This window comes from Pseudoduganella sp. jia 9 (assembly GCF_055502615.1).
Genome location: NZ_JBUPWE010000004.1, coordinates 1 through 115,343, shown reverse-complemented (window position 1 = coordinate 115,343; position 115,343 = coordinate 1). Strand labels below are relative to the sequence as shown.

Genomic DNA, 115,343 nt, shown 5'->3' with positions numbered 1-115,343 from the left:
CGAGCGCGGCCTGCTGGCGCTGGCGCGGCCCGGCAGCGCGCAGGACCGCAAGGTGGACATGCAATACCAGCTCGTCGTCGCCGGCCGCGTGATCCAGCGCACCGGCGGCGCGCCGGCACGGCCGTTCGTGGCCGGCTTCGACGACGACGATGGTTTTGCCGACGTCGACGTGGACAAGCGGCGCTGGCGCGTTTTCGTGGTGCGCGACAAGGAGCGCAATGTCGAGGTACAGGTCGGCCAGAAACATTCCAAGCGATTCGACATCCTGGAGGAACTGGCCGATCATCTGTGGTTGCCGGTGCTGGGCTTCCTGGCGCTGCTGGCGCTGGTGTGCTGGCTGCTCACGGGCCGCGTGCTGCAGCCGCTGCGCCGCACCGCCTCGGCCATCGCCGCCAAGACGCCGGACGACCTGGCGCAGGTGCCGCTCGCGGGCCAGCCCAGGGAACTGCTGCCGATCGTGCAGGCGCTGAACGGCGTGCTGGCGCGGCTGGACGCGGCGCTGCAGGCCGAGCGCCGCTTCACGGCGGATGCCGCGCACGAACTGCGCACGCCGCTGGCCGGCCTGCACATGCACGTGCAGCTGCTGCAGCGGCAGCATCCCGATCTCGCCGGCCCGTTCCGCAAGCTGCGCGACGATATCGGCCGCGTGACGGCGCTGGTCGACAGCCTGCTGGCGCTGGCCCGCATGGACCCGCTGTCGCGCGAGCAGCTCGATCGCGAAACGGTGGCACTGGCACCGCTGCTGGAGCGGGTGCGTGCCGCGCATGCGCAGGAGGCTGCGCAACGTGGCATCGCGCTTACCGTGCGCTGCGAACCGGATGCGGTGGACGCCAACCCGCACATGCTGGAAATCGCGCTGCGCAACCTGGTCGACAACGCGCTGCGCTACTGCCCGGACGGCAGCCGCATCGACATCGAAGCGTCGCGCATCGAAAGGCATGCGCGCCTCACGGTGCGCGACGACGGCCCGGGCGTCGACCCGGCCGCCATGGCACGCCTGACGGAGCGCTTCTTCCGCGTGCTGGGGCAGGGGCAGGGTGGCAGCGGGCTGGGGCTGTCGATCGTGCAGCGGATCGTCGAGCTGCATGGCGGCAAGCTGGCCTTCGGCCCCGGGCTCGATGGGCGCGGCTTGGGTGCGACAGTGGAACTGCCGGTTCCTTAAGATTCCATTCATGTCCGCTCGGTGTAATGCGTCCATGCCCGCCGCCCATTCGAGTCACCAGCGGCGGCTCACTCAACCAATCGGAGGACCGACCATGAAACGCTTCATCCAACTTTCCTGCATCACCGTCGTGCTGGCCGCGTCGGCCGTCGCCGTTGCCCAGACGGGCGGCTACAGCGGCCCGTCCGCCGCCGCGGCGCCGGCCACGGCCGCCAAGGCCGCTCCCGGCGGCTATACCGGCCCGTCGAGCGTGCCGCTGATGACGGCGAAGGACCTGCTGGCCAACGGCAAGGACGACCAGAAAGTGCGCCTGAAAGGCAAGCTGCTGAGCCACAAGGGGGACGAGGAATACGAGTTCGCCGACGCCAGCGGCAAGATTACCGTGGAAATCGACGACAAGCGCTTCCCGGCCGGCGTCAAGGTCGACCACACCACCGAGGTGGAACTGTACGGCGAATTCGACAAGGACATGATCGGCGAATCGAAGCTGGACGTGGACCAGATGAAGGTCGTCGGCAAGTAATCGGGCAAGGGCGCCAACCGGTGAGGCATGCTGGTGTCGGACACCGGCTCTTCGGACACCGGTTTTGACGCGGACCTGGCCGCCAGCCCCTTGCCCGGCGCCGGCAAGGGCGCCAACCGGTATCATCACCATGAAAGGCCGCACCCGCGCGGCCACGCTACCGGAGATTCACATGGTGATCGTCACCCACAACGGCAAATTCCACGCGGACGACGCGTGGGCCGCCGCCGTCCTGTTCGTCCTGTTCCCGGACGCTGAACTGGTTCGCACGCGCGACCCGGCCGTCATCGAGGCGGCCGATTTCGCAGTCGATGTCGGCGGCATCTGGAATCCGGCCGCCGGCCGTTTCGACCACCATCAGAAAGGCTTCGACGGCGCCCGGCAGACCGGAGTGCCGTACGCCAGCGCCGGCCTGGTGTGGCGCGAGTACGGTGCCCGCTGCGTGAGCGCGCTGGCGCTGGCGCATACCGGCCAGCAGCTTCCCAACGACACGGCACGCGAAATCGCCTATGCGATCGATGCCGACATCGTCCAATACCTCGACCTGTCCGACGTCGGCGCCGCGAAGAACGCGCCGGGCGGCTATGGCCTGTCGGCGGTGATCTCCGGCTTCAATCCCAACTGGCTCGACGAGCAAAGGCTGGGCTACGACGGCGCAGCGGATGTCTACCGGCTCGAGCAGTTCCGGCGTGCGATGGCCCTGCTGACCGACATCCTCGTCAACGCGATCAAGTACCGCGTCGGCGCCTTGCTGGCGGTGGAGCAGGTGCGCGATTCGGAAGTGCTGGAGGATGGCCGCCTGCTCTTCCTGCGCAATAGCGCGCTGCCGTGGACCCAGGTGGTGCGCAAGGAAATGCCGAAGGTGCTGTTCGTGCTCAGCCACAGCATTGCCGAGAACCGCTACATGCTGCACACGGTGCCCGTGAGCCCGGAGAGTTTCGCGGCGCGGGCCGACCTGCCGGCGCCATGGGCCGGCCTGCGCGATGCGGAACTGGCCGCCGTGACCGGCGTGCCGGACGCCGCGTTCTGCCATAACGGCCGCTTCATCGCCGCCGCTAAATCCTATGAAGGGGCGTACGCGATGGCCTTGCAGGCATTGCAGGCTGTCGCATGAAAGCGCTGGCGCCCGGCCCGGCGGCCGGCGTCGCCGCATGGATCGGGCATCTCCCCGCGTCACTTGTCTTATTGGAAATGCCGGCATAGACTGCGATACAGTTTGCCGCCGTTCAAATCCAGCCCCCTAGACCATGACTTCGCCCGTTCCCGTCCTGCCGGACCGGCAACCGCGCCTGGTGCTGTTCATCGGTTTTCCAGGCATGTGCATGCTCGACATCGCCGGCCCGCAAACCGTGTTCTGGTGCGCCTCGAAGATCATGGAGGAACGCGGCTTGCCGGGCTATGCGCGCCATACCGTCAGCCTCGGCGGCGGCCTGGTGCCGACCCTGGAGGGCGTGTGTTTCCAGACCGAAGCCCTGGCCGGGTTCCAGGATCGCGCGGTCGATACCATTGTCGTGCCGGGAGCGCCGGACATCGTCGACGCTGTCGCCCGCTCGGGCGCGCTGGTGGACTGGGTGCGCGTACGCGCGGCAGGCGCGCGGCGCACGGCGTCGGTGTGCACCGGGGCCTTCGTGCTGGCCGCGGCGGGCCTGCTGGAGGGCAAGCGCGCCGCCACGCACTGGCTGATGTGCGATGCGCTGCGCCAGGCCTATCCGGGGATCGACGTGGACCGCGAAGCGATCTTCGTGCAGCAGGGGGCCACCTGGACCTCGGGCGGCGTTACTGCCGGCATCGACCTGGCGCTGGCGCTGGTGGAGGAGGATTGCGGCCGCGACGTGGCGCTGGCGGTCGCGCGCGAACTGGTGGTATTCGTGAAACGGCCGAGCGGCCATCCGCAGCTCAGCTGGATGCTGCAGGCGCAGGCGAAGGATGCGCCGCTGTTCGACGACCTGCACATGTGGATACTGCAAAACCTGGCGGCGCCCGACCTGGGAGTGGAACGGCTGGCGGAGCGCATGCAGATGAGCCCCCGCAATTTCACCCGGGTCTACAAGGAAAAGACCGGCCTGACCCCGGCCAGGGCGGTGGAAAAATTCCGCCTCGAAGCGGCCCGGCGCCTGCTGGAGGATTCCGACCGCAACATCGACCAGATCGCGCTGCTGTGCGGCTTCGGCGACGAAGGCAGAATGCGCAAGAGCTTCCAGCGCCACCTGCAACTGTCGCCCTCCGAGTACCGCCAGCGGCTGGTGGCGCAAGGCATGGCGGCGCAGGCGGCCTGACCGGGCGGTTTTCCGGTGTTCTCCGCCGTTCTTCGCCGCCGTTCTTCGCCGCTGAGTCAGCGTGCCGCCTGGGCCCGCAGCCAGGTGTCCACCTTGATCGAACCGAGGCGCGGGTTGGCGCCGGGCACCAGCGTGTCGTCCTTCAGTTCCGCGCCGAAATAGAGCGCATGCACATCGGCCACCACCTTGCGCGGGTCGTTCTTGAATGCCAGGTAGTGCTGCACCAGGTCTGCAAGGCGCACCCGTTCCGGGCCGGCGATTTCCACCACGCCGTTTTGCGGCGCACCCAGCGTGTAGTCGGCCATGGCCAGCGCGACATCATCCGACGAGATGGCCTGCACATAGGCCGGCGACAGGCGGATGGTGTCGCCATCGGCGGCCGAAGCGGCGATCCCGCCCAGGAATTCAAAGAACTGCGTCGAGTGCACGATGGTGTACGGCAGGCCCGATTCGCGGATCAGCTTTTCCTGCGCGATCTTGCCGCGGAAGTAGCCGCTGCCGGCCAGCCGCTCGGTGCCCACCACCGACAGCGCCACGTGATGTTTGATGCCCGCGGCGGCGGCGGCGGCCAGCAGGTTGCGCCCGGAAGTGGTGAAGAATTCCATCACGGCGTCGTCCGCGAACGATGGCGAGTTGGCCACGTCCACCACGATGTCGGCGCCGGCCAGCGCGTCGGCCAGGCCTTCGCCGGTCAGCGTGTTCACGCCGGAATCGGGCGATGCGGCCACGGCCTCGTGGCCGCGCTCTTTCAGGATGGCGACCAGTTTGCTGCCGATCAGGCCGGTGCCGCCGATGACGATGATTTTCATGATGTGCTTTCAGTAGGTGATGAAGCCGCGCGCGGCGGGGATTGTGTTTGCCGAAGCCTTGCTACGGAATCGAGTCTAGGCGCGGGGAAGGCAGGGCGGTAGGCCCGTGGCGGGCGGCACCGTGGTGAGCCGGAAGCACCAATCGGCGCAGCCATGACGAGGCCGTTGGCAGCCCGGCTGCGCGTGCCGGCAACGGCCGGTCAGCGCACCAGGGCTACCACGCAGACAATGCCCTGGCGTGCCATCTTGGCGTAGGGGCACACGCGCTCGGTGCTGCGGATGAGGTCTTCCGCGATGGGGCGCGGCACGCCCGGCAGGTCGATGCGCACGTCCGCCGTCAGCGTGTACAAGCCGTCGACCGGGTCGCGGCCGAACGTCACGGAGACGTCGACCGTGGCGTTGGCGACCGCGATACCGGCCCTGGTGGCCAGCAGGTTGAGGGCGCCGTGGAAGCAGGCCGCGAAGCCGGCAGCGAACAGCTGCTCGGGATTGGTGCCGCCGCCGGGGCCGCCCAGGGCATCCGGCAGGCGCAGTGCGAGTTCCAGGTTGCCGTCGTCGGAGCGGGCGATGCCGGAAGCGCGGCCGTGGGCCGTCTCGCCGCCGCTGACCCGGACCGTGGTCGAGTACAGCGGCTGGAACTCGTCACCCACGTATTTGTCGAGCAGCGCAATCGATGGTGGTGCCAGCCGCTTCTTCAACTGTGCTCTCCCGCGTTGGTATGGCCCAGTGTAGGGCCGGGTGGCGGGGCCCGCCAGTGCCGCGTGGGGCAGCACCGTGTTGCCCGCCAGGCACCAATGCGCCGGCATGCACAGCTCAGGCAGCGCCGGCGGGGGAGGCGGTGAAACTGGTCAGGCAATGCAGGTCGAGCGCGCGGATGCGCGGCACCATGTAGTCGATAAAGACGCGGATGCGCGAAGGCAGGTGGTGGCGGCTCAGGTAGCAGATGAAGTGGCCGCGGTCGTCCGGCGCGTACTGCGGCAGGCAGGCCACCAGCCGGCCGGCGCGCAGGTGGTCGGACACCTGGTAGCCGGCCATCTGCGCCAGGCCTTCGCCGTCGAGCACCGCCTGCAGTACCAGGCCGGCATCGTTGAAGCTGTGCACGGCGTGCGGCAGCAGCTTGCGCGGCAGGCCATGTTCCTTGAATTCCCATTCGCCGGGCTGGCCGGACGGCAGGCGCAGGTTGACGCAGCGGTGCTCCTTCAGCTCGTCGATGGTGGCCGGCAGGCCACGGGCGCGCACGTAGTCGGGGGCGGCGCACACCAGCATCTGCATCGGGATCAGCTGCCGCGCCACGACCTGGCCGTCGTCCATGCGGCCGTTGCGGAACGAGACGTCGATCCGGTCGGCGATGAAGTCGACGGCGCCGTCTTCCAGTACCAGGTCCAGCAGGATATCGGGGTAGGCGGCATGAAAGCCGCGCAGCAGCGGTGCCACTACCTTGCGGCCGAAGTCGGCCGTTGCGTGCAGGCGCAGCCGGCCGCGCGGGATACCGCAGCGCAGTTCGCGCATGTCCTCGACCGACTGCACGATGCGCTCGACACCGGGCTTGCAGTTGGCATAGAACGCCTCGCCCTCGCTCGTCAGCGACGTGCTGCGCGTGGTGCGCAGGAACAGGCGCGTATCGAGCTGCGTTTCAAGCTTCTGCACGCTGCGGCTGACGGCCGACCGGCCGATGCCGAGCCGCTCGGCCGCCCTGGCGAAGCTGCCTTCATGGACCACGGCGATGAAGGCCAGCACGCCAGCATAGGTCGTGGCGAAACTGGATGCCAGCGCATCCACCGCCGGGGCAGCGCCCCTTTCTCCCGTACCGAAACCTTCGTTCTTCATGCCATCCTTTCCGTACCGGACCCGCCCGCGGGCCCGCAATGTCCTTTTCATCATAGTTGCGGCGAATGCATGCCGTAAATGACAAATACCGTGCGAATCGCGCCAGGGCAGGGTACCGCTACAGCACGATGTCGTTCCGCGCCGGGGGCAGGGGAGCGATGGCCGTTTCGCCGAGCAGCTCGCGCAGTTCGATCTCGATGCCGGCGCAGATCCGCGAGATCGGCACGTCGTTGGCGCCGCCTTCGAACGGGTTTTCGGTGCTTTCGCCAACCTGGTCGAGCGCCACGTACAGCCATGCCACCAGCATGCTGAACGGTATGGCCAGCCAGGCCATCGGGCCGGCGCCATCGTCCAGCCTGGCGAATTCCCTGACCACGCCGAACGGCAGCAGGAAGGCGAACGTCCATACCAGGATGGAATGGATGATCGCGTACTGGCGCGGATACGGAAAATTCTTGATGCGCTCCGCGCGCGCATGCTGATCGAGCAGATCCTTCAGCGTTTTCTGCATCTCCGCATGGTGCAGCACCGGGATTTGCTGGCTTGCATACAGCTCGCGTATCGCTTGGCTCTGCAGGGCCATCAGGTCGCGCGCGGGGCAGCCGCGCTGCACCAGTTCGGCCAGCGCCTGCGGCGGCAGGTATTCCCGCAGCGCGCTGTCGACTGGCGTGCGGTGTTCGGGCACCTCGTAGGCACGGCGCTGGTACTCGGCATTGTGGCGGCGCGCGGCCGACTCCCAGACGCGCGGGCCGCGCAGTTCGTAGCGCACCGCGGTCAGCCACGCAAGGTGGCGGTAGACCAGGTCCTTGCGTGCCTCTGCACTGTTGACGAAGTCGCGGCTGATCAATCCCCAGTAGCGGCTGACGGCCGTGATCGTGCCCCAGACCTGCTGTGCCTCGACGGTGCGCCCGTAGGTGTGGGCGTTCTTGAAGCCGACGATGAAGGAGGCCGCGGTTCCCAGCAGGGCCAGCACCGGCCACGGTATCGCCAGCCAGTGCCAGCCGGCCAGCTGGTACAGCGCCACCGGCACCACGGCGATGGCGGCCACGATGCACGCCTTGCGGCGGGTCCAGCGCACGAATTCCAGCACGCCGTAGGATTGTCCAATATGCATGGCCGGGCCTCCATGATAAAGAGTCACTGTGCCACGGTGCAGCCGTTGCGATTGGTGTTCCTGGGGCACCAGTGTGGCGCCCGGCGCGGGACTACTGCGGGTAGCGGCCGATCCCTACACTTCGGTCCTGCCGCCCGTTCGCGGCGCTCAATCGAGGACCCCATCATGCATACACTGAAGAAAATCGGCGCCGCCACCGGCATCCTGGCCGCCGCACTGCTGTCGCAACCGGCCGCCGCGGCCGCCCCCGATCCAGTCGTCACGGCATTGTTCACCCAGGCGCTGGCCGACTACCCCGGCAAGGAGGTGCTGATGATCACGGTCGACTATCCGCCCGGCGGCGCCGACCCGGTGCATCGCCACGATGCGCATGGCTTCATCTACGTGCTGGAAGGTTCCATCGTCATGGGTGTCAAGGGCGGCAAGGAGCATACGCTCAAGGCCGGGCAGACATTCTACGAAGGCCCGGCGGACCTGCACACGGTGGGCCGCAATGCCAGCAGGACGAAACCGGCCAGATTCCTGGTATTCCTGCTTAAGGACAGCAACAAGCCGCCCGTCATCCCGGTACATTGACTGGCGAATTTCAAAAGGCGCAGTGATGAAAATTGCAAAGCCGCCGGCAAGCAAAAGCCGTTAGCATGCCCTATCGCCGGAACCGGCAGGCAAGACAGGGTATCGAGGCCCGGAGCCTGGCGCCAGCCGGCCCGACGAACCGATGGAGACCTGGATCCGCGCGCGTGGACGGCCGCGGATCGGCAGCTGGCAACGCGGCTGGCAAGGACGTGGGTCAATTTTGCCGCCACGGGGCAGCCGGACGGGAAAGACCTGCCGTCATGGCCGGCGTTCGACGAAGGCAACGCATCCATCATGCGCATCGGCGGCAATGGCCCGGCGCAGGTATCGACGCAGTTATCGACGCAGTCGCCCGCGCAGTTGCCTGCGCAGTTGCCCGACTTTTCGTTGTTTACGCAGCGCCCCGAATGACCGGCAGCATGAAAGAGCGCGGGAACTTGCCGCGGGACAGCCTCTTTCTGATGTAAGTGTTCGCCGGCGCGGCGGCCGCGTGCTGCGCGACGGCGGCGTGGGACGTGGCCGCGTCGTCAGGCGCCGCCTGCCCCAGGCTGGCCAGTTCGGACAGCACGTCGCCCAGCGGCAGTGGCCGTGCAAACAGATAGCCCTGCATGTGCGGCGCGCCGTTGGCCGCGAGATACCGCGCCTGCTCCTGCGTTTCGACGCCTTCCGCCACCACGCGCAGCCGCAGGTGCGCGGCCATGGCCAGGATCGAGCGCACGATGGCGGCGCCGTCCGCATCGCCCGGCGTTTCGCGGATGAAGCTTTTGTCGATTTTCAGCTCGTACAGCGGCATGCGCTTCAGGTAGGCCAGGTTCGAGTAGCCGGTGCCGAAATCGTCGATCGAGAAGCGGATGCCCAGGTCGGCGAGTTCGCGCATGCGCGCGATCGTGCCGTCCTGGTCGCCGACAGCGATGCCTTCCGTGACTTCCAGGATCAGCTGATCGGGCGGCATGCCGTGTTCCGCGAGCAGGCGCTGCACCGACGCCACGAAGCCGGCCTGGCCGAACTGCGAGGGGCTGACGTTGACCGACAGGGGCATTGCATGACCCGCCGCGGCCAGTTCCCGCCATGCCAGGCAGGCCTGCAGCAAGGCCCAGTCGCCCAGCGGGACGATCAGGCCGGTGGATTCGGCCACGGGGATGAAGACATCCGGCGGTACCATGCGGCCGTCGGCACGGCGCCAGCGCATCAGCAGCTCGGCACCGGCCGGGCGCGCGTCCGCATCGAACTGCAATTGCAGGTGCATCGCCAGCTCGCCCCGTTTGAGTGCATTTGCCAGGTCGTTCTCGAGGGTCAGCCGCTCTTCCATCTCGGCGCGCATGGTCGACTCGAACAGGGCAACGCCGTTGCGCCCGTTGGCCTTGGCGCGGTACATCGCCGTGTCCGCTTCGCGCAGCAGGTCGTCGGCGCTCTGGTCGCGGCGCAGCATCAGCGCGATGCCGATGCTGGCCGAGGTGCTGTAGTGGTGGTTGTCGATGGCGATCTCCCGGGCCAGCGCTGCGCCGATCGCCTGCGCGCGCGCCGTGGCCGCGGTGGCCACGGCGGTTTCGTCGCCGGCGATGCCGGTCAGCAGCACCACGAACTCGTCGCCACCCAGGCGCGCGACCATGTCGTCGCCGCGCACCAGGCTGGAGATGACCTGCGCTACGTTCCTGAGCAGGGCATCACCGGTTGCATGGCCGCGCGCATCGTTCACATACTTGAAATGATCCAGGTCGATGAAGAGGAGGGCGCCACGGGCACTGCTTGCCTTCAGGAGCCGGGCGTCGAGCTGTTCCATGAGCCGGCGACGGTTCGGCAGTCCGGTCAGCACGTCGTAGTAAGCCAGCCGGTGGATCGCGGTGGCGGCTTTCTTGCGCTCGCCGATGTCGCGCCCGACGATCACCCAATGGGTATGCGCGCCGGACTCGTCGAGAAACGGCGAGATGTCCAGCTCGACCCATTGGGGCACCCCGGACTTCGCATAGATCTGCAGTTCGGCCGAGACTCCTTCGCCGCGCGCCATCGCATCGGCGATGCGCGCCGCCTCCACGGGATCGGTGTCCGGCCCGGTAAGCAGGGTCATGCTTTGGCCGAGCAGCTCTTCGCGCGCGTAGCCGGTGCCGCGGACAAACGCATCGTTGGCGAAGATGATCGGCTGCGGCTGGTCCACTCCCCTGGTGGCGCGGGCGATGATGACCCTGTCGTTGAGCTGGGCCACGGCGGCGGCGGTGAGCCGCAGTTCCGCGTTGACGGCTTGCAGCGCGTTCTTGCCTTCCTCGAGCGACCCGGCGAACTGGTGCAGGTCGGCCAGCGATTTCAGCAGCTTTTGCAGCAGCGTTCCGCACGATACCGTGATCATGGTCGCGATGAACAGGTAGTTCACGGCCGCCAGCAGCGGGGCCACCGCACCATCCTTCGGATATCCGGCCAGGTCGGGCCGTGCCAGGCCGGTAACGCCAAGCACCAGGATGACGAGGCCGCCGCCAGCGACCGCCGCCAGCGCCGGGCGCATCCCCAGAAGGACGACCGCAAACACCGGTGGCGCCATCAGGAAGATCTGGGCAATGTGTCCCACGTTCACCATCAGGCCGATCGAGGCGAAGAAAACGATCGCAATGAAATTCACCACCCGCGCGGTGTACGACAGGCGCTGCAGGCGCCAGAGCGCCGCCAGCCAGGCGATGGCCAGGAGATCGACGGAAATCACCGGCCACATGCCATTGCGCACGGCCATCGCGATCGAGGGCACGGCGGTGATGATTCCCAGCACGAGCACGATGGAGATCATGCGGCTGATGATCTGGCTGCGCCAGTGGGCGATATCGGTATGGGGAGTCACGGGAGCACCTTCGGGGAGCACAATGTACACTTGTATTAAATGCACTATGTTTTGCTGCAATGCAACATGATACCCGAAATTGGCATGGCTGTCATTCATTGATACATGTGGATGTCGCTTAGTGTTGCGCTGGCGCGGCGCTGGAGCGGTACTTGCGACGTCAGGAATCGTCCAAAAACCCGAAGCTGCCGGTTGCGAGGGCGACTGTCCTCCATGGGGATAGGTCACCCCTGAAAGCGCCCACCGCACCCGCCCCGTGACGATCCAGTGGCGGCTGGAAAATGCGCTGCCTGACTACATTCGTCCAGCGAAGCCGGCAACCCGGTCCTCATGGTCCGGCCGCGCCTTGCCGGGTTTCGCCAGCTCGGCCAGCACGTCGGCCAACGGCATCGGCCGCGCGAACAGGTAGCCCTGCATGAACGGCGCGCCGTTGGCGGCGAGAAACTGCGCCTGCTCCCGCGATTCGACACCCTCGGCCACCACGCGCAGGCGCAACTGCGCGGCCATGGCCAGGATCGAGCGCACGATGGCCGTGCCGTCCGCGTCGCCCGGCATCTCGTGGATGAAGCTCTTGTCGATCTTCAGCTCGTAGAGCGGCATGCGCTTCAGGTAGGCCAGGTTCGAGTAGCCGGTGCCGAAATCGTCGATCGAGAAGCGGATGCCCAGGTCGGCGAGTTCGCGCATGCGGGCGATCGTGCCGTCGCGGTCGCCGACGGCAATGCTCTCCGTCACTTCCAGGATCAACTGATCCGGTGGCGTGCCGGTTTCCGCGAGCACGCACCGTACCGATTCCACAAAGTTGGCCTGGCGAAATTGTGTGGGGCTGACATTGACGGACAGGGGCAGAGGGTGGCCCTGCGCCGCCAGTTGCCGCCACGCCAGGCAGGCCTGGCGCAGGGCCCAATCGCCGAGCGGGACGATCAGGCCGGTGGATTCGGCCACGGGGATGAAGATATCCGGGGGCACCATCCGGCCATCGGCCCGGCGCCAGCGCATCAGCAGTTCGGCCCCCGCCGGGCGGCCTTCCGCATTGAACTGCAGTTGCAGGTGCATCGCCAGCTCGTCCCGTTTCAACGCATTTGCCAGGTCGCCCTCGAGCGTCAGCCGCTGTTCCATCTCGGCGCGCATGGTCGACTCGAACAGGGCAACGCCGTTGCGGCCATTGGCCTTGGCGCGATACATCGCCGTATCCGCTTCGCGCAGCAGGTCGTCGGCGCTCTGGCCGGGGCGCAGCATCAGCGCGATGCCGATGCTGGCCGAGGTGCTGTAGTGATGGCTGTCGATGGCGATCTCGCGGGCCAGCGCCGTGCCGATCGCCTGTGCGCGGGCCATTGCCGCGGCCGCGATATCGGCTTCGTCGCCGGCGATACTGCTAAGCAGTACGACAAACTCGTCGCCACCCAGCCGCGCCACCATATCGTCGCCGCGCACCAGGCTGGAGATGACATGCGCTGCATTGCGCAACAGGTCGTCGCCGGTGGCATGGCCGCGTGCGTCGTTGACGTACTTGAAGTGGTCGAGGTCGATGAACAGCAGGGCACCGCGGGCGCTGTCCGCCTGCGCCAGCCGGGCGTTGAGCTGTTCCATCAGGCGCCGGCGGTTCGGCAAGCCGGTCAGCACATCGTAATAAGCCAGCTGGTGGATCGCGTTGGCCGCCTTCTTGCGCTCGCCGATGTCGCGTCCGACGATCACCCAATGCGTATGTGCGCCGGTCTCGTCCAGGAAGGGCGAGATGTCCAGCTCGACCCATTGGGGCGCGCCGGACTTGCCATGGATTTGCAGCTCGGTCGATATGCCTTCGCCGCGTACCATTTTGCCGGCGATGCGCGCCGCCTCGGCCGCATCGGTTTCCGGGCCGGAAAACATGGTCATGCTACGGCCGAGCACTTCCTCGCGTGTGTAGCCGGTGCCGCGCAAGAACGCATCGTTGGCGAAGATGATGGGCTGTGGCTGGCTGGGATCCGGGCTCGCGCGGGCGATGATGACCCTGTCGTTGAGCTGGGCCACTGCGGCGGCGGTGAGCCGCAATTCCGCGTTGGCCGCGTGCAGCGCATTCTTGCCCGCTTCGAGGGATGCCGCGAACTGGTGCAGGTCGGCCAGCGACTTCGTCAGCTTTTGCAGCAGCGTTCCGCAGCATACGGTGATCATGGTGCCAATGAACAGGAAGTTCAGCGTGGCCAGGATCGGGGCCACGGCACCGTCGGCGGGAAAACCGGCAAGGTCCGGCCGTGCCAGGCCGGTAAGGCCGAGTACCAGGATGACGAGGCCGCTGGCGGCCACCGCCACCAGCGCCGGTCGCATTCCCAGCAGCACGACGGCGAACACCGATGGCGACATGAGGAAAACCTGCGCAACGTATCCCACGTTCATCATCAGGCCGATCGAGGCGAAGAAAACGATCGCGATGAAGTTCACCACGCGTGTCCGGTAGGACAAGTTCGGCAGGCGCCAGAGTGCGGCCAGCCAGGCCAGCGCGAAGAGATCGACGGCGATCATCGCCCACATGCCGTTGCGCACCGCCAGGACAATGCTGGGCACGGCGGTGATGACGCCCAGCACGAGCACGATGGCGATCATGCGGGAGATGATCTGGCTGCGCCAGTGCGCGATATCGCTATCCGGCGTCACGGAGGGCCCAGGGTCCAAAGAAGCAATGATGTATTCATTGCGATGCGACTTTCTTTGATGAAGGATCCTGCCGGGCACGGGATGCGTCAGGCAGCACCAGTTGCAGCGGTTGTCGTAGCGTGCCAGCGACGCCGCGGCGGGCACCATGCCAGCATAGCCCCGATTTCAATGAAAGAGGCGAAACAGTGTTCGCAATAGTGCCAGCCCGCGGAAAATGCCGTCACATTTCACCGACAGGCATGGCGTTGTGACGGTGGCGAACCGGAGCGCGCATCGCGTACCGGGGGCGCGCAGCGCACCTCAGCGCTTGCCCCGTGCCTTCCCGTATGACCACTCGACCGGTTTGGCCAGGTATTGCGCCGGGAAATGGCCGACTTTTTCGATGGTAATCCAGTGAAAGCGGCCCATGTAGCTGAACGGCCTCGGGCGGCTTGCCATGCACAGGCGGACGCCGGCGGCGCTGGCGAACCGCGCAAACAAAAGAATCGCGCAAACAAAAACGCCAACCTGCAAGGGTTGGCGTTTCGTTTGTACTGCCGAATTCTTGGTGGCCCGGGGCGGAATCGAACCACCGACACAAGGATTTTCAATCCTCTGCTCTACCAACTGAGCTACCAGGCCAAGGCGCGCAATTATAGCAGCCCTGTTCCGGGTTTGCCTAGCCCCCTGTGCAGATGGCCCGGCGCACTGCCTGGCCGAACTGCTCGGCCATTGACCCGCGGCCGGGCGCGGGTGTACTTTGGACTTTTGGCCGGGAGTCGGGATGCCCCTCAATTATGCCCGCCGCCTGACGGGACGCCAGCGCGAAGCCGGCGGCAACCGGCAGCTCGGCATGGTGCTCGCCTTCGTGGCCGGCGCGGCCAATGCCGGCGGGTTCATCGCGGTTCACCAGTACACCTCGCACATGACCGGCATCGTGTCGGCCGTGGCGGACGATATCGCCGGCGGCGCCTATGGCCTGGCCGCCGCCGGCCTGGGGGCGCTGCTGGCCTTTGTCGGCGGCGCTGCCTGCTGCGCGCTGATCGTCAACTATGCGCGCCGGCGGGAGCTGCACAGCATCTATGCGCTGCCATTGCTGCTCGAAGCGGTGCTGCTGCTGGCGTTCGGCGTGCTGGGCACGTGGCTGGCATCGGTCGAGGTGCTGATCGTGCCGGCCACGATCGCGCTGCTGTGCTTCATGATGGGCTTGCAGAATGCCGTGATCACCAAGCTGTCGAACGCGGAGATCCGCACCACGCACATCACCGGCGTGATGACCGATATCGGTATCGAACTGGGCAAGGCCCTGTATCCGAACCGCGATCGCGCGGCGGCACCCGTGGTGGCGAACAGGACGCGCCTTCAGCTGCTCGCCATGCTGGCGCTGTGCTTCTTCGCTGGCGGCGTCGCCGGGGCGGTGGGCTTCACCCGGCTCGGCTACGCGGCCACGGTACCGCTGGCGATGATGCTTGTCGTGCTGGCGATCGTGCCCCTGGTGGACGACCTGCGCCAGCTGCGCGTGCAATAGATCGACGCCGCAGCCAACGTGCGTGAGTTATTCCTGGCGTGGCAACGCGTTCGTTGCCGGGCGCATGCGGCTCTTCGCGACCCGGCCGCCGGCATCGAACAGCACGAGGTACTCCGGTTTTCCCTCGGCGCGGCGGTCGTCCGCGCGTGGATACAGCCATGCTTCGCGGCCGTCGCGGAACGTCGCCACGGTACCGGGCCCCAGCAGCGTGCGCACCTGTTCGCGTGTGTGGCCCGGTTCCACGCCGGGGGCGGCGGGGGCGCCGGGCGGCGGCGGATCGTCCATGGTTTCAAACGACAGCAGCGTATCGTCCGGCCAGGCACGGTCCCAGATGGGGGCGTGGTAGCTGCGGTCGAGCAGCACCTGGCAGTCGCAGTACGGCAGGTCCGGCGCCTGCACGCGGCCGCCGGCGTACAGCAGGCGCAGCAATGCCGGCGTGGCGCGGCCGTTCGCATGCAGCGTCACCGCGAATACCGGGCGTTCGGCAAAGAACAGGTAACGCCCGTCGGCATCCTCGCAAACCTTGTCCGGATTCGCCAGCAGGTCGCCCAGCCACGCGAACAGGTGGGCATTGTTCGACACCAGTCCCGCCTCCATGCCGACCCGGCATTCCAGGCGCAGGTCGCCGAGGCGCCGCATGCCATCGGGCACGCCGGGGCTGCGTACCTCCGCGCGCCAGGTCATGCTGGCGGTGCGGCGGTTGGCCACCAGCGCCGCATCCTCGTGCCATGCGCGTTCGTCGCGTGCCAGCGTAAAGCCGTTATCGGCTCCCACCGGCACCGGGAGACTGACCGTGTCGCCCACCACTTTCATCTCGATGCCTTCCATCGGCGTGCCGGCCAGCCGGGGCAGCAGGCGAAAGCGCAGCGCGGCGCCCGGTGCCAGCACGGCTGCCTCGCGCGCGAAGCGGTCCATCCCACGGATCATGCGGCGGTACGATTTATCGACAGGATCGCGGGTGGCCGTGACGGCAACGCGGGGAACCGGCTGGTCCGTGGACGGCGCGGCGGCCGCGCCGCCGCTGCCCGCCAAGGCCAAGAATAGCAACCCGCAATGCAAATTGTTAATAAGTTGCAACATGGATGTTTCGCTGTCCTGAACAGCTCCGATGGTACGCGCCAGTGTCCCGTGCGCTCGCACGGTTGGCGTTACAATCGCCGGATAATAACGTCAGCGAAAGACACGATGAGCGAAAACGCAGCCAACAGTTCGTCGCCCGTGCCTGCGCCCGTGCCTTCGCCCACCAAGCCGGCCCTGCCGGATTTCCAGCAGCGCTACGAGCTGCTGGTGGCCAGCATCAGCGACTACGCGATCTACATGCTGGATTCGGAAGGTTATGTCAGCAGCTGGAACGCAGGCGCCGAGCGTTTCAAGGGCTACAAGGCGCACGAGATCATGGGGCAGCACTTCTCCCGCTTTTATACGGAAGAAGACCGGGCCGCCGCGCTGCCCGAACGGGCGCTGGGCGCGGCACGCAATGAAGGGCGCTTCGAAGGCGAGGGATGGCGCGTGCGCAACGACGGCACGCGCTTCTGGGCCAGCGTCGTCATCGACCCGATCCGCAATGCGCAAGGCATCCTGGTCGGGTTCGCGAAGATCACGCGCGACATCACCGACCGGCGCGCCGCCCAGGAAGCACTGCGGCAGAGCGAGCAGCATTTCCGCCTGCTGGTGCAGGGCGTGACCGACTACGCGATCTACATGCTGTCGCCGCAAGGCGAGATCACCAACTGGAACGTGGGCGCGCAGCGCATCAAGGGCTTTACCGAGGAAGAAGTGCTGGGCAGTCACTTCAGCCGCTTCTTCACCGACGAAGACCGCACCGCCGGCGTGCCGCAGCGCGCGCTGGAAACGGCGGCGCGCGAAGGCCGCTTCGAAAGCGAAGGCTGGCGCGTGCGCCGCGACGGTACCCGCTTCTTCGCCCACGCCGTGCTCGATGCCATCCACGACGAGCGGGGCACGCTGATCGGCTTCGCCAAGATCACGCGCGACGTGACCGAGCAGCGCGCCACGGCCGAGTCGCTCGAACAGACCCGCAATGCGCTGTTCCAGGCGCAGAAAATGGAAGCGATCGGCCAGCTCACCGGCGGCGTCGCGCACGACTTCAACAATCTGCTGGCCGTGCTGTCGTCCGGTGTCGACATCCTGCACGCGCAGAACCCCGGCACGACCACGCTGCGCGTGCTGGACAGCATGCGCCGCGCGATCGACCGCGGCGCGCTGCTGACGCAGCAATTGCTGTCGTTCGCGCGCCAGCAGCCCCTGTCCGCCGAGCTGCACCAGGCCAATGCGCTGATCGGCAGCTTCGAGCAGGTACTGCGCCGGGCCAGCGGCCCGCAGGTATCGTTCGTGTTCGACCTGGCGCCGCGGCTGGCCAGCATCGTCGTCGACGAAGCCCGCTTCGAGGCCACGCTGCTGAACCTCATCGTCAATGCGCGCGATGCCATGCCGGGCGGCGGCTCGCTGGCGCTGGAAACGCGCAACGTGCGGCTGGGCGAGCACGAGGTAGGCACGCTGCCGCCCGGCGACTACGTGCGCGTGACGGTGCGCGACAGCGGCACCGGCATGACGCCGGACGTGGTGAACCGCGCGTTCGAGCCCTTCTTCACGACCAAGCCGGTCGGCAAGGGCACCGGCCTGGGGCTGTCGCAGGTCTATGGTTTCATCACGCAATCGGGCGGCGACGTGCAGATTCGCACCGAGTTGGGCAAGGGCACGGCGATCAGCCTGTTCCTGCCGGCCCACGAGCATGTGAACGAAGCGGATGCCGGCGCACAGCCGCATGCCGAGCGCGTGCTGATCGTCGAGGACGACCAGCTGGTGATGGCTGTCGCCTGCGACCTGTTTGAAACGATGGGGTACCAGGTGCACAGCGCACCGGATGGCGTGGCCGCGCTGCGCCTGCTGGAGCAGCACGGCGTGGATGCGCGCTTCGACGTGCTGTTCACCGACCTGATGATGCCGAACGGGATGACGGGGCTGGAGCTGGCGCGCACGGTGCGCGAGCGCTGGCCGCGGATCAAGGTCATCATCGCATCGGGCTACCCGCAGCAGGCCTTGCAAGGCGAGCCGGCGGACCTGGGCGAATTCGATTTCGTCGGCAAGCCATACCGGCTGGCCGACCTGGCGCGGCACCTGCGCGCGCCGACCTGATCGAACCGGTAAGCCACATAAAAAAAGCGGCCCCGTGAAAGGGGCCGCGATGGTCTTGCGTGCGGTGCGTGCGATGCATGTGGTGCCAGCGGTGCGCGGCCGGCCGGCGCGCTGCCGGCCGGCCGCAACGATCAACTGCTGCCGTAGTGCGCCGCCTGTGCCGCGCCCACATGTGTATCGCCCTGGCGCCGTACTTCCTCCACCGCCTTCAGGTAGCGCTGCAAGGCGTCGTCAAGTGTGGGCATCAGCTTGCCACGTTCGCTGTCCAGCGCCGAGTAGCGCGGTTGCGGTGCCTGGCCTTCCAGCGCGGTCGCCGGCTGCGCATCGACCAGCGACTCGTCCAGCCCGGCCAGCGTGCAGACGCGGCGTGCCAGCTCGGCCCACGATACCGCGTCGCCATTCGACAGGTGCCAGATGCCGTGCTCGTTGTCGATCAGCAGGTCCAGGCAGGTCTGCACCAGGTCCGGCACATAGGTCGGCGACACCACCAGGTCGCTGGCAGCCGTGAAGGCGCGGCCTTCCTGCAAGGCCTGCAGCGCCAGCGTCACGAAGTTGTGGCGATCCCACGGGCCGAAGAAGGCGCTGGTGCGCACCATCAGCACGTTCTGATTCACCGCCAGCACGCGCCGCTCCGCCTCGGCCTTGCTCTGGCCATACACGTTCAGCGGTGCGACCGGGTCGCTTTCCACATAGGCGGTGCCTTTCGAGCCATCGAACACCAGGTCGCTGGAAAAGCTCAGCAGCCGGATCTCGTGGCGTGCGCAGGCATTGGCCAGCACCACCGGGCCATGCGCATTCTCGCGCAGGCAGCGGTCCGATTCCTGTTCGGCATCGTGAACCCGCACGTAGCCGCCGGCGTTGATGACCGCCCACGGCCGGTGCTTGCGGATCGCCGCTTCCACCGAAGCGGGATCGGCGATATCCATCTCCTGCCGCGTCAGTACCTTGAACGCCAGGTTGCGCTCCTCGCAGATGCGGGCGAACGCGCTGCCCAGCGTTCCCGTGGCGCCGCTGATCAGGATCGGCTGCACCGGTCGGTGGGCCAGGTTGCGTTCGGCGGGCAGTGCCGCGACGGTGGCGCTGGTGGCCACCGGCGGGCACAGGAAACGGCCCGGCCGGCGCCACCAGCCCAGCCCCTGCAGCACCGGCGACGACGGCGTGCGCCCGCTCGACAGTTCCCGCATCAGCCGGGCCAGCGCCGTCGGGCGCGGTTCGGGCGAGCGCAGGTCGTAGGCGCCGTTCTCGTAATAGCCGCGGCATTCGGTGACCAGGCAATTCCAGTCGTACGAACCGAGCAGCGACCACACAGTGACGGCGCGCATGTCCGCGCCCTTGCGGCGCACCTCGTGCGCGGCGTTCCACACTTCGTACAGCCAGCGCAGCTGGTCTTCGCGGTTGGCGTCGATATGCGCCTCCGTCACCGCCATTGGCAAGCCGTAGCGCTCCCACGTTTCTTCCAGCAGCGGCGCGATGCCCGGTGTCGGCGTGGCCAGCGCGCGGGCGGTTTCGATGTCGGCGAAACCGTGCGGGCCCACGTATTGGGCCGGGTAGCGATCGCCCCGATGATCGAGCCAGCGTTCGCTGGTGATGTAATAGTTCAGGCCCATCACGTCCGGCGGGCAGGGATTGTCGCGGAACCACAGAACGTCCTCGGCAGGTATGCCGCTCTTCAGGAAGTATTTCCACAGCGCGTGGTCTTCATCGACCGTGCCGCACAGCAGGTCCCAGGCGAGCCAGCGCCGTTCGTTATAGAAGTCGGCCCATTCGGCCATCTCGGGCGTGCTGTAGGTCTTGCCCAGGTCGTCCGTCTGCACCAGCTTGGCGTTCGGGTTGACTTCACGGATCGCCCGCATCGACAGCACCACGCCCTTGCACTGGTTGATCAGCGCCTGCAGGAACGTGAGATCGTCGCGGCCATGCGGATACCACACGCCATACAGGCCGGCAAAACGCGCGGTGGTGCAGGGTTCGTTGACGGGAGTGTAGTACTCGACCCAGGGGAAGCGGCGTGCCACGGCACCGGCGAATTCGGCCAGCTTGGGGCCGAACTCGGGATCGACGAGGCTGGTGTGGCGCGGGCCGCTGCCGTGGTGCACAAGGCCCACGATGGGGTTCACGCCCAGGTCGCGCAGCGCCGGCAGGCGCTCGTCGGCCCAGGTCCAGTCGGCCTGCTCGATTCCATCGGGAGCCGTGAGTTCCCACAGTACTGGATAACGGATGGCGGAAATGCCCAGTGCCGCGAAGCGGTCCAGGTCGCTGAGCCGCTGGCCGTGCCCGTTCTGGTCCATCTGGCTGAAATATTGATCGCGCACGCGGTTGACCGTTCCTTCCAGTCCGCCCCAAAGCTCGATCGCCCGGGTTTGGATTGCGTCATCTTTTTTCATATAGTCGGTGAGCTAGTCGAACGAGCGAAAAGTATGGCGAAAAAATCAAAAGACTGTCGCCGTATTGCCGGGCGTCATTGAACAGGTTGCGAGGTCAATGGGCATACCCGCCCGTCGCCTCGTGTGCGCGCTGGCACAGTGTGCTTCGGTACACTCTCGCCAGCGAAAGGGAGGGTGCATGCGTTACGTTTGGTTGGGCAATCCGATCCAGGAATGGGCTACCGCGCTGGCCGTGGCGTTCGCCGCGGCGGCGGTGCTGATCGTGGTGCGGACCTTCCTCATTCACCGGCTGGCCCGCGTGGCCGAGCGCACCGAGACGCGGGTCGACGACTGGCTCCTGCGCATGCTGCGCAACACGTACAGCCTGGTCATCGTGATCCTGGCGCTGTATCTCGGTTCGCTGATGCTGGAATTCTCCAAGAAATATGAAGTGTCGCTGTGGCGCATCGCCGTCACGGCGATGCTGATCCAGTCGGCGGTCTGGGCCGATACCGGCGTGCGCGTCTGGCGGCGCCGCTACCGGCAGGCCGCCCTCGGCGGCACCGACAGCGCGGCCGGCGTGGCCTCGACGGCGATCATCGATTTCATCCTGCGCCTGATCGTGTGGGTCGTGTTCATGCTGATGATCCTGGATAACCTGGGCTTCAACATCACGACCCTGGTGGCCAGCCTGGGCATCGGCGGCATCGCCGTGGCGCTGGCGGTGCAGAACATCCTGGGCGACCTGCTGGCCTCGCTGTCGATCGTGCTGGACAAGCCGTTCGTGGTGGGCGACTTCATCATCGTCGGCGAGTACCTCGGCACCGTCGAATACATCGGTCTGAAGACGACACGGCTGCGCGGCCTGGGCGGCGACCAGGTCATCTTCTCCAACGGCGACATGCTCAAGTCGCGCATCGCCAACCAGACCCGCATGTTCTCGCGCCGCGTCGCGTTCATGATCCGCGTGCGCTACGGCACCTCGCCGGACCAGCTGGCCGCCGTCCCGGCCATGGTGAAGGAGATCATCGAACGGCAGGAGGAAACCGCCTCGTTCGAGCGGGCGCACCTGCGCAACCTGGGCCAGTGGGCGGCCGAGTACGAGGTGGTGTACTGGATCAAGACCCCGGATTATTTCGTTTTCATGGATACCAACCAGGCCGTGCTGCTCGACGTGCTGCGCGGCCTGGCGGAGCGCGGTATCGACATCGCCTTCCCGACCCAGATGAATCTGCGGCCCACGGAGGTTTACAGCGGACAGGAGCCTCCCCTAAACTGGCCTGTTTCGGATAACAAGGGAGCGGGCGCATGAAAAAACTGGTGGCGGGGGGACTCGCGATGATGGTGGCCGGCGGCGCGCTGGCGGCCTCGGTGCAGGACGTGGCCGAGCGCTATCGCCAGCTGGTGCTGGCGGTAGGCCAGCACGATGCCAGCTACGTCGACGCGTATTACGGCCCCCCGGCCCTGCAGGCCCGGGCGGAGAAGGAAAAGCGCAGCCTGGCGGCGATCCGCGAGGAAGCCCGGGCGGCATCCGGCGACCTCGCCGGCAAGAAGGCCGCGAATCCGGACGAAGCGCTGCGCCTGGCCTTTCTGCGCAAGCAGCTGAAGGCCTTGAGCGCCCGCGTCGATATGCTGGACGGTAAAAAATTCGGCTTCGACGAGGAAACCGCGCTGCTGTACGACGCTGTCACGCCGCACCACGACCGCGCGTACTATGAAGCGCTGCTGAAGCGGATCGATGCACTGGTGCCGGGCGAGGGCCCGCTGCCGCAGCGGGTACAGGCATTCCGCGCCCGCTTCGCGATCCCGAAGGAGCGCCTGAAGCCCGTGTTCGACGCGGCGATCGCCGCCTGCCGCGAACGCACCGCGCCACACCTGGCGCTGCCGAAGAACGAAAGCTTCGTGATGGAATTCGTGACCGGCAAACCCTGGTCCGGCTACAACTGGTACAAGGGCGATGCGCACAGCCTGATCCAGATCAACACGGAGTTCCCGATCTATATCGAGCGTGCCGTCGACCTGGGCTGCCACGAGGGATACCCGGGCCACCACGTCTACAACGCGCTGCTGGAGCAGCACCTGGTGAAGGAGCGCAACTGGGTCGAGTTCAGCGTCTACCCGCTGTATTCGCCGATGTCGCTGATCGCCGAAGGCAGCGCCAACTACGGCATCGAGATGGCGTTCCCGGACGAAGAGCGGCTCGCCTTCGAGCGCGACGTGCTGTATCCGCTGGCCGGCCTGGACCCCAGCCTGGCCGGCCAGTACGCCGCGCTGCAAAAACTGCTGGCGCAGCTGTCCTACGCGGACAACGACAATGCCATGCACTACCTGGAAGGGCGCTTCACGCGCGAGCAGGCGATCGAATGGCTGGTCAACGTGGCGCTGTACCCGCCGGAAAAGGCCGGCCAGCGCGTGCAGTTCTACGACGCGCTGCGCGGCTACGTGATCAACTACAACCTGGGCAAGGACCTCGTCAAGGCATGGGTCGAGAAACAGGTGACGTCGACCGATCCGCAACAGGCGCGGGCGCAGCGCTGGGCCGCATTCAAGACGCTCCTCTCATCGCCGCGGCTGGCCAGCGATTTGCGGTAGAAAAATCAGGGACGAAAAATCAGGGACGGACCGGGACGCCGGACCGTCCCTGTTTTCAGCCGCCGGCTGCCGCCAGCGCGATGCTCTCGGCGCTGGCCGGATCGAAATCGCGCAGCGCCTCGACCAGTTCGGCCACCGAGGTGCCGGTGGCGAACAGCATCACGTCGCCCGGCTGGCAGCGGGTGAGCGCAAGGCGCAGCGCGGCGCCGGATTCGAGTTCCAGGTGCACGCGCGTGGAGGCGCGGATTGCGCCGGCCGCCATCAGCGCCGCGCGTTCCCCCGGCCGCCGGCCGCGGTGCTCGGCCGGGGACTCGTAGACGATCACCTCGTCGAACGCCTCGCCGCAGGTCTCGCCGATGCGTTCCAGGTCCTCGTCGCGCCGGTCGCCGGGCGCGGTGACCACGGCCACGGTGCGGTGCGTCCCCGTTTCGCTCGCGCTCATCTCGCGCGCGGTCAGGCCCAGCGCCGCATACGCGGCCGGGTTGTGCGCGTAGTCGACCAGCACTTTCACGCCGCGCACGTCGTACACGTTGGCGCGCAGCGGATTGCGCACATTGTCGGACACGAACGATGCCAGGCCGTCGGCGATCTGCCCGATCTGCAGGCCGGCCGCCAGCATCGCGGCGCCGGCTGCCAGCGCGTTGGCGATGTTGTGGCGCGCGCAGCCGTCCAGCGCGGACGGCATCTCTTCCGCCCACAGGATGCGATGGCGGCGCGTGCCGTCGGCCAGGATCAGCGCGCCGTCCTGCAGGTAGGCGGCGCGGCCGCCGCTTTCCAGGTGGCGCAGCAGCACGGCGTTGTCCGCGTCGCAACTGAAGTACAGCCGCTCCACATGCTCGTCCAGTTCATCGGCCATCGCCACGCAGTGTGCGTCCTGGGCATTGAGCACCACGGCGCGCGAGGCGGCCCTGGCCACCACGGCCTTGACGCGGACCAGGTCCTCCAGGGTATTCACGCCGTCCAGGCCGAGGTGGTCGTGCGACACGTTCAGGATCACGGCGACGTCGCAGCGGTCGAAGGCCAGGCCGCGCTTGAGGATGCCGCCGCGCGCCGTTTCCAGCACGGCGAAATCCACGTTCGGGTCGGTCAGCACGCTGCGCGCCGACCAGTAGCCGGCGCAGTCGCCCTTGCGGATGCAGGCGCCGTCGATGAACACGCCCTCGGTCGTGGCGCAGCCGGTGCGCAGGCCGGCCTGGCGGATGCTGTGCTCCAGCATCAGCGTGGTGGTGGTCTTGCCGTTGGTGCCGGTCACCGCGATGACGGGGATGCGGCCATCGCCGTTGCCGAACATGCCGTCGACGATCGCCTCGCCGGCATTGCGCGGCGTGCCGGCACTCGGGTACTGGTGCATGCGGATGCCCGGCGCGGCATTGACTTCGATGATGGCGCCACCCTGTTCTTCCAGCGGCCGGGCGATATCGGTGCAGACGATGTCCAGCCCCGCCACGTCGAGACCGATCTTCTGCGCGGCGCGCACGCACAGCGCGCGTGTCTGCGGGGGCAGCAGGTCCGTCACGTCTTCGGCAGTGCCGCCGGTGGACAGGTTGGCGTTGCCGCGCAATTGCACCGGAATGCCGGCGGCGGGCACGCTGTCGGCAGTGAAGCCCTGTTCGGCCAGCACCGTTTCGGCATGGCCGTCGAGCGGGATCTTCGTCAGGATGTTGGTATGGCCTTCGCCGCGCGCCGGGTTCAGGTTTTCCCGCTCCACCAGCTGGCGCACGGTCGATACGCCGTCACCCGTGACCGCGGGCGGCCGGCGCAGCGCGGCGGCTGCCACGCGGCCGTCGGCCACCAGCACGCGGTAGTCCTGGCCTGTCACGAAGCGCTCGACGATGATGCTGCGGCCGTGCTGGCGCGCGCGCTCGAACGCCACCGCCACTTCCTCGGGGGTGTTGCAGCGGGTGGTCACGCCGCGGCCGTGGTTGCCGTCGAGCGGCTTCACGGTAACCGTGCAGCCCAGGCGGCGCGCCGCGCGCTGCGCCTGTTCCAGCGTGCGTACCGTCGCGCCTTCCGGCACCGGTATGCCGGCTTCCTGCAGAAGGGCCTTGGTCAGCTGCTTGTCGCTGGCGATGCCGACCGCGATATGGCCGGTATCGGCCGTGATCGTGGCCTGCAGCCTTTTCTGGCGCGCGCCCCAGCCCAGCAGGAACAGGTTGGCGGTTTCCGTCAGCCGCAGCACCGGGATACCGCGGGCCTTCGCCGCGCCGACGATGGCGCCGGTGCTGGTGCCGATCGCGTGGTCTTCGGCCGTTTCTCGCAGCGCCGCCACGGTTGCGGCCAGCGCGAACGTTCCGCCGCGCGCCAGCGCCGTCACCAGCGCCACGGCGGCGTCGAACGCTTCGCTCACCACCTGTTCCAGTTCATAGGCGCACACCACGCGGTACCGGCCATCGCCCGCATCGTGCGTGCGGCCGGTGTTGACGGTGGTGCCGGCCAGGCATTGCAGGGCCAGGGTCACGTGTTCAACCACGTGGGCCAGGTTGGTACCCGAATGCAGCGTCTGCACGAAGCCGGCGTACTTGCCGACCGAGCAGCGATGGTCGTACAGCGACGGCAGCAGTTCGAGCAGCCGTTCGTTGAAACCTGGCAGCGCATCGGTCCGGGCCTCTTTCAGCTCGCCTGTATCGAGCACCGTCAGCAGGCAGGGATGGTGCGAATACAGGTTACGGCCGCGCAGCAGCCTTTGCTCGATGATGTTCATGACAACGGGTTCCTCTTGGTCAGATTGCGGATGAATTCATGTAATGGCGCCGGCGCTTCGCGCGTGATGCGATGCAGGCGCGCCGGGGTGGCGGCACCGGGCAGCAGGTAGCCGGAGCCGGCCGGCAGCACATGCAGTTGCACGCCGACCAGTTCGGCCGGCTCGCCCTCGCCGATGTCGGCGGCGTTCGTGATCATGTTGCGGCCATCGACGAACGTGACGCCGCCTTCGCCGATCACCTCGATGCCGGCACCCCGTTCGACGACGAGCGCCGTGTCCTCGTCGATGCCCAGGCCGTACAGGTAGGGGTTTTGCGCGATCAGGCTGAGCAGTCGGTTGATGCGGTGGCGCTGCGAGAAGTGCTGGTCGATCACGATGTGCTGCACGAAGCCGAGGCCCGCGCCCAGCGTGGCGGCGCCTTTTGCCGGCGCGTACTCGGCGCTGCCGGAAGCCAGCATGTGGCCGGCCATGGCCGAGGCGCCCGCGCTGGTACCGGCCAGGCACGCGCAGCGGCGCTTCAGCGCTTCGTGCAGCGCCCGGTCGAGCGCCGTGCCGCCGATGGTGGCCATCAGGCGCTTCTGGTCGCCGCCGGTGATCAGGATGCCGTCCGCGTGGGCAACGCGCGCGGCGACGGCCGGATCGTTGGCTTCCGCGCGTCCCGCCGTATGCACGGTATCGCAGCGGCTGACGCCCAGCCTCGCCAGCGCTTCCCGGTACGGGCGCGCCATCGCTTCCGGTTCCTCGCTGGCGCTGGTGAGCAGCACGAAACTGCGCGCCGGGCCACCGGCGAGTTCGACGAAGCGCGCCAGGATCCGCTCGCGGCAGTTGCGCTGCTCGTCGCCGCCGATGATCAGCAGGCAGCCATCCTCGTTGGCAGGGGTGTTCATGGAGTTTCCTCGGGTATGCCGGTTGGGGCTGCCGCACTGCGCCGGCTGGCGCGGTGCACATTGCCGGTGCATGCATGCGATGTAATGGTGCGAGTATCCAAGGCCGGAGGGGGCTAGGAAAAGTGGCGTTCGACCCGTGAATTTGTAAGATTCGGATGACGTCGAAGTTACATAGATATCTAATTGGTAATTGACATCAACGCGCTGTGGCCGGCGCGCCGCCCCGTTACAATGATGGCCTCGGCCTTAGTGCAGGAATGCATTGAATTCAAAGTGCCATTGGTACTAAAATAGTTGCAGGTTGTTCATATTAATTACAATTAGATAACGTCTGATCTGGGGTCCTAGCATGTCCATCATTGCCGCTCAAAATTTTCGTCAGCACATCAACCGCATGAGCACCCTGCAAGCCGAGGTGGCGCCGTATTTCAGCAACGGCGCCATCGACTATGCCGGCCTGGCGCAGCTGGGCAGCCGCAGCGGCTTCGATTTCACCGCCGAGGAAGCGCGGCAGGTGCTGTCCACCAGCGACGACGAACTGTCCGACTTCGAAATGGAAATGGTGTCCGGCGGCGTGCCTGTCATGCCCAGCATGAAGCACAGCAACGGATCGCACTTCGGCCGCTGACCGCGTTTCCGGCTGGTTGCCGGTCATGTCCGAAAAACGCATCTTCCGCCAGGCGGCGCTCGATCGCCTGGCTTCCCCCGAACAGCTCGATCACCTGGTGCCCGTCACGGATGCGCCGGGCTGGATCGCGCTGTCTGTCTGCGCCTTGCTGGCGCTGGCGGCGCTGGCCTGGAGCCTCGCCGGTTCGCTGCCCGTCACGCTGCCCGCGCACGGCAGCCTGGCGGCCGGCGGCCACGCGCTGCTGCGGGTACCGGCCACCGCGGCCGGCGCCATTCGCCCCGGCATGGACGTGGTGCTGTTGCCTGCCCATGCAGCCTGCGGCAGCTCCGCCGCATTGCACGGCAAGGTCGAACGCGTCGCCGGGACGCAAGGCATGCACGACGTTCACGAAGTCCAGGTTGCGCTGGCGGCAACCCCGGATGCCGCCGGCACCCCTGTCAATGGCGACATCGTGCTGTCGCGCCGGCGCCCGCTCGCGCTGCTGATCCCCGCGCTGCAATGAGTGTGGCGTGACCCGATCGCATCCTGGGCATCCGGGGCGCGTGCGCACTCCCACGATCCTGCAGATGGAGGCGGTCGAGTGCGGCGCCGCCGCGCTGGCGATGGTGCTGGCCCATCACGGCCGCTGGGTCCCGCTCGAAGCGCTGCGCCAGGAGTGCGGCGTGTCGCGCAACGGCAGCAAGGCCAGCAACCTGCTGAAATGCGCGCGCAGCCACGGCCTGGTCGCGAAAGGGTTCAGCAAGGAGGCTGGTGCGCTGGCGGCGCTGCCGGTGCCATCGATCCTGCACTGGAACTTCAATCATTTCCTCGTGTTCGAAGGTGTGCGCGACGGCGTCGCGTGGCTGAACGATCCCGCCGCCGGGCCGCGCAGCGTCACCCTGGAGGAACTGGCCGAGAGCTTCACCGGGGTCGTGCTGGTATTCGAGAAGGGGCCGGATTTCACGCCGGCCGGCCGTGCGCCTTCGCTGCTGCGCGAGCTGGCCGGCTGGCTGCGCCATTCGCGCGGCGCGGTGACCTTCGTGGCGCTGGCCTCGGCCTTGCTGGCCGTGCCCGGCGTGCTGCTGCCGCTGTGCGCCAAGGCGTTCGTCGACCAGGTGCTGCTGCGCCAGCAGCAGGGCTGGGTAATGCCGCTGCTGCTGGCGATGGCCGGCATCGTGCTGGGGCGCGCTGCGCTCACATGGCTGCAGCAGCGCTACCTGCTGCGCCTCGAACTCAAGCTGGCGCTGACGATGTCCAGCCGCTTGCTGGCCCACGTGCTGCGCCTGCCGCTGGCTTTCTTCAGCCAGCGCCATGCCGGCGAAGTGGCGAACCGCATCGGTGCCGCCGAACGCATCGCGAGGCTGCTTTCCGGCGAGCTGGCGACCAATGCCTTCAACCTGGTGGCGGTGCTGTTCTACGGCGCCGCCATGCTGGTTTGCGACGTGCCGCTGGGCGTGGCGGCGATCGCGCTGACGGCGCTGAACCTGGGCTGCCTGCACGCGCTGGCACGCCGCCGCCAGGACCTGTCGAACCGGCTGATCGGCGAACAGGGCAAGCTGTCCGCCGCCACCGTGGGGGCGATCGGCGGCATCGAGACGTTGAAAGCGGGTGGCGGCGAGGATGCCGCGTTTGCCCGTTGGGCCGGCTACCAGGCCACCACGCTGCTGGGGCAGCAGGGCATGGCCCGGCAAACCGTGCTGCTGTCGGTCCTGCCCGGCCTGCTGGGCGGCATCGCGGCCGTGGCCGTGCTGGCGCTGGGCGGCATGCGCGTGATGGCGGGCGCGCTGACGATCGGCGACCTCGTCGCGTTCCAGCTGCTGCTGGCGGCCTTCGCCAGACCGGTCACGCAACTGGTGGCACTGGCAGGCGACGTGCAGGCCGCCAGGGGCTTGCTGACGCGCCTCGCCGATGTGTTCCGCTATCCGGTGCCGCCGCGCGCGGGAGCGGAGAACGCCGAGGCGGATGACGAAGCCGATGCGGCCGACGCCGCACAGGCGGCTGCGCTGCAGGGCCGCCTGGAACTGCGCGGCGTGAGCTTCCATTACAGTCCGCTCGATCCGCCCGTGGTGCGCAACCTGTCGCTGACGGTGGAGCCGGGGATGCGCGTAGCGCTGGTGGGCGGCTCCGGCAGCGGCAAGAGCACGGTGGGACGGCTGTGCTGCGGCCTGCTGCCGCCATCGGCCGGCACGGTGCTGCTCGATGGCCTGCCGCTGGCGGCGTTGCCGGCCCGCGTGGCGGCGGCCGCCATGGCCCACGTCGACCAGGACGTGTTCCTGTTCGAAGGCACGCTGCGCGACAACCTGACGCTGTGGGACGACGCCATGCCCGAAGCCGCGCTGCACCGGGCGCTGGCCGATGCCGCCATCGCGCCGGAGGTGGCGCGCCGGCCAGGTGGACTCGACAGCCGGGTGGCCGAGGGGGGCGCCAACTGGAGCGGCGGCGAACGCCAGCGCCTCGAGATCGCGCGGGCGCTGGCGCGCGACCCGGCGCTGCTGGTCCTCGATGAAGCCACGGCGGCGCTGGACAGCGTGACCGAGCAGGCGATCGACGATGCGTTGCGGCGCCGCGGCGCCGCCTGCGTGATCATCGCGCACCGCCTGTCCACGCTGCGCGACTGCGACGAGATCGTGGTGCTGCGCCACGGCGAGGCGGTCGAGCGGGGTACGCATGCGCAATTGATGGCGCTGGACGGCGAGTACGCGGCGCTGGTGGGAACGATGCGATGACCGCGACCATCCTGGCGCTGGACGCCCGCCATCCGCTCGACATCGCCGGCCGCACCGCACCCCTGCTGGTGCGGTCAGGTGCCGTCAACGTGTTTGCCGTGCCGGCGGGCGGCCGGCGCCGCTTCCTGTTCCGCGTGCCGGCCGGCGCGCTGCTGTGCGGCTTGCCGGCACCGGGCGCATGCCGGCTGCTCGCCGTCGCGACGCTCGACACGGTGGCGGTGGAACTGGCATGGGAGGAAGTGACGCCGCCGCTGCTGGCCGGCTGGTGTGCCGCGCTGGGCGAGCCATGCACCGATGCCGTCGAAGGACTGCCGGCACTGCACGTCCGCGCGGTACGGCGTTTTACGCGCTGCCTGGAAGACGATGCGGCGGGACGCGCGGAATCCTTGCGGCACGGCTGGCAAGGCGCGCGTGGCCGCTATCGGGCCGCGCTGGCCGGATTCGCGCGGCTGGTACTGCGCCCGGTGGCCCCATCTCCGTCGCGCGCGGAGGACATCGCGGCCGGGCATTCCGGTCCCCGCGCCGCGCCGCCGCATGACGGCAGCGCGGCGAACGCCAGGAATACCGCTAACACCGCGTTCGCCGGCGCTTCGGCCGCGGCCTGCGCCGTGCGGCGCGTCGCCGCGGCGCTGGGCATCGATGCCGGCGCGGCGGCCGCCGCATTCCCGGAGGATGGCGCAGCGGCCGATGGCGCGGCGGGCGAGGCCGCGGCGGCCGAGCTGCTGGCCCGCGCCGGTGTCCGCCACCGCACGGTGCTGCTGCGCGGCCGGTGGTGGCGCGCCGACAATGGCCCGCTGATCGGCTTCGACGCGGCGCGGCAGCCGTGCGCGCTGCTGCCGTCGCGGCGCGGCTACCGGCTGATCGATGCCGGCGGCGCCGAACATGCGGTCGGTGAACATACGGTACTGGCGGCGGAAGCGCTGATGCCATACCGCCCGCTGCCGCCGGGAACCACCGGCTGGCGCGGCCTGCTGCGGTTTGCCGGCCGGGGCGCGGCGCCCGATGTGGCACGCCTGCTCGCCATGGGCATGGCCGCGGCGGTGCTGGCGCTGCTGGTGCCGGCGGCCACGGCCTTGCTGGTGGAATCGGTGCTGCCGCGCGGCGCCTGGTCCGAGCACTGGCAGCTGGCCGGGCTGCTGCTGGCGGCGGCCTTCGGTGCCGCCGGTTTCGAATTGTGCAAGGCGCTGCTGGTGCTGCGCTGCGAGGCGCGCGTCGACCTGGCGCTGCAGGCCGCGCTGTTCGACCGGCTGCTGCGGCTGCCGGTGGCATTCTTCCGCCGCTATACCACCGGCGACCTGGCCGACCGCGCACTCGGGGTGCAGGAGATGCGCGCCACGCTGTCCGTGACCGCCAGCGGCGCGCTGCTCGGCGCCGTGTTCTCGCTGGCCAGCCTGGCCGCGATGCTGTACTGGAGCGTGCCGCTGGCCCTGGCCGGTATCGCGCTGGTGGCTGCCGTGCTGGCGCTCACGCTTGCCTGCGCGCGGCACCAGTTGCGGCACACGGCGGAACAGGTGCGCCAGCGCGGCATCGTCGAAGGGCTGGTGCTGCAGTTCGTGGCCGGCATCGGCAAGCTGCGCGCCGCCGCCGCCGAGCCGCGCGCGCTGGCCGCGTGGGCCCGGCAGTACGAGGCGCAGACGCGCCGCGCCGCCGCGGCGCGGGCCGCCGCGATGGTGCAGGAAATGGTGCAGTCCTGCGTGCCGGCGCTGGCCGGGCTGGTCGTGTTTGCCGCCATGGCGTACTGGCCGGGCGGCCAGGGCACCGCCGAACTGCTGGCCTTCAACGCCGCCTTCGGCCTGTTCCTCGGCGCGATGACGGGCATGACGCTGGCCGCCACGCAGGCGCTGGCGGTGGTGCCGCTGTACCGCCGGCTGCGGCCATTGCTGGACGCGGTGCCGGAAGAGGGCGGCCGTGCGCCCGCGGCCCTGCGCGGCGCGATCGAACTGCGCGATGTGTCGTTTCGCTATGAAGAGCACGGGAGGCCGGTGGTGGACGGGGTCTCGCTGTCGATCGCGCCGGGCGAGTTCGTGGCGATCGTCGGCCCGTCCGGCAGCGGCAAGTCGACGCTGCTGCGGCTGATGATGGGTTTCGATGTACCCACCTCCGGCACCATTGCATTCGACGGCCAGCCGCTGGCCGGGCTGGACGTGGCGGCATTGCGGCGCCGCATCGGCGTCGTGCTGCAGAATGGCCGCGTGGCGGCCGGCACGGTGTTCGACAATATCGCCGGCGGCCGCAATACCGGCCACTGCACCGGTCACTGCATCAGCCACGACGAGGCGATGGCGGCGGCGCGGCAGGTCGGGCTGGCGGAGGAAATCGCGGCGATGCCGATGGGCCTGCACACGGTGCTGCACGATGGCGGCGGTACACTGTCCGGCGGCCAGCGGCAGCGGCTGCTGATGGCGCGCGCGCTGGCGCGCCGGCCGGACCTGCTGCTGCTGGACGAAGCCACCAGCGCGCTCGACAACCAGGCCCAGGCCGTGCTGATGGACAGCCTGGCACGGCTGGCGCTGACCCGGGTGGTCGTGGCGCACCGCCTGTCCACCGTGATGGGGGCCGATCGGATCCTCGTCGTCGAGGCCGGGCGCATCGTGCAGTGCGGCAGCTACCAGGAATTGCTCGACCAGCCCGGCCCGTTCGCCGACCTGGCCCGGCGCCAACTACTCTGATCGAAGGAACGCGATGCGCAAGGCCCTGTATATCTTTGGATTGCTGAACGACGCCGACATGGAGCTGCTGGCCGCGCTGGGCCGCGTGCGCACCGTGCCGGCCGGCACCGTGCTGATCGCGCAGGGGCAGCAGCTCGACCGCCTGTACGTGCTGCTGGACGGGCACATGGAAGTGGCGGTGGCCGGTATCGGCAGCGTGGCCACGCTGGGCAGCGGCGAGATACTGGGCGAGATGTCGTTCGTCGACAGTTCGCCTACTTCCGCCACCGTGCAGGCGCTGGACGACGTGCGCCTGCTCGACCTGCCGCGTCCGGCCCTCGAGGCACGTTTCTCCGCCAATCCCGCCTTCGGCATGCGCTTTTTCCGCGCGGTGGCGGTGTTCCTCGCCGAGCGGATGCGCAATACCACCGCGCGGCTGGGGTATGGCAGGAACGAGCCGGCGCCTGCCGGCATGCTGGAGGACGAGCTCGACGAGGGGCTGCTCGACAACGTGGGCATCGCCGGTGAACGCTTCGCGCGCCTGGTGCGCCTGCTGGCGGAGCGCTAGTGGCCGGCATTGTCGAACAGCTGCGCCGGCACGCGGCCCGGCAACCCGACCGGGTGGCGCTGACGTTCCTGGATGGCGATGGCACGCGCACGCTGACGTTCGGCGCACTGCTGCGCGACGCGGAACGCATTGCCGGGCGCCTGCGCGCCGACCTGCCGTTCGCGCGTCGTACGCTGCTGCTGCACCGGCCCGGCCCGGAATTTCTCGCCGCGCTGTGCGGCTGCTGGATCGCCGGCGTGACACCGGTGCCGACCTATCCGCCCGGCTACCGGCTCGGTTCGCGCGCGGCGGGCCGCTTCGCGCGCCTCGTGACCGATGCCGCCCCGCAGGCGATCCTGGTCGACAGCGCCGGACTGGCGCGCGCCTGGCAAGCCGCCGGCGGGCTGCCGGGCATCCGCTGGCTGGCCACCGATGCCGATGACCCGGTCCTTGGCAGCGGGCCGGAGCCGGCAGCGGATGGCGCGGATGGCGAGGCGGCGCTGATCCAGTACACCTCGGGCTCCACCGGCACGCCGCGCGGCGTCTGCCTGTCGCACGCCAACCTGGCGGCGAACCTGGCGTCGATCGCGGGGCGTTTTCGCATCGCTCCGGACCAGGTCATCGTCAGCTGGCTGCCGCCGTACCATGACATGGGCCTGGTCGGCGGCCTGCTGCCGATGCTCGCCTTCGGCAACCCGCTGGTACAGATGGCGCCGGCGTCGTTCGTGGCGCAGCCGCTGCGCTGGCTGCGCGCCATCGCCGATCACGGCGCCGCGCCTGGCGGCGTAATATCGGGCGGGCCGAACTTCGCGTTCGAACTGTGCGTGCGCAAGCTGGCCGCCGCCGATGTCGCCGGCCTGGACCTGTCGCGCTGGCGCGTGGCGTTCTGCGGTGCCGAGACGGTGCGGCCGGGAACGCTGCGGCGCTTCGCGGCGCTGCTGGCACCTGCCGGCTTCGACCCGGAAGCGCTGTTGCCGTGCTATGGCCTGGCCGAGGCGACCCTGCTGGCCAGTGGCCGCTTCGGCCTGCGCACCCACGTGCGCGAGGGCATCGAGCGCACGCTGTGCGGGCCGCCCGCCGATGGCGTGGCGCTGGCGATCGTCGATGGCGCTGGCCGGCGGCTGGCCGATGGGGCGCCTGGCGAGATCTGGATCGCCGGCGACAGCGTGGCGTCAGGCTGCCGGGGCAGCGGCGCCGCCGATGTCGACGATGCCGCCGATGCCGCCGATGCCGCCGATGCCGCCGATGCGGCCGATGCGGCCGGTGCGGCCGGTGCGGCCGGTGCCGCGCAATTCGGCCGGCGCCTGGCGGGCGATCCGCGTCAGTGGCTGCGCAGCGGCGATCTCGGCTACCTGCACGGCGGCGAGCTGGTGGTGACCGGCCGGCTGAAGGACCTGATCATCCTGCGCGGCCGCAACGTGTATCCGGCCGATGCGGAAGACGCCGCCGCGCGCAGCCACCCGGCGCTGGATCCCGCCGGCATCGCCGCTTTCGGCATCGAGGACGCGGATGGCGAGCAGCTGGTGCTGGCCTGCGAGTTGCGCCGTGCCAGCCGGAAGGCCGATCCGGTGCAGGTCGAACGCGCCGTGCAGGCCGCGCTGGCGGATGTGCTGGAGCTGCGCGCCGCGCACGTGGTGCTGCTGCGGCCGGGGGCGCTGCCGCGCACCACCAGCGGCAAGATCAGCCGGTCGGCGGCGCGCGCGGCCTGGCGGGCCGGCGCGCTGGCCGTCATCGCCCGCGCGGCGGCGCCGCTCGTGGAAGGCCAGCGCGAAGCACCGTTGCTGGCCATCGCCGCGCGCCTGGCCGGGGTGCCGGCCAGCCAGGTCGACGGCGGCTGGACGCTGGGAGAACTGGGCATCGATTCGTTGAAATCGGTGGAACTGCTGCTGGCGCTCGAGCATGAACTGGGTGCCGCGGTGCCGGCCGCCTGCCTGGCGCCGGACCTGACATTGCGGCAGTTGCAGGCGCTGCTCGTGGCCATGCCGCCGGGTGTCGTCCGCGACCTGCCGCCACGGCTGCCACCGAGTCCCCTGCAGCTGGACTTCCTCGATGCCGGCGTGCCGGACCCCGATGCGTTCATCGAGATCGTCCACCTGCGCGTGCCGCCGGCGCTCGATCGCGCCGCGCTGGACGGTGCTCTGGCATGGCTGGCACGGCGGCATCCGGCGCTGCGGCTGCGCTTCGTGCGCACGCCCGGCGGCTGGCAAGCGCTGACGGACGGCGCACCGTTCGCGCTGGAGCGCCTTGGCGCCGAACAGGCGGGAGAGGGCCCCGCTGCCTGGCGCCAGGCATTGATGGCGCGTATCCGGACAGCCATCGGCATCGGGCACGGCGCATTGGCGCATGCCGTGTGGCTGGACCGCGGGCCGCTGCAGAACGGCATGCTGGTGCTGGCGCTGCACCATCTCGTGGTGGATGCGGCATCGGTCGCCATCCTCGTCGCCGGCCTGCAGCAGGCTTATGCACGGCTGCTGGACGGAACAGCGCTGCCGGAGGGCGATGACGGGTATGCGGGGTGGCTGCTGGCGCTGGCCGCGCCCGGCGGTACTCCGTCAGCGGCGGAGCTCGAGCACTGGCGCGCGGTCTGCGGACCCACCGCATCCCGGCAGGCGGACCCGGAGGCATGCGTCGAGGCAGCCGCGCAGTTCCGCCTGGATCCCGAATCCAACCGGCTGTTCCTGGCGCGCCATGGCGACAGCGCGGCGCGGCGCGATGCCTTGCTGGCCGCGCTCGCGCATGCGTGGATGGCGCAACAGGGAACCGATCATGCGCTGGTGCGGCTGGAACAGCATGGCCGTGGCAGCCGCCTGGCGCTGCCGGCGGCCGGCGCCGTCGGCTGGATGGTCAATTATTACCCGGTGCGCATCGGCGCTGCCGGCGGCGCGCCGGCGGCACTGGTGGACGCGGCACGCAGCGCGCACGCCGCGCTGCCCGATGGCGGCGCCGGCTACGCGCGGGCGCGGCGCATGCTGTCGCTGCGCGAACCCGAACTGGCGCTGAGCTACCGGGGCGCGGTCGACGAAGCCTATCGGCGCGGCGGCCCGTTCCCGGTGCTCGGCGTCGAACACCCCGGCGTGCCGACATGGGTCGCGGCCTGCGCGCGCAACGGCACCCTGCCGGTACTGGAGGTCCAGGCCAGCCTGGCCGGCGGCACGCTCGTGTGCAGCCTGGCGCACCAGCCACGGCGCCTGCCTGTCGAAGCGGTGCGCGCCATCGCGGCCCGGATGGAAGCGTTCCTGGTGTCGCTGGCCGGTTAGACCAGTGCGGTGGCGGCCAGCAGCAGGATCGTTGCGCCGGCCACCACGCCGCGCCGCAGCGGATGCGCCAGCAGCAGCGGCGCGGTGACCGGTCCTGCTCCCTGGTAGCGTTCCAGCGCGAGCGCCCGGAACAGGCCGCGCCGCAGGGGGGGCTGCAGCGGGGGCGCCGGTGCAGCGTCCCGTTCGGGGGCCGGCTCCACATCGTCGCGCTGCTCCTGCCCGGCGTGTGCCAGCAGCGCCGCGCGCACCGCCGGGTCTTGCGGCGCGCCGCTGCAGACGATGCGGCCGGCGGCCATCACCGCCACCCGGTCGGCGCAGGCCAGCGCGCTGGCGCGGTGCGAGACGAGCAGGCAGGTGATGCCCAGTGCGCGCACGTTGGCGAGTACGCGTTCCTGCAGCGCGTCGGGCAGCGCGCTGGTCGCCTCGTCCAGTACCAGCACCCGCGGCCGGCGCAGCAGGCAGCGCGCGATCAGCAGGCGCTGGATCTGGCCGGTCGACAGGTTGACGCCGTCGACGATCGTCTGCAATCCCATCGGCATGCAGGCAACGTCGTGCGCCAGCTCGGCGGCGCGCAGCGCGGCCTGCACCTCGGCCAGCGGCCAGTCGCCGCTGCCGGCCAGCTGCCAGCGTAGCGGGCCGGCGATTTCCAGCGTATCGTCCTGGGCCACGATGCCCAGCGTGCCGCGCAGCCGCGCCAGCGCGGCGCCTTCCGCCGGCCGGCCGTCGCACTCGACGGTGCCACCGTCCAGGCGCAGGAAGCCGGGCAGGGCGCGCAGCAGCGTCGACTTGCCGCTGCCGGACGGACCGGCCAGTGCCGTGATGCGGCCGGCCGGCAGGTCGAGCGTGACGCCATCCAGCGCGGGCCGGCCGCCGCCGGGATAGGCGTAGCGGGCATCGCGGATGGCCAGGGCAGGCGCGGCGCCGAACGGCTCGTGCGTTGCCGGCGGTTCCACCGGGGCGCGGCGCAGCACGGCCAGCGCACGGCGTGCCGGCAGCGTTTCCAGCCAGCGGCCGGCAAACTCGCCCAGGCCGGCCGCCTCGTACAGCGCGCGTTCGAACAGCAATACCAGCGCCAGCGCCGGCGCGGCGGCGGGTGGCAAGGCAGGCAGCACGGCCGCGACGACTCCGAGCGCGGCCAGCGGCCAGGCATCGCGCCACGCCCGTGCGGCGCTGCCGGCGCGGCGCAGTGCGAGAGGCGCGCGCCAGGGCAAGGCGAGCCAGTGCGCCAGCGCGGCTTCGGCACGGCCGGCGGCACGCAGCGTGGCCGCGTGGGCCAGCACCGTGAACAGGAAGCGATGGCGGCGCCGGTCGGCGCGGGCATGGCGCAGCCGCAGCCGCGCCTGCGCGCCGGTGGCCTGCCATGCCAGCGGCAGCGCTGCCGCCAGCGGCGCCCCCAGCCACAGCCACCACAGTGGCGGTGCCAGCAGGCAGAGCGCCGCAAGGCAGGCCGCCAGCGTGGCCGCGCGCTGCGGGACGGCGCTGCCGTTGGCGCCCTGCAGCATCAGGATCAGCCGTGAGCCCGCTTCCGCGCCTTCGTCGAGCAGGGCCGCCCCGTGGCGCTGCACGGCCGCCGGCGCGAGCGCGTACAGGCGGGCGGCGAGGTGCGCGGCCGCGGCGGCCGCGGCGCGTTCGGTGGCGCGGCCGATGTCCGTGTCCGCCTGCCAGGACCACAGCAGTGCCGCGGCAAGCAGCGACACGGCCGCCGGCAGCGAGAATGGTGCCGCCGCCAGCGTGGCGGCCAGCAGCGCGCCGTGGATGACGGAAGCGGCCACTGCGCGCCCCCACGCCGGCGGCGCGGGCAGCGGCGCCCAGGCGGCGGCGTCGAACGTTTCGGCAGGCGGGCTGGCCAGCGGCGCGGTACCGTTGCCGTCGGCCAGCGAGAACCGGCCCGGCTGGCCGGCATGGGGCAGCAGCACGGCGGGTGCGCCGTCGCCGCGCCGGAACACCAGCAGCGGCCCCGGGTCCATGCGCCACCAGCAGGCCGCGGTCATCCGTACCGGGCGCAACGCGATGCCGTGCACGCGGGCGGCGGATTGCACCGCCTGGCCGCGGGTTCCGGCTGGCGCGGTGGCCGGGGCTTCGGCCGCAGATCCGTCGCGCCAGGGCTGCCCGGCATGAAGGCTCAGCACCCGCAGGCAATCACGCAGCGCGGCGGCGCCTGGCACCGGCAGCGGCGCTTCCGGCTGTTGCGCCGCCAGTTCATGGATACCGCCAATGCCGCGTGCTGGAATCGCCGGGCCGCCGAACCGCCCGTGTTCGAGGTGCAGCACGCGGTCGCAGGCCTGCAGCGTGCCGATGCGGTGGCTGACGATGAGCACCGTGCAGCCGCGCCGGCGCAGCCCGGCCAGCAGCGCGCGCTCCAGGGCCGGATCGAGGCCATCGGTCACTTCGTCGAGGATCAGGCAGCGCGCCGCGCCGGCCAGCGCCCGGGCAATGGCCAGCCGCTGGCGCTGGCCGCCGCTGAAGCCGGCACCATCGGCTGCCATGCGGGCGTCGAGGCCGCCGCGGGCGGCGATCACGTCGTCGACGCAGGCATCGCGCAAGGCCTGCCACAACACGGCATCAGTCAGGGCATCGGCGCCGGCCGGCTGCCACAGGCGCAGGTTGTCGCGCACGCTGCCGGCATGGAAGAATGGCTGCTTGTCGAGCCACGCGATGGTGCCGGGCGCCAGCCGCGCCGCGTCCTGTCCGCCCAGCGTGACGGTGCCGGACCACGGCGTCGCAAGCCCGCACAGCAGCTTAGCCAGCGTCGACTTGCCGCTGCCGGCCGCGCCGGAGATGCCGAGCAGTTCGCCCGGCGCAGCGGCGAGCGAAACGCCGTGCAGCACCGGCTCGCGGTTGCGCGCATAGCCGAAGACGAGATCGTGGGCGACCAGCGGGCCGCCCGGCGCGGGCATCTGGCGCGCAGGTCCGGGCGCTGCATCGCCTTCGGCTTCCCGATCGGCTTCCTGATCGGCTTCCTGATCGGCTTCCCGCCCGGCCCCCCGGCCGGGTTCCCGCTGTTCCTCCTGCACATCGTCCAGCAATTGCAGCTGGCCGCGCAGCATGTACAGCAGCGCCGGCAAACGCACCAGTGCCGGCAGGAGCCGCGCGGGCGCCAGCGCCAGCAGCAGGAATGCCACCGCGTGCGCGGCATCCATGCCGGCCAGCACCGGCAGCAGCGCAATCAGCAGTGCCGCGGCCTGTGCCGGCAGATGCAGCCGCCGCAAGGCCGGCGCCGCTTCCTGCGCCCGGCTTGCCGCGGCGGCATGTGCGCCGGCACTGGCGGGCAACCGTTCGGCGGCCAGGTCCAGCGTGGCGGCCTGCTCCAGGTCGTGCTTCGCGCCCGGCGGCGCTGCGGCCGGGCCGGCGAGCCAGGGCTGCAGCGTCCAGCGGCCGGCGCGCAGTTGCCGGGCCATGGCGCCCGCGGCAATCGCGAGGATGCCGGCCACGCCCAGCGCGGGCAACGGCGCCAGCAGCGCCAGCGCGGCCAGCAGCAGCACCGCGCCGGCGGCTTCGGCCAGCGGCAGCACGATGTCGCGGCACAGCGTGGCGGCAACGGCGGCCGGCAGGGCGGCCAGCCGGTGCAGCGCGGCCGGCACGCGGTAGTCGAAGAATCCCTGGGGCTGGCGGGCCAGCCGGTCGCACAGGCGCTGGCGCAGCGCGCTCCCGGCATGCCGTTCAGCGCGGTCAAGCATCCGCTCCAGCAGCCAGCGGGCACCGCCGCGCCACGCCAGCGCTGTACTGACCAGCGCGGCCAGCATCGCCGCCGTGCCGGTGCCTGCGCTGCCTGCTGCGGCCGCGAGCAGGATCGGCGCGGCGGGCAGCGCGAGCGATGCGGCGGCGATGCCGGCCATCGTGCCTCGACCGGTATCAGCCAGCAGGGCGCGCAGGCGCGGCATCAATGCGGGCGCGGCGCCGCCGGGACGGAAATCCGGCCCCGGTTCCAATGCGATCGCGATGCCGGTGAAGCGCTCGTCGAATTCCTCGCGCGCCAGCCAGGCCTGGCCGCGCGCCGGATCGTTGAGGCGCACGCGCCGTTCCGTGATCTCCTCGACGACGGCGAAGTGGATGAAGTCGAGGTGCGCGATCAGCGGCAGGCCGAGCGCGGCCAGCGCGTCCGGCTCCTTGCGCAGCACGCGCGCGGCAAGCCCGTAGTGGCGGGCGGCGCGGGCGATGTCGCCGGCATGCAGGCAATGCCGCGAAATGCCGGTGGCCTCGCGCAGCTCGGCCAGCGTGACGTGGCGGCCGAAGTGCGCCAGCATGATCGCCAGCACGGCGATGCAGCATTCCGTTTCCTGTGCCTGCAGTATCAGTGGCGTGCGCATGATGGGAGGCTGCAAGATCGTGTGCCGGAAAAAAGCGGCAATGATGCCACAGCGCCGGCGGGATCAGGCGGCGGCTTCGGCGCGGGATCCGGTATCGCGCGGCGTGCGCTCCAGCAGCGCCAGCATGTCCGCCAGCGGCATCGGCCGCGCGAACAGGTAGCCCTGCATGCCCGGGCCGCCGTGCGCGGCCAGGAATGCCGCCTGGTCCTGCGTCTCGACGCCTTCGGCGACCACGCGCAGGCCTAGGTGGGCCGCCATCGCCAGGATCGACTGCACGATGGCGGTGCCGTTGGCATCGCCCGGGGTATCGTGGATGAAGCTGCGGTCGATCTTCAGTTCATACAGCGGCATGCGCTTCAGGTAGGCCAGGTTCGAATAGCCGGTGCCGAAGTCGTCGATCGAGAAACGGATGCCCAGCCGTGCCAGTTCGTGCATGCGGGCGATCGTGTCGTCCAGGTTTTCGATCAGCAGCCCTTCGGTGACCTCGAAGATCAGTTGCGCCGCCGGTGCGCCGGTCTCGTGCAGGATCGCGCGTACCTGCGTCACGAAATCCGGCTCGCGGAATTGCGACGGGCTCACGTTCACCGACAGCGGCAGCGCATGCCCCGCGGCGGACAGGCGCAGCCATGCCAGGCAGGCCTGCCGCAGTGCCCAGTAGCCGAGCTTGACGATCAGGCCGCTGGCTTCGGCGGCGGGAATGAAGACATCCGGCGGCACCGAGGTGCCATCGGCGCGGCGCCAGCGCATCAGCAGTTCGGCGCCGACCGGCCGCTCGTCGCGGTCGACCTGCAGTTGCACGTGCATCTGCAGCTCGCCCTTGACCAGTGCCTGGCCGAGGTCGCGCTCGATCGCCAGCCGGTGTTCCACTTCGGCGCGCATCGTGTCCTCGAACAGCGCCACGCCGTCGCGGCCGCCGGCCTTGGCGCGGTACATCGCGATGTCCGCCTCGCGCAGCAGGTCATCGACGGTCTGGCCGGCGCGCGGCAGCAGCGTCACGCCGATGCTGGCGGTCGACTGGTACGACTGGCCGCCGATGTCGAACGGCTGTGCCAGCGCCGCGCGGACGCGTGCGGCCACCGCCAGCGCGCCGCCGGCATCGTTGCCGGCCGGGCCGGCCAGCAGCATCACGAACTCGTCGCCCCCCAGCCGCGCCACCGTGTCGTCGGGACCGGCCAGCTGCGACAGCCGCTGCGCGGCGGCGTGCAGCAGCAGGTCGCCGGTGGCATGGCCGCGCGCGTCGTTGATATTCTTGAAGTGATCGAGGTCGATGAACATCACGGCCGCGTGCGGTGCCGCGGATCCGGCGTCCAGCAGCGCCTGCAGGCGGTCCATCAGCAGGCGGCGGTTCGGCAGGCCGGTCAGCACGTCGTAGAACGCCAGCCGGTGGATCGCGTCGGCCGCCTTGCGGCGCTCGGTGACATCGCGCCCGACCAGCACCCAGTGCGTGTTGACGCCATCCGCGCCGGCAAACGGCGTCAGTTCCATCTCGACCCAGTACGGTTCGCCGCTGCGCGTGTAGTTCAGCAATTCCGCCGTGACCGATGAGCCGCTGATCATCGCCTGCACCACCCGCGCCACTTCCGCGGGATCGGTGTCGGGGCCGTGCAGCATGCGCGTGCTACGGCCCAGCATGTCGTCGCGGCTGTAGCCTGTCCTGCGCAGCAGTGCATCGTTGACGAACTCGATCGGCTGCTCGGCACCCGGTAGCGGCACCGCCCGGGCGATGATCACCATTTCGTTCAGGCTGGCCACAGCGGCGGCCGTCAGGCGCAGTTCGGCGTTCACCTGCTGCAGCCTGGTGCGCCCATCCTCCAGTGAACCGGCGAACGTGCGCAGGTCGGCCAGGGAGCGCGACAGGCGTTGCAGCAGCACGCTGCATGTCAGCGTCAGCAGCAGGCCGATGCACAGGTAGTTCAGCAGGATGACCAGCGCGGCAACCGGCAAGTGGCCCGGCAGGTCCGATACATAGAGGCGCGCGTGGCCGGTCAGCGCCAGCGTGCCGATCGTGGCGCCGGACAGTGCCAGCGCTACCAGCGCCGGCCAGGTGCCGAGCAGTACCGCGGCCAGCACGGGCGGCGCCAGCAGGTAGACCTGGCTGATCGGGCCCACGGTCAGCATCATCGCCACGCCGACGATGTACAGGATCGCCAGGAAATTGAGCACCCGCACCCGGTACGGCAGGCTGCGCGCGCGCCACAGCACCAGCAGCCATGCCAGCGCGACGGTATCGACGAGCGAAACGATCCACAGGCCGTGGTAGGCCGTGATCGCAATGCTTGGCACTGCCATGATCACGCCAAGTACCGCGACGATGGAAAGCAGCAGGGTAAAGATCTGGATGCGCCAGTGCGCGATGTCGTTGAATGCCACGATGCTGCCGGGGGTAAGGTTTCCTATGGGAAATAGCATAACTTGGGATGACGGGTAAGTCATCCATTAAGCACGCGCATGCGGCAACTAAGTAGCAACTTGTTGCGACTTGCTCACAGAAATGGCAACCATGGAAACAGTTCGGAGAGGCCGGCAAGGCGCCGCGGCCTCAGCGGTTCAGCACACGCACATTGCTGACCGCCGGCGGCGCCGCGGAACGGTTCTGCAAGGTGTAGACCAGCGACAGCAGGGCCAATGTCTGCACGCTGCGGTCCTCGTGCGCAGTGCCGGCCGATTCCACGCCGGACGATTCCATGCTGGACGATTCCATATACGGCGGCACGCTGAAATGCTTGTCGCGGTAGTTCACGGCGACCGCGGCGCCGGGCACCGGCTGGCAGCATTGCATCCGGAACAGGTAAGCCTGGCGCTGCCGGCCGATGCGGATCGCGACGGGATCGATGCGGGTTGCGTCCGACGCGTTCTGGTAGCGGCTGAGTTCACCCAGGTAATACATCATCGATTGCGTGGAGCGCAACACCAGCCTGGCTTCGGCGATGTCCGGCCCGGCGGCGGTGCGCGGCGGCGCCGCCTTCGGATCGGCGGGCTTGCCGCCCGGACGGCGTTTGTCGCCCGGGCCGCCGACCGAGATCGACAGTGTGGAAAGTGCCTTGCCGATCCGCTTCAGCGTATCGGCCACCGGCGGCTCGGCGGTGCCGGCTGTGCTGGCGCCTGGCGCGGCGGAGGCATCGGCTGGTGCGGGAATGGCCGCCACGGCCACGGCCGCCGCGGCATCGCCGTCGATCGCGCAATCGGCCGCGCCGGCAATGCCGGACTTGCCCGAACCATAGGAATCGAGCTTGACGCCGGCTTCCCTGTTCACCTGGGCGAGGCGGTAATAGCGCGGCGTGCCTGCCGAGCGCGTGCCCGGTTCGGCCAGCTGCCGGCCCTCGGCGTCCACTTCCACCGGCACCAGCCCGGCGTTTTTCGCCGTGGTGACGACACCGACGTCCGCCAGTTTTTCGGCCGGAAACGGCTCGCCGAAAAACTCGTGGGACGTGGATTCGGACAGCACCAGCCGGCAGCCGGCGATCACGTCGACCAGCGCGCCGAACGCGGGGAAGGTTTCGTTGCGCGGGCTGTTGACCAGGTTGTGCAGCAGGTTGCCGTGGCTGTCATAGGTTTCCACCGCGCCCACGAACATGTACAGCAGCAGCGGCAGCGGCCAGCCCTGGCTGGCGAAATAGGCCATCAACCGGGCATCGACCGGCGTCGTCAGGCCGTTCATGAATTCCTGCGAGACCAGGCTGACGGTGTCCACCGCCGATGCCGATTCGAGCGTGGGCCGCAGCGCGTAGTACGGAGCCGCCGCGCCGCCGAACGGAATGTCGAGCCCGACGATCGGTGTGCCGAGACCACCGCCGCCGGGCGAGGCGCGCACCGCGTTCACCTGTGTGAAATGCATCGGCATGCGCTCGTGCGCGCGGGCGATGTTCAGCACCAGGTAGGCGTTGTGCGCATCTTCCTGCACGATGTTGGACGTGATCGCGCTGCGCACCAGCGGCCCGGAGCAGCCGGCCAGCAAGGCCGCAGAGACGGCGATGGCCAGGCCGGACCGGAGCGCCGGGAACGAGAAGGGTTCTAGCGCTGCCTGCCTGGCGCTGCCGTTCCGTTTCCCTGCCATCCTGCCTCCCGCACGATCGATGAGAGGGCAGGCTAAGGCGCGCACCGTTGAATGTCAATGAAATAACTTTTCGTGCCCGGCAACGCTGCTCACAGCAATGACAGCGCCGGCGGCCCCTCGCGCCCCAGCCAGGTGGAATCGAAGCGGGCCTGCGCCGCGGACAGCGCCGCCGCGTCGCCGCGCTGCCGGTACACCTCGACGAGGCCGCGCAGTGCCCAGCCGTTGCCCGGCGTGCGCGCCAGCGAGGCGCGGAAGGTCTGCTCGGCGGCGTCGAGGCGGCCGGCGCGCAACTGGGCCGCGCCGAGCGACTGGCGCACCGGGTAGTACCAGTACGGCGGCTCGGTGTAGGGCAGCGTGTCCTGCACGTCCACCGCTTCCTGGTAAGCCGCCAGTGCGGCGGGCAAGTCGCCCCGGGCGTCGGCCAGGCGGCCGGCGGCCACGGCCCGCGCGGTGCGCACGATGGCACGGGCCGGCACGTTCGCGGCCTCGACCGGCTTGAAGTCCGCCGTGCGTTCCAGCGCCGACAGCGCGGCGACCTCCCGCTGCGCCGCGGCGTGCGCGCCCTTGCGGGCATGGCCGACGGCGCGCGCGTAGTGCCACATGGCCTTCACCAGCACCAGTTCGTTGCCGGGATCGGGCAGGGCCAGCAGCGCATCCGGGCTGGAGAATTGCACATGCGAGAAATAGGGCGCGGCCTTCACCGGCTGCATCATGGCGAATTCCTTCACCAGTTGCGCCGGCAGCGCGCGGTCCAGCTTGGCGGCGGCATCCAGCGCGGTGCCGCCGTCGCCGCCCATCAGCGCCGACACCATCACGAAGTGGATGTTGTGCGGATAGTAGGCGCCCTTGTACACGGCATCGCTGGCGGCACTGCCGAAGTAGGCTTCATCGGCCGCGATCGCGTCCACGTTCGATTGCAGCGCTTCCCGGTACAGGCCGACCCGGTAGTAGATGTGGGACGGCATGTGCACCAGGTGGCCGGCGCCCGGCGCCTGCGCCGCCAGCAGCCGGGCGGAGGGCAGCGCCTTTTCCGGATGGCTCGATGCTTCCACCGCGTGGATGTAGTAGTGGGCCGCGCCCGGATGCCGCGGGTTGCGTTCCAGTACGCGCTCGAGCGCATCGACCATCTCGGCCGTGCGGCCCCTGGCGCGCGTGCCGGCGGCTTCCCAGTAGTCCCATGGCGACAGGTCCATCAGCGCCTCGGCGAACAGCACCTGCACCGTGTCGTCGTTGGGGAAGGCGCGCGCCGCGTCCGTCATCGCCGCCGCGTAGGCATTGTCCAGCGCGGCCCGGTCGACGGCCGGGGAAGCATCGTAGCGCCGCGCCACCGCGCGGATCAGCGCCTGCTCGACGGGCGTGCCGCGCGGCGCCAGCTTCATGGCCGCCTGCGCGGCGGCAAACGCCGGTTCGACCGCCTGCGGGAACATCGGCGCGTTGATGTTCGGGCCCAGCACCAGCGCCTCGCCCCACCAGCACATGGCGCAGCCAGGATCGACCGTGCGCGCCGCACGGAAGGCGCGCGCCGCCTCCGCATGGTTGAAGGCGAACGCCAGCCGCAGGCCCTGGTTGAAATAAGCCTGCGCCTTCGGCAGCTTCGTGGTGACCGGCACGTGCAGCGTGCCCAGGTTGTCGTACAGCGGCGGCATGCCGGCCGGTGGCGTCGCCTGGCCGCTGGCCGAGGGCCGGAATGGTGCGGTTTCGGCCTGCGCCAGCACGAGCCCATCCAGCAGCGGCGGGCGGCCCGGCCGCGCCGCCGTGCAGGTGGGTGCGCCGGCCAGCACGGGATCGAACCCGCCGCGCCGCTCGGCCTGCGAGGGCGCCAGGACCGCCGTACCGGCGGCGACGGCGGCCGTGGCCGCCAGGATTACGTTCGCTTTCATTACCCCTCCGTTTGAACATTCGGTGCATTCGGAATTGGAACCCCGGAGACAGGTCGGGTTCCGGGTTTTGAATCGCGCTATGTGTAGAATCAAAGTTACGTCATTTCTCTGGGAATGCAATGCCAAAGCTGGCCTGGGTACTGCTGCCGCTGGCGCTGTATTGCGCCTGGCTCGGCGCGGCGCTGGCGCGCGGCAGGACACCGTCGCGCCATGCGCTGAACGTACAGCTCAGCGTGCTGCTGATGGTGTATCTGCTGGCCACGGCCGGGCTGGGCATCTTCTGGGTGGCGAACCAGCAATTGCCCGTGTTCGACTGGCACTACCTGTTCGGCTACGGCACGCTGGCGCTGGTGGCGCTGCACCTGTGGTTCAACCTGCCGGTTGTATGGCGCACGCTGCGCGGCGGTGGCCGCGCCGCTGCACGGTCCATCCAGCCTGGACGCCCGCGGACAGCGCTGGCCGCCATGGTCGCAGTGGCAGCGCTGGCGCTGGGTACCGGCTACCTGGCGGGGGCGGCGCGTGCCCCGGCGCCGGCGGCGGTACAGCCTGCGCTGGACGACGACGTGGCCGCCGTGGTGCGCTTTCATGCGCACTCGTCGCTGTCGCGCACCGGCGTGTTCGGCAGCGCGCCCGGCGTCGACTGGGGCGACGCGCCGCCGCTGTTCAAGCGCTATCCGGATGCCCCGGTCGTTCCTCTCGGCCCGGTGGCCGGTGCGGCCGCCGGCCTGTCGGCCGCCCTGCGGGCGCCGGTGGCGCGCACGGGCCCGGCCACGCTGGCGGAAGCCGGCACCCTGCTGCACCTGGCGGCCGGCATCACGCAGCGGCGCGGCGGGCAGGCGCTGCGCGCCGCGCCATCGTCCGGCGGCCTGTTTCCCAGCGAGCTGTACCTGCTGGCCCGCCGCATCGAAGGGCTGGCGCCGGGCATTTATCATTACGACGCGGAAGGCGGGCGGCTTGCATCGCTGGGCCCGCTACCCGACAGCGACGGCGTGCCGTCCGCCACCGATGCCGATGCCGCCATCGTGCTCACGTCCATCTTCCACCGCTCAGGCTACAAGTACCGCGAGCGGGCCTGGCGCTATGCGGTGGCGGATGCCGGCCACCTGCTGGAGAACCTGCGCGTCGCGGCGAATGCCGCAGGGCTGCATGCCGCGCTGGCGCAGCGTTTCGACGAAGGCCTGCTGGCCGGTGCGCTGGGTGTCGACGGCATACGCGAAGCACCGCTGGCCGTGATGGAGTTGCGCCGCGATGGCCGCGCGGCGCCGGCCGTGTTTGCGCCCGCGTCGGCATCGGTACCGGCCGGCGCGGCAGGGCTGGGCGCCACCAGCCGGATACAGCAGGCCACCTCGCTGCGCCTGCCCGCGGTTCGCGGCGTTGCCGGCCTTGCGCTACCGGCACCGCAGCCCTCCGCGATGCCGGTGGCGCAGGTGATCGCCGCGCGGCGCAGCCAGCGCCGGTTCACCGCCGATGCCGTGCCGTTGCCGGTGCTGGCGTCGCTGCTGGGCGACATGCGGCAGCCGGCGCAACTGTCCGCCGCCGTGCGCATCCACCTCGTCGTCAACCGGGTGCACGGGCTGGCACCGGGCGTCTACCGCTACGGCCCGGGCCATGCGCTCGAGCGCGTGCGCAGCGGCCCATTCGCCGCGGCCGCCCGCTCGGCCGCGCTGGCGCAGGACGTGATCGGCGATGCCGCCGTCGTGCTGGTCCTCTCCGCCGACCGCCGCGCCATACTGGCCGACGGCGCGCGCGGCTACCGCCATGCCTTCCTCGAAGCCGGCCTCGCCGGCGAACGCTGGCTGCTGGGCGCGACCGCCCGCGGCCTGGGCGCCTGCCCGGTGGGCGCGTTCTACGACGACGACGCGGCCGCGCTGGTCGGTGCCGACGGCCAGCGCGAGTGGGTACTGCACTTTGCCGCGCTGGGCGTGGTGGGCCGATGACTGGTAGACTTTCCGCTTGCCCTGGACTTTTTCGCCATGCCCGACCTTCCCGCCGCCGACATCCACCTGCGCAGCTACGGTGCGCAGCGCGAGGGCGACCGCCATGCGTTCGCGCAGCTGGTGCTGCCCGTCGCCGGCACGGTGCTGCTCGATATCGAGGGCCGCGAAGGGCGGCTCGATCCGCTGCATGGCGCCCTGGTGGCGCCCGGCGCGTGGCACGCGCAGTGCGGCACCGACGGCAACCGGTCGGTCGTCGTCGACATCGGCACGGACAGCGGTTTCCTTGCGCAGGGAGACTGGCAGCGCCTGCTGGAACGGCCGTTCACGCCGCTGGCAGCGGCTGCGCGCAAGCTCGTCGAATACATGGCGCTGATGCACGGCACGCAGGCGCTGCGCCCTGCGTTGCGCCCTGCGTTGCGCCCTGCGTTGGTTCATGGCTGGGTGCCGCTGCTGCTCGATGCGCTGGCCGAGGCGCCGCCGCAGCCCGCGTCGCGCCTGGCGGCGCTGTGCGCGCGGATCGAAGCGGAGCCGGGCCAGCCATGGACGACCGCGTCGATGGCGTGCTGCGCCGGCGTCAGCGTCAGCCGGCTGCATGCGCTGTTCCGGGAAGAGCTCGACGCCAGCCCCCATGCGTGGCTGATGGCGCGGCGGCTCGACCGTGCCTGCGAATGGCTGGCCGCAGGCAACGGCACGATCGCCAACGTGGCGCTGGCCGCCGGCTTCACCGACCAGAGCGCGCTGACGCGGGCGCTGCGCGCCGCGCTGGACACCACGCCGGCCGCCTACCGCCGCCGCGCCAGGCAGGAGAATGGCGCAAGAATGCGGCAGGAATCGCCAAGAAAATAGCCTGGGAACCGTCGAGAATCGCCTTTTTCAAGGAGATTCGGATGGTCGAACATCATCGCCGCGGCATTGCCGCGGGCATCGCGGCCGGCGCCGTCTGGGGGCTGATCTTCGTGGCGCCGGGGCTGGCGCCCGGCTTCACGCCGCTCCAGCTGTCCGCCGGCCGCTACCTCGCGTACGGCATCATCGCCGCGCTGCTGCTCGCGCCGTCATGGCGCGCGGTCACCGCGCGGCTCACGGCGGCCGACTGGCGCGCCCTGGCCGGCCTGGGCCTGGCCGGGAATATCGTCTATTACGTGCTGCTGGCCGCCGCCGTGCAATCGGGCGGCGTGGCCATGGCCTCGCTGGTGATCGGCCTGGCGCCGATCGCCATCACGCTGGCCGGCAGCCGGGACCGGCATGCCGTGCCGCTGCGGCGGCTGCTGCCGTCGCTGTTGCTGAGCGCGGCCGGGCTGGCCTGCATCGGCAGCGATGCGCTGTCCGCATCCGGCTCGCCGTTCGGCCTGTCGTGCGCGCTCGGCGCGCTGGCATCATGGACGCTGTACACAGTATGGAACAGCCGCGTGCTGGCACGGACCAGCACGGTGTCGGGCGGGCAGTGGAGCCTGCTGGTGGGCGTGGTGACGGGACTCGAGGCACTGCTGCTGGCGGTGCCGGCTTTCGTGTGGACGGATGGGCCGCACGAGGCAACAGCATGGTGGCGTTTCATCGGCGTCGTCTCCACCGTCGCCCTGCTGTGCTCCGTGTTCGCGAATACCTTGTGGAATGTCGCCAGCCGGGCCTTGCCGCTGGCGCTGACCGGGCAGATGGTCGTGTTCGAGACGCTGTTCGGCCTGCTGTACGGCTTCCTGTGGGAGAGCCGCTGGCCAGCCATGCACGAAAGCGCGGCGATCGTGCTGCTGGTCGGGGGCGTGGTGGCCTGCGCCGCGGCGCACCGGGTGGACAAGCCGCGGCCGGCGCCCGTGGGCGCCAGGCCGCAGCCATTGCCTTAGTTAACGGCTTTTCGCGCTGGCTTCGCGCAGCACGCGGAACTCGGAATCCTTGCCCCAGTTCGGCCAGTTGCGCGAATCGGCCAGGTCGCGGCCCAGGCCGTACAGCAGTTCCAGGTCGCTGGCCATGCCGGTGAACGGCCACTTGGCATTCCACTCGTCGGCCGGCTGGTGGTAGCGGTCCTTCGTGTAGCTTTCCTCTTCCGCCTTGCCGGCCGCGGTGCCGCCGGCAACCCAGTCCTCGCCCGAGCCGAACGACAGGGCCGGTACGCCGCGCTTGGCGAACGAGAAGTGGTCGGAGCGGAAGAAGTAGCCCGCTTCCGGCTTCGGATCGGCGGCATAGGCCTGGTTGCGCTGGCGCGCCTTGGCCACCAGCAGGTCGAGAAGGTCCAGCTTCGCGCTGCCGGAAATGGTGAAGTTGCGCGACGGGCCATGCGGGCTCAAGGCGTCCAGGTTGATCACGCCCACGGTCTTCTCCAGCGGGTACACCGGGTTGGCGGCGTAGTACTCGGAACCCAGCAGGCCTTTTTCTTCCGCCGTCACGGCCAGGAACACCACGCTGCGCTTCGGGGCCGGCCCCTGCGCATACGCGCGCGCCAGTTCGATCAGCGCGGCCATGCCGGTGCCGTTGTCGACCGCGCCGTTGTAGATCTTGTCGCCCTTCGCATCCGGTGCGCCCACGCCCAGGTGATCCCAGTGGCCGCTGTAGATGATGGTTTCGTCGGCGCGCTCGCTGCCGGGGATCAGCGCCACCACGTTGCGCGACTTGATCACCTGCGCATCGACCGCGTAGCGGGCCGACAGCGTCACGCCGGCCAGCGGCACCGGCTTGAAGTCGCGGCTTTGCGCCTGCTTCTTCGCCGCCTCGAAATCCAGGCCGGCGCGCTTGAACAGGTCGGCGGCGGCATCGCGCTGGATCCACGCTTCCATCGGCGCATGCGATTTTGCCGGGTCCTTGCGCACGATGTCGTACATGACGTTGGTGTTCGAATTCTTCACGGTGGCCCAGCCGTACGAGGCCGGCGCGGTTTCATGCACGATGATCGTGCCCAGCGCCCCGCGGCGCGCCATTTCCTCGTACTTGTAGGTCCAGCGGCCGTAGTAGGTCATGGCCTTGCCGCCGAAATCGCCGGCACCGGTTTCAAAGTCGGGATCGTTGATCAGCACGATCGCCAGCTTGCCTTTCAGGTCCTGGCCCTTGAAATCGTCCCAGTTGCGTTCCGGCGCGGTGACGCCGTAGCCGGCGAATACCAGCGGCGCGTTCTTGAAGTCCACCAGGGGCTTGCCGTTCATCGATGCGCGCACGGCCATCTGCTCGCCCTGCGTCCATGTCAGCGCATCCTTGCCGGCATGGACCGTCAGCGTGACCGGGCCCTGGATCTGGAAGCGGCCCAGCGGCACTTCCTGGGTCCAGCCGCGTTTGCCGCCGGTGATGTCGCCGCCAGGCTGCGCACCGGCGGCCTTGAACTGTTCGACCAGGTAATCGACCGTTTTCGTCTCGCCCGCGGTATGCGGCTCGCGGCCTTCGAAGGCGTCGGAAGACAGCACCTTGACGTGCTGGGACAGGCGTTGCGGGTCGAATGTCGGGGTGGCCGCATGCGCCGCGAACGCGGCCAGCAGCAGCGTGGCCAGCAGGGTTTTTTTCACCAGGGATCTCCTTGTGTAAAAGAATGAAGCAGCAAGTATCGTCCGAACCGCCGCCGCGGTAAAGCCTTCAGGGCATTTCGGCACCTTCGCGCTTCCTGGCATTCTGCAGGCCGATCCGGTCGTGCTCGAACGATTGCGCCAGTTCCTGCCGGGCTTCCTCCTGGATCGAGATCATCTGCGATTCGTCGCGGAAGTGCGGGAACATCGCGTCCAGCGTGGCCAGGTTATGCTCGCGGAAGGTGGTGCGCGCCAGGCGCGCGCTGGCTTCGTCGATGCCCAGCTGGCGCATGGCGTGCTCGCCGATGCGCAGCGCCGCTTCGAAGGTTTCGCGCTCGACGATGTCCACGCCCCGTTCGCGCAGCTCGAACAGGTGCGTCACGTTGCGTGCCCGGCCGATCATCTTCAGGTGCGGGAAATGCTCGCGTACCAGGTCCGCCAGCCGCAGGCTGGACTCCATGTCGTCGATCGCGTTGATCAGCAGGACCGCCTTGTCCGCCTCGGCGGCGCGCAGCAGGTCGAGCCGCGTGGCGTCGCCGTAGAACACCCGCAGGCCGTAGCGGCGCAGCACGTCGATCAGGTCCGGATCGTTGTCCAGCACCGTCATGCGGATGCCGGATGCGGCCAGCATGCGGCCGGCGATCTGGCCCACGCGGCCGAAGCCGGCGATGATGACGCGCGCGCCATCGGGTTCGATGGTATCGGCCGGTTTCGGCGCCGTGGCGTACAGGCGCCGGCTCAGCCGCTCGGCGCCCGCCATGGCCAGCGGCGTCAGCGCCATCGATACCGCCACCACCAGCACCAGCGTTTCACGCCACTGGGCCGTCAGCACGTTGGCGTCCTGGGCCACGGCCAGCACCACGAATGCGAATTCGCTGCCCTGCGCCAGCAGCCCGGCGAACGGCCAGCGCTGCACCGCCGGCACCGGCAGCGCGCGCGCGGCCACGCCGAGCAGCACCATCTTCAGCAGCACGTAGCCGACAGTCAGCGCGGCGATCCACAGCGGCGCCGCGGCCAGCAGTCCGAAGTTGACCGACATGCCGACCGAGGTGAAGAACAGTCCAAGCAGCAGGCCCTTGAACGGTTCCAGGTCGGTTTCCAGCGCCTTGCGGTATTCCGAGCCGGCCAGCAGCACGCCGGCCAGGAAGGCGCCCAGGCCCATCGACAGCTCGGCCAGTTCCATCAGCTGGGCGATGCCGAGCACCAGCAGCAGCGCGAACGCCGTGAAGATTTCGCGCAGGCCGGTGCGGGCGATCAGCCGCAGCGCGGGGCGCATCGCATAGCGGCCGACCAGCAGCACGCAGGCCACGGCGCCGGCGGCAAACAGCGGGTTGAAGTCGGCCGCGCCGCCGCCGCCCAGCAGAGGCACCAGCACCAGCAGCGGGATCGCGGCCATGTCCTGGAACAGCAGGATCGCGAAGGCCGCCTGGCCGGCCGGCGTATTGTCCAGGTTACGCTCGTTCATGTTCTGCACCGCGATCGCCGTCGACGACAGCGCCAGCGCGATGCCCGCCACCAGCGCGCCGAGCCACGGCACGCCGAGCAGCCAGGCCGCGGCGCCCAGCGCAAGGCCGCAGGCCGTCATCTGCAGCGCGCCGCCGCCCAGCACCAGCTTGCGCATCGCCACCAGCTTGGCGGGCTGCAGTTCCAGTCCGATCAGGAACAGCATCAGCACCACGCCGATTTCCGCCACGTGGCCGATCAGTTCCACTTCGCCGATCAGGCCCAGGCCCCACGGGCCGATGATGGCGCCGCCGATCAGGTAGCCGAGCACCGAGCCGAGGCCGAGGCGCTGGGCCAGCGGCACCAGCAGCACGGCGGTCACGAGGAAGACGATGGGGGTGAGCAGAAGGTCGTGCATGGCGGGCAGGTTGCGGTTGAGTAGCCTGCAATGGTACGTCTTCCCGAGACTGGCCGCGCGGCTTTTGCTATGCTGCGAGCTTCAACGAATGACGGAGCAAATGATGGTCTCGCTGCAGGAACAATTGATGAAGGCCGGCCTGGTCGACAAGAAAAAGGCCGCCAAGGTCCACCAGGACAAGAGCAAGCAGAAGAAGGAAGCACTGCGCAGCGGCACGGTGGTGGTCAATGAAACGAAGGAAGCGGCCCTCGAGGCGCAGCGCCGCAATGCCGAGCGGGCGCGCGAACTGAACGCGCAGCGCGACGCGGCGGCGCAGCAGAAGGCGATTGCCGCGCAAATCGCGCAGCTGGTGAAGCAGAACCGCCAGCCGAGGGGTAACGGCGACATCGCCTACAACTTCACGTATGGCACCAAGGTCGAGCGGATCCACGTGTCGGCCGCGGTGCGCGACCACCTGGTGGCCGGGCGGCTGGTGATCGTCGGCCAGGGCGAGACATTCGAACTGGTGCCGCGCGTGGTGGCCGACAAGATCGCCGAACGCGATGCATCGCTGGTGGTGCGGGTCAGCAAGCCTTCCGCCGCCGTGGCTGCGGAAGACGATCCTTACGCCGACTACAAGATTCCCGACGATTTCGATTGGTGAGATATCAGCTGTTGCAGCGCGGCCGTGCAATTGTGTCATAAGGAAAACACACTGTTGCATTTCCGCTGAATTGCATTGCCTTGAAAATATTTATTGACGCTTGGAAATAGTCGGGCTGCTACCATGTCGGGTCAGGCCTTTCGGCCGCGAGGACAACATGGGCGCGCTCTTCCAACGTATCAAACTGTCACTGGGTGCACGTGCGCTTCCGGTGGGCGTTTTCGTTGCCGGCGTGCTCCTTTCGGCCGGCGCCGGCATGTCTCGTTTCGAGCACGCGCTGGCGCAGCAAGCCGCCGCGCAGCAGGATGCCGCCGAGGATTACCTGTTCCTGTTGCGCCATCGCCTGTCCCTCTACGAGGGAGCCAGCCGCGACCTGGCGGCGCTGTTCAGCGCTTCCGAAGCCATCAAGGCCGGAGAGTTTTCCGCATTCATCACGGCCAGCCGCGTCTTCGAGCGGTTCGACGGCATCCGCGCCTTCGGCTACGTGGCGCGCGTGCCGGCCGCGGATGTCGCCCGGTTCGAGCGTGCCACGCGGCGCGAGGTGCCCGGTTTCCATCTCGTCGACCCGTTGCCCGCGCACGAGTATTACCCGATGGTGTATGGCGAGCACGCCTTCGATCCGGTGCGCATGGAGGCCCTGCAGGGCGTCGACTTCGCGGCGATTCCCGAACGCTGGTCGGCGATGGAGGAAGCGGCGCGGCGCGGCGAACCGGTGACGACGCGGCGCATGCCGGCCATCCTCGACACGCAGCGGCGCCAGATCGTCCAGGTCTACGCGCCGGTGATGCTGCCTGGCGCGGGCCCGGCAGGCGTAAAGGGCTTCATCTTTTCCACGCTCTACACGGACGCGATGTTCCTCGGCCTGGACAATGGCCGCATGGCGCGCCAGTTCGACATGGAGGTCTATGACGGCTCGGTAGCGCCGGATAACCTGGTATACAGTGCGGCGCCCGTTCCCCATGCGCTGGAGCGGCCCGACGCGGGCCCCGCCTACCGCGGCACCGTGCGGTTCGCCAACCGCGCGTGGCTGATCCATTTCCATGCCAGGCGGGGCGCCGGCGAAGCCGAACCGGCCCGCGCGGCAGCGCTGATCGCGATGGCCGGCGCGCTGCTGTCGCTGGTTGCCGCGTGGGCTTCGGCGACATGGCCCCGCTACCGCGCGCGCCGGCGCGCCATGCAGGAATTCAGCGATCGCTTCGCCGGCTTTTTCGAACACCATCCGTTCGCCGTGTATGCGATCGACACGCAGCGGCGCTTCCTGCATGCGAACGGCCAGATGCTGAAGGAACTGGGCGTCGAGCGGCAGGCGCTGCTCGGCACGCGGGTGGACCGGTACGTGGACGCCGGGGCCCGCGGCGAGGCCGAGCGGCACCTGGACGAAGCGCTGGCCGGACAGGCGGTGGCATACACGACCCGCATCGGCGTTGCCGACGGCCGCATGGTGGACATGTCGATCGTGCTGATCCCGATGAGCACCGGTGACGGGGTCGCGCACGTACTGGGCTTTGCCGAGAACATCACCGAGCGCAAGGAGGCCGAGCGGGCGCTGCATGCGTCGCGGCAGATGCTGCAGCTTATCCTCGACAACATCCCGCAAAGCGTGTTCTGGAAGAACGCCGACAGCGTGTACGAGGGCGGTAACCGCGCACTGCTGGCCGATGCGGGACTGGCCACCGATGCGGAACTGATCGGCCGGACCGATGCCGACCTGCACTGGAAGGACCAGGCACCGCACTACCGGCAGGTGGACCTGGAAGTCATGCAATCGGGCGTGGCGCGAATGCGGATGCAGGCGCTGGACCGCGACATCGCCGGTGCCGAGCGCTGGGTCGAGACCAGCAAGATTCCGCTGAAGGACGATGCCGGCAACGTGACCGGCGTGCTGGCCGTGACCGAGGACATCACGGCGCGCAAGTACATGGAACAGGAACTGTTCCGCCGCGCCCACCACGATTCGCTGACGGGCCTGCCCAACCGGAGCTATTTCAACAGCCAGCTGGAGCAGGCGGTCGCGCGTGCCCAGCGGCACGGTGCCCTGGCGTTGATGTACTTCGACATCGACCGCTTCAAGGGCATCAACGACACGCACGGCCACGACGTGGGCGACGACGTGATCCGCATGTTCGCCAGCCGCGTGCAGGCGGTGGTCCGCGAAGCCGATTTCGTGGCGCGCCTGGGCGGCGACGAATTCGTGCTGATCGCCGAAGGCCTGCAGGGTGCCGCGGCCGCCGCGGTGATCGCGCAGAAGATCATCGGCGCGATGGTGCCGCCATTCCAGCTCGGCACCGCCACGCTGCAGGTGACCACCAGCATCGGCATCGCCGCGTTCGAGGCGGGCCGGACCGCGCGCACCCTGATCCGCGCCGCCGACCAGGCGATGTATGACGCCAAGCGGGCGGGGCGGAACTGCTTCCGGATCGCACCGGCGGACGCCGACCGGAGCGCGGCCTAGTTCCCTGAATCCGTGTCAGGGATCGAGCGGATCCCACGGATCGACCCGCAGCGACCGCGGCGAGGGCAGGAATTCCAGTTCGTAGGGCGACAGGCGGGTGCCGACCGTGCCAGGCTGGTAGCCCAGCTCCGCCGGGTTGCGCGCGGCGAACTCGGGGCTTTCGATATAGGCGCTCTGGCTGGAATTGGCGACGATCAGCGTCGGGCGGTCGAGCGGCGCACCCATGGCCACCAGGCGCCGCGTGGCGTTACGCAGGTTCGTCGTGGTGTGCCGGGCATACGGCTCGATGACGATGCGGTCCGCCGGAATGCCATAGCGCTCGACCAGCACCTTGCGCATTTCCACGGCCTCGTTGAAGCGCGAATCCTTCGGATGCACGGCCGCGCCGCTGGTGATGATGAATGCCGCCTCGCCCTCGGCGAACCGGCTGGCGGCCAGTCGCAGGTGCAGCTTGCCGCGCGCGCTCAGCGAGATCGCCGGGTTCTCCGGCCCCACGCCCGGTATGATGATCGCCGTGTACCGGTAGCGCTTCCAGTCGATGCCGCGCGCCCGCGCGAATGCCGCCGCGTTGTGCGCCTTGTCGAGCGGCTCGAACGCCACCGCGTCGCGCCGTTCGTTCACATCGATGAGGGCGATCGCCAGCGGAATGCTGGCATCCAGGCTCAGGGCCGGATCGTTCCTGCCCGCGCCGGCGAGCCAGATGGCATCGGCCACCAGTGCCTTGAACTCGTCGCTGCCCGGCTTTTCCACCGATCCGTCGATCTTCGGGTAACGCGACTCGGTACCGAAACCGTAGATCTGCAGGATCGCGTTCAGGCCGCGCAGCTCGCGCACGACCTGCGCCCTGACGCCGTCATCGGCAATCGGCGGCCCGTTCGGTGTCACCGTGGGAAGGGCTGGCACGGCGCGCGCCACCGCATCCATCTCCTCGTCCGTCCAGGTGGACGCCAGGAACAGGCACTTGGACGCGCCCTGGCATGCCTCGATGCGCTTCCTGCGGCTGTCCAGCACCGTGGCAAGGCCCGCGGGCGGGCCCGCCTTGATGCTGGCGACCGCCGGGAACAGCTGGTTGGCCATCAGGGCCCAGTACTGGTCCTTGACCGGAGCGGCGTGGGAGGGCAGGGCGGCAGCCAGCGCCGCCGCGAGGATGAAACGTTTCAGGTTCTTCATTTGCTTTACCATGCCTTGCTCACCATGAATCGTGCACTGCGCCCGAACACCGGACGGCCATAGATCGCCACGTTGCTGCCCTGGCCCGCCAGCGTGTCGGTACGCGGATTGCCTTCGGTGAGGCCTTTCGCGTTCGTCAGGTTGTCGCCGGTGAGCTGGAACTGCCAGTCGCCGCGCGTGACGGTGATACCGGCGCCGACCGAGCGATACGAAGGCAGCGCGGTGGCATTGAACAGGTCGACATAGCGCTTGCCCGTGTAGGCATAGCTGCCGTTCAGGTCGACCGTGCTGTCGCCCACCCTGAAGCTGTAGCCCGGGCGTACATTGCCGAACACCTTCGGTTCGCGGACGATACGGTTGCCGACCACCTGCGAAGGATCGGCCCCGGTGGCGCTGACGAAGTTGCGGTATTCCGGTTCCTGGATGGTCAGCGACGCGTTGATGACGAAACGGTCCGTGACATGCCACGCGCCGTCGGCTTCGGCGCCACGGATGACGGCCTTGCCGAAGAACGGCACGGTCTGGTCGTTGCGCCCGGTGGCCGGGTTGAAGGCGACGAACGAGGCGTTCAGCGGATCGAACTGCGTGTAGAAGCCGGTGATGTACAGGTACGAGCGGCCGAAGGTGGTCTTGAAGCCGGCTTCGTACTGGTTGGCCTTCGTCGTCAGCACGAGCGGATCGACGGATGCGGCCACCTGCATCGTCGGCGGCACTTCGAGGTGCGAGGCGCGCAGGTAGCCGCCGAAGCGGGCCGAAAAGTCGTAGTTGGCGCCGACCGTCCAGTTGGTGGTGTGCGGCTTGTAGACGTGCTCCTGGCGCTCGCCGGTGAAGGCCCGGGTGGTATTGTCGGCCAGCGTGGCCGCGTTGCCCAGGTTGGCCGCCTTTGTCAGCAGCGCGTAGCCGTCGTATTTGTAGCGTTCGGTGCGCACGCCCGCATCGAGGCGCAGGCGGTCGGTGATATCCCAGGTGTCGTTCAGGTACAGCGCGGCCATCCTGGCATCCACTTCGCCGCCGTTCAGCGTCGTCGTGTAGCGCAGCACGCCGTTGTCGGTGACCGAACCGAGCACCGCGCCGGAGGCAGAGTAGGCCAGCAGGTCGAGCGTGCGCGGCTGGCCCTGTACTTCGATCAGCATGTCGTTGTAGACCGACTGGCTGGTGGCGCCATACGTGCTGCCATAGAAGCCCACCTTCAGGTCGTGGCTTCCCAACCCGGTTTGGAAATTGCGCGTGAAATTCAGGTCCACCTGGTTCGAGTGGAAGTCGGACTTCAGGGCGCGGTATTGTCCCTGCATCACGAGGCCCGACGCGGTGGCGGGATCGTAGGCCTGGCCGGTGCCCGAAAACGCGTAGCCCAGCCGGTCCACCGCGCCGAACGCGGTCCTGGCGGCAGCGAGGAAGCCGTTGGCGAAGGTGCCGGCATCGGCCGGGTTCGACGTCGAATAGAACGCATCGAAATCCAGCTTGCCCTTCGTGAAGCCGGCCTTGGCGGAGACTTGCCACGGACCCAGTTCCCCGTCGTACTGCAGGCCGATGTTGCCGAAGCGGAGATGGCGGCCATTGGCCAGGTCGCGCTGGCTGGTTTGCAGTGTGTTCGTGCCATCGAGGTACTGCTGGCGCACGCTGCGCAGCGACGGCGAATTCATCGTGCCCTTGAAGTAATCGATGTACGGATCGAGGGACACACCGGGATTGCGCGGATCGGCCACCGGGATCGGCAGGTAGAACACGTTGTGGTCGTTGAGGAAGTTGGCGCTCAGTTTCCACGTGCCGGTATCGGTCACCCGCTTGATGTTGGCGCGCAGCTGCCCGCCGCGATCGTTGGGAAAGCCGTTGTCGCGGTGGCCGTCGTCCTCGCGGAGGAAGCCGCCGATCGCATAGAAAGTGCGGTCGTCGATCTTGCCGGCCTGGTAGGCATCGAGGCGCTTCAGGCCCGTGGTGCCGACGGTGACCTGGGCCTTGCCGCGGGTGGTTTCCGTGCCGGTGACCGTGGTGCTGTTGACGATGGCGGCCGCCTGGCTCGCGTAGATCGGCGCCGGGCCGCCGCGCACCACCTCGATGGTCTTCGTCATCAGGTCGTAGCGGTTCATGCTGTCGCCACGGAAGAAGAAGCCGTTAATCTCCGTCATCAGCGGCAGGCCGTCCTGCTGGAACAGCGCATAGCCGTCGTCGGTCGGGATGCCGCGCACGCGCGTCACGTTCTGCACTTCGCCGCCCGTTGCTTCCACCTGGATGCCGGGCATCTTGCCCAGCAGGTCGGCCATGTTCAGCGGCGCGAGCTTCTGCACCTCGCTCTGCGACAGCGAATTCACCGCATACGACACGTCGAAACGCCGCTGGGGGCGGGCCGAACCGGTGACGACCACCACCTGGGAATCGGTGGCTTCGGCAGGCTGGTTCGCCTGCCCGGCTTCCTCTGTTGCGACCTGGGCAAAGGCCGGCATGGCCAGCGCGGCCAGCGCGCCGATCGCACAGCTGACCGCCAGTGTGGTTTTCTTCTTGATCAAGTTTCACTCCGGGTGGGTATGGAAAAAACATCAACCCCGGAGCATAGAAAGTAATTGTGACAACAGTATTTATGGCTTGTGAAAAGAAAGCCTGTCCATGGCAACCGTCGCGTGCGGCGCAAAAAAAGCCCGCGTATCGCGGGCGCAAGCCAGCGGCATGCCATGGGCGCATGCCGCCAGGGGAACAAGGACCGGATCGATCGCGCGCTTACATCGGCATCACGACCGAGTCGATCACATGGATCACGCCGTTGTCCGCCGCGATATCGGTCTTCACGACATTGGCCTTGTCGACCATGACCTTGCCGCCCTTTGCCGTCACGGTGAGATTCGCGCCTTCGACCGTCTTCACGGCGCCCGGCTTCACGTCGGCGGCCATCACCTTGCCCGGCACCACGTGGTAGGTCAGCACTTTCGTCAGCGCGGCCTTGTCCTTCAGCAGCGCATCCAGCTTGGCCTTCGGCACCTTGGCAAAAGCCGCATCGGTCGGCGCGAAAACGGTGAACGGGCCGGGGCCTTTCAGGGTTTCCGTCAGCCCGGCAGCCTGCACCGCCGTGACCAGCGTATTGAACGTGCCGGCCGACTTGGCGGTGTCGACGATATCGGCCGCGTGCGCCGCGCCGAAGGCCATGCCGAAGATTGCTGCAAACATGATTTTCTTCATTTTGTTTCCTCTCGAGTTATCGAACAGTGGTTGAACCGTTGTATTGCCAATTCATGGGATAAATTTAAGAGCCGCACGATTGAATGTCCATGCATTGACGCGATATCATCGGATATTCATGGTTCAACGTCGGTTCATATATGGAAAATACTTCAGAGCAACCTCTTTATCGCAGCGGTGTCGCCGCCCGGCTGGCGGGCTTGAGCGTGGAAACGCTGCGCGTCTGGGAACGGCGCTACGGCGTATCGGAAACCCAGCGTTCCGAACGCGGCCAGCGCCTGTACACGGCCGGGCAGGTACGTCGCCTCGGACTGCTGAAACAGCTGGTGGACAACGGCCACCCGATCGGCACGCTGGCAGCATTGCCGCTGGAGCGGCTGGAAGAGCTGGCGGGCGTGCGCGGCAGTGCTCCCGTGGCGCTGCTGGCATTGCTGCGCGTGGCTCTGGTGGGAGAAACGCTGGCGCGGCGGGTTGCCGCCACCGGCAACGGCCTGGAGGTGCAGCGTGTCGCTGCGCGCCTGGACGGCGACCTGGCCGCGCTGCAGGGCGCGTCGGTGGACGTGCTGCTGGTGGAGTTGCCGGAGCCGGATGAAACGATGGTGCCGCTGGTGGCGGCGGCGCGCGCGGCGGCCGGCGCCGCGGCGGTGGTGGTGCTGTACCGCTTCTGCGCCAGCGCCACGATACGGGCGCTGCGCGCGCAGGACTGCATGGTGGTGCGCATGCCGTCCGAAATGGGCGAGCTGGCCCAGCTGTGCCACGCGGCGCTGGCAGGGCGGCATTTGCCCACGCTCGACCGTGCCGCAGATGGGGTGCCGCCGATCCGCTTCGATGAAGCCGCGCTGGCCACGATCACCGCGGCCGGCAACCGGGTCGCCTGCGAATGTCCGCGCCACCTGTCCGACCTGCTGCTGATGGTGGGCAGCTTCGAGCGCTACAGCGCGCAATGCGCCTCCCGCAACGAAGCCGATGCGCAGCTGCACCGCGAGCTGGGCCATGCCGCCGGCCTGGCACGCAGCGTGCTCGAGACGGCGATGGAGCGGCTGGTGGTGGCCGAGGGTTTGCCGCTGCCGAGCCTGCCGCCCCGGCCCTGAACGCCGATCCTGACGGGCCGATCCCGATGCTTTCGGTCCTGATGCTTTCGATCCTGACGCTTCGATCAGGATACTGGCGCGTGTCGGCTGCGCGCCACTACGTCACCTTACGTATGTCCATCCGCGTCCCGGTTGGTGATGATGTGTCTACAACATCACACAACGAAAGGGATGCCAATGAAGTCGATCTGCACGGGAGTACTGCTGGCTGCCACGTCGCTGGCGGCGCTGGACGCCCAGGCCGGGGCCACGATTCCATTCGGGGAGGACAAGTCGGTCAGCGTCGGTTTCGGCATGCGCGGCAGCTACTCCAGTATTGAGAACGGCGCGCCGGACGGTTCGCACAGCAACGACTTCAACCTGGACAGCGCGCGCATCTTCCTCGGCGCCTCGCTGAACAAGAACATCAAGGGCATGTTCAACACCGAGTGGGACGGCGACCGCATCCGCGTGCTCGACGCGGCCGCGCAGTTCGCGATTTCGCCGGAACTGAACGTGTGGGCCGGCCGGCTGCTGTCGCCGAGCGACCGCGCCAACATGGCGGGCCCGTACTACTCGCTGGGCGGCGGCTACTGGGCCGGCGTGGCGTCGCGCTACGGCTACAACGGCGGCATCTTCCGTGGCCGTGACGACGGCGTGGTGGTCTGGGGTAACCTGGCCGGCGGCAAGCTGGGCTACTCGTTCGGCGCCTTCGAGGGCCACACCTTCGGCATCGGTTCGCTGACCGACGACCAGGCCAGGGCCGCCGGCATCGATGCATCGGACAAGCCGATGTTCGCCGGCCGCCTGCAATACGACTTCTGGGATGCCGAACCGGGCTACTACGGCACCGGCAGCTACCTGGGCAGCAAGGACATCCTGGCCATCGGCCTGGCCGGGCGCCAGCAGAAGGATGGCGTGCTGACCACGGCCGCCATCGGCGACTACGAATCCTGGAACGTCGACTTCCTGATGGAGAAGCGCCTCGGCACCGCGGGCGCCGTATCCGTCGAAGCGGCCTACTACGACTACGACACCGGCAACGCCGTGCTTGCCGAGCAGGGCAAGGCCTGGTCGGCCGGCGGCGGCTACATCTTCCCGATCGCCCTCGGCAGCCTGCAGCCCTACGTGCGCTACCAGAAATTCGAGGCCGATACCGGCATCGACACGCGCCAGGAAGACGTGGGCGTGAACTGGATCATCGACGGCTACAACGCCCAGCTTGGTGCGGTCTACTCGCGCACGAAGATGACCCGTGCTTCCGACCAGTCGCGCTTCGTTGTCGCGCTCCAGCTCCAGTACTGATATCAACTCATCGAGAAGAGGATCACCATGCAAACCCGCCGCCATTTCGTCACTTCCATTGCCGCTGCTGCCGCCCTGTGCGCCGCCGGCCTGCCTGCCTACGCCGCCGATACGATCAAGGTCGGCATCCTGCACTCGCTGTCCGGCACGATGGCGATCTCGGAAACGTCGCTGAAGGACGTCGCCCTGATGACGATCGAGGAGATCAACGCCAAGGGCGGCGTGATGGGCAAGAAGCTCGAAGCCGTCGTCGTCGACCCGGCGTCGAACTGGCCGCTGTTCGCCGAGAAGGCGCGCCAGCTCGTTTCCAAGGACAAGGTGGCCGCGGTGTTCGGCTGCTGGACGTCGGTGTCGCGCAAGTCCGTGCTGCCGGTGTTCAAGGAAACCAACAGCCTGCTGTTCTACCCGGTGCAGTACGAGGGCGAGGAACTGGAAAAGAACGTGTTCTACACGGGCGCGGCACCGAACCAGCAGGCGATTCCCGCCGTGGAATACCTGATGAGCAAGGATGGCGGCGGCGCCAAGCGCTTCGTGCTGCTGGGTACCGACTACGTCTATCCGCGCACCACCAACAAGATCCTGCGCGCCTTCCTGAAATCGAAGGGCGTCAAGGACAGCGACATCCAGGAAGTCTATACGCCGTTCGGCCACGCCGACTACCAGACCATCGTCGCCAACATCAAGAAGTTCTCCGCCGGCGGCAAGACGGCCGTGGTGTCGACGATCAACGGCGATTCCAACGTGCCGTTCTACAAGGAGCTGGGCAATGCCGGCCTGAAGGCGACCGACGTGCCGGTGGTGGCCTTCTCGGTCGGCGAGGAAGAGCTGCGCGGCGTGGACACCAAGCCGCTGCTGGGCCACCTGGCCGCATGGAATTACTTTGAATCCGTGAAAAACCCGACCAACGCCTCGTTCGTGAAGAAGTGGAAGGCTTACGCGGCGGCGAAGAAATTGCCGAATGCCGCCACCGCGGTGACCAACGATCCGATGGAAGCGACCTATGTCGGCATCCACATGTGGGCCCAGGCGGTGGAAAAGGCGAAATCCACCGATACCGACAAGGTGATCGCGGCGATGGGCGGCCAGACCTTCAAGGCGCCTTCGGGCTACACGCTGACGATGGACATGACGAACCACCACCTGCACAAGCCGGTGATGATCGGCGAGATCAAGAGCGACGGCCAGTTCTCGGTGGTGTGGAAGACCAAGGAGCCGGTGCGCGCGCAGCCATGGAGCCCGTTCATCCAGGGTAACGAGGGCAAGCAGAAGCTGTAAGGAAAGCAGCAAAACCACGGATGCGGAGGCTGCCGATGGCTGCCTCCGCATCCACAAAGGACCACGATATGGCGCATTTCCTCCGAACTCTCGCTGCGCTGCTGGTGCTGGGCTTTGCAAGCCTGTCCGCCCACGCAGCGATCGACCCGAATATCCTGAAACCCCTGGCGGGCGACGACTCCGATGCGCGCATCGAGGCCGTCGTCCGCATCGCCGCGCTGGCCAACGATGACGCCCGCAAGGTGCTGCAGGCGCTGAAGGACGACAGCCTGTACGCCACCCCGGAAGGCGACGTGCTGGTGGTCACCGACGACAGCGCCTGGAACCCGGCCACCGGCGCCACCGGCCCGCTACCCGACGGGATCGACGGCGTGGTCGTCAACAACCGCCTGCGCGGCGCGGTCGATGGCGCGCTGTCCGGCATGGCGCTGCTGTCGACGGATGCCGCGCAGCGCCGCGCCGCCGCGCAGGCGTTGCTGGACCGCGGCGTCACGCCGGAGCAGTTGCCGCTGGTGACAAAGGCGCTGGCCGTCGAGACGGACCCGGATATCAAGGCCACGCTGCAGTCGGCGAAAGCGGTGGCCGACCTGCAATCTCCCGATGCTGCCGTACGCAAGGCCGCCGTGCTCGCGCTGGCCGATACCGGCACCGCGTCGCTGCGCCCGCAGCTGCAGGCCATGCTGGAAAAGAACGCCGACGGCAGCCATGCGGAGCCGGACGGCGACCTCCGCCTGGCCGCGGCCAACACGCTCAATGCGATCGACGGCCGCACGTCGCGCGCCGAATTCGTGGGCAACCTGTTCTATGGCCTGTCGCTGGGCAGCGTGCTGCTGCTGGCGGCGCTGGGCCTGGCCATCACCTTCGGCCTGATGGGCATCATCAACATGGCGCACGGCGAACTGCTGATGATCGGCGCCTACACCACGTACCTGGTGCAGGCGGTGTTCCGCCAGTATTTCCCGGGCGCCCTCGACTGGTACCTGGTCGCCGCGCTGCCGTGCGCGTTCTTCGTGGCGTTCGCCGTCGGCGTGCTGCTGGAGCGCACCGTCATCCGCTGGCTGTATGGCCGCCCGCTGGAAACGCTGCTGGCCACCTGGGGCATCAGCCTGATCCTGATGCAGGCGGTGCGCACGGTGTTCGGCGCGCAGAACGTGGAAGTGGCCAATCCATCGTGGATGGCCGGCGGCGTCACGGTCATGGGTTCGCTGGTGCTGCCGTACAGCCGCATCGCGATCATCATCTTTGCCGCCCTGGTGGTGGCCGCCGTCTGGCTGATCCTCAACAAGACGCGCCTCGGCCTGTTCGTGCGCGCCGTGATGCAGAACCGCCGCATGGCCGATTGCGTGGGCGTGCCCACCAGCCGCATCGACATGATGACGTTCGGCCTCGGCTCCGGCATCGCCGGCCTGGGCGGCGTGGCGCTGTCCCAGATCGGCAACGTGGGGCCCGACCTGGGCCAGGCCTATATCGTCGACTCGTTCATGGTGGTGGTGCTGGGCGGCGTCGGCCAGCTGGCCGGCACCGTGATCGGCGCGCTGGGCCTGGGCGAAGTCAACAAATTCCTGGAACCCGTGGCTGGCGCCGTGCTGGGCAAGATCGCGATCCTCGTCTTCATCATCATCTTCATCCAGCGCCGGCCGCAGGGCATGTTCGCGCTGAAAGGAAGGAGCGTCGAATGAGCGCCCGCAAGTCATTGTTCTCGAAACGCGCCTGGACCGCGCTGGCCGTGGTCACCGTGGTGGCCGCCGCGCTGCCGCTGCTGAACCTCATGTTCCCGGCCGGCCATGCGCTGCACATCTCCAGCTACGTGCTGGGGCTGGTGGCCAAGTTCATGTGCTTCGCGCTGGCAGCGCTGGCGCTGGACCTGGTGTGGGGCTACACCGGCATCCTGTCGCTGGGCCACGGCCTGTTCTTCGCGCTGGGCGGCTATGCGCATGGCATGTACCTGATGCGCGCCATCGGCCGCGACGGCGTCTACCAGAGCAACCTGCCGGACTTCATGGTCTTCCTCGACTGGAAGGAGTACCCGTGGTACTGGGCGATGACGGACAGCTTCTGGTACTGCATGCTGCTGGTGGTGCTGGTGCCCGGCGTGCTGGCGTTCGTGTTCGGCTACTTCGCGTTCCGCTCGCGGATCAAGGGCGTGTATTTCTCGATCATCACGCAGGCGCTGACGTATGCGGCGATGCTGCTGTTCTTCCGCAACGATACTGGCTTCGGCGGCAACAACGGCTTCACGGACTTCAAGCGCATCCTCGGCTTCGACATCACGGCACCGGGCACGCGGGCGGTGCTGTACATCGTCACGCTGGCTTTCCTGGTCGGTGCGCTGCTGCTGTGCCGCTGGATCGTCACGTCGCGCCTCGGCCGCGTGCTGCAGGGCGTGCGAGACTCGGAATCGCGGCTGATGTTCATCGGCTACGACCCGCTGTGGTTCAAGCTGTTCGTGTGGACGCTGTCCGCCGTGCTGTGCGGGATCGCCGGCGCGCTGTACGTGCCGCAGGTGGGCATCATCAATCCTTCCGAAATGTCGGCGGCCAACTCGATCGAAATGGTGGTGTGGGTGGCGATCGGCGGACGCGGCACGCTGGTCGGCCCGATCATCGGCGCGTTCACCGTCAACGGCCTGAAAAGCTGGTTCACCGCCACCTTCCCCGACCTGTGGCTGTTCGCCCTGGGCCTGCTGTTCATCCTGGTCACGCTGTTCATGCGCAAGGGCATCCTGGGCCTGTTCGAGGACCTGAAATCCATCCGCCGCAAGGCCCCGGCGGAAACGCCGGCGGAAGAAAAATCGAAGGAGGCGGCATGAGTGCATTGAAACGCGAAGGGCTCGACACCACCCACGGCGCGATCCTGTACCTGAGCGACATCACCGTGTCGTTCGACGGCTTCCGCGCCATCAACAAGCTCAATCTCGATATCTCGGTGGGCGAACTGCGCTGCATCATCGGCCCGAACGGTGCCGGCAAGACGACGATGATGGACGTCATCACCGGCAAGACGCGGCCGACCTCCGGCACCGCCTTTTTCGGCCAGACCTATGACCTGGCGACGATGACGGAATACGAAATCGCCCACGCCGGCATCGGCCGCAAGTTCCAGCGTCCCACGGTATTCGAGCAGCACACCGTGTTCGAGAACCTGGAACTGGCGATGAAGATGGACAAGCGCGTGCGCCCCACGCTGTTCGCCCGGCTGACTTCCGAGCAGGAAGACAAGATCGCGTCGATCCTGCGACTGATCCGGCTGAACGGCCAGGAAGACCGGCTGGCCGGCCTGCTGTCGCACGGCCAGAAGCAGTGGCTGGAAATCGGCATGCTGCTGATGCAGGAACCGCAACTGATCCTGCTCGATGAACCGGTGGCCGGCATGAGCGATGCCGAAACGGCACGCACCGCCGAACTGCTGAACGAATTGCGCGGCAAGCATTCGATCATGGTCGTCGAACACGATATGGGCTTCGTGACCGAGATCGCCCAGCAGGGCAAGGTGACAGTGCTGCATGAAGGTTCGGTGCTGGCCGAGGGCCGCATGGACGAGGTGCAGGCCGATGAACGGGTGATCGACGTGTACCTGGGACGATAAAGAAAGGCGGGAACGCATATGCTGCAAGTCGAACATGTCAACCAGTACTACGGCTCGTCGCACACGCTGCGCGGCGTGTCGCTGACGGTGGAAAAGGGCCAGTGCATGGCGCTGCTGGGCCGCAACGGCGTGGGCAAGACCACGCTGCTGAAATGCCTGATGGGCGTGCTGCCGGTCGCCCGCGGCAAGGTAAGCTGGAACGGCCGCGACATCACGAAGCTGAAGCCGCACCAGCGCGCCAGGGCGGGCATCGCCTATGTGCCGCAAGGTCGCGAGATCTTTGCCCGGCTGACGGTGGAAGAGAACCTGACGATGGGAATGGCCACGCTGTCGTCCCGCGAGGCGGCCACGATCAGCGGCGAAGTGTATGAACTGTTCCCGGTGCTGAAGGAGATGAAGCACCGGCGCGGCGGCGATTTATCCGGCGGGCAGCAGCAGCAGCTGGCGATCGCCCGGGCGATGCTGCAGAAGCCGGGCCTGATCATCCTCGACGAACCCACCGAAGGCATCCAGCCATCGATCATCAAGGATATCGGCCGGGTGATCCGTCTGCTGCGCGAGCGGGGCGACATGGGCATCCTGCTGTGCGAGCAGTACTTCGACTTCGCGCACGAACTGGCCGACAAGTTCGTGGTCATGTCGCGCGGGGAGGTGGTGGCCAGCGGGGATGCGGCGGAGATGGGGGCGGAGCACGTGCGGCGGCATCTGGCGGTTTGATGCTGGATGTCGCGTATGGCACTGAAGCTACTGGGGTCTGTCCCCGGTAAGTGTTATCGACTCCACGAGTTGTCAGCGTTGTGAGGGGACTGACCCCGGTTTTTGCCGGCGTTGCATCGGCGCATCCAAAAACCGGGGTCAGTCCCCTCGTCAAGCTAACAGCAAGCTCTCTTTTCAACACTTACCGGGGACAGACCCCAGTTGCGCAACTGCCGGTAGCCACATCACACCGCTTCGGCGGCCGCCGGCGCGCTGGCCCGCATCCGGTTCAGCGCCAGGGCGGCGGCGGCTGTGCGGGTTTCCACGCCCAGCTTGTGGAACACGTGTTCGAGGTGCTTGTTGACGGTGCGCGGGCTGGTGCCGAGGATGTCGCCGATGTCGCGGTTGGTCTTGCCCATCATGACCCAGTGCAGCACTTCGGATTCGCGCTGCGTGAGCTTCAGCAGCGCCATCAGGGCCTGCACCCGCGCGGTATCGGATTCCTCGCGCAGCACGATCATCCACTGTTCACTGCCGAGGTCCGCCACCGTGAACACAAGCCGGCTGGCGCCGCGGATGATGGTCAGCGGCATGCTCTTGTCGCCGGCAAGCCAGGCGGCCAGTGCCGGCGGCGTGGCCTCCGCCGTGTCGAAATACTGGCCCATCCACTGCCGCGCCAGCGGCGTTTGCCAGACGATGCGGCCATTGTGCGGCGTCACCGCCAGCATCGCGTTGCCGAAGGCGTCGAGCGCGCTTCTGGCCTGGTTCATCAGCCGCGCCGTCTGCAGGTGGGCGGCGATGCGCGCCAGCACTTCGCTTTGCCGCACCGGCTTGGTCACGTAGTCGGTGCCGCCGGCGTCGAAGGCGGCGACGACGTGCTCCGGTTCCGTGAGCCCGGTCATGAACACGACCGGGATCGCCCGCGTGATCATGCTGGCGCGCAGGTGGCGGCATACTTCAAAGCCGTCCATGCCGGGCATCATCGCATCGAGCAGGATGATGTCCGGCACCAGTTGCCGGGCGCGCTCCAGCGCGGCGGGACCGTTGTTGGCGACGAGGACGGTGAAACCGGCTTCGTCCAGCGCGTCGTGCAGCACGGCCAGGTTTTCCGGCACGTCGTCGACGATCAGGACAACGTGGCTGGCATGCCGGTCAGGTGGTTTGCTTGACATGGTGTTCTCCCTGTTCCAGGAATCGTGACATCGCCTCCAGGTCGAAGCGGGCGGCATGGCCGCGCAGCGCTGCGACGAAGGCATCGTAATCGGGGGCCAGCGCGGCGATCTCGTCCAGCTGCGTGCGGATGCCGCGCACATAGCCTGAAGCGATCTGGTCGCGCAGCGCATCGAGTTGCGCGGCCGGCGGGAAACGCAGCGGCGCCGGTGCGATCGGTGCGGGCGCGGCCGGCGGGGCCTGCGTCAGCCATTCGAGCGCCAGCCGGCGGCCGATGCGTTCCAGCAGTTCCGCCACGTTGACGGGCTTGACGATGAAGTCCTCGGCGGGGATGCCGGCCGGGTTTTCCAGCGCCTTGTCGTAGGCATTGGCGGACACGATCAGGATCGGTACCGGCGAACCGTGTTCATGGCGGATGACGCGGCTGGCCTCCCAGCCGTCGATGCCCGGCATCGCCAGGTCCATCAGGATCAGGTCCGGCTGGACCTCCCGGTAAAGGTCGAGGCATTGCTGGCCGGACTGCGCCTGCGCCGTTTCAAAACCCAGCGGCGCCAGGATGTTGACGAGCAGCTCGCGGTCGACCTGCTCGTTGTCGACGACGAGGATCTTCCTGCGCGGCCCGGCGTAGCCGGTGCGGGCCGGGCCGCGCACGGCGGCCGGCGTGGCGCCATGCACGCGCGGCAGCCGCAGCAGGATGCGGAACGTGCTGCCGGTACCGGGCGTGCTGTCGAGCGTCAGCTCGCCGCCCATCATCTGCGTCAGCATCTTGCTGATCGGCAGGCCCAGGCCGGTGCCGGGTGCCGCGCCCGGCCCGTTGGCGGCGCTGCCGCGCGAGAACGGCTCGAAGATGCGCTCCGCCTCGTCGGGCAGGATGCCGGCGCCGGTGTCCGCGATGTCGAAGGTGACCAGGTCGCGCGCATGGCGCACGCGGAACGTGACGGTGCCATGCCGCGTGAACTTCACGGCATTGCCGAGGATGTTGATCAGGATCTGGCCCAGCCGCTTGCGATCCGCCCTCACCACCTGCGGCAGTTCGCCGGCCGGCTCGTAGCGGAATGCCAGGCCCTTGGCGGCGGCCTGCTGTTCGAACATGCGCACCAGCTGGCCGATGAAGTCGTGGAAATCCACTTCGCGGATGTCGAAACTGAACTTGCCGCCTTCGATGCGGGCGATGTCGAGCGTGCCCTCGATCAGCGACAGCAGGTGTTCGCCGCTGCCGCGGATCACGCGGATGGCCTGCTGGCGGTGCGCGGGAATTGCCGGATCGTTGTCCAGCAGTTGCGCGTAGCCGAGGATGCTGTTCAGCGGCGTGCGGATCTCGTGGCTGATGCCGGCGATGTAGCGGCTCTTGGCCTGGTTGGCTGCGTCGGCCTGTTTCTTGGCCAGCTGCAGGGCGGCGTCGGTGCGGCCGTGCAGTTCGATCTCGCGCTGCAGCAGGCTGGTTTGCCGGTTCGATTCCTCCTGCGCCACGCGCCGGCTGGCACCGGTGAGCACGAGCCACCACGCGACGATGCCGCTGACCAGCAGCAGCGCCGCGAAGATCTTCAGGTAGGCCAGCCGCAGCGCAGGCAGCAGCGCGGTCGCCGCCTCGCCCAGCGCCTTCTGCTCGTGCACGTACAACAGGCCGAGCAGGGCGCCCACGAACAGCACGGTGACCACCATCAGCATCAGGTAGTGGCCGAGTCCACTCGTCATGTAGGGCCACATCGACGCGGGCAGCAGTTTCTTCATTGCCCCTTCCCACTGGTGGGCGAAGCGGGCGTGCGGCTTGCAGGCATCGTCGCAGCGGGCATCCAGGCAGCAGCACAGCGAGCAGATCGGCCCCTGGTAGGCGGGGCAGTGCGCCATGTCCTCGGTTTCGTATTCCTTCTCGCAGATGCAGCAGACCTTGGTATGCGCATGTCCCCATCCGTGGGCCGGCCGCGACAGGTAATAGCGGCCGCCCGTGGCCCAGGCGATCAGCGGCGATGCGACCAGGGCGGTGCCCAGCGCGATAAAGGCCGAAAAGGCCTGCAGCTGCGCGCCGAACAGGCCGGTGAACGCGGCGACCGACAGCACGGACGCCAGCAGCATCGCACCGACGCCGACCGGGTTGATGTCATACAGATACGCGCGGCGGAACTCGATGCCGGGAGGGCTCAGGCCCAGTGGCTTGTTGATGACGAGATCCGCGACCACCGCCGTGATCCACGCGATCGCGATGTTCGAGTACAGGCCCAGTACCTGGTCCAGCGCCTGGAACACGTCCAGCTCCATCAGCAGCACGGCGATCAGCGCGTTGAACACGGCCCACACCACGCGGCCCGGATGGCTGTGCGTCAGGCGCGCAAAGAAATTCGACCAGGCCAGCGAACCGGCGTAGGCGTTGGTCATGTTGATCTTGACCTGCGAGATGACGACGAACAGCGCGGTCGCCAGCACGGCCAGCGTGGGATTTGAAAATACCTCGGAAAAACCGGCGAGGTACATCTGGTTCGGGTTCACCGCTTCGGCCAGCGAGGCGCCGCCCTTGATCGCCAGCAGCGCCAGCAGCGCGCCGCCCAGCATCTTGAGGATGCCGAGCACGATCCAGCCCGGCCCCGCGACCAGCACGCCCAGGTGCCAGCGCAGGCGGTTTTCCTTCGTCTGCTCCGGCATGAAACGCAGGAAGTCGACCTGTTCGCCGATCTGCGTGATCAGGGCCACCCCCACCGCGGTGGCGGCGCCGAACAGCAGCATGTTGAAGCCGCCATTGTCCGGCGACTGGCCGGTGAAATGCGCCAGCTCGCCGACGAGCTCCGGCTGCTTGTGGAGGATGGCGATGAACGGCAGCGCCAGCAGCACCAGCCAGATGGGCTGGCTGATCATCTGGATGCGGCTGATCAGCGTGACCCCATGGGTGACCAGCGGGATCACCACCAGCGCGCTGACGAGGTAGCCGAGATAGAGCGGCAGGTGGAAATACAGCTCCAGCGCATACGCCATGATCGCCGCTTCGAGCGCGAACAGGATGAACGTGAACGACGCGTACACGAACGATGAAATGGTCGAACCGATGTAGCCGAAGCCGGCGCCCCGTGTCAGCAGGTCCATGTCCACGCCGTGGCGGGCAGCGTAGTAACTGATCGGCAGGCCGGTCAGGAAAATGATCAGGCCGACGGTGAGGATGGCCCAGAACGCGTTGACGAAGCCGTAGTTGACGGCGATGGTGCCGCCGATCGCTTCCAGCACGAGGAACGAGATCGCGCCGAACGCCGTGTTCGATACGCGGAACACCGACCACTTGCGGAACGAGCGCGGCGTGTAGCGCAGCGCGTAGTCCTCGATCGTTTCGTTGGCAACCCAGGTGTTGTAGTCCCGGCGGATCTTGATGATGCGCTGGGGCGGCTCGCTCTCGGCGGGAACGCTTTGTTTTGGTGCGGCGGTCGTCATCGTGGCGGCTTCGATGCCCCAACTTGGGGCAATAGGAGGGTATGCGGGCAGTCATTGCCCGAGATTCATGGGCGCTGCAAGGCGCTTTATCTATCTGATTAGCAAGAACTTTGCCCGCTCAGCCATTGTGGATTCAAAGAACTATTCGATTGAAAGCTGCTCGGCCATGAGCGTAGAATGGCCGATCGCCCATAAATTCCCGCAGGAAAGCTCAATGTATAGAAAGAATCCAGTCCTGCATGAGCTGGCCACGCGGCCGCTGGAGCGTGCTTCCTGGGCCGGGCCCTATGCGATCCTGCTGCGCATGCTGCTGATCGGCCTGGCCGTTCTGTCGCTGTCGCGCATCGGCTTGATGGCATGGCAATGGCAGCGTGTCGCCACGGAAGGCATCCCGGTGCAGATGCTGGTGCAGGGCGTGCGTGCCGACCTGATCCTGCTTGGCTACCTGCTGGCCGTTCCGCTGCTGCTGGCACCGCTGCTGGCTTATCGCCGGCTGGCCGCACTGTGGCGCGGGCTGACGCTGGCATGGGCAACGGCCGCGCTGGTCTTCGTGGTGTTCATGGAGTTTTCCACGCCGCAGTTCGTGATGCAGTACGACGTGCGGCCGAACCGGCTGTTCGTCGAATACCTGTCCGACCCGGTCGAAGTGCTGTCGACCTTGTGGAACGGATTCCGCATCGCGGTGATCCTCGGCATGGCCGGCACCGTGCTGCTGGGCGTGGCCATCCACCGGCTGCTGCGCGCCGGATCGGCGCGCGTGACGATGTGGCCGGCCTGGAAGCTGTTGCTGACATGGCCGCTGATCTGCCTGGCAGTCGTCATGCAGATCCGCTCGACGACCGCCCACCGCCCGGCCAACGCGGCCCTGTTCGCGCTGACCAGCGATGCGATGGTCAACTCGCTGATCATCAATTCGCCGTGGTCGATGCTCGAAGGCCTGGCCTCGATGCTGGAAGAAAAGACGTCGTCGGAAATCTATGGCGACATGGACCGGGCGCGCGTGCTGGCCGAGGTGAAGGCGGTGCCGTGGCTGCGCGATGTCCGTTTCACGGATCCGGCGCTGCCCACGCTGCACCGCCAGGAGCCGGCGATCCGCCGCGACCGGCCACTGAACCTGGTGATCGTGCTGGAGGAAAGCCTGGGCGCGACCTTCGTGCAATCGCTGGGCGGCCTGCCGCTGACGCCGGAACTGGAAAAACTGAAGAACGAGGGCTGGTGGTTCGAGCAACTGTATGCGACCGGCACCCGGTCGGTACGCGGCATCGAGGCGGTGGTGGCGGGCTATGCGCCCACGCCGGCGCGCAGCGTCGTCAAGCTGTCGCTGTCGCAGACGAACTTTTATACGCTGGCGGCCGGGCTGGGCCAGCAGGGCTACCACACGGAATTCGTGTACGGTGGCGAGGCGCACTTCGACAATATGCGCAGTTTCTTCACCGGCAACGGCTTCCAGAAGATCGTCGACCGCAAGCAAATGAAGCCGAAGTTCACCGGCAGCTGGGGCGCCTCGGACGAAGACCTGTTCGACAAGTCGCTGGAACGGCTGAAAGCACTGCACAAGGAAGGCAAGCCGTTCTTCAGCCTGATCTTCACGTCGTCGAACCATGAGCCGTTCGAATTCCCTGACGGGAAAATCGCGCTGCACGATGCGGACAAGCAGACGGTCAACAACGCCGTCAAGTACGCCGACTTCGCGCTCGGCAAGTTCATCGCGGCAGCCAAGCGGGAAGACTACTGGAAGGACACCGTGTTCCTGATCGTGGCCGACCATGACAACCGCGTGTACGGCAATGCACTGGTGCCGGTGAAGAAATTCCACATCCCCGGCCTGATCCTCGGCGCGGACATCGCGCCAAAGCGCATCGCCACGATGGCCAGCCAGATCGACCTGGGGCCGACGCTGCTGTCGCTGATGGGCGTGGCCAGCGAACACCCGATGATCGGGCGCGACCTGGTGCGCGACAGCACGTCGCCGGGCCGGGCACTGCTGCAGTTCAATAACTACTTTGCTTATCTGGAAGGCAGTACCGCCACCGTGCTGCGGCCTTCCGGCAGCCCCTTGCTGGGCCACTACGACATGGCGACGGGCGAATTCGACAACGATGCGGCCGGCAAGCCGACGGCGGCCCAGGTGGAACGGGCGATGGCGCACGTGATGCTGCCGTCGCTGATGTACCGGGAAGGTGTGTACCGGTTGCCGCCAGGCAGATAGCCGTGTGTCATGGCTTGCCGAAGCCGTACTTCGCCAGGATCGCCTGGCCGGCGCCGGACGCCGCATAGCCGGCGAACTGGCGCGCCAGTGCCGGCTGCGGTGCGTTGGCGACGATGGCGATGGGGTAGCGCACCGGCGTCGCGGTCGGAATCGTGGCCACGGCTTTCACCTTGTCTTTTTGCGCCATCACGTCGGTGGCGTAGACGAAGCCCGCATCGACTTCGCCGCGCGCCACGTAGTCGAGGCTCTGTCGCACCGACGTGCCGAAGACGAATTTCGCTTCCAGGCCCGCCCACAGCCCCGCCTTCGTCAGCGCCTCCTGCGTGTAGCGGCCGATCGGTACGCTGGCCGGATTGCCGGTGGTCAGCCGCTGCGCACCGCGCAGGTCCGCCAGCGAAGCGATCCGGCTGCCCGCCGGCACGATCAGCACCACCGTGTTGCTGACGAAATCGCGCCGCGTGCCCGGTGCCAGCAGCTTCAGGTTCTCGGCCTTGTCCATCGCTTCCTGGTCGGCGGAGGCAAACACGTCAACCGGTGCGCCCTTGGCGATCTGCTGTACGAGCGGATCGGAGGCGGCAAAGTTCAGCAGCACGCGGTTGCCCGGGTGGGCCGCCTCGAACGACTGCGCCAGTTCCTTGAACGCATTGGTCAGGCTGGCGGCAGCGGAAACGGTCACATCGGCGGCGCCGGCCAGCATCGGGATCGCCGCCGTGAATACCGCGGCAAGAAATTTTTTTCGCATCGTCGCTCCTGGTTGTGGAAGGCGCAATATACATGAGTATATAGCGCTGCCACCAGCGACGCGTTGACTCCCGCTGGCTATTTGGCGTAGTCGGTCAATATGGTTGGGGTCAGCGTGTGGGGGAGTGCCTGGCTTGACGGCTTGCCGCCAGCCGGTGCGCGTCGGGAAGCGCGGCAGGGAGCCGAGGCGCGAGCGCACCGCGGCACCCGATTGGATGGCGAGCGGTGCGCGGCAAACGACGCCTGCCTTATTCCTGCTTGTCCTTCAGCGCCTGCAGTTGCTCGCGCAGTTGCGGGCCGTTGAAGTGCGTGTAGTCCTTGTTGAACTCGGTCTTGATCAGGTCTTTCAGCTGTGGATCGATGACCGTGCGCAGTGTGCCCAGGAATTGTGGCGAGGCCGAAATGACCAGGTGGGCAAAGCGGCCTTCCTGGTGTGCCTTGCTCAGGTAGGAGGAAATATCCTTGGCGAATTTCACTGCCTCGGCCTCGTTGGGAGTGACAGCTGGCTGGTACTGCTTGTTCGGCGCGCCCGAATTGGCATTGTGCGCGATGCCGGGCGCCTGGTTGCCGCTGCCGATGTTGTGGCTGCTCTTGGCCGCGGCCGTGGGGCCGGCCTGATCGGTGACGACGTCCGAGATGCTCTGCTTTGCGCCGGGACTGACCATGTCTTCGATTTCCTGCAGGGGTTCGGTCAGCGCGGATTCCTCGAAGATCCTTGCCCGGCCTGCGTTGGCCGTGATAATCCAGGTTGGTTTCATGCTATTCCAGTCTCGTTATGTGATCGTGAATAGTATGTTTCGGCGATGGGACACCGCCGGAAACAAGCGCAGTGCCATGAAGTCCGCATGCCCGCCGCGCGGGCCAGGAACGCCGGCTGCCATCCGCATGCCGGTCATGGCGAGGCCAGTATAGCCCCGGCGCCGGAACCCCGGCGCACCAACGCGGCGGGGGGGCGGCCCCGGGCGAAACAGCCGGGCTGCCGGTCCGCGAACCGTGCGCGCGCCGGCGCGCGACTTGCGCACAATGTGCCGATCCAAGATCACAGGAGGGCATGATGGCAAACGAACAGAAAGACTTGCAGAACGGGGGCGGCCAGGGCGCCGGCAATGCGCAACGGGCAACCAACCAGGATACGCTGGCCGAGCAGGGCGCCCGGCCGGTGCCGGCGCAGCCGGCACCGGCGGCGCCGGGTGCCGAAGTGGTGGGCGCCGCCGGTGGTACCGATGCGTCCGCGGCGGCAAAGCAGCCCGGTAGTTCCGGCCCCGGCGGCAAGGGATTGCGCGATGACGGTGTCGACGCGACCGGCATGCCGGGCACGCCGGGTGGCACGGTGTCCACCGACCGGATGAGCCCCGCGACCGATTCGGCGGCGGCCGGCGGCACCGGCCTGGGCGAGGCGGCCAGCGCCGCCGATACGCGCACCGGCACGGGTACGTCGTCCGGCCATGGCACGTCGCTGACCGGGGGCGGGCAGCAGCCCTGACGCTCCCTGCGACCGCTCAGCCGGCCGGCTGGGCGGCGGGCCGCTCCGTGGCGACCCGCACATCCGGCTTGGCGCCCGCGGAGAACTTTTCCTGCATGTATTCGAGGAACGCCCGCACGCGCGGGCTGAGGTGCTTGCGGCTTTGCCAGGCCAGGTAAAGTGGTTCCTGCCCTGGAGGCTGGAATGCCGTAAGCACCGGTACCAGGAGCCCCGCGGCGAGGTCGTCGCCCACATGGAAGCGGGCCAGGCGAACGAGCCCGAGCCCCTGCCGCGCCAGTGCCAGTAGCATGTCGCCTTGGTTCGCGCCGAGGTTACCCTTTGCCGTGACCATGCGGGGCCCGTCCTCCTGCATCACCGGCCACAGGTTCCAGTCGGCGCGGTGGCTGAAGTTGATGCAGTTGTGCCGTGCCAGGTCGTCCGGCGTTTGTGGCGTGCCATGGCGCGCCAGGTAGGCAGGGGCAGCGCACACGATCCACGGGCTGTCGAGCAGGCGCCGCGCCACCAGCGAGGAATCGGGCAGCGGGCCGCCCTGGATCGACACGTCGATGCGCTGCTCGACGAAATCGACCGGCTCATTGGTCAGGTGAAACTCCACGCGCAGCTTCGGGTAGCGGGTCAGGAACTCGCCAATTACTGGCGCCAGCTGGTGCTTGGCGAAGCTGACCATCGAATGCACGCGCAGCGTGCCGCTGACCGTGCCCGAACAGGACAGCACGGCGTTTTCGGCGCTGCTCAGAGCCGCGAAAATCTCCTGTCCTTCCTCGTACAACACCCGGCCTGTGTCGGTAGGCGTCAGCATGCGCGGCGTGCGGTGGAACAGCCGCACGTCGAGCCGGTCCTCCAGCCGCGAAACCAGCTTGCTCACTGCCGACGGCGATAGCGCGAGGCGGCGCCCGGCCGCTGAAAAGCTGCCCGTCTCGACGGCCGCCAGGAACACCTCCAACTCGCTCAACTGAATCGTCACCGGCTCTCCGCTGCTGTGAATTTTCGTCATAACCCATTGACGATTATCGCATTGCGGGCGTACCCCGCGCGCCGCAAGATAGGACATCACCGTGCGTACAACGCACCTTCCCAGCGATAAAACAAGGAGATCCAGCGTGTCCAAGTCCACCGAACGTACTCACCCGAAAAACCTGGTCGGCTTCCCCCAGCCGCTGCCGCGCTTCGCCATCAACGACCTCGTCGTGCCGGATGCCGTGCCGGAGGACGAACGCGAATGGGTGCCGCAGGCCCCGAACGTGTGGTTTCGCCCGCTGATCCTGAACGTGACGCAGGGCTATTTCGTCAATGTGCTGCGCGTGCGAAAAAGCGGCGTGCTGTCGCGCCACCGCCATGACGGCCCGGTGCATGCCCACGTGCTGAAGGGCCGCTGGTATTACCTCGAGCATGACTGGACCGCGATCGAGGGCTCGTATGCCCACGAGATTCCCGGCGAGATCCACACGTTGTATGTGCCGGAAGACGTGAGCGAAATGATGACGCTGTTCCACGTGACGGGGGCTTACACCTACCTCGACGAGGAAGGCAGGCCGGTCGGCTATGAAGATGTGTTCACCAAGCTCGAAGCCGCGGTGAAGCACTACGAGGCAGTCGGCCTCGGTACCGATTACGTCCGGCGCTCCATCCGGTAACGGCAGCACCCCGGTTCCAGCAGCGCTAGCCCGAAACAGGAGACAGCCCGCCGTCCGGCGGGCCAGAACAATCAAAAGGAGCAGCAACATGAGTACCGACACCAGCGGCATCGCCGGCGCCCTCGCAGGCACCACTGCACAACCCGATGAACTGTCCAGGCAACAGTCCAGCGAACGTGCCAGCGAAGTGGCCACCGTTTACCGCAAGGTCAACCTGCGCCTGATCCCTTTCCTGTTCATCTGCTACGTCGCGGCTTACCTCGACCGCATCAACATCGGTTTCGCGCAACTGCAGATGAAGGCGGACCTGGGATTCAGCGATGCCGTCTATGGACTGGGTGCCGGCATCTTCTTTTTCGGCTATGCGCTGTTCGAGGTGCCCAGCAACCTGCTGCTTGAAAAGATCGGCGCCCGCAAGACGCTGTTGCGCATCATGGTGCTGTGGGGCCTCACTTCCGCCGGCATGATGTTCATCACCACGCCGGCCCAGCTGTATATCGCGCGATTTCTGCTCGGCCTGTTTGAAGCCGGTTTCTTCCCCGGGATCATTCTTTATTTCACCTATTGGTATCCATCCGGCATGCGCGCCAGGATCATTGCACTGTTCATGTCCGGCATGGCGGTGGCAGGCATTATCGGCGGGCCGCTGTCGGGCTGGATCATGAACGACATGGCCGGCGTCAACGGCTGGGCCGGCTGGCAGTGGATGTTCCTGCTCGAAGGGTTGCCAGCAGTGCTGCTCGGCGTACTGGCCTGGTTCGTGTTGCAGGACCGTCCGCGCGACGCCTCCTGGCTGTCGGCGCGCGACAAGGAAGTGATCGAAAACACCCTCCAGCAAGACCGGCAGGCACTGGGCCCGGCTCACCATGGCTCGCTGCGCAACGCCATGCGCGATCCGAAAATCTACATTCTCGCGTTCGCGTACTTCACGTTTATCGCCGGCACGTATGTGATCACGTTCTGGCTGCCCGCCATTGTGAAAAGCTTCGGCGTCAGCGATCCACTGCGCATCGGCATGCTCACGGCAATCCCGTACATCATCGGTGCGATCGGCATGGTCGTGCTGGGCAAGAGCTCGGACCGGACCCGGGAGCGGCGATGGCATGCGGCCGGCGCGGCTTTCCTCGGTGGCGCCGCGCTGGTGGTCTCGACACTGGTTCCCGGAAACCTGACGCTGGCACTGGTTGCTCTGTCATTCGCGGCAATCGGCATCCTCGCGACGATGCCGCTGTTCTGGGCGATGCCTGCGGCCTATCTGTCCGGACCTGCCGCGGCTGGCGGGATCGCGCTGATCAATTCGCTCGGCCTGGTCGGTGGCTTCGTCAGCCCGTTCGTGATCGGCTGGTTCAAGACAACGACGGGCAGCGTCGACGGTGGCTTGTATTTTGTGGCGGCAATGATGGTGCTGGGCGCGATCGTGCTGCTGGTGGGGATCCCGGCAAAGTCGCTGCGAGAAAAGCGCACGAACTGAAAGGGAATGCAAAAACGCCGCCCGCGGGCGGCGTCGTGTGCTCAGGCAGTGGCGATCAGATCACGCCCTGCGCCAGCATCGCATCGGCCACCTTGACGAAGCCGGCGATGTTCGCGCCATCCACGTAGCTGACGCTGCCGTCCGGCCGCGCGCCGTACTTCAGGCACGCGGCATGGATGCCCTGCATGATCTGCAGCAGGCGGGCATCCACTTCCTCGCGCGGCCAGCTGATGCGCTCGGCGTTCTGGCTCATCTCCAGGCCGGACGTGGCGACGCCGCCGGCGTTGCTGGCCTTGCCCGGCGCGTACAGCACGCCGGCGGCCTCGAAGGCTTTCGCCGCTTCGATGGTGGACGGCATGTTGGCGCCTTCGGCCACGCACAGCACGCCGTTCCTGATCAGCGTCGCGGCATCGTCCGCATCCAGTTCGTTCTGCGTGGCGCAGGGCAGGGCCACGTCCACCGGGATATGCCACGGCCGCACGCCCGCCTCGAACCGGCTGCCGGTACGCTCGGCGTAGTCGCTGACGCGGCCATAGTGATGGTTCTTCACTTCCATCAGGATCGCCAGCTTCTCAGGCGTGAAGCCTTCCTCGTCGATCACGGTGCCGCTCGAATCCGAGACGGTGATGACCCGGGCGCCCAGTTCCATCGCCTTTTCCACCGCGTACTGCGCCACGTTGCCCGAGCCGGACACGCTGACGCGCAAGCCTTCGAAGGTGCGGCCGCGCGTTTTCAGCATCTCGTCCGCGAAGTACACGGTGCCGTAGCCGGTCGCTTCCGGGCGGATCAGCGAGCCGCCGAAACTCAGGCCCTTGCCGGTGAACACGCAGTCGGCGCGGTTGCTGAGCTTTTTCATCATGCCGGCCATGTAGCCGACCTCGCGGCCGCCCACGCCGATATCGCCGGCAGGCACGTCGGTGTCCGAGCCTACATGGCGGAACAGCTCGCTCACGAAGGCCTGGCAGAAGCGCATCACTTCGCCCGGGCTCTTGCCTTTCGGATCGAAGTCGGAACCGCCCTTGCCGCCGCCCATCGGCAGCGTCGTCAGCGCATTCTTGAACGTCTGCTCGAAGGCCAGGAATTTCAGCACGGACAGGGTGACGGAAGGGTGGAAGCGCAGGCCGCCCTTGTATGGGCCGATGGCCATGCTGTGCTGGATGCGGTAGCCGCGATTGACCTGCACCTGGCCGTGATCGTCGACCCAGGAAACGCGGAACATCACGACCCGTTCGGGTTCGACCAGGCGGTCCAGCAAGCCCTGCTCGGCATATTTCGGATGCGTTTCGATGAACGGCCACAGGCTTTCCATCACTTCGGTAACGGCCTGCAAGAATTCAGGCTGGCCAGGATTGCGGTCGGCAACGTGCTGCAAGAACTGGTGTACGGAGGCGTATTTCATGGTGAATCCCAAAGAACGAAAGGCGTCGCTGCGGAAGTGACGGTGGAGAGGCGGCACAGAAATGGTGCATTTGCGCACCATTCGCGTGCATTGCAATCCGATAATAACAAATAAAGATGATTCGGCAAAAGAGCCGGACGCAAAATAATAGTGCGTAAAGGGTGCCTAATTGTCGGGCCGATTGCCGGGACGGGTTCGAATCGCCACCGCGGAGCCGGCAGCGCCGCGTGGGGAGGTTCCGCCGCCATGGCCGGATGCGATACTCGCCCAGACCGATTTTGCGGTGGTAAGCTGTTTATATTGTTACTCCAATAGGATTGCCATGAAACCGCTGTTCTCCTCCGACGAAGAAGCGACCGCAGCATCCGTTGTGCCTGCGGCGCCCCTGATCCCTGCCGTCACGGCGAACAATCCGCCGGTATCGCGCCAGGAGGCAAGCGCGGCTCCGCTGGTCCGTATCGATATTTCCGGTATCGACGACAAGGCCATCGAGTCGCTGGGCGGCTCCACCGGCGCCGGCGTGGCGAAGGTGTCGGCCAAGTTGCTCGGCACCGTACGCGCGTCGGATGCGGATGTGTTCGGCACGCAGCTGAACGAACTGATTGCCACGTCGAAGGGCCTCGATCCGGCCAAGCTTCGTTCGGGTGGCATGATGTCGCGCCTGACGAACATGTTCGGCTCGGTGAAGGAAAAGATGCTGTCGCAATACCAGGTGGTCGAATCGCGCATGGATACCCTGGTTGCCGAGATGACGCGTCATGCCAACGTGCACCGGGGGCGCATCCAGGATTTCGATGAGATGTACAAGGGCCTGGAAACGTACTACCAGGGCCTGGATGCCGACGTGAAGAAGGGCGAGAACTGGGCGGCGCACCTTCGCCAGGCAATCGCGCAGCAGGCTGCGCCGGTGAATGCGTTCGAGGCGCAGCAGGCCACCGAGCTCAAGCGCCGTCTCGAACGTCTTGAAAAGCGCGTTGACGATTTGCGCCGCGCCATGCTGATGGCGACCCAGATGGTGCCGCAGATCCGGCTGTCGCAGGACAATGCCCGCGCGCTGACGGATACCTTCACCGATATCGTCAACGTGTCGATTCCGGCCTGGCGCAACGTGTTCTCGCTGTACCTGCTGCAACTGGAGGCCAAGCAGAGCGCGGCGGTTGCCAATGCGGCCTACGACGCGACCGACGCGGCCTTCCGTGCCCAGGCCGACATGCTGCTGGAGAATACCGAGACGGTGGCCCGCGCCAAGCAACGTTCGCTGGTCAGCCTGGAAACCGCCCAGCACGTGCAGACGCAGCTGGTGTCGGCCTTCGACAAGCTCGAGCAGATCTCGAACGAAGGCCAGCAACGCCGCAAGGACGAGCTGCCGAAACTGCAGGAGCTGGAGCGCGAGCTGATCGCGCGGTTCTCGGCCACCACGCCGGCCGGCGCCTGACACGGCCGGCGCCGATTGCTCCCGCTGCGCATTCCAGCGAAAATAGTATTCTCACCATGAAAGGAACACCATGTCGACGACGCTTGCTACCGGCCATCGCATCAACCTCGAAAAATCCGCTCCGGGCTTGAAGCGCGTTCGCATCGGCCTCGGATGGAAGGTCAATGCCGCCGACGGCCAGCCGTTCGACCTCGACTCGTCGGTATTCCTGTGCAGGAAGGATGCGGACGACCACCCGGTCATGCTCAGCAACGCCCACTTCGTGTACTACAACCACACCACCTCGCCGGATGGCGCCGTGGTGCACTCCGGCGACAATCGCACGGGCGACAAGGATGGTGACGACGAAGTCATCACCGTCGACCTGGCCCGCGTCGAGGCGGAAGTCATGGAGATGCCTATCGTGGTCACCATCCACGATGCCGAGGCGCGCAAGCAGACCTTTGGCCGCGTCAATGACGCCTACGTAAAGGTGTACAACGACGAGACCGGCGAAACGCTCGCGCAGTACGACCTGGACGAAGACTACTCGGACAAGACCGCGCTGCAGTTCGGCTCGCTGTACCGCAAGGATGGCGAATGGCGCTTCCAGGCCGTCGGCGCCGGCTTCAAGCTGAACCTGGCGACCTTCATCCGCAAGCTCGGCGGCACCGTCTGAGGACGGCACCCGCCGCGCGGCCCTCATTTCAGGAAGCGCTCGTGGCACCCGACGCACGTTGCCGATGACTCATCAGACGCCCAAGGCATTCGACTTCGGCGAGGAGCCCGATCCCGATCCCGTTCCCGCGCCGGATCGGCGTCCGGCCGGACCGCAGGCGTTCGATTTCGGGGCCGTGCAGGATGCCGCGCCGCCAGCGACCCACACTCCGCCGAGGCCACTGTCGTTCGACGACTTGCCCGCCGCGCCGCCACCGTCAGGCGCGCCACCGAAAGCCGGGGCCAGGCCGCTGTTCGAAAGCGAGGACCATCCCGCGGTGCGCGACGCCCTGGCCATCGCCAGGGCCAGCTATCCAGTCCTGTTCGAACAGTCGGAGCAGCGCCTTGCCGCGCTGTTCCGCCGCATCCTGCCGGTCAGGCTGGCCCTGGTGACAGGGTGGGCGGAAACGCCGTTGATGGAGCAGGCCGCGCTGCTCCAGCCGATCACGGAGCTGGTCTTGAAGTTCGCCCGGATGGCGGTGCCCGCGCTGCTCGATGCCGCGCTGGAAAGCAGCAGGGCGACGCCGGGCGTGTTCGGCAAGCTGTTCCGCCGCCCGGCATCGCCCGCCCAGTACAAGCCGGCGCTGACGGCGTCGCGCACGGAGCTGCTGCAACTGATGGTGGACAGCGAAGCCGCCATGCGCAAGCTGGAAGCCTCGGCGCAGAACCTGACCTTGCACTGGACTGTGCTTGCCGTGGTCGCCGAGCTTGCCGGTGGCGCGGCGGATGCAACCTTGCTGGATGCGCTCATGCAGCGCCGCACGCTGATCCAGCAGGCCATGCGCCAGGCCGAGCTGTCGATGCTGCAGATGGGGCAGGTGCGCCAGCAAGCCGTCGACCTGATCGGGCAGGTGTCTTCTTTCCTGACGGTTACCTTGCCCGCGCTGGAGATGGCGCAGGCGCAGGCGCAGGGCGGTTCCCTCAAATGAAAACGCCACCCGAAGGTGGCTGGAAGGTTTCCTTGTCGCCTGCGCTTACTTGTCGGGAGCGTTCGCTGCACGGGCGCGCGGAGGATTTCCCTGCCTGTAAGTGCGCTTGGGGTGGATGACCATGCGTTCGACCAGGTCCGCGAGCGCCTTGCTGTGATACATGTCGATGCACTTCAGGAAATCGAACCTGACTTCACGAACTTCCTGCTCGACGAGTGGATTGGAATAGTCCCGCGCCAGATACCTGTCCACCAGTGACTTGACGGCATCGGGACTTTTCTCGAGGTCGAAATACGTCCAGTCACGCAGCGCGCTGACACTGCTTCCCGCATCCCTGGCCGCGCCCGCCTCGTTCCGGTAAGCCTGCGCCATGCAGGTCGCCAGTACCATGTCCTTGTAATTCTGGGCATGGGTCCGGCTCCCAGCCTCTGGAGAGTTTTCTTTCAGGTCGGCGGCGTGACACGTCGATGACAACAAAGTAAACATCACCAGGGTCACGCCGAACGGGATCGATTTCATCGCAAACTCCAGAAATTGGCACGATCCGTGCGGAACTTTGCCTCAGGCTCGTTGAAGTAACAGTGATCGTAGCAGGATCGGCCGCGGCCCATTCGTCCTACCAGGGTAGTTCTTCGCCGTTGTACGATCTGAAGGATCCGCTGTCGGCAGGTGCCAGCGCATCCAGCACGCGCAGCATGTCGGCAGCGGCATCCTCTGCCGGCCGCCCGATGGCTTCGCCGCGAAACGGTTGCGACAGGCGCGAATTGACAGTGCCCGGATGCAAGGCAACCAGGACGCTGTTCTTCTGGCTGCGTGCGGCTTCGATGGCAGCTGTCTTGACGAGCATGTTGAGCGCGGCCTTGGACGCGCGATAGCTGTACCAGCCGCCCAGCCGGTTGTCGCCGATGCTGCCCACCTTTGCCGACAACATGGCCATGATGGCGCGCTCGCTGGCGAGCAGCGGAACGAAATGGCGCAACAGCAGTGCCGGGCCGAAGGTATTGGCCCGGAAGGTTGCCTGCATTTGCAGGTAATGAAGGTCGGCCAGGCGCTTCTCAGGCATGAAGGCCTCGCTATGAAGTATCCCTGCCGCATTGATGATCAGGTGGAAGCGCCGGTCGCCACCAAGCACGCGTGCCGCCTCGGCAATGCTGTTTTCGTCGGCAAAGTCGACCGGCGGCGTCGAGTGGCGATGCAGGCCATGCACCGACGCACAGCATGGCGAATTTTCCAGCAGGTCGACGAAGGCCGCGCCGATCGTACCCGAGGCGCCGATGACCAGCGCGTTGAACCCGTGGGGAAGACTGTTCATCATGCTGGAATGCTCCATTGCAAATGTGCAGGGCGCCAGGCCGCGCCGGGATGGCTATTCTGCCCGGATTGCGGAACAGGCATGCACACGGCGTGCGCTGCCGGACCGGGTTCCAACGCTCGCGCGGCGTTTTGCCCGCAACTGATCGAACAGCCCCGGACCCGGAGAGTTGTTAGAATCTGCCGTAGTTTTTCAACGCCCATTTGCAGGAGTACAAAATCCTACGGTTTTTAATCAGAGCAGTGATCCGCATGCCAAAGCTGGCGATCGCTGTTGCGTTGCTGGTGCTGGCAGTGCTGGCCGGCTCGATGACCTACACCGGCTACCTTGTCATCGGCGTCCTGGCCGATCTTCTCGGCACCGGGCGGTTCATGGCGGGGCTGCTTCTCGGCGTTCTCTTTGCAAGATTCCCCTTGTTCAGCAAAGGCAAGCTGCGCATTGTCGGCCTGTTGCCCAAGCCGGCCCGCCGGCCACTGATCGTTGGGCTGCTTGCACTGAGCCTGCTGACCTTCCTGTCGCGTGGCGAGTACGTGCCCGCATCGTTTACCGGTTTCGCGACCGCTTTCGTGATCGGATTCCCGTGGCTGAGGCGAGCCATCTTCGATCGGATGTTGTCGTCCGTCTTCAAGTTTACCGGCCAGAAGCCTTCCGGCGGCAACGACGACACGGTCATCGAAGGCGAGTTCAGGGAGAAGAAAGACTGAGGGGTGATTGTTTCCGGTTTGGCGAATAATCGCCGGGACTGACATCCGCCACCCTGCTGATGCATGGCAGTGAGCTAACATACGGCTCCCAGCACAGCCGCCTCGCCCAATGAAACGCAAGCTCATCCCTGTCACCATCGCTGGCCTGGCCATTGGCGCCCTGGCCTGGGCGCTGGTCCAGAACATGCGAGGTCCGGCCCTGGCCGGTTACGAAGTCGCGGTGCGGCCGCTGGTGCAGACTGTCGTGGCGACCGGCCGCGTGGCGGCCTTGTCCCGCGCACAGGTCGGCAGCGCGGTCACCGGCGTGGTGATCGAACGGCGCGTGCGGGAGGGCGATCTGGTACAGCCCGGCGATGTGCTGGCGGTGTTGCGCGCCGACGATCTCGATGCGTCGGTGCGCGAGGCGCAAGCCTCGCTGGCACAGCTGCAGCAGTCGACCCGTCCACAGGCGCAGGCCAGCCTGCGCGAGGCCCAGGCGAGACTGGAGCAGGCCAGCCGCGAAGCCAGGCGCCGCCGCGATCTGTTCCAGCAGCAGATGATCACCCGCGAGACGATGGAACAGGCGGTACAGGCGGAGACCGTGGCGCGCACGGCAGTCGAGCAGGCGCAGCTGACAGTCCGCTCGCTCGTGGCCGGCAATCCCGGCGAGACAGCGGCGCGCGCCCGCGTCGCCAGCGCCCAGGCCCAGCTGGCCAAAACCACCATCCGCGCCGAAGTCGCCGGCACCGTGCTGATCCGCAACGCCGAGCCGGGCGACCTGGTGCAGCCCGGGCGGGTCCTGTTTGAAATCGCCCGCACCGGCGACACCGAGGTCGTGGTGCCGCTGGATGAAAAAAACCTGGCAGTGCTGGCTATCGGCCAGGCCGCCACGTGCATCGCCGACGCCGATCCCGGGCGCCCGTTTCCTGCCAAAGTCAGCTTCATCGCCCCCAGCGTCGATCCGCAGCGCGGCACCGTGGATGTTCGTCTCGCGGTCAACCCGGTCCCCGATTTCCTGCGCGAGGGTATGACTGTTTCCGTGAACGTGGAAACCGGGCGGCGCGACCGTGCCATCGTCGTGCCCAACGACGCACTGGCCGCGGCGGACGGCGATCAAGCCACGGTGTGGCTGGTGAGCGATGGCCGCGCCATGCGCCGCCAGGTGCGGCTCGGCCTGCGTGGCCTGACCCAGACGGAAGTCACGGCCGGGCTGCGGGACGGCGACCGCGTGCTGGCCGATGCGCAGGCCGCGCTGGAACCGGGCGACCGGGTGCGCGTCGTGCCGACCGCCCTGACCGCCGACCCTGCCACGCGCAAGGAACTTCCGGTCAAGCTGGACTGATGCCATGTGGATCGAGTGGACTATTGCCACCAGGTTCCTGCGGGAGGGCAGGGTGCAGAGCACCCTGATTCTGGTCGGCATCGCCGTGGGCGTGGCAGTGATCGTCTTCCTTACCGCATTGATTACCGGACTGCAGGCCAACATCATCAACCGCACGCTGGGCACCCAGGCCCACATCAAGGTACAGCCCCCCGAAGAGTACAACCGCACCTTGCCGCCCGCACCGGGCACCGCGCAGCTGCTGCTCGAGAGCAAGCGTGCCCAGCGCCTGCGCTCGATCAATAACTGGCAGCAGGTGCGCGATGTGCTTGATACGATGCCGGGTGTCACGGCCGTGTCGCCGCTGATTTCGGGACCGGCGTTCGCGCGCCGCGGCGCGGCGCTCCAGTCGGTGGCGCTGGTCGGCATCGACCCGCAGCGCTACCTGCGCATCATCCCGGTCCAGGAAGACATCGTCGCCGGCGTGTTTCGCATCGGCGCGGGCGACACCGTGATCGGCAAGCAGCTGGCGACCGACCTCGGCATGCGCGTCGGCGACAAGCTGCGCCTGGACGGAGGGCAGGGACGGGAGAGCGTGGTGAACGTGGCCGGCATCTTCGAGCTGGGCGTGCGCGAGCTGGATGCGCGCTATGTGTACCTGGACATGAAGCAGGCGCAGTCCCTGCTCAACCTGCCCGGTGCGGCGACGATCATCGACGTGACGGTGGAGGACATTTTCGATGCGCAGGCCGTTGCCCTGCGGATTGCCCGTCTCACGGGCCTGAAGGCGGAAAGCTGGATGGAAACCAACAGCCAGCTGATGAACGCCTTGCGCTCGCAGAGCCTCTCCACGCGGATGATCAGCGCTTTCGTGGCATTGAGCGTCGCGCTGGGCATTGCCAGCGTGCTGTCGGTAAGCGTGGTCCAGCGCACCCGCGAGATCGGCATCCTGCGCGCGATGGGGACCACGCGGCAACAGATGCTGGGCGTCTTCCTGGTCCAGGGAGCGATCTTCGGCCTGGCCGGTTCGCTGCTCGGTGCGCTGGCGGGATATGGCCTGGTGAGCGCCTTCAACATTTTCGGCCCGAAGCTGTTCTATATCCCCATCAACCCGTGGCTGCCGGTGGCCGCGACCGCGCTGGCAACGGTCACCGGCATCCTGTCGGCGGCCGTGCCGGCGCGCCGTGCCGCTGCGCTCGACCCGGTGGAGGCGATACGCCATGTCTGAACACATGATTGAGCACAATCGCCGCGAGGAGGTGCTGCGGCTGGACGGCCTGCGAAAAAGCTACAACATCGGCAAACCCACCGAAGTGGAAGTGCTGCACGGCCTCGACCTGCGCCTGCAGCGCAGCGACTTCGCCGCACTGGTGGGCGCTTCCGGTTCGGGCAAGAGCACGCTGCTCAATGTGCTCGGCCTGCTGGACCGCCCCACGGCGGGCGAGCTGGTCCTGCTCGGCGAGCCTACCCGGAAGATGGACGACGCCCGGCGCACCGCGCTGCGCGGCAGTGCAATCGGCTTTGTCTTCCAGTTCCACCATTTGATCCAGGCCTTCACCGCGCTGGAGAACGTGTTGATGCCGCTGATGGTGGCGACGGGCAAGCCGACGCGCGAACAGGTCGAACACGCCCGGACCCTGCTTGCCCAGGTTGGCCTGGAGGGGCTCGACCAGCGCAAGCCCGACCAGCTTTCCGGCGGCCAGCAGCAGCGCGTGGCCGTGGCCCGCGCGCTGGTCAGCCGCCCGGCGCTGCTGCTGGCTGATGAACCCACGGGCAATCTCGACACCAGGTCCGCCGCCGAAGTCTTCCAGCTGTTTCGTACATTTAACGCGGAGTTTGGCTGCGCGGTGCTGCTGGTCACGCACGATCCGCGCATGGCCGAACAGTGCGACCGCACGATCACGCTGGTCGACGGCAATATCGAGAGCGATGAAACAACGGGATAGCGGAAACGAAGCGCATGCGGGGAGTTGTCGTCTCCCGAATCGGCACCGTGGCGGCCAAACGGATTCACGCGCTTGCGCGTGCCCTTTTCATACCTGGGGCGGGCCCTCGCTGCGGGCCGCCATTTGCCTGGCGATGGCACGGACCGCGATGGCGTAGCTGCGGCTGGCGCGCAGTGGGCCACCGTGCTTCAGATGCAGCAGCATATCGCTGTTGGGCAGCGGTTCAACCTTCTGGATGCGGTCTGTCGCGACGATCATGCTGCGGTGAATGCGCACGAACCGGGCGCTATCGAGCCGCGCGCCGAACCCTGAAATGGTATCGCGCAGCAGATGCTGTTCGGCGCCGACGTGGAGCGCCACATAGTTGCCTTGCGCTTCGATCCAGTCGACCTCGGACAAGGGCAGCGACAGCGGCTGGCCGCGCCGTTTTACTTCCACATGCGTCAGCATCGGTGCCGGCTTCGTGATCGCCGCCGGCCGGGAAGTTCGCTGCAGATGCACCTGGACCAGCGCAGTGAGCGCGGCCAGCGCGAACATCAGCAGCGTGAAATTACCCACCAACTGGGCCCGGATCTCGTCCCGGGACGGCAGCCACTGGCCGGCGAAGATCCAGGATGCCAGCAAACACGATACCAGTACCAGTGCCAGCGCCAGGCCGGCGACGCTTGCGGCATGGATCAGCAGATTGCGCCTGCGCAAAGGGCCGCGCAGCGAAAAACGTTCCACCAGCGCGTGCACCACCGAGGTGACTGTCGTGCCCAGCAGGGCGGCAACCAGGATGCGGATCGCCTCGTGGGACCAGTTCAGCACCTGGCCGGCGTGGCTGGCTCGCTGGATGTTGCCGGGTTCGAGCACCAGCAGGAAGGCCAGCCAGTACAGCATGACCCAGGCGTGCGCAAGCAGCCAGGCGGGCCGGAGCGGCGCGGGAGCGGGATGGGCGGTGCTCGTCATGCACCCGATTCTAGCAGCGATCCGGCGCTTCGCCACAATGGGATGGGCTGGTCTGGAAAGTGACCAGCCGGTCTCGCCTCGCCGTCGCGACGGGGCGACACTGGCCGCTGACCAATCGTTGGAGAGCGGGTATGTGGAAGGTGATATGCAAACGGGGCCTGGCGCTGTTGTCATGGTGTGCGGGCTGGGCGCTGGCGGCGCCGGTGATGACGGCGGACGGTGCTGTGGCCGGGCAGCGGTGGGCCGGCGTGGACGTGTATCGCGGCATGCCGTTCGCGCTGCCGCCACTGGGGGCGTTGCGCTGGCGGCCGCCGCAGCCGGTAACGCCATGGCAGGGCGTGCGCGACGCCAGCAGGTTTGCGCCGGCATGCATGCAGCAAGGCGTATCGATGCCCGGCGAGATGGCGCCGTCCGTCAGCGAGGATTGCCTGTACCTGAATGTGTGGGCGCCGCCGCGCCGCGCCGGCCAGCGCCTGCCGGTGATCGTGTGGATCCACGGCGGCGGCTATGTCAACGGTTCGGCGTCGATGCCGCTGTATCACGGCGACCGGCTGGCGCGCAAGGGCGTGCTGGTGGTCACTGTCGCCTACCGTCTCGGCGCGCTGGGTTTCCTGGCGCATCCGGCGCTGAGCGCTGAATCGCCGCATCGGTCGTCGGGTAACTACGGCCTGATGGACCAGATCGCGGCACTGGAATGGGTGCAGCGCAATATCGCTGCCTTTGGCGGCGACCCGAAGCGCGTCACCATCGCCGGACAGTCGGCCGGCGCGATGGCGGTCAGCGCGCTGCTGGTGTCGCCGCGCACGAAGGGACTGTTCCAGCGCGCTATTGCGCAGAGCGGCGGTATCTTCGAACCATTGCAGCTGGCTCCCGGCTACGCGCTGGCCAATGCCGAACGCGATGGAGCCAGCTATATGGCGTCGCTCGGCGCCACCACGCTGGAGGCGATGCGCAAACTGCCGGCCGAACACCTGCTCGGGGCCAACGCCGTCAGCCATCCGGTGATCGAGCCGGATCTGCTGCCGTTGTCGCCGTACGACGCCTATGTGCGGGGGCGTCATCACGACGTGCCTTTGCTGATCGGTTCGAACAGCGAGGAGGCGCGCGCGCTGGTCGATGTGTCGGCGGTGCGCGCTGCCACGTTCGAGGCGGACATCGGCGCCAGCTTCGGCGCCCTGCCGCCGGCGCTGCTGGCGGCTTATCCGCATGCGACCGACGCGCAGGCACGCGACGCGCGTCTCGGGTTCGAACGCGACTTGCGGTTCGGCTGGGACATGTGGGCATGGGCGCGGCTGGCGCAATCGGGGCGCAGTAACGTCTATTACTACAGCTTCGAGCAGCGGCCACCCTTTCCCGCCGATTCGGTGCATGCCGGCTGGGGCGCGAGCCACTTTGCCGAGTTGTGGTACATGTTCGACCATCTGGGGCAGGTACCGTGGGCGTGGCGCGACACCGACCACGAACTGGCAGCGGCGATGTCGGGCTACTGGGTGCGTTTTGCCGCCACCGGCGATCCCAACGGCAAAGGCATGCCGCGCTGGCCGGCGTTTCGTGGCGCGACGGGGCAGGTTCAGCGGCTGGGCGATCGGATTGAAAACGGCCCGGTGCCGGCGCTCGACCGCCTGCAAGTCTTCGATGCCGTGTATTCCGGGCTTCGGGGCAGGGCGTTTGGAGAGTGAGCCATTCAATCAGGGGTCATGCAAGCTTGCATGACCCCGGAAACGACAACGCCCACTTGCATGAGTGGGCGTTCTTCTGGATGTGTTCTTGGTGGCCCGGGGCGGAATCGAACCACCGACACAAGGATTTTCAATCCTCTGCTCTACCAACTGAGCTACCAGGCCAAGAGGCCGCATTATAGCAGCTCAATGCAGAGTTGCAATAGGCTTTGCAAAGTTCCGCAAGCGCCATCATCAATATTTGCTGTGGGATCAACGATGAATTGCCCAAGCCCTGCTTTATCTCAACAAAAATCATCGGCATCATGTTGTTCATCGCATCCAAGGAGAACACCATGCAAGAACACATCCCCGCACTCGGCCTCGGCACGTTCCGCCTGCAAGGGCAGGTAGTCATCGATTCCGTGCGCGCCGGGCTGGAGCTGGGGTACCGCCACATCGACACCGCGCAGATCTACGGCAACGAAGCCGAGGTGGGCAGCGCCATCGCGGCGAGCGGCGTCGCCCGCGGCGAACTGTTCGTGACGACCAAGGTCTGGACGGCAAACCTGGCTGGCGACAGGCTGGCCGCCAGCCTGCGCGAAAGCCTGGACAAGCTGCGCCTGGAGCAGGTGGACCTGGCGCTGATCCACTGGCCGTCGCCGCAGGACGCGGTGCCCGTTGCCGAGACCATGCAGGCGCTGCTGGCTGCGAAGCGCGCCGGCCTGGCGCGCCGGATCGGCATCTCGAACTTCACGATCCGCCATATGCGGCAGGCGATCGATGCGGTCGGCGCACAGGAAATCGCCACGAACCAGGTGGAAATCCACCCGTTCCTGCAGAACCGCGCGGTGGTGCGGTTCGCACGCGAGCACGGCATCCACCTGACCGCCTACATGCCGCTCGCCTACGGCAAGGTGATGACGGACCCCGTGATCGCCGCCATCGCCGCGCGCCACGGTGCGACGCCCGCACAGGTCGCGCTGGCCTGGTCGCTGCGGCAGGGCTTTGCCGTGATTCCGTCGTCGACCAAGCGGGCGAACCTGGAAGCGAACCTGGGCGCGGCCCGCATCGCGCTGTCGGACGACGACATGGCGGCCATCGCGGTGCTGGAAGCGAACGGCCGGATCGCCAGTCCCGAAGGCATCGCGCCCGTGTGGGACTGAGCCGGCGCCACCGGCCCGGCCGCGGCCCGCGCGCCCCGCCAGCCGTCGATCGTTATAATGGCAAGATGAACACGCCATCCTCTTCCAAGCATCATGTGCAGACGGCGGTCTGCATCGTCGGCAACGGCGCGATCGCCAAGGCGGCCGCGCTGGCATTCGCCCAGGCCGGGCAAAGCGTCACGCTGCTCGGCCCGCCCGCCGCGGCGAAGCCGGATGGGCTCGAGCCCAGCTGGGACGTGCGGGTCTATGCGCTGAACCATACGGCGCACGAGCTGCTGTCGAACCTGAAAGTGTGGGGCGCGATGGACCAGCAGCGTATCGCCCCGGTCGACGGCATGCTCGTCAAGGGCGACGGCGAACAGCCCGGACACCTGAACTTCGATGCCTACGGCGCCCACACGGACACGCTGGCGTGGATCGTCGAGGACCGCAACCTGAACGAGGCGCTCGACGCGGCGCTGCGCTTTGCCCAGAACGTGCACCTCGTGACGGGCCGCGCGGTGGCGCTGAAGTGCGACGAGGATGGCGCCGCCGTGCAGCTGGCGGACGGCACCTCCGTCAAGACATCGCTGGTCGTCGGCGCGGACGGCGCCCAGTCCTGGGTGCGCGGCCAGTGCGACATCGGCCTCGATTACAAGCCGTATGGCCAGAAAGGCGTGGTCGCCAATTTCGACACGGAGCTGCCGCATCACGGTAGTGCATTCCAGTGGTTTACGTGCGACCGCGGCATCGTGGCGCTGCTGCCGCTGCCGGGTAACCGCGTCTCCCTGGTATGGTCCGCGCCGGACATGCTGGCCGACCAGCTGTGCAGTGAAGGTGCGCAGGCACTGGCCGACCGGCTGGCCGAATTTGCCGCGGACAAGCTGGGCAAGCTGACCCCTGTCTTGCCGGAAACGGTGCGCGCCTTCCCGCTGTCGCTGGTGCGCCCCCATTCGCTGGTGGCGCAGCGCGTCGCCCTGATCGGCGATGCCGCCCACGTGGTGCATCCGCTGGCGGGCCATGGCATGAACCTGGGGTTCGGCGACGTGCGCGACCTGGTGCGTGCCGTCACCGAGCGCGAGGAACACCGCTCGATCGGCGACGAGCGCGTGCTTGCCCGCTATGCTCGTTCGCGCAAGGAAGAAGTGCTGCTGATGCAGGCCACGACCGACGGCTTGCAGCGCCTGTTCGGCGCGAATCTCGAACCAGTGCGCGCAGTACGCAATTTCGGGCTAAACTTGCTGGATAAATTGCCTTTCGTCAAGCGTTCGCTGATGTCGCACGCGCTGGGCCGGCACTGATTCCACCGGACGGCGCGGCGATCCTGTGCCGTCGTCCTGTTTTACCCGGAGAGTTTATGAAGTTCATCAAGACTGGCCTCGTGCTGGCATCGGCGCTGCTGATGTCGTGCGCGGGCGCCGACAATGGCGTCGAAGCCACGATCCGCAAGAACGTCGAACCCAAGCTGGGCCCCGACGTCAAGATCGATGCCATCCGCGCGACCCCGTATTCCGGCCTGTATGAAATCCGCATCGGCAACGAGATCCGCTACACGGACAAGACCGGTACTTACCTGTTCGCCGGCCATATCTTCAACCTGAAGACCAAGGAAGACGTGACGCAGGCGCGCATCGACGAAGTCAACCGCATCAAGTTCTCCGAGCTGCCGCTGGAGCTGGCGCTGAAGACCGTGAAGGGCAACGGCAAGCGCGTGGTGGCCATCTTCGAAGATCCGAACTGCGGCTACTGCAAGAAGTTCCGCCGCGAGACGCTGGCGAAAGTGGACAACATCACCGTCTACACGTTCATGTACAACATCCTGTCGCCCGACTCCACGGTCAAGTCGCGCAACATCTGGTGCGCGGCGGACCGCAACCGCGCCTGGGACGAGTGGATGCTGAACAACAAGCAGGCACCGGCCGCGCCGGATGGCTGCACCGCGCCGAACGACAGGGTGCTGGCGCTGGGGAACAAGCTGGGCCTGGAAGGCACGCCGGCCATCTTCTTTGCCGACGGCAGCCGCATCCCGGGCGCCATCGACGTGGCGGCAATGGAAGCGAAGTTCGCCTCGATCAAGTAATACCGTAGCAAGGCACAGATCACCGAGCCGATGCGGCGCGCCCACGAAGCGCGCCGCTTTCACAATAAAACGCCGCAAAACTGGGAGTAATCCATGGTCACCCTGAACATCAACGGGCGCGACACGCAGGTCGACGCCGATCCATCGACGCCGATCCTGTGGGCGCTGCGCGACAACCTGAACATGACCGGCACGAAATTCGGCTGTGGCGCCGCGCTGTGCGGCGCCTGCACCGTGCACCTCGGCGGGCAGCCGATCCGCTCCTGCGTGACGCCGATTTCCGCCGCCGTGGGCCAGAAGATCACCACGATCGAAGCGATGGAGCATGACAAGGTGGGCAAGGCCGTGCAGGACGCCTGGGTCAGGCACGACGTGCCGCAATGCGGCTACTGCCAGAGCGGGCAGGTGATGAGTGCCACCGCGCTGCTGAAAACGAACACGAAACCGACCGACGCCGACATCGATGGCGCCATGGCCGGCAACATCTGCCGCTGCGGCACCTACCAACGCATCCGCCTCGCCATCAAGGATGCGGCGAAGTCGCTCGCCTGAAGGAGATCACATGCGCAAAGAATGGCTCAATGCCGATGACATGGCGGTCGTGACGGCCGGCGACAACCCGGGTGTATCGCGCCGCGGTTTCATGAAGGCGGCCGGCGCCGGCCTGGTGCTCGGCTTCACGTTCACGGGCGGCGGGCGGATGGCCCGCGCGGCCGAGCAGAAGCCTTCGCAGCAGCCGAACGCGTTCCTGCGCATCGCGCCGGACAACACCATCACCGTGCAGGTGAACCGCCTGGAATTCGGCCAGGGCGTGCAGACCGCGCTGCCGATGCTGATCGCCGAGGAACTCGATGCCGACTGGTCGCAGATCCGCGGCGCGCTGGCGCCTGCCGGCGAAGCCTACAAGGACCCGGCGATGGGCATCCAGATCACCGGCGGTTCCGGTTCCGTGGCCCACTCGTGGGTGCAGTACCGCGAGATCGGCGCGAAGGCGCGCGCGATGCTGGTGGCGGCGGCGGCCGAACAGTGGAAGGTGCCAGTGAATCAGGTAAAGGCGGCGAAAGGCCTGCTCACCGCTCCGGGCGGCAAAAAGGCGACGTACGGCCAGATGGCCGAGGCGGCGATGAAGCAGTCGGTGCCGGAACACGTGGTGCTGAAGAACGTCGAGAAATTCCGCTTCATCGGCAAGCCGATGCCGCGCCTGGACGCGCGCGCGAAATCGAACGGCAGCCAGCAGTTCGGCATGGACTTCAAGCCGGCCGGCACCAAAGTGGCCGTGGTGGCGCGCCCGCCGGTGTTCGGCGCGAAAGTGGCGAAATTCGATGCCACCGCTGCGAAGAAGATCAAGGGCGTGATCGCCGTGGTGCCGGTCGACGTGGACCGCGGCGGCAGCGGCGTGGCCGTCATCGCGGATGGCTACTGGCAGGCGAAGCTGGGCCGCGACGCGCTGGCGATCGAGTGGGATACGGCGGGCGTGGAAAAGGTCAGTACCGAAGAGCAGTTCACCGCTTTCCGCGCACTGGCCGCGAAGCCTGGCGCGGTAGCGAAGCAGGGCGACACGTCGAAGCTGGCCGCCGCGCCTAAGAAGATCTCGGCCGTCTATGAATTCCCCTACCTGGCGCATGCGCCGATGGAACCGCTGAACTGCGTGGTCGACCTCAAGCGCGACGGCTGCACGATCTGGGCCGGCAGCCAGTTTCAGACGATGGACCAGGCCGCGGCCGCGAAGACCGCCGGGCTGAAGCCGGAGCAGGTGACCCTGCACACGATGATGGCCGGCGGCGGCTTCGGCCGGCGCGCCGTGCCGTCGTCCGACTACATCGTCGAAGCGGTCAACGTGGCGAAGGCTTACGCGAAAGCCGGGAAATCCGGCCCCGTGAAAGTGATCTGGAGCCGCGAGGACGATATCAAGGGCGGCTACTACCGCCCGTCGCACGTGCACCGCGCCGAACTTGGGCTCGATGCCGGCGGCAATATCGTCGGCTGGGATCACGTGATCGTCGGCCAGTCGATCATCAGCGGCACGGCGTTCGAGGCGTTCATGGTGAAGAATGGCGTGGATGCCACGATGGTCGAAGGCATGGGCGAGCCCTACAAGGTGCCGATGCACCTGTCCGTCCACAACGCGCAGGCCAACGTGCCGGTGCTGTGGTGGCGCTCGGTGGGCTCGACCCATACCGCGTTCGTGATGGAAACCCTGATCGACGAGGCGGCCGTGGCGGCCGGCGTGGACCCGGTGGCCTATCGCAGGAAGCTGATCCCGGCGGAGCACAAGCGCCATCACCTGGCGCTCGACCTGGCCGTCGGCAAATCCGGCTACGACACCGTGAAGCTGCCGGAAGGGCAGGCCTACGGCGTGGCGGTGCATGAATCGTTCGGCACCGTGGTGGCCTACGTGGTCACGGCGTCGGTGGAAAACGGCGCGCCGAAGCTGCACAAGGTGACGGCGGCCGTGCACTGCAACCAGCCGGTCAACCCGCTGACCATCGAAGCACAGGTGCAGGGCGCGGTGCTGATGGCCGTCGGCACCACGCTGCCTGGCGCCGCCATCACATTGAAGGATGGTATCGTGGAACAGGGCCAGCTCAGCGATTACACGGTGGCGCGCATGCCGGACATGCCGCAGGTCGAGGTGCACGTCGTGCCGTCGACCGAGCCGCCGACCGGCATGGGCGAGCCGGGCCTGCCGCCGCTGGCGCCGGCATTCGCCAATGCCGTGTTCCGCGTCACCGGCAAGCGGCTGCGCAAGCTGCCGTTCGACCTGGCCTCGGCCGCGGCGCCGCAGGTGGCGTAGTCCGCATGGCGGGCAATGCCATCGCCGGCATCCTGCTGGCCGCCGGCCGCGGCCGGCGTTTCGATCCGCTGGGGCAGCGCAACAAGCTGCTGCAGCCGATCGATGGCGAAGCGGTCGCCGTCCGGAGCGCACGGCACCTGCTGGCGGCGCTGCCGCGGGTGGTGGCCGTGGTGCGCGACGATGCGCAGGGCGCGCAGCTGGGGGCGCAACTGGCGGCGCTCGGCTGCGAGGTGACGCTGTGCGCGGAGGCGGACAGCGGCATGGCCGCGACGCTCGTGCACGGGCTTCGCCATGCGCTGGAAGCATCCGGCTGGGTGGTGGCGCTGGGCGACATGCCCCGCGTGCGGCCCGCCACGATCGCCGCGCTGGCGCAGGCGGTGGCAGCGGGGGCCGACATCGCGGTACCCGTGCATCGCAATGAACATGGAACGCAGCGCGGCAACCCGGTGGCCTTCAGCCCCCGCCATTTGCCGGAACTGCTCGCGCTGACCGGCGACCGGGGCGCGCGCGGCATCGTGAGGGATAATATCGTCAACGAAGTGGCGGTGGATGACCCGGGCATCCTGCTCGACATCGATACTCCGCCCGATCTCCTGCAATGAAAAACAAAACGCCGATCAAAGAGAAAACGCCGACCAGGCAAGCGAAGCCGCCGCGCGCCGCGGCGCCCGCCGTGGCCTACGCCATCGTTGCCAAGGATCTTGCCGCCCACCTGTTCCAGGTCACGCTGACCGTGCGGGAGCCCGCCCCGGATGGCCAGCTGCTGGCATTGCCGGCCTGGATCCCGGGCAGCTACATGATCCGCGAGTTTGCCCGCAACATCGTGCAGATCCGCGCCGAGGCCAATGGCCAGCCGGTCGCGCTGGCAAAGCTGGACAAGCACTCCTGGCAGGCCGCGCCTGTCGCGGGCCCGCTGACGGTGCAGTACGACGTGTATGCATGGGACCTTTCCGTGCGCGCCGCGCACCTGGACCGCACGCATGGCTTCTTCAACGGCACCAGCGTGTTCCTGCGCGTGGCCGGGCAGGAGAACGTGCCGCACGTGGTCGATATCGTTCGTCCGGCGGACGAGGCGGCGCGCAGCTGGCGCGTGGCCACCGCGCTGCCGGAGCTGAAGGCGAAGCGCCATGGCTTCGGCACCTATATGGCGGCCGATTACGATGAGCTGATCGACAGCCCGGTGGAAATGGGCGACTTCGCCCTCGCCACGTTCACGGCCCATGGCGTGCCGCACGACGTGGTGATCACCGGCCGCGTGCCGAACCTGGACATGGCGCGGCTGTGCGCCGACCTGAAGGCGATCTGCGAAACCCAGATCGCCTTCTTCGAGCCGAAGACGAAACAGGCGCCGATGGACCGCTACGTGTTCATGACGCTGGCCGTCGGCGACGGCTACGGCGGCCTGGAACACCGCGCATCGACGGCACTGATCTGCGCCCGCGCCGATTTGCCGACAACCTCCGCCCAGGGCAAGGAACGCAGCGAAGGCTACATCAAGTTCCTCGGCCTGTGCAGCCACGAGTACTTCCACACCTGGAACGTGAAGCGCATCAAGCCGGCCGTGTTCGCGCCGTATGACCTGCAGGTGGAAAACTATACGCCGCTGCTGTGGCTTTTCGAAGGCTTCACCAGCTATTACGACGACCTGTTCCTGGTGCGCGCCGGCATGATCAGCGAAGCCACGTACTTCAAGATGCTGGGCAAGACCGTCGGCAGCGTGCTGCGCGGCGCCGGCCGCACGAAGCAGAGCGTGGCCGAGTCGAGCTTCGATGCCTGGAGCAAGTATTATCGGCAGGATGAGAACGCGCCGAATGCGATCGTCAGCTATTACGCCAAGGGGTCGCTGGTGGGCCTCGGGCTGGACCTGACCATCCGCCAGAAGTCGGGCGGCAAGCGCTCGCTGGACGACATCATGCTGGCGCTGTGGCAGCGCTACGGCCGCGACTTCTACCCCGATGGCCGCCGCGGCGTGACCCCGGGCGACGTGGAAGCGCTGTTCGACGAGATCAGCGGCATGCGGCTGAAGAGCTACTTCGACAAGTACATCCGCGGTACCGATGACGTGCCGCTGGCGAAACTGCTGGCGCCATTCGGCGTGAAGTACACGGACGAGCGCAAGCTCGCCAAGCCCAGCCTCGATGCCAATATCGGCCGCGATGGCGCTGACGCGAAGCTGTCCGCCGTCCACGAAGGCGGCGCCGCGCACCGCGCCGGCTTGTCCGCCGGCGACCTGCTGGTGGCGGTCGACGGCCTGCGCGTCACGGGCAATCCCGCCAACCTGGAGGCGCTGCTGTCGCGTTACAGCGTGGGCGACACGGTGCAGGTGCATGCTTTCCGGCGCGATGAACTGATGGCGTTCACGGTGCAGCTGCAGGGCGATCGCGTGCCCGGTGTCGGACTGGCGATCGATACCGCGCGCAAGAGCGCGGTGGCGCGCCCGACGATGCTGCGCTGACATGAAGCAGCTGGACCCGTTCAGCGTCGTACTGATGGCGGCGCTGATGTGCGCCGTGATGAGTGCCGTGCTGTTCGGTGCCCGCCGCGGCTTTCCCGCCGAACTGCGGGGCATCAGCCATTGGGGTGCCGCGCTGGCGGTGCAGGTGCTGTCGGCCTTTTGCTTCGCGCTGCGCGGTACGTTGCCGGAAGTGCTGGTACTGCCGGTGGCGAATGTGCTGTTTGTGTTCGGCAACGGCCTGTGCGTGATCGGCCTGCAGCGCTTCTATGGCAAGGCCCCGGGCTGGCGCACGCTGGGCGGTGCATGCGGCTTCGCGCTGGCAGGCATGCTGTACTACCTGCTGGTCGACCCGGACTATGCGGCGCGGGTGGCGTGGATGTCCGTGCCGGTAACGCTGATCAACGTCATGCTGATGGTGCTCCTGGTGCGCAATGGCCGGCGCAAGCTGGCCACGCTGTTCTTCGGTTCGATGATCGCGGTGAATACCGTGCTGGTCGCCGTGCGCGGCGTGGTGGCACTGACGCATGGCGAGGCACTGGTCGACGTGACCCGGCCCGGCCTGTTCCAGGGCTTCTACCTGGCCGTGACCGCGCTGCAGCCGCCGTTGCTGGCCGTCGGCTTCATGATGGTGGCCTACGAGCGGCTGCGCCTCATTCTCGAACGCCGCTCGGCCAGCGATCCGCTGACGGGGGTGCTGAACCGGCGCGGGTTCGGCGACGCGTATGCGCGCGAGGTGGCGCGCATGGCACGCATGCGGCAGCAATCCCGCACGCTGGCCCTGCTGTCGGTGGACCTCGATTACTTCAAGAAAATCAATGACCGCTTCGGCCATGCCGAAGGCGACCGGGTACTGGTCAGCGTGGCGCAGATGATCGGCTCGGCATTGCGCGAATCCGATGCGCTGGCCCGCTTCGGTGGCGAGGAATTCATCGTGCTGCTGCCGGATACGGATGGCAAACGGGCGATCGGCGTGGCCCAGCGCGTGCAGCGCCTGCTGCGCGAAGCGTGCGCCGGCGAGCTGCCGTCATGCACGGCCAGCATCGGCGTGGCCGTGCAGACCGATCCGGAAGAGCCCCTCGATGCGCTGCTGTGCCGGGCGGACGAAGCGCTCTACCGCGCGAAGGAAAATGGACGCGACCGGATCGAGACGTGGAAGGTGGCGGCGTGAGCCGCCTGTCGACGTGATGGCGGTCAGGCAAACAGCCTGTTCAACTCCGTGCCCGGATCTTCCGCCCGCATGAATGCCTCGCCAACCAGGAAGGCATGCACGTTCGCCTCGCGCATCCGCCGCACATCGTCGCCGTTCAGGATGCCGGATTCGGTGACGACCATCCGTTCGGCCGGAATCCGCGGCAGCAGATCGATGGTGTTCTCGAGCGATACGTCGAAGGTGCGCAGGTTGCGGTTGTTGATGCCGATGAGGTTGGTCTTCAGCTTCAGCGCGGCGGTCAGTTCGTCGCCGTCGTGCGATTCCACCAGCACGTCCATGCCCAGTTCGTGGGCGCAGGCTTCCATCTCCGCCATCAGGCCGTGATCGAGGCCGGCCACGATCAGCAGGATGCAGTCGGCGCCCATCGCGCGCGCTTCATAGACCTGGTAGAGGTCGACCAGGAAATCCTTGCGGATCACCGGCAGCGTGCACGCGGCGCGTGCCTGCTTCAGGTAGTCGACGGAACCCTGGAAGAACTGCTCGTCCGTCAGCACCGACAGGCAGGCGGCGCCACCGGCGGCATAGCTTTGCGCGATCGCCGCAGGCTGGAAGTCGGCGCGCAGCACGCCCTTCGATGGCGAAGCCTTTTTTACCTCGGCGATGACGCCGGCCTGGCCGGCGGCGATCTTGCTGCGCAGGCTGGCTTCGAAACCGCGGATCGCGGCGCGCGACTCGCGGTCGGCTTCCACCTCGTCGCGCAGGCTGGCCAGGCTGCGGTATTTCTTGGCCGCGGCTACTTCTTCGGCCTTGACGGCCAGGATCTTGTTCAGGATATCGGACATGGGTTGTACTTTTTTAGTGACGGTCGGCGAGGGCGAGGCGGGCGCCCAGCGCCAGGAACAGGCCACCCGTGACACGGTTCAGCCACAGCGCGACGCGCGGCTTGACCTTCAGCTTCGAGCTCGCGAAGGCAGTGAACAGCGCCAGGCCGTTACACCACAACATGCCGTTGAAGTTGAAGATGCAGCCCAGGATGATGAAGGCCAGCGGCTTGTTCGGTGCATCGGCATCGATGAACTGGGGCACGAAGGCAAGGAAGAACAGCGCCACTTTCGGATTCAGAACGTTGGTGAGGAAGCCCTGGGCGAAAATGCGGCCGAGCGGCAAGGCTGCCGGTGCCGGTGCCGGCATGGCTGGATTCTCGTCCGAGCCCTTCAGCTTTGCCCGCAGCATCTGGATGCCGCACCATACGATGTATGCCGCGCCAATCCACTTCACCACCGTAAACGCCGTGGCGGAAGTGGCCAGCAGGGCGGACAGGCCCAGCGCCGCGGCCAGTACATGCACCATCGTGCCGGCACCGATGCCGAGCGACGCCGCAACGCCGGCGCGCCAGCCCTGCGTGGCACTGCGCGCCATGATCAGCAGCGAATCCGGACCGGGCATGATGTTCAGCAGCAGCCCGGAAACGATGAACAGCGTCAGGTCGTGGATGCCGAACATGGCGTGCTCAATTGTCGGCGCCGAGCGCCTGCGTGACTTCGACGAACTGCTGCAGTTTCGCCAGCGCGGCACCCGATTCGATCGCCTGGCGCGCCTTGATCAGGCCCACTTCGATCGAGGGCGCAATGCCCGCCGCATACAGCGCGGTGCCGGCATTGAGCGCCACGATGTCGGTGGCGGCGCCGGTTTCGCCGGACAGCACGCCCATTACCTTGGCCTTCGATTCGGCGGCGTTGGCCACCTTCAGGTTGCGGCTGGCAACCATTTGCAGGCCGAAATCTTCCGGATGGATTTCGTATTCGCGGATCTCGCCGTCGACCAGTTCGCCGACCAGCGTGCCGGCACCCAGCGAAACTTCATCCATGTTGTCGCGGCCATAGACCACGATGGCGTGTTCCGCGCCGAGGCGCTGCAGCACGCGTACCTGGATGCCGACGAGATCCGGGTGGAACACGCCCATCAGGATGTTCGGCGCGCCGGCCGGATTGGTGAGCGGGCCGAGGATGTTGAAGATCGAGCGCACGCCCAGTTCGCGGCGCACCGGCGCCACGTGCTTCATCGCCGCGTGGTGGTTCGGCGCGAACATGAAGCCGATGCCCGTCTGCGCGATCGATTGCGCGATCTGTTCCGGCTTCAGGTTGATGTTGGCGCCCAGCGATTCGATCAGGTCGGCGCTGCCGGACGATGACGACACGCTGCGTCCGCCATGCTTGGCGATGCGCGCGCCTGCCGCCGCGGCCACGAACATCGCCGCGCTGCTGATGTTGAAGGTGTGCGCGCCGTCGCCGCCGGTGCCCACGATGTCGAGCAGGTTGGTGGTGTCCGCCATCGGCACCTTGGTGGAGAACTCGCGCATCACCTGCGCGGCGGCGGTGATCTCGCCGATGGTTTCCTTCTTCACGCGCAGGCCCATCGTCAGCGCGGCCACCATCACCGGCGACATTTCGCCGCTCATGATCTGGCGGAACAGGTGCAGCATTTCGTCGTGGAAGATCTCGCGGTGTTCGATGCAGCGGATCAGGGCTTCCTGGTGGGTGATCGGCATGGTCATTCCTTTGCGCTCGACGACGTGCGATCGAGGAAGTTCTTCAGCATGGCATGGCCATGTTCGGAGAGGATCGATTCGGGGTGGAACTGCACGCCTTCGATGTCGAAGTCCTTGTGCCGCACGCCCATGATTTCGCCGTCGTTCGTCCATGCCGTCACTTCCAGGCAGGCCGGCAGCGAAGCGCGCTCGATCGCCAGCGAGTGGTAGCGGATCACGGTGAAGGGGCTCGGCAGGTCCTTGAACACGCCTTCGCCGGTATGGGCGATGGGCGAAGTCTTGCCGTGCATGACTTCCTTGGCGCGGATGATCTTGCCGCCGAACGCTTCGCCGATGGCCTGGTGGCCCAGGCACACGCCGAGGATCGGCTTCTTGCCGGCGAAGTGCTTCAGCACCTCCACCGAGATGCCGGCCTGCGCCGGATCTTTCGGGCCTGGCGAGATGCAGATGCGGTCCGGGTTCAGCGCCTCGATCTCCTCGATCGTGATCTCGTCGTTGCGGTGTACCCGCACGTCTTCACCGAGTTCGCCGAAGTACTGCACGATGTTGTAGGTGAAGGAGTCGTAATTGTCGATCATCAGCAGCATGTCAGAACTCCCCATCCAGGCCGTCTTGCACTTGTTCGGCGGCGCGCAGCACGGCGCGCGCCTTGTTTTCAGTTTCCAGCCATTCCATTTCCGGTACCGAGTCGGCCACGATGCCGGCGGCGGCCTGCACGTACAGCATGCCGTCCTTGATCACGCCGGTGCGGATCGCGATCGCCACGTCCATCTCGCCGCCGAACGACAGGTAGCCGCACGCGCCCCCATAAATCCCGCGCTTGGAGATTTCCAGTTCGTCGATCACTTCCATCGCGCGCACTTTCGGCGCGCCGGTCAGCGTGCCGGCCGGGAAGGTGGCGCGCAGCACGTCCAGGTTCGACATGCCGGACTTCAGCTTGCCTTCGACGTTGGACACGATGTGCTGCACGTGCGAATACTTTTCGATCACCATCTTGTCCGTGACCTTCACGCTGCCGATCTCGGAAATGCGGCCCAGGTCGTTGCGGGCCAGGTCGATCAGCATCACGTGCTCGGCGATCTCCTTCGGATCGGCCAGCAGTTCCTCGGCCAGCTGCGCATCCTTTTCCGGCGTGGCGCCGCGCGGGCGCGTGCCGGCGATCGGGCGCAGCGTGACTTTCTTCTCACCATCCGGCAATGTCTCGTTGCGCACCAGGATTTCCGGCGACGCGCCGACGATCTGCATGTCGCCGAAGTTATAGAAGTACATGTACGGCGACGGGTTCAGCGAACGCAGCGCGCGGTACAGCGTGAGCGGCGAATCCACATAGGGCTTGCGGATGCGCTGGCCGATCTGCACCTGCATCAGGTCGCCGGCCATCACGTATTCCTTCGCCTTGGCGACGGCCGCCAGGTACGATTCCTTGTCGAAGTCGCGGATTGCCTCGGTGCGCACGGACGACGACGTGACCGGCGCATCGACGCCGCGGCGCAGCAGCGCCTTCAGTTCCTTCAGCCGCACGCGCGCCTTCGAGAACGATTCCGGCTGCGTGGTATCGGCGTACACGATCAGGTACAGCTTGCCGGAGAGGTTGTCGATGACGGCCAGTTCCTCGGTGACCATGAGCTGGATGTCGGGCAGGCCAAGGTCGTCCTTCTGCGAGCTGTTGGCCAGTTTCTTCTCGATGAAGCGCACCGTGTCGTAGCCGAAGTAGCCTGCCAGGCCACCGACGAAGCGGGGCATGCCGGGACGCAGCGCGACCTTGAAGCGGGCCTGGTACTGCTCGATGAATTCGAGGGGATTGCCGTCGAAGCTCTCGACGACTTCACCGCCCTTGACGATCTCGGTGCGGCTGCCGGTGGTGCGCAGCAGCGTCTTTGCCGGCAGGCCGATGAACGAGTAGCGGCCGAAGCGCTCGCCGCCAACGACGGACTCCAGCAGGAAGGTGTTCTTGCCGTTGTTCTGGCTCTGCGCCAGCTTCAGGTACAGCGACAGCGGCGTTTCCAGGTCGGCGAACGCTTCCGCGATCAGGGGGATACGGTTGTAGCCTTGCGTGGCCAGCGATTTGAATTCGAGTTCGGTCATGGTTCTCTCCAACCCGCCACGCGAACCCATTTTGGGCGTGATGGTGGCGGTGGGGTTCAAAAAACCTGCCGGGAGAGAGCGAAGAGGTGGATAGTCGCGCGAAATCTCCGACGGCAGCAATCAACGTGGCTGTGTTGCCCAGGATTGCCAGCGTCGCCACAGCCAGGCCTCGATCGATCCCTGGTGAGTAACGTTGTGTCTTTTGTTGAGAAACATCGTTTGACGAGCGTTCGGTTTTAAGTTGCAGCCGATTGATTCGGCTGGGTTTGATTCGGCTGGTTGTGCGCGTTGATTAACTGTGCAGCATGCAACAGCGTTTCCACTATACCATCGGAATCCGTGTCGTGTATAGATTCTCCGTGGTTATAACCATACGGTACCGTCAGCACCGGGCATCCGGCCGCGCGGGCAGCCTGCGCGTCGTTCGACGAATCGCCGATCGCCACCACCTGGTGCGGCGGCAGGCCGAAGTATTCGCAGGCCTTCATCAGCGGCAGCGGATCGGGCTTTTTCCTCTCGAACGAATCGCCGCCGTAGATCACCTCGAAGTAGCCATCGAGCTCCTTCAGCTTCAGCAGCGGCAGGGCGAACGCCAGCGGCTTGTTGGTCACGCATGCCAGGCGGATGCCGGCGTCCTTCAGCTCCGTCAGGCCGGCGGCCACGTCCGGATACAGCGTGCTGTGGTGGCCGTTGATCGCCAGGTAGTGCCGCTGGTAGGCATCCATCGCCGCGGCAAAATGCTGTTCGACGGCCGCATCGTCGTGGTCGAGCGACAGCACGCTGCGGATCAGGTTTTCCGAGCCCTTGCCGACCATGTTCTTGATCTGCTCGGCCGTGATGGCTTCCAGGCCCAGCTCGTCGCGCATGCGGTTGATGGCGACGTGGAAGTCCGGCACGGTGTCGAGCATCGTGCCGTCCAGGTCGATGATGGCGGCGCGCACGCCGGCCAGGGGGTGAGCGGCCGCCGTCATGCTCATACCGTCGCCAGCTGGGTGCGCATCGCGTCGATGACCGCCTTGTAGTCGGGCTGGCCGAAGATCGCCGAGCCGGCCACGAAGGTGTCCGCACCGGCCTTGGCCGCGGCGGCGATGTTGTCGATCTTGATGCCGCCATCGACTTCCAGCAGGATGTCGCGGCCGGATTCGTCGATCAGGCGGCGTGCTTCGGCGATCTTCTTCAGCGCTTGCGGAATGAACGACTGGCCGCCGAAGCCGGGGTTGACGGACATGATCAGGATCATGTCGACCTTGTCCATCACGTGTTCCAGGTAGGACAGCGGCGTGGCCGGGTTGAACACCAGGCCGGCCTTGCAGCCATGATCGCGGATCAGTTGCAGCGAGCGGTCGATGTGCTCGGAAGCTTCCGGATGGAAGGTGATGATGTTCGCGCCGGCCTTGGCGAAGTCCGGGATGATGCGGTCGACGGGCTTGACCATCAGGTGCACGTCGATCGGCACCTGCACATGCGGGCGGATCGCCTGGCAGACCAGCGGGCCGATCGTCAGGTTCGGCACATAGTGGTTGTCCATTACGTCGAAGTGGATGATGTCGGCGCCGGCGGCGACGACGTTCTTCACTTCCTCGCCCAGGCGGGCGAAGTCGGCGGACAGGATGCTGGGGGCGATGCGGAAAGTGGTCATGGCAGGCGTGGCTGGTAAGAGTAGGCAAAAAATCAGCCGCTATTTTACGCTGCCGTCCCGTATTCTGCGGAGTGCACCTTGCATGTGTGCGGAATTTGCGGTGCAATGTGAAACTATATTAGTGAAACGCTACATTTGAATTTTCGGCACGTTTGATGGCCAACCGCGCAACACATGCCCAGCAATAAAGGAAACCCGATGGCCCAATATGAATTCGATGTGTCGGTGAGGACGCAATTCCTGCCCGAGCAGTCCGATCCTGAACGCACCAATTTCGTGTTCACCTACTCGATCACGATCAAGAACACCGGGACGGTCGCGGCGCAGCTGATCTCGCGCCACTGGATCATTACCGACGCCAACAATCACAAGCAGGAAGTTCGCGGCCTCGGCGTGGTGGGGCACCAGCCGCTGCTGCAGCCGGGCGAACAGTTCGAATACACGAGCGGCACGGCGCTGCAGACGCCGCAGGGGTCGATGGTGGGCGAATACTTTTGCGTGGCCGAGGATGGCCACAAGTTCGACGTCAAGATTCCGGAGTTCGTGCTGTCGCTGCCGCATACGCTGCATTGAACCGGCTGCATTGAACCGGCTGCATTGAGCCGGCTGCATTGAACCGGCTTCACTGATCTACAATCGCATCATTCAGGCTGGTCCGGCCGCTTGGCCGGCGGCGCCTTTTTCTTGCCAGGCATCGTCCACCAGACGATGAATACCAGCAGGAACAGCGCGACCAATGCCTCGACCATCAGAATCCACATACCGCCTCCATGTTTTTTGTACGCCGTAGTCTACCCCGTAATATCCAGGCGCTGAGCTGCATCGCGGTATCGGCAGCCGTGCTCGCCGGTTGCGCATCCCAGCCATCCCGGCAGCCATCGCCGCAGCCATCACAGCAGACGCCGCAGCCGGTTCCGCAACCGGTGCCCGCTCCGCAGCCGCAACCGGTGCCTGCCCAGCCGCCCGCGCCGCCATCGAAAACGGCCTTCGTGCCGGGCACGTTTGCCGATTTGCCGGGCTGGTCGCGCGACGACCTGCGCGCGGCGTGGCCTGCTTTCCAGTCGTCGTGCGCGGTGATCGGCAAGCGCGCCGACTGGAAGGAGGCATGCTCGATCGCACGCACCGTCAACGCCGGCGACGAACGCGCCGTGCGGCTGTTCTTTGAAACCTTCCTGGTGCCGCACCGCGTGATCGCGCCGGACGGCTCGGACAGCGGCCTGGTCACAGGCTATTACGAGCCGCTGCTGCGTGGCGCCCGCAGGCAGGGCGGTCCGTACCAGACCCCTCTGTATAAAGTGCCGGACGATATGCTGACCATCGACCTTGCCGGCGTTTACCCGGAACTGAAGGGCAAGCGGCTGCGCGGCCGGCTGCAGGGCAGGAAGGTGGTGCCGTATGCCAGCCGCGAGGAAATCGCCCGCGCCGATTTCAGCGGCAAGGAATTGCTGTGGGTCGACGACCCGGTGGAAGCGTTCTTCCTCGAGGTGCAGGGTTCCGGCCGGGTGCAGCTCGACAGCGGCGAAACGGTGCGCGTGGCCTATGCGGACCAGAACGGCCATCCGTATAAATCGATCGGCAAGTGGCTGATCGAACAGGGCGAGCTGACGTCCGAGCAGGCATCCGCGCAGGGCATCAAGGCGTGGATCGCCGGACACCCGACGCGCCGGCAGGAATTGTTGAACGTGAATCCCAGTTATGTGTTCTTCCGGGAAGAAAAACTGCCGGACCCGAACGTGGGCCCGAAGGGATCGCTGGGCGTGCCGCTGACGCCGCAACGCTCGGTGGCGGTGGATACCACGCAGATTCCATCCGGCGTGCCGCTGTACCTGTCCACCACGCAGGCCGCCAGCGAGATTCCATTGCAGCGGCTGGTGATGGCGCAGGATACCGGCGGGGCGATCCGCGGCGCGATCCGGGTCGACTTCTTCTTTGGCTTCGGCACCGAGGCTGCCGAGAATGCGGGCCGGATGAAGCAGCGCGGCCAGGTGTGGGTGCTGCTGCCGCGCCCGACCCGCTGAGCTGGCGGCTGGCAGCCGATCGGCTACCTGTCGGCCGCTGATCGGCTGCTGATCGGCTACTTAGCGCAGGACCAGTACCGGCAGTTCGGTATGGGCCAGTACTTTCTGCGTTTCGCTGCCGAGGAACAGCTTGTTCAGGCCCGTGCGGCCGTGCGAGGCCATCAGGATGATGTCGCAATTGTATTTTTTCGCGGCATCGACGATTTCCTTGTACGGGGTGTGGGAATTCACGACGATGCCCTCGAACGGCACGCCGGCGGTGGCGCACGCGATCTCGACTTTATTGATGAAGGTCTTGGCCGTGGCGGCGATTTGCGTTTCAAACACTTCCGCGTCCGGCACGACAGCGCCTTCGGTCATCGGCACGAACGGGAACGGCTGGGCAACGCAGATGGCGACGATGCGCGCGCCATGTACCTGGGCGAAGCGGATCGCGAGATCGGTGGCTTTTACCGCAAGCTCGGACCCGTCGGTGGGTAACAGGATGTTCTTGAACATGACAGTCCCCTTGCAAAGTTGGCAATGCTCCAGTGTAAGTCCACCACGAGGTCAGGGGCGCACGCTTCGGATCGCGCGGGACGCAACCGTTCCGGCGGCCAGCAGCACGCCGCCAACGGCGATGCAATACAGGGCCGGGCGCACGCCGAGGTGGTCGCCCGCGTAGCCGGCAGCGAGCGCACCCAGCGGCGCCACCGCCACTGTCAGGAAGCGCATCGTGGAAATCATCCGGCCCAGCATCTCGTCGGGCGTCACACTCTGGCGCAGCGCCTGGTAAGGGATGAAGAACAGCATCGCACCCAGGTCGAAGAAGAACACCAGCGCGGCATAGGCCGCCGCGCTGAAGCGGGCATCACCGAACAGGCTGCGGGGAATCAGGGGCATCAGCACGAAGCCGAGCGCCATCGCGGCCGTGCCGATCACGATCGTGATGCCCGCGCCATAGCGCCGGTTCAGTGGGCGCAGCAACAGGGAACTGACGAAGACGCCCATTCCTCCCAGCATCTGGGCAATGCCGAGCGTGCCCGCGTTCATGCCCAGTTCGCGCGTGGCGAACAGCACGAGCAGTGCCGAATAGCCATAGAACAGGATGTGCCAGGCGCCGGCCACCCAGGCCAGCGCACGCAGCAGCGGCTGGTGCCAGATGAATGCGAATCCGGCGCGAACATCATGCAGCGGATGGCGCTCGCTGCGCGGCGGGATCGCTTCGCGCATTTTCACGCGGCCGATGTTCCATATCGAGATGAAGAAAGTGGCCGCGTTGGCGATGATCGCTACCGGCGCCGTCAGCCACTGGATCAGGATGCCGGCGAGCCCGGGCGCCAGCAGGCGTGAGATCGAATCCGTGCTGGCGAAGCGGGATTGCGCCTCCACCATGCGGTCGCGGCCGACGAGCATCGTGAGGAAGATCTGCTCGGCGCCGCCGCCGATGACGTTGCATGCGCCCTGGATCGCCGCCACTGCATACAGCCACGGCATGCCCAGCAGGTCGAGCCACCACGCGACGGGAATCGACGCGAGCGAGATGCCCTGGGCCGCCTTGCTGCCCAACAGAATCGGCAGTTTGCGGCTGCGGTCGAGCAGCACGCCCGCGGGGAGCGCAAGGATCGCGAAGGGTATTGCCTGGCAAGCGGTCAGGATACCCATCTGCGCCGGCGTCGCATGCAGCAGCAGGACGGCACACAATGGCAGCGCGAGCGTGCCGATCTGCGAGCCGAAGCTGGTCAGCACCATGCTTGCCCAGTAGCGGCGAAAGTCAGTACTCGACAGCAGCGCATCGCTGCGCCAGCGTTCGGCGATCGGGGAAAGGAAGGGAAGTGGCATCGGCCGGCGATCATATCAGTGTCGAACGGGGCGATGCAGGCGGTGACACAGGCCCCGTGCCGATGACGCTACAATTGTCCGATCCAACCGTCCCGGGAGACAAGCATGCAATATGAAGACCTGATCGTCGAAGTCCACGGCAAGGTGGCGCTGATCCGCCTGAACCGTCCGAAAGCGCTGAATGCGCTGAACGACCGCATGATGAACGAGCTGGGCGAGGCGCTCGCGGGCTTCGACAAGGATCCGCAGATCGGCTGCATCGTGCTGACCGGCAGCGAGAAGGCCTTCGCGGCAGGCGCCGACATTCCGGCGATGATCGACTACACCTACCAGGATACCTACCGCGACAATTACATCACCCGCAACTGGGAGCACATCCTGAAGGTACGCAAGCCCGTCATCGGCGCGGTGGCCGGCTATGCGCTGGGCGGCGGTTGCGAACTGGCGATGATGTGCGATTTCGTGATCGCGGCGGACACGGCGAAATTCGGCCAGCCGGAAATCAAGATCGGCGTTACGCCCGGTGCGGGTGCCACGCAGCGTTTACCGCGCGCGGTCGGCAAGGCAAAGGCAATGGACATGCTGCTGACGGCACGCAATATCGATGCGGCCGAAGCGGAGCGCACCGGCCTGGTGTCGCGCGTGGTGGCTGCGGACAAGCTGATCGAGGAGGCGCTGGCGGCCGCGACGACGATCGCATCGATGCCGCTGTCGGTTGCCATGCAGATCAAGGAAGCCGTCAACGTCGCCTATGAAGTACCGCTGACGGAAGGCGTGCGTTACGAGCGGCGGCTGTTCCATGCCGCTTTCGGTACGCCGGCCCAGCGCGAAGGCATGCATGCCTTCCTCGAAAAGCGCTTGCCAAACTTCGAGGGGCTTTGATATAGTTCTGTCCCTCGCAGCAACGCAGCTGTCACGAAAGTGAAACAAGCAAGTTGATGTGAGTAAATGAGAAGCTTGACGAATCGCACGAAACACCCGATAATCTTGCCTCTCTGCTGCTGACAAACACAACGATTTGTCGCCGGGTCTGAAAGATCCGCAGCAAGCCTTCAAGGGCAGAATTCTTTAACAATCAACAGTCGATAAGTGTGGGCGTTTGATGTGATGTGCCCTGGACTTCGGTTCGGAAGCTCAAAATATATAGCATCAAACGCTTACACAAGAAATAAACGTAATCATCTTCGGATGATTCGTCAGTATCTTGAGTGAGTGACCCCGACAGCAATGTCGGACAACAGAGATTGAACTGAAGAGTTTGATCCTGGCTCAGATTGAACGCTGGCGGCATGCTTTACACATGCAAGTCGAACGGTAACAGGGAGCTTGCTCCGCTGACGAGTGGCGAACGGGTGAGTAATATATCGGAACGTGCCCAAGAGTGGGGGATAACGTAGCGAAAGTTACGCTAATACCGCATACGATCTACGGATGAAAGCAGGGGACCGCAAGGCCTTGTGCTCCTGGAGCGGCCGATATCTGATTAGCTAGTTGGTGAGGTAAAGGCTCACCAAGGCGACGATCAGTAGCTGGTCTGAGAGGACGACCAGCCACAC

Annotated in this window: 89 protein-coding genes, 2 tRNA genes and 1 rRNA gene (1 of these 92 running past the window's edge); 52 read left to right on the top strand and 40 right to left on the bottom strand. The window is 67.3% G+C overall.

Annotated features, from left to right (window positions below):
* The 4 genes from ACY34H_RS05420 to ACY34H_RS05405 all read left to right on the top strand — a co-directional run.
* On the top strand, positions 1–1,162 hold the 3' portion of the coding sequence (locus ACY34H_RS05420; protein ID WP_464976468.1) for an ATP-binding protein. 215 nt of this gene lie to the left of the window's left edge; only the last 1,162 of its 1,377 coding nucleotides appear in the window; its start codon lies beyond the left edge, outside the window; its stop codon occupies positions 1,160–1,162.
* Between the two features lie 94 nt (positions 1,163–1,256).
* The gene (locus tag ACY34H_RS05415) at positions 1,257–1,685 is read left to right on the top strand and encodes a YgiW/YdeI family stress tolerance OB fold protein (RefSeq protein WP_464976467.1); all 429 of its coding nucleotides are present in this window, start codon (positions 1,257–1,259) and stop codon (positions 1,683–1,685) included.
* A gap of 172 nt (positions 1,686–1,857) precedes the next feature.
* Complete coding sequence (locus ACY34H_RS05410; RefSeq protein WP_464976466.1) at positions 1,858–2,799, top strand: MYG1 family protein; 942 nt, start codon at positions 1,858–1,860, stop codon at positions 2,797–2,799.
* Positions 2,800–2,932: 133 nt separating this feature from the next.
* A complete protein-coding gene (locus tag ACY34H_RS05405) occupies positions 2,933–3,961 on the top strand; it encodes a GlxA family transcriptional regulator (RefSeq protein ID WP_464976465.1) in 1,029 nt (342 codons plus the stop codon).
* A gap of 56 nt (positions 3,962–4,017) precedes the next feature.
* Here the strand turns inward: ACY34H_RS05405 and ACY34H_RS05400 are convergent, their stop codons facing one another.
* The 4 genes from ACY34H_RS05400 to ACY34H_RS05385 all read right to left on the bottom strand — a co-directional run bounded on the left by ACY34H_RS05400 (position 4,018) and on the right by ACY34H_RS05385 (position 7,711).
* Entirely contained in the window at positions 4,018–4,770 is a 753-nt protein-coding gene (locus tag ACY34H_RS05400; RefSeq protein ID WP_464976464.1) for an SDR family oxidoreductase, read from the bottom strand.
* Between the two features lie 200 nt (positions 4,771–4,970).
* On the bottom strand, positions 4,971–5,576 hold the full coding sequence (locus ACY34H_RS05395) for an Ohr family peroxiredoxin (protein ID WP_464976463.1): 606 nt from the start codon (positions 5,574–5,576) through the stop codon (positions 4,971–4,973).
* A 7-nt stretch (positions 5,577–5,583) separates the two neighbouring features.
* A complete protein-coding gene (locus tag ACY34H_RS05390; RefSeq protein WP_464976462.1) occupies positions 5,584–6,597 on the bottom strand; it encodes a LysR family transcriptional regulator in 1,014 nt (337 codons plus the stop codon).
* A 118-nt stretch (positions 6,598–6,715) separates the two neighbouring features.
* A complete protein-coding gene (locus ACY34H_RS05385; RefSeq protein WP_464976461.1) occupies positions 6,716–7,711 on the bottom strand; it encodes a bestrophin family protein in 996 nt (331 codons plus the stop codon).
* A 165-nt stretch (positions 7,712–7,876) separates the two neighbouring features.
* On the opposite strand from ACY34H_RS05385, the gene ACY34H_RS05380 reads away from it, so the two are divergent.
* Positions 7,877–8,287 carry a cupin domain-containing protein gene (locus tag ACY34H_RS05380; protein WP_464976460.1) on the top strand — a complete coding sequence of 137 codons (411 nt, stop codon included), beginning with the start codon at positions 7,877–7,879 and terminating at the stop codon, positions 8,285–8,287.
* On the top strand, positions 8,288–8,698 hold the full coding sequence (locus tag ACY34H_RS05375; RefSeq protein ID WP_464976653.1) for a carboxylesterase family protein: 411 nt from the start codon (positions 8,288–8,290) through the stop codon (positions 8,696–8,698).
* Here the strand turns inward: ACY34H_RS05375 and ACY34H_RS05370 are convergent.
* The 3 genes from ACY34H_RS05370 to ACY34H_RS05360 all read right to left on the bottom strand — a co-directional run bounded on the left by ACY34H_RS05370 (position 8,679) and on the right by ACY34H_RS05360 (position 14,357).
* Positions 8,679–11,108: a putative bifunctional diguanylate cyclase/phosphodiesterase gene (locus ACY34H_RS05370; RefSeq protein ID WP_464976459.1), complete on the bottom strand. Its 2,430-nt coding sequence runs from the start codon at positions 11,106–11,108 to the stop codon at positions 8,679–8,681. The genes ACY34H_RS05375 and ACY34H_RS05370 overlap by 20 nt on opposite strands.
* Before the next feature lie 294 nt (positions 11,109–11,402).
* A complete protein-coding gene (locus ACY34H_RS05365; protein WP_464976458.1) occupies positions 11,403–13,736 on the bottom strand; it encodes a putative bifunctional diguanylate cyclase/phosphodiesterase in 2,334 nt (777 codons plus the stop codon).
* 545 nt (positions 13,737–14,281) lie between these two features.
* Positions 14,282–14,357, bottom strand: a tRNA-Phe gene (locus tag ACY34H_RS05360).
* 142 nt (positions 14,358–14,499) lie between these two features.
* Between ACY34H_RS05360 and ACY34H_RS05355 the strand changes: the two genes are divergently transcribed.
* Positions 14,500–15,243 (top strand): YoaK family protein, encoded by a 744-nt coding sequence (locus tag ACY34H_RS05355; protein WP_464976457.1) that lies wholly within the window; start codon positions 14,500–14,502, stop codon positions 15,241–15,243.
* Positions 15,244–15,270: 27 nt separating this feature from the next.
* Here the strand turns inward: ACY34H_RS05355 and bamE are convergent, their stop codons facing one another.
* Positions 15,271–16,290 (bottom strand): outer membrane protein assembly factor BamE domain-containing protein, encoded by a 1,020-nt coding sequence (bamE, locus tag ACY34H_RS05350; RefSeq protein ID WP_464976456.1) that lies wholly within the window; start codon positions 16,288–16,290, stop codon positions 15,271–15,273.
* A gap of 138 nt (positions 16,291–16,428) precedes the next feature.
* On the opposite strand from bamE, the gene ACY34H_RS05345 reads away from it, so the two are divergent.
* Positions 16,429–18,396 carry a hybrid sensor histidine kinase/response regulator gene (locus tag ACY34H_RS05345; RefSeq protein WP_464976455.1) on the top strand — a complete coding sequence of 656 codons (1,968 nt, stop codon included), beginning with the start codon at positions 16,429–16,431 and terminating at the stop codon, positions 18,394–18,396.
* 131 nt (positions 18,397–18,527) lie between these two features.
* Here ACY34H_RS05345 and ACY34H_RS05340 read toward each other — a convergent pair whose 3' ends face one another.
* The gene (locus ACY34H_RS05340; protein WP_464976454.1) at positions 18,528–20,708 is read right to left on the bottom strand and encodes a sugar nucleotide-binding protein; all 2,181 of its coding nucleotides are present in this window, start codon (positions 20,706–20,708) and stop codon (positions 18,528–18,530) included.
* 250 nt (positions 20,709–20,958) lie between these two features.
* Between ACY34H_RS05340 and ACY34H_RS05335 the strand changes: the two genes are divergently transcribed.
* Together ACY34H_RS05335 and ACY34H_RS05330 are read left to right on the top strand one after the other, a co-directional pair.
* Complete coding sequence (locus tag ACY34H_RS05335) at positions 20,959–22,071, top strand: mechanosensitive ion channel family protein (RefSeq protein ID WP_464976453.1); 1,113 nt, start codon at positions 20,959–20,961, stop codon at positions 22,069–22,071.
* Positions 22,068–23,351 carry a hypothetical protein gene (locus tag ACY34H_RS05330; RefSeq protein ID WP_464976452.1) on the top strand — a complete coding sequence of 428 codons (1,284 nt, stop codon included), beginning with the start codon at positions 22,068–22,070 and terminating at the stop codon, positions 23,349–23,351. Before ACY34H_RS05335 ends, ACY34H_RS05330 begins: the two co-directional genes overlap by 4 nt.
* A gap of 55 nt (positions 23,352–23,406) precedes the next feature.
* Here the strand turns inward: ACY34H_RS05330 and cphA are convergent, their stop codons facing one another.
* The gene (gene cphA, locus ACY34H_RS05325) at positions 23,407–26,052 is read right to left on the bottom strand and encodes a cyanophycin synthetase (protein WP_464976451.1); all 2,646 of its coding nucleotides are present in this window, start codon (positions 26,050–26,052) and stop codon (positions 23,407–23,409) included.
* Positions 26,049–26,939, bottom strand: coding sequence for a cyanophycinase (locus ACY34H_RS05320; RefSeq protein ID WP_464976450.1), 891 nt, complete (start codon positions 26,937–26,939; stop codon positions 26,049–26,051). Before ACY34H_RS05320 ends, cphA begins: the two co-directional genes overlap by 4 nt.
* 394 nt (positions 26,940–27,333) lie before the next feature.
* Here ACY34H_RS05320 and ACY34H_RS05315 point away from each other — a divergent pair, with 394 nt between their 5' ends.
* From ACY34H_RS05315 to ACY34H_RS05290, 6 genes are read left to right on the top strand one after another with little or no spacing between them, the layout of a single operon-like run.
* Positions 27,334–27,567 (top strand): hypothetical protein, encoded by a 234-nt coding sequence (locus tag ACY34H_RS05315; RefSeq protein ID WP_464976449.1) that lies wholly within the window; start codon positions 27,334–27,336, stop codon positions 27,565–27,567.
* Positions 27,568–27,592: 25 nt separating this feature from the next.
* Positions 27,593–28,069: a hypothetical protein gene (locus ACY34H_RS05310; protein ID WP_464976448.1), complete on the top strand. Its 477-nt coding sequence runs from the start codon at positions 27,593–27,595 to the stop codon at positions 28,067–28,069.
* Between the two features lie 7 nt (positions 28,070–28,076).
* Positions 28,077–30,272 (top strand): NHLP family bacteriocin export ABC transporter peptidase/permease/ATPase subunit, encoded by a 2,196-nt coding sequence (locus ACY34H_RS05305; RefSeq protein ID WP_464976447.1) that lies wholly within the window; start codon positions 28,077–28,079, stop codon positions 30,270–30,272.
* On the top strand, positions 30,269–32,941 hold the full coding sequence (locus tag ACY34H_RS05300; protein WP_464976446.1) for an NHLP bacteriocin export ABC transporter permease/ATPase subunit: 2,673 nt from the start codon (positions 30,269–30,271) through the stop codon (positions 32,939–32,941). The genes ACY34H_RS05305 and ACY34H_RS05300 overlap by 4 nt, the downstream gene beginning before the upstream one ends.
* Positions 32,942–32,954: 13 nt before the next feature.
* Positions 32,955–33,488: a cyclic nucleotide-binding domain-containing protein gene (locus ACY34H_RS05295; protein ID WP_464976445.1), complete on the top strand. Its 534-nt coding sequence runs from the start codon at positions 32,955–32,957 to the stop codon at positions 33,486–33,488.
* Entirely contained in the window at positions 33,488–36,724 is a 3,237-nt protein-coding gene (locus ACY34H_RS05290; RefSeq protein ID WP_464976444.1) for an AMP-binding protein, read from the top strand. Before ACY34H_RS05295 ends, ACY34H_RS05290 begins: the two co-directional genes overlap by 1 nt.
* On the opposite strand, the gene ACY34H_RS05285 is transcribed toward ACY34H_RS05290, so the two are convergent.
* The 4 genes from ACY34H_RS05285 to ACY34H_RS05270 form a co-directional block, all read right to left on the bottom strand.
* Positions 36,721–41,031, bottom strand: coding sequence for an ATP-binding cassette domain-containing protein (locus ACY34H_RS05285; protein WP_464976443.1), 4,311 nt, complete (start codon positions 41,029–41,031; stop codon positions 36,721–36,723). The genes ACY34H_RS05290 and ACY34H_RS05285 overlap by 4 nt on opposite strands.
* 63 nt (positions 41,032–41,094) lie before the next feature.
* A complete protein-coding gene (locus ACY34H_RS05280; protein ID WP_464976442.1) occupies positions 41,095–43,401 on the bottom strand; it encodes a putative bifunctional diguanylate cyclase/phosphodiesterase in 2,307 nt (768 codons plus the stop codon).
* A 169-nt stretch (positions 43,402–43,570) separates the two neighbouring features.
* The gene (locus ACY34H_RS05275) at positions 43,571–45,085 is read right to left on the bottom strand and encodes a hypothetical protein (RefSeq protein WP_464976441.1); all 1,515 of its coding nucleotides are present in this window, start codon (positions 45,083–45,085) and stop codon (positions 43,571–43,573) included.
* 89 nt (positions 45,086–45,174) lie between these two features.
* Entirely contained in the window at positions 45,175–46,965 is a 1,791-nt protein-coding gene (locus tag ACY34H_RS05270; RefSeq protein WP_464976440.1) for a tetratricopeptide repeat protein, read from the bottom strand.
* Between the two features lie 119 nt (positions 46,966–47,084).
* Here ACY34H_RS05270 and ACY34H_RS05265 point away from each other — a divergent pair, with 119 nt between their 5' ends.
* From ACY34H_RS05265 to ACY34H_RS05255, 3 genes are read left to right on the top strand one after another with little or no spacing between them, the layout of a single operon-like run.
* A complete protein-coding gene (locus ACY34H_RS05265) occupies positions 47,085–48,902 on the top strand; it encodes a SagB/ThcOx family dehydrogenase (protein WP_464976439.1) in 1,818 nt (605 codons plus the stop codon).
* A gap of 36 nt (positions 48,903–48,938) precedes the next feature.
* Entirely contained in the window at positions 48,939–49,748 is an 810-nt protein-coding gene (locus ACY34H_RS05260; protein ID WP_464976438.1) for a helix-turn-helix transcriptional regulator, read from the top strand.
* Positions 49,749–49,789: 41 nt separating this feature from the next.
* Entirely contained in the window at positions 49,790–50,737 is a 948-nt protein-coding gene (locus ACY34H_RS05255; protein WP_464976437.1) for a DMT family transporter, read from the top strand.
* On the opposite strand, the gene ACY34H_RS05250 is transcribed toward ACY34H_RS05255, so the two are convergent.
* Together ACY34H_RS05250 and kefC are read right to left on the bottom strand one after the other, a co-directional pair.
* Positions 50,738–52,381, bottom strand: coding sequence for a M28 family metallopeptidase (locus tag ACY34H_RS05250; protein WP_464976436.1), 1,644 nt, complete (start codon positions 52,379–52,381; stop codon positions 50,738–50,740). It lies immediately after the preceding gene.
* 67 nt (positions 52,382–52,448) lie between these two features.
* Positions 52,449–54,239: a glutathione-regulated potassium-efflux system protein KefC gene (kefC, locus tag ACY34H_RS05245; protein ID WP_464976435.1), complete on the bottom strand. Its 1,791-nt coding sequence runs from the start codon at positions 54,237–54,239 to the stop codon at positions 52,449–52,451.
* A gap of 103 nt (positions 54,240–54,342) precedes the next feature.
* Here kefC and ACY34H_RS05240 point away from each other — a divergent pair, with 103 nt between their 5' ends.
* The gene (locus ACY34H_RS05240; RefSeq protein ID WP_464976652.1) at positions 54,343–54,882 is read left to right on the top strand and encodes a DUF2058 domain-containing protein; all 540 of its coding nucleotides are present in this window, start codon (positions 54,343–54,345) and stop codon (positions 54,880–54,882) included.
* Positions 54,883–55,138: 256 nt separating this feature from the next.
* Positions 55,139–57,334, top strand: a complete 2,196-nt coding sequence (locus ACY34H_RS05235; protein WP_464976434.1) for a sensor domain-containing diguanylate cyclase — start codon at positions 55,139–55,141, stop codon at positions 57,332–57,334.
* Positions 57,335–57,349: 15 nt separating this feature from the next.
* On the opposite strand, the gene ACY34H_RS05230 is transcribed toward ACY34H_RS05235, so the two are convergent.
* The 3 genes from ACY34H_RS05230 to ACY34H_RS05220 form a co-directional block, all read right to left on the bottom strand.
* Entirely contained in the window at positions 57,350–58,504 is a 1,155-nt protein-coding gene (locus ACY34H_RS05230; protein WP_464976433.1) for a YdcF family protein, read from the bottom strand.
* A gap of 5 nt (positions 58,505–58,509) precedes the next feature.
* Positions 58,510–61,008, bottom strand: coding sequence for a TonB-dependent receptor (locus tag ACY34H_RS05225; RefSeq protein WP_464976432.1), 2,499 nt, complete (start codon positions 61,006–61,008; stop codon positions 58,510–58,512).
* 208 nt (positions 61,009–61,216) lie between these two features.
* Positions 61,217–61,672, bottom strand: a complete 456-nt coding sequence (locus ACY34H_RS05220) for a fasciclin domain-containing protein (protein ID WP_464976431.1) — start codon at positions 61,670–61,672, stop codon at positions 61,217–61,219.
* A 140-nt stretch (positions 61,673–61,812) separates the two neighbouring features.
* On the opposite strand from ACY34H_RS05220, the gene ACY34H_RS05215 reads away from it, so the two are divergent.
* The 7 genes from ACY34H_RS05215 to urtE all read left to right on the top strand — a co-directional run bounded on the left by ACY34H_RS05215 (position 61,813) and on the right by urtE (position 69,624).
* Complete coding sequence (locus tag ACY34H_RS05215) at positions 61,813–62,763, top strand: MerR family transcriptional regulator (protein WP_464976430.1); 951 nt, start codon at positions 61,813–61,815, stop codon at positions 62,761–62,763.
* 177 nt (positions 62,764–62,940) lie between these two features.
* Complete coding sequence (locus ACY34H_RS05210) at positions 62,941–64,047, top strand: porin (RefSeq protein WP_464976429.1); 1,107 nt, start codon at positions 62,941–62,943, stop codon at positions 64,045–64,047.
* Between the two features lie 27 nt (positions 64,048–64,074).
* The gene (gene urtA / locus ACY34H_RS05205; RefSeq protein ID WP_464976428.1) at positions 64,075–65,322 is read left to right on the top strand and encodes an urea ABC transporter substrate-binding protein; all 1,248 of its coding nucleotides are present in this window, start codon (positions 64,075–64,077) and stop codon (positions 65,320–65,322) included.
* A 68-nt stretch (positions 65,323–65,390) separates the two neighbouring features.
* Positions 65,391–67,001 carry an urea ABC transporter permease subunit UrtB gene (gene urtB / locus ACY34H_RS05200; protein ID WP_464976427.1) on the top strand — a complete coding sequence of 537 codons (1,611 nt, stop codon included), beginning with the start codon at positions 65,391–65,393 and terminating at the stop codon, positions 66,999–67,001.
* Positions 66,998–68,131 carry an urea ABC transporter permease subunit UrtC gene (urtC, locus tag ACY34H_RS05195; RefSeq protein WP_464976426.1) on the top strand — a complete coding sequence of 378 codons (1,134 nt, stop codon included), beginning with the start codon at positions 66,998–67,000 and terminating at the stop codon, positions 68,129–68,131. Before urtB ends, urtC begins: the two co-directional genes overlap by 4 nt.
* Entirely contained in the window at positions 68,128–68,907 is a 780-nt protein-coding gene (gene urtD, locus ACY34H_RS05190; RefSeq protein ID WP_464976425.1) for an urea ABC transporter ATP-binding protein UrtD, read from the top strand. The genes urtC and urtD overlap by 4 nt, the downstream gene beginning before the upstream one ends.
* A gap of 18 nt (positions 68,908–68,925) precedes the next feature.
* Entirely contained in the window at positions 68,926–69,624 is a 699-nt protein-coding gene (gene urtE / locus ACY34H_RS05185; protein ID WP_464976424.1) for an urea ABC transporter ATP-binding subunit UrtE, read from the top strand.
* A 224-nt stretch (positions 69,625–69,848) separates the two neighbouring features.
* Here the strand turns inward: urtE and ACY34H_RS05180 are convergent, their stop codons facing one another.
* The gene (locus tag ACY34H_RS05180; RefSeq protein ID WP_464976423.1) at positions 69,849–70,775 is read right to left on the bottom strand and encodes a response regulator; all 927 of its coding nucleotides are present in this window, start codon (positions 70,773–70,775) and stop codon (positions 69,849–69,851) included.
* Entirely contained in the window at positions 70,756–74,184 is a 3,429-nt protein-coding gene (locus tag ACY34H_RS05175; RefSeq protein ID WP_464976422.1) for a hybrid sensor histidine kinase/response regulator, read from the bottom strand. The genes ACY34H_RS05180 and ACY34H_RS05175 overlap by 20 nt, the downstream gene beginning before the upstream one ends.
* A gap of 214 nt (positions 74,185–74,398) precedes the next feature.
* Between ACY34H_RS05175 and ACY34H_RS05170 the strand changes: the two genes are divergently transcribed.
* A complete protein-coding gene (locus ACY34H_RS05170; RefSeq protein WP_464976421.1) occupies positions 74,399–76,393 on the top strand; it encodes an LTA synthase family protein in 1,995 nt (664 codons plus the stop codon).
* 7 nt (positions 76,394–76,400) lie between these two features.
* Here the strand turns inward: ACY34H_RS05170 and modA are convergent, their stop codons facing one another.
* Together modA and ACY34H_RS05160 are read right to left on the bottom strand one after the other, a co-directional pair.
* Positions 76,401–77,135 carry a molybdate ABC transporter substrate-binding protein gene (gene modA / locus ACY34H_RS05165; protein WP_464976420.1) on the bottom strand — a complete coding sequence of 245 codons (735 nt, stop codon included), beginning with the start codon at positions 77,133–77,135 and terminating at the stop codon, positions 76,401–76,403.
* Positions 77,136–77,382: 247 nt separating this feature from the next.
* A complete protein-coding gene (locus ACY34H_RS05160) occupies positions 77,383–77,892 on the bottom strand; it encodes a host attachment protein (protein WP_464976419.1) in 510 nt (169 codons plus the stop codon).
* Between the two features lie 293 nt (positions 77,893–78,185).
* Between ACY34H_RS05160 and ACY34H_RS05155 the strand changes: the two genes are divergently transcribed.
* Positions 78,186–78,617, top strand: a complete 432-nt coding sequence (locus ACY34H_RS05155; RefSeq protein WP_464976418.1) for a hypothetical protein — start codon at positions 78,186–78,188, stop codon at positions 78,615–78,617.
* 16 nt (positions 78,618–78,633) lie between these two features.
* On the opposite strand, the gene ACY34H_RS05150 is transcribed toward ACY34H_RS05155, so the two are convergent.
* Positions 78,634–79,581, bottom strand: coding sequence for a LysR family transcriptional regulator (locus ACY34H_RS05150; RefSeq protein WP_464976417.1), 948 nt, complete (start codon positions 79,579–79,581; stop codon positions 78,634–78,636).
* 136 nt (positions 79,582–79,717) lie between these two features.
* On the opposite strand from ACY34H_RS05150, the gene ACY34H_RS05145 reads away from it, so the two are divergent.
* Together ACY34H_RS05145 and ACY34H_RS05140 are read left to right on the top strand one after the other, a co-directional pair.
* A complete protein-coding gene (locus tag ACY34H_RS05145) occupies positions 79,718–80,251 on the top strand; it encodes a 2,4'-dihydroxyacetophenone dioxygenase family protein (protein ID WP_464976416.1) in 534 nt (177 codons plus the stop codon).
* An 88-nt stretch (positions 80,252–80,339) separates the two neighbouring features.
* A complete protein-coding gene (locus ACY34H_RS05140; protein ID WP_464976415.1) occupies positions 80,340–81,722 on the top strand; it encodes an MFS transporter in 1,383 nt (460 codons plus the stop codon).
* Positions 81,723–81,777: 55 nt separating this feature from the next.
* On the opposite strand, the gene gdhA is transcribed toward ACY34H_RS05140, so the two are convergent.
* A complete protein-coding gene (gene gdhA, locus ACY34H_RS05135; protein ID WP_464976414.1) occupies positions 81,778–83,121 on the bottom strand; it encodes an NADP-specific glutamate dehydrogenase in 1,344 nt (447 codons plus the stop codon).
* A 322-nt stretch (positions 83,122–83,443) separates the two neighbouring features.
* Between gdhA and ACY34H_RS05130 the strand changes: the two genes are divergently transcribed.
* The 3 genes from ACY34H_RS05130 (at position 83,444) to ACY34H_RS05120 (ending at position 86,181) form a co-directional block, all read left to right on the top strand.
* Complete coding sequence (locus ACY34H_RS05130; protein ID WP_464976413.1) at positions 83,444–84,556, top strand: toxic anion resistance protein; 1,113 nt, start codon at positions 83,444–83,446, stop codon at positions 84,554–84,556.
* Between the two features lie 70 nt (positions 84,557–84,626).
* The gene (locus ACY34H_RS05125; protein ID WP_464976412.1) at positions 84,627–85,214 is read left to right on the top strand and encodes a TerD family protein; all 588 of its coding nucleotides are present in this window, start codon (positions 84,627–84,629) and stop codon (positions 85,212–85,214) included.
* A 64-nt stretch (positions 85,215–85,278) separates the two neighbouring features.
* Complete coding sequence (locus ACY34H_RS05120) at positions 85,279–86,181, top strand: hypothetical protein (protein ID WP_464976411.1); 903 nt, start codon at positions 85,279–85,281, stop codon at positions 86,179–86,181.
* Between the two features lie 45 nt (positions 86,182–86,226).
* On the opposite strand, the gene ACY34H_RS05115 is transcribed toward ACY34H_RS05120, so the two are convergent.
* Positions 86,227–86,700: a type VI secretion system amidase immunity protein Tai4 gene (locus tag ACY34H_RS05115; protein ID WP_464976410.1), complete on the bottom strand. Its 474-nt coding sequence runs from the start codon at positions 86,698–86,700 to the stop codon at positions 86,227–86,229.
* Between the two features lie 97 nt (positions 86,701–86,797).
* The gene (locus ACY34H_RS05110; RefSeq protein WP_464976651.1) at positions 86,798–87,493 is read right to left on the bottom strand and encodes an SDR family NAD(P)-dependent oxidoreductase; all 696 of its coding nucleotides are present in this window, start codon (positions 87,491–87,493) and stop codon (positions 86,798–86,800) included.
* 251 nt (positions 87,494–87,744) lie between these two features.
* Between ACY34H_RS05110 and ACY34H_RS05105 the strand changes: the two genes are divergently transcribed.
* From ACY34H_RS05105 to ACY34H_RS05090, 4 genes are all read left to right on the top strand, one after another.
* Entirely contained in the window at positions 87,745–88,197 is a 453-nt protein-coding gene (locus ACY34H_RS05105) for a hypothetical protein (protein WP_464976409.1), read from the top strand.
* 109 nt (positions 88,198–88,306) lie between these two features.
* Positions 88,307–89,518, top strand: a complete 1,212-nt coding sequence (locus tag ACY34H_RS05100) for an efflux RND transporter periplasmic adaptor subunit (protein WP_464976408.1) — start codon at positions 88,307–88,309, stop codon at positions 89,516–89,518.
* A gap of 52 nt (positions 89,519–89,570) precedes the next feature.
* On the top strand, positions 89,571–90,725 hold the full coding sequence (locus ACY34H_RS05095) for an ABC transporter permease (protein WP_464976407.1): 1,155 nt from the start codon (positions 89,571–89,573) through the stop codon (positions 90,723–90,725).
* The gene (locus tag ACY34H_RS05090; RefSeq protein WP_464976406.1) at positions 90,718–91,443 is read left to right on the top strand and encodes an ABC transporter ATP-binding protein; all 726 of its coding nucleotides are present in this window, start codon (positions 90,718–90,720) and stop codon (positions 91,441–91,443) included. Before ACY34H_RS05095 ends, ACY34H_RS05090 begins: the two co-directional genes overlap by 8 nt.
* Before the next feature lie 87 nt (positions 91,444–91,530).
* Here the strand turns inward: ACY34H_RS05090 and ACY34H_RS05085 are convergent, their stop codons facing one another.
* Positions 91,531–92,394, bottom strand: a complete 864-nt coding sequence (locus tag ACY34H_RS05085) for a LytTR family DNA-binding domain-containing protein (RefSeq protein WP_464976405.1) — start codon at positions 92,392–92,394, stop codon at positions 91,531–91,533.
* Positions 92,395–92,525: 131 nt separating this feature from the next.
* Here ACY34H_RS05085 and ACY34H_RS05080 point away from each other — a divergent pair, with 131 nt between their 5' ends.
* Positions 92,526–94,073, top strand: a complete 1,548-nt coding sequence (locus ACY34H_RS05080; protein WP_464976404.1) for a carboxylesterase/lipase family protein — start codon at positions 92,526–92,528, stop codon at positions 94,071–94,073.
* 89 nt (positions 94,074–94,162) lie between these two features.
* Here ACY34H_RS05080 and ACY34H_RS05075 read toward each other — a convergent pair.
* Positions 94,163–94,238: transfer RNA gene (locus ACY34H_RS05075), tRNA-Phe, on the bottom strand.
* The gene (locus ACY34H_RS05070; protein ID WP_464976403.1) at positions 94,204–94,389 is read right to left on the bottom strand and encodes a hypothetical protein; all 186 of its coding nucleotides are present in this window, start codon (positions 94,387–94,389) and stop codon (positions 94,204–94,206) included. Before ACY34H_RS05070 ends, ACY34H_RS05075 begins: the two co-directional genes overlap by 35 nt.
* 19 nt (positions 94,390–94,408) lie before the next feature.
* Here ACY34H_RS05070 and dkgB point away from each other — a divergent pair, with 19 nt between their 5' ends.
* From dkgB to ACY34H_RS05030, 8 genes are all read left to right on the top strand, one after another.
* Complete coding sequence (gene dkgB, locus ACY34H_RS05065) at positions 94,409–95,218, top strand: 2,5-didehydrogluconate reductase DkgB (RefSeq protein ID WP_464976402.1); 810 nt, start codon at positions 94,409–94,411, stop codon at positions 95,216–95,218.
* A 65-nt stretch (positions 95,219–95,283) separates the two neighbouring features.
* Positions 95,284–96,498: an FAD-dependent monooxygenase gene (locus ACY34H_RS05060; RefSeq protein ID WP_464976401.1), complete on the top strand. Its 1,215-nt coding sequence runs from the start codon at positions 95,284–95,286 to the stop codon at positions 96,496–96,498.
* Positions 96,499–96,554: 56 nt separating this feature from the next.
* A complete protein-coding gene (locus ACY34H_RS05055; protein ID WP_464976400.1) occupies positions 96,555–97,277 on the top strand; it encodes a DsbC family protein in 723 nt (240 codons plus the stop codon).
* A gap of 93 nt (positions 97,278–97,370) precedes the next feature.
* Positions 97,371–97,829, top strand: coding sequence for a (2Fe-2S)-binding protein (locus ACY34H_RS05050; RefSeq protein WP_464976399.1), 459 nt, complete (start codon positions 97,371–97,373; stop codon positions 97,827–97,829).
* A 10-nt stretch (positions 97,830–97,839) separates the two neighbouring features.
* Entirely contained in the window at positions 97,840–100,071 is a 2,232-nt protein-coding gene (locus tag ACY34H_RS05045; RefSeq protein ID WP_464976398.1) for a xanthine dehydrogenase family protein molybdopterin-binding subunit, read from the top strand.
* A 5-nt stretch (positions 100,072–100,076) separates the two neighbouring features.
* A complete protein-coding gene (locus tag ACY34H_RS05040; RefSeq protein WP_464976397.1) occupies positions 100,077–100,673 on the top strand; it encodes a nucleotidyltransferase family protein in 597 nt (198 codons plus the stop codon).
* Positions 100,670–102,526, top strand: a complete 1,857-nt coding sequence (locus ACY34H_RS05035) for a M61 family metallopeptidase (protein WP_464976396.1) — start codon at positions 100,670–100,672, stop codon at positions 102,524–102,526. Before ACY34H_RS05040 ends, ACY34H_RS05035 begins: the two co-directional genes overlap by 4 nt.
* A gap of 1 nt (position 102,527) precedes the next feature.
* Positions 102,528–103,694, top strand: a complete 1,167-nt coding sequence (locus tag ACY34H_RS05030) for a GGDEF domain-containing protein (protein WP_464976395.1) — start codon at positions 102,528–102,530, stop codon at positions 103,692–103,694.
* A gap of 23 nt (positions 103,695–103,717) precedes the next feature.
* On the opposite strand, the gene trpC is transcribed toward ACY34H_RS05030, so the two are convergent.
* From trpC to rpe, 7 genes are all read right to left on the bottom strand, one after another.
* Positions 103,718–104,518, bottom strand: a complete 801-nt coding sequence (gene trpC, locus ACY34H_RS05025) for an indole-3-glycerol phosphate synthase TrpC (protein WP_464976394.1) — start codon at positions 104,516–104,518, stop codon at positions 103,718–103,720.
* 13 nt (positions 104,519–104,531) lie between these two features.
* A complete protein-coding gene (locus tag ACY34H_RS05020) occupies positions 104,532–105,179 on the bottom strand; it encodes a LysE family translocator (protein WP_464976393.1) in 648 nt (215 codons plus the stop codon).
* A gap of 7 nt (positions 105,180–105,186) precedes the next feature.
* Positions 105,187–106,224, bottom strand: coding sequence for an anthranilate phosphoribosyltransferase (trpD, locus tag ACY34H_RS05015; RefSeq protein WP_464976392.1), 1,038 nt, complete (start codon positions 106,222–106,224; stop codon positions 105,187–105,189).
* Positions 106,225–106,226: 2 nt separating this feature from the next.
* Positions 106,227–106,811, bottom strand: coding sequence for an anthranilate synthase component II (locus ACY34H_RS05010; protein ID WP_464976391.1), 585 nt, complete (start codon positions 106,809–106,811; stop codon positions 106,227–106,229).
* A 1-nt stretch (position 106,812) separates the two neighbouring features.
* Entirely contained in the window at positions 106,813–108,309 is a 1,497-nt protein-coding gene (gene trpE, locus ACY34H_RS05005; RefSeq protein WP_464976390.1) for an anthranilate synthase component I, read from the bottom strand.
* A 236-nt stretch (positions 108,310–108,545) separates the two neighbouring features.
* Positions 108,546–109,286 carry a phosphoglycolate phosphatase gene (locus ACY34H_RS05000; protein ID WP_464976389.1) on the bottom strand — a complete coding sequence of 247 codons (741 nt, stop codon included), beginning with the start codon at positions 109,284–109,286 and terminating at the stop codon, positions 108,546–108,548.
* Complete coding sequence (rpe, locus tag ACY34H_RS04995; protein WP_137316004.1) at positions 109,283–109,948, bottom strand: ribulose-phosphate 3-epimerase; 666 nt, start codon at positions 109,946–109,948, stop codon at positions 109,283–109,285. The genes ACY34H_RS05000 and rpe overlap by 4 nt, the downstream gene beginning before the upstream one ends.
* 198 nt (positions 109,949–110,146) lie before the next feature.
* Here rpe and apaG point away from each other — a divergent pair, with 198 nt between their 5' ends.
* Positions 110,147–110,521: a Co2+/Mg2+ efflux protein ApaG gene (gene apaG, locus ACY34H_RS04990; protein WP_464976388.1), complete on the top strand. Its 375-nt coding sequence runs from the start codon at positions 110,147–110,149 to the stop codon at positions 110,519–110,521.
* A 197-nt stretch (positions 110,522–110,718) separates the two neighbouring features.
* Positions 110,719–111,966 carry a murein transglycosylase A gene (mltA, locus tag ACY34H_RS04985; RefSeq protein ID WP_464976387.1) on the top strand — a complete coding sequence of 416 codons (1,248 nt, stop codon included), beginning with the start codon at positions 110,719–110,721 and terminating at the stop codon, positions 111,964–111,966.
* 60 nt (positions 111,967–112,026) lie between these two features.
* On the opposite strand, the gene ACY34H_RS04980 is transcribed toward mltA, so the two are convergent.
* Both ACY34H_RS04980 and ACY34H_RS04975 read right to left on the bottom strand, forming a co-directional pair.
* Positions 112,027–112,464 carry a universal stress protein gene (locus tag ACY34H_RS04980; RefSeq protein ID WP_464976386.1) on the bottom strand — a complete coding sequence of 146 codons (438 nt, stop codon included), beginning with the start codon at positions 112,462–112,464 and terminating at the stop codon, positions 112,027–112,029.
* 51 nt (positions 112,465–112,515) lie between these two features.
* Complete coding sequence (locus ACY34H_RS04975; RefSeq protein ID WP_464976385.1) at positions 112,516–113,787, bottom strand: MFS transporter; 1,272 nt, start codon at positions 113,785–113,787, stop codon at positions 112,516–112,518.
* 105 nt (positions 113,788–113,892) lie between these two features.
* Here ACY34H_RS04975 and ACY34H_RS04970 point away from each other — a divergent pair, with 105 nt between their 5' ends.
* On the top strand, positions 113,893–114,669 hold the full coding sequence (locus ACY34H_RS04970; protein ID WP_464976384.1) for an enoyl-CoA hydratase: 777 nt from the start codon (positions 113,893–113,895) through the stop codon (positions 114,667–114,669).
* A gap of 364 nt (positions 114,670–115,033) precedes the next feature.
* A 16S ribosomal RNA gene (locus ACY34H_RS04965) occupies positions 115,034–115,343 on the top strand; the annotation flags it as partial.

What these genes read in the sequence shown, in the direction of transcription:
- ACY34H_RS05415 (WP_464976467.1), top strand. Translation starts at nt 1,257, where the DNA reads ATGAAACGCTTCATCCAACTTTCCTGCATCACCGTCGTGCTGGCCGCG.
- ACY34H_RS05410 (WP_464976466.1), top strand. Translation starts at nt 1,858, where the DNA reads ATGGTGATCGTCACCCACAACGGCAAATTCCACGCGGACGACGCGTGG.
- ACY34H_RS05405 (WP_464976465.1), top strand. Translation starts at nt 2,933, where the DNA reads ATGACTTCGCCCGTTCCCGTCCTGCCGGACCGGCAACCGCGCCTGGTG.
- ACY34H_RS05400 (WP_464976464.1), bottom strand. Translation starts at nt 4,770, where the DNA reads ATGAAAATCATCGTCATCGGCGGCACCGGCCTGATCGGCAGCAAACTG.
- ACY34H_RS05395 (WP_464976463.1), bottom strand. Translation starts at nt 5,576, where the DNA reads ATGCCGGCGCATTGGTGCCTGGCGGGCAACACGGTGCTGCCCCACGCG.
- ACY34H_RS05390 (WP_464976462.1), bottom strand. Translation starts at nt 6,597, where the DNA reads ATGAAGAACGAAGGTTTCGGTACGGGAGAAAGGGGCGCTGCCCCGGCG.
- ACY34H_RS05385 (WP_464976461.1), bottom strand. Translation starts at nt 7,711, where the DNA reads ATGCATATTGGACAATCCTACGGCGTGCTGGAATTCGTGCGCTGGACC.
- ACY34H_RS05380 (WP_464976460.1), top strand. Translation starts at nt 7,877, where the DNA reads ATGCATACACTGAAGAAAATCGGCGCCGCCACCGGCATCCTGGCCGCC.
- ACY34H_RS05355 (WP_464976457.1), top strand. Translation starts at nt 14,500, where the DNA reads ATGCCCCTCAATTATGCCCGCCGCCTGACGGGACGCCAGCGCGAAGCC.
- ACY34H_RS05345 (WP_464976455.1), top strand. Translation starts at nt 16,429, where the DNA reads ATGAGCGAAAACGCAGCCAACAGTTCGTCGCCCGTGCCTGCGCCCGTG.
- ACY34H_RS05335 (WP_464976453.1), top strand. Translation starts at nt 20,959, where the DNA reads ATGCGTTACGTTTGGTTGGGCAATCCGATCCAGGAATGGGCTACCGCG.
- ACY34H_RS05330 (WP_464976452.1), top strand. Translation starts at nt 22,068, where the DNA reads ATGAAAAAACTGGTGGCGGGGGGACTCGCGATGATGGTGGCCGGCGGC.
- cphA (WP_464976451.1), bottom strand. Translation starts at nt 26,052, where the DNA reads ATGAACATCATCGAGCAAAGGCTGCTGCGCGGCCGTAACCTGTATTCG.
- ACY34H_RS05320 (WP_464976450.1), bottom strand. Translation starts at nt 26,939, where the DNA reads ATGAACACCCCTGCCAACGAGGATGGCTGCCTGCTGATCATCGGCGGC.
- ACY34H_RS05315 (WP_464976449.1), top strand. Translation starts at nt 27,334, where the DNA reads ATGAGCACCCTGCAAGCCGAGGTGGCGCCGTATTTCAGCAACGGCGCC.
- ACY34H_RS05310 (WP_464976448.1), top strand. Translation starts at nt 27,593, where the DNA reads ATGTCCGAAAAACGCATCTTCCGCCAGGCGGCGCTCGATCGCCTGGCT.
- ACY34H_RS05300 (WP_464976446.1), top strand. Translation starts at nt 30,269, where the DNA reads ATGACCGCGACCATCCTGGCGCTGGACGCCCGCCATCCGCTCGACATC.
- ACY34H_RS05295 (WP_464976445.1), top strand. Translation starts at nt 32,955, where the DNA reads ATGCGCAAGGCCCTGTATATCTTTGGATTGCTGAACGACGCCGACATG.
- ACY34H_RS05285 (WP_464976443.1), bottom strand. Translation starts at nt 41,031, where the DNA reads ATGCGCACGCCACTGATACTGCAGGCACAGGAAACGGAATGCTGCATC.
- ACY34H_RS05275 (WP_464976441.1), bottom strand. Translation starts at nt 45,085, where the DNA reads ATGGCAGGGAAACGGAACGGCAGCGCCAGGCAGGCAGCGCTAGAACCC.
- ACY34H_RS05270 (WP_464976440.1), bottom strand. Translation starts at nt 46,965, where the DNA reads ATGAAAGCGAACGTAATCCTGGCGGCCACGGCCGCCGTCGCCGCCGGT.
- ACY34H_RS05265 (WP_464976439.1), top strand. Translation starts at nt 47,085, where the DNA reads ATGCCAAAGCTGGCCTGGGTACTGCTGCCGCTGGCGCTGTATTGCGCC.
- ACY34H_RS05260 (WP_464976438.1), top strand. Translation starts at nt 48,939, where the DNA reads ATGCCCGACCTTCCCGCCGCCGACATCCACCTGCGCAGCTACGGTGCG.
- ACY34H_RS05255 (WP_464976437.1), top strand. Translation starts at nt 49,790, where the DNA reads ATGGTCGAACATCATCGCCGCGGCATTGCCGCGGGCATCGCGGCCGGC.
- kefC (WP_464976435.1), bottom strand. Translation starts at nt 54,239, where the DNA reads ATGCACGACCTTCTGCTCACCCCCATCGTCTTCCTCGTGACCGCCGTG.
- ACY34H_RS05240 (WP_464976652.1), top strand. Translation starts at nt 54,343, where the DNA reads ATGGTCTCGCTGCAGGAACAATTGATGAAGGCCGGCCTGGTCGACAAG.
- ACY34H_RS05235 (WP_464976434.1), top strand. Translation starts at nt 55,139, where the DNA reads ATGTCTCGTTTCGAGCACGCGCTGGCGCAGCAAGCCGCCGCGCAGCAG.
- ACY34H_RS05230 (WP_464976433.1), bottom strand. Translation starts at nt 58,504, where the DNA reads ATGAAGAACCTGAAACGTTTCATCCTCGCGGCGGCGCTGGCTGCCGCC.
- ACY34H_RS05220 (WP_464976431.1), bottom strand. Translation starts at nt 61,672, where the DNA reads ATGAAGAAAATCATGTTTGCAGCAATCTTCGGCATGGCCTTCGGCGCG.
- ACY34H_RS05215 (WP_464976430.1), top strand. Translation starts at nt 61,813, where the DNA reads ATGGAAAATACTTCAGAGCAACCTCTTTATCGCAGCGGTGTCGCCGCC.
- ACY34H_RS05210 (WP_464976429.1), top strand. Translation starts at nt 62,941, where the DNA reads ATGAAGTCGATCTGCACGGGAGTACTGCTGGCTGCCACGTCGCTGGCG.
- urtA (WP_464976428.1), top strand. Translation starts at nt 64,075, where the DNA reads ATGCAAACCCGCCGCCATTTCGTCACTTCCATTGCCGCTGCTGCCGCC.
- urtB (WP_464976427.1), top strand. Translation starts at nt 65,391, where the DNA reads ATGGCGCATTTCCTCCGAACTCTCGCTGCGCTGCTGGTGCTGGGCTTT.
- urtC (WP_464976426.1), top strand. Translation starts at nt 66,998, where the DNA reads ATGAGCGCCCGCAAGTCATTGTTCTCGAAACGCGCCTGGACCGCGCTG.
- urtD (WP_464976425.1), top strand. Translation starts at nt 68,128, where the DNA reads ATGAGTGCATTGAAACGCGAAGGGCTCGACACCACCCACGGCGCGATC.
- urtE (WP_464976424.1), top strand. Translation starts at nt 68,926, where the DNA reads ATGCTGCAAGTCGAACATGTCAACCAGTACTACGGCTCGTCGCACACG.
- ACY34H_RS05180 (WP_464976423.1), bottom strand. Translation starts at nt 70,775, where the DNA reads ATGTCAAGCAAACCACCTGACCGGCATGCCAGCCACGTTGTCCTGATC.
- ACY34H_RS05175 (WP_464976422.1), bottom strand. Translation starts at nt 74,184, where the DNA reads ATGACGACCGCCGCACCAAAACAAAGCGTTCCCGCCGAGAGCGAGCCG.
- ACY34H_RS05170 (WP_464976421.1), top strand. Translation starts at nt 74,399, where the DNA reads ATGTATAGAAAGAATCCAGTCCTGCATGAGCTGGCCACGCGGCCGCTG.
- modA (WP_464976420.1), bottom strand. Translation starts at nt 77,135, where the DNA reads ATGCGAAAAAAATTTCTTGCCGCGGTATTCACGGCGGCGATCCCGATG.
- ACY34H_RS05160 (WP_464976419.1), bottom strand. Translation starts at nt 77,892, where the DNA reads ATGAAACCAACCTGGATTATCACGGCCAACGCAGGCCGGGCAAGGATC.
- ACY34H_RS05155 (WP_464976418.1), top strand. Translation starts at nt 78,186, where the DNA reads ATGATGGCAAACGAACAGAAAGACTTGCAGAACGGGGGCGGCCAGGGC.
- ACY34H_RS05140 (WP_464976415.1), top strand. Translation starts at nt 80,340, where the DNA reads ATGAGTACCGACACCAGCGGCATCGCCGGCGCCCTCGCAGGCACCACT.
- gdhA (WP_464976414.1), bottom strand. Translation starts at nt 83,121, where the DNA reads ATGAAATACGCCTCCGTACACCAGTTCTTGCAGCACGTTGCCGACCGC.
- ACY34H_RS05130 (WP_464976413.1), top strand. Translation starts at nt 83,444, where the DNA reads ATGAAACCGCTGTTCTCCTCCGACGAAGAAGCGACCGCAGCATCCGTT.
- ACY34H_RS05125 (WP_464976412.1), top strand. Translation starts at nt 84,627, where the DNA reads ATGTCGACGACGCTTGCTACCGGCCATCGCATCAACCTCGAAAAATCC.
- ACY34H_RS05120 (WP_464976411.1), top strand. Translation starts at nt 85,279, where the DNA reads ATGACTCATCAGACGCCCAAGGCATTCGACTTCGGCGAGGAGCCCGAT.
- ACY34H_RS05115 (WP_464976410.1), bottom strand. Translation starts at nt 86,700, where the DNA reads ATGAAATCGATCCCGTTCGGCGTGACCCTGGTGATGTTTACTTTGTTG.
- ACY34H_RS05110 (WP_464976651.1), bottom strand. Translation starts at nt 87,493, where the DNA reads ATGAACAGTCTTCCCCACGGGTTCAACGCGCTGGTCATCGGCGCCTCG.
- ACY34H_RS05105 (WP_464976409.1), top strand. Translation starts at nt 87,745, where the DNA reads ATGCCAAAGCTGGCGATCGCTGTTGCGTTGCTGGTGCTGGCAGTGCTG.
- ACY34H_RS05100 (WP_464976408.1), top strand. Translation starts at nt 88,307, where the DNA reads ATGAAACGCAAGCTCATCCCTGTCACCATCGCTGGCCTGGCCATTGGC.
- ACY34H_RS05090 (WP_464976406.1), top strand. Translation starts at nt 90,718, where the DNA reads ATGTCTGAACACATGATTGAGCACAATCGCCGCGAGGAGGTGCTGCGG.
- ACY34H_RS05085 (WP_464976405.1), bottom strand. Translation starts at nt 92,394, where the DNA reads ATGACGAGCACCGCCCATCCCGCTCCCGCGCCGCTCCGGCCCGCCTGG.
- ACY34H_RS05080 (WP_464976404.1), top strand. Translation starts at nt 92,526, where the DNA reads ATGTGGAAGGTGATATGCAAACGGGGCCTGGCGCTGTTGTCATGGTGT.
- ACY34H_RS05070 (WP_464976403.1), bottom strand. Translation starts at nt 94,389, where the DNA reads ATGAACAACATGATGCCGATGATTTTTGTTGAGATAAAGCAGGGCTTG.
- dkgB (WP_464976402.1), top strand. Translation starts at nt 94,409, where the DNA reads ATGCAAGAACACATCCCCGCACTCGGCCTCGGCACGTTCCGCCTGCAA.
- ACY34H_RS05060 (WP_464976401.1), top strand. Translation starts at nt 95,284, where the DNA reads ATGAACACGCCATCCTCTTCCAAGCATCATGTGCAGACGGCGGTCTGC.
- ACY34H_RS05055 (WP_464976400.1), top strand. Translation starts at nt 96,555, where the DNA reads ATGAAGTTCATCAAGACTGGCCTCGTGCTGGCATCGGCGCTGCTGATG.
- ACY34H_RS05050 (WP_464976399.1), top strand. Translation starts at nt 97,371, where the DNA reads ATGGTCACCCTGAACATCAACGGGCGCGACACGCAGGTCGACGCCGAT.
- ACY34H_RS05045 (WP_464976398.1), top strand. Translation starts at nt 97,840, where the DNA reads ATGCGCAAAGAATGGCTCAATGCCGATGACATGGCGGTCGTGACGGCC.
- ACY34H_RS05040 (WP_464976397.1), top strand. Translation starts at nt 100,077, where the DNA reads ATGGCGGGCAATGCCATCGCCGGCATCCTGCTGGCCGCCGGCCGCGGC.
- ACY34H_RS05035 (WP_464976396.1), top strand. Translation starts at nt 100,670, where the DNA reads ATGAAAAACAAAACGCCGATCAAAGAGAAAACGCCGACCAGGCAAGCG.
- ACY34H_RS05030 (WP_464976395.1), top strand. Translation starts at nt 102,528, where the DNA reads ATGAAGCAGCTGGACCCGTTCAGCGTCGTACTGATGGCGGCGCTGATG.
- trpC (WP_464976394.1), bottom strand. Translation starts at nt 104,518, where the DNA reads ATGTCCGATATCCTGAACAAGATCCTGGCCGTCAAGGCCGAAGAAGTA.
- ACY34H_RS05020 (WP_464976393.1), bottom strand. Translation starts at nt 105,179, where the DNA reads ATGTTCGGCATCCACGACCTGACGCTGTTCATCGTTTCCGGGCTGCTG.
- trpD (WP_464976392.1), bottom strand. Translation starts at nt 106,224, where the DNA reads ATGCCGATCACCCACCAGGAAGCCCTGATCCGCTGCATCGAACACCGC.
- ACY34H_RS05010 (WP_464976391.1), bottom strand. Translation starts at nt 106,811, where the DNA reads ATGCTGCTGATGATCGACAATTACGACTCCTTCACCTACAACATCGTG.
- trpE (WP_464976390.1), bottom strand. Translation starts at nt 108,309, where the DNA reads ATGACCGAACTCGAATTCAAATCGCTGGCCACGCAAGGCTACAACCGT.
- ACY34H_RS05000 (WP_464976389.1), bottom strand. Translation starts at nt 109,286, where the DNA reads ATGAGCATGACGGCGGCCGCTCACCCCCTGGCCGGCGTGCGCGCCGCC.
- rpe (WP_137316004.1), bottom strand. Translation starts at nt 109,948, where the DNA reads ATGACCACTTTCCGCATCGCCCCCAGCATCCTGTCCGCCGACTTCGCC.
- apaG (WP_464976388.1), top strand. Translation starts at nt 110,147, where the DNA reads ATGGCCCAATATGAATTCGATGTGTCGGTGAGGACGCAATTCCTGCCC.
- mltA (WP_464976387.1), top strand. Translation starts at nt 110,719, where the DNA reads ATGTTTTTTGTACGCCGTAGTCTACCCCGTAATATCCAGGCGCTGAGC.
- ACY34H_RS04980 (WP_464976386.1), bottom strand. Translation starts at nt 112,464, where the DNA reads ATGTTCAAGAACATCCTGTTACCCACCGACGGGTCCGAGCTTGCGGTA.
- ACY34H_RS04975 (WP_464976385.1), bottom strand. Translation starts at nt 113,787, where the DNA reads ATGCCACTTCCCTTCCTTTCCCCGATCGCCGAACGCTGGCGCAGCGAT.
- ACY34H_RS04970 (WP_464976384.1), top strand. Translation starts at nt 113,893, where the DNA reads ATGCAATATGAAGACCTGATCGTCGAAGTCCACGGCAAGGTGGCGCTG.